This is a genomic window from Curtobacterium sp. MCJR17_055, from assembly GCF_003224335.1.
In the GTDB taxonomy this organism is placed as follows: Bacteria; Actinomycetota; Actinomycetes; order Actinomycetales; family Microbacteriaceae; genus Curtobacterium.
Genome location: NZ_QKLF01000001.1, coordinates 513,304 through 628,646, shown reverse-complemented (window position 1 = coordinate 628,646; position 115,343 = coordinate 513,304). Strand labels below are relative to the sequence as shown.

Annotated in this window: 97 protein-coding genes (2 of these 97 only partly in view); 50 read left to right on the top strand and 47 right to left on the bottom strand. The window is 71.3% G+C overall.

The window, feature by feature from the left end; genetic code table 11:
• The 5 genes from DEJ16_RS02905 to DEJ16_RS02885 form a co-directional block, all read left to right on the top strand.
• Positions 1-141, top strand: the 3' end of a protein-coding gene (locus DEJ16_RS02905; RefSeq protein WP_110823452.1) for an SRPBCC family protein. 348 nt of this gene lie to the left of the window's left edge; only the last 141 of its 489 coding nucleotides appear in the window; its start codon lies off the left edge, out of view; it ends in the stop codon at positions 139-141.
• 95 nt (positions 142-236) lie between these two features.
• A complete protein-coding gene (locus DEJ16_RS02900) occupies positions 237-1,211 on the top strand; it encodes a CPBP family intramembrane glutamic endopeptidase (RefSeq protein WP_110823453.1) in 975 nt (324 codons plus the stop codon).
• The gene (locus DEJ16_RS02895) at positions 1,198-2,580 is read left to right on the top strand and encodes a sensor histidine kinase (protein WP_110823454.1); all 1,383 of its coding nucleotides are present in this window, start codon (positions 1,198-1,200) and stop codon (positions 2,578-2,580) included. The genes DEJ16_RS02900 and DEJ16_RS02895 overlap by 14 nt, the downstream gene beginning before the upstream one ends.
• Positions 2,577-3,251, top strand: a complete 675-nt coding sequence (locus tag DEJ16_RS02890; protein ID WP_110823455.1) for a response regulator transcription factor — start codon at positions 2,577-2,579, stop codon at positions 3,249-3,251. Before DEJ16_RS02895 ends, DEJ16_RS02890 begins: the two co-directional genes overlap by 4 nt.
• Positions 3,252-3,358: 107 nt before the next feature.
• Positions 3,359-5,389: a potassium transporter Kup gene (locus DEJ16_RS02885; RefSeq protein ID WP_110823456.1), complete on the top strand. Its 2,031-nt coding sequence runs from the start codon at positions 3,359-3,361 to the stop codon at positions 5,387-5,389.
• Between the two features lie 18 nt (positions 5,390-5,407).
• Here DEJ16_RS02885 and DEJ16_RS02880 read toward each other — a convergent pair whose 3' ends face one another.
• Positions 5,408-5,839 carry a hypothetical protein gene (locus DEJ16_RS02880; protein WP_110823457.1) on the bottom strand — a complete coding sequence of 144 codons (432 nt, stop codon included), beginning with the start codon at positions 5,837-5,839 and terminating at the stop codon, positions 5,408-5,410.
• Positions 5,840-6,020: 181 nt separating this feature from the next.
• Here DEJ16_RS02880 and DEJ16_RS15655 point away from each other — a divergent pair, with 181 nt between their 5' ends.
• The gene (locus DEJ16_RS15655; protein ID WP_181419425.1) at positions 6,021-9,632 is read left to right on the top strand and encodes an SdrD B-like domain-containing protein; all 3,612 of its coding nucleotides are present in this window, start codon (positions 6,021-6,023) and stop codon (positions 9,630-9,632) included.
• Positions 9,633-9,775: 143 nt separating this feature from the next.
• On the opposite strand, the gene DEJ16_RS02860 is transcribed toward DEJ16_RS15655, so the two are convergent.
• Positions 9,776-10,135, bottom strand: coding sequence for a hypothetical protein (locus tag DEJ16_RS02860; RefSeq protein WP_110823458.1), 360 nt, complete (start codon positions 10,133-10,135; stop codon positions 9,776-9,778).
• Between the two features lie 175 nt (positions 10,136-10,310).
• On the opposite strand from DEJ16_RS02860, the gene DEJ16_RS02855 reads away from it, so the two are divergent.
• On the top strand, positions 10,311-11,669 hold the full coding sequence (locus DEJ16_RS02855; protein ID WP_110823459.1) for a sensor histidine kinase: 1,359 nt from the start codon (positions 10,311-10,313) through the stop codon (positions 11,667-11,669).
• Positions 11,670-11,674: 5 nt separating this feature from the next.
• Entirely contained in the window at positions 11,675-12,355 is a 681-nt protein-coding gene (locus tag DEJ16_RS02850) for a response regulator transcription factor (protein ID WP_258365779.1), read from the top strand.
• Between the two features lie 275 nt (positions 12,356-12,630).
• Here the strand turns inward: DEJ16_RS02850 and DEJ16_RS02845 are convergent, their stop codons facing one another.
• Together DEJ16_RS02845 and DEJ16_RS02840 are read right to left on the bottom strand one after the other, a co-directional pair.
• Positions 12,631-13,923: a PP2C family protein-serine/threonine phosphatase gene (locus tag DEJ16_RS02845; protein ID WP_110823461.1), complete on the bottom strand. Its 1,293-nt coding sequence runs from the start codon at positions 13,921-13,923 to the stop codon at positions 12,631-12,633.
• A 150-nt stretch (positions 13,924-14,073) separates the two neighbouring features.
• Entirely contained in the window at positions 14,074-17,961 is a 3,888-nt protein-coding gene (locus tag DEJ16_RS02840) for a TIM-barrel domain-containing protein (RefSeq protein ID WP_220032675.1), read from the bottom strand.
• Positions 17,962-18,278: 317 nt separating this feature from the next.
• Between DEJ16_RS02840 and DEJ16_RS02835 the strand changes: the two genes are divergently transcribed.
• Positions 18,279-19,301, top strand: coding sequence for a hypothetical protein (locus DEJ16_RS02835; RefSeq protein ID WP_110823462.1), 1,023 nt, complete (start codon positions 18,279-18,281; stop codon positions 19,299-19,301).
• Positions 19,302-19,404: 103 nt separating this feature from the next.
• Here the strand turns inward: DEJ16_RS02835 and DEJ16_RS02830 are convergent, their stop codons facing one another.
• Positions 19,405-20,127 carry a CPBP family intramembrane glutamic endopeptidase gene (locus DEJ16_RS02830; protein ID WP_110823463.1) on the bottom strand — a complete coding sequence of 241 codons (723 nt, stop codon included), beginning with the start codon at positions 20,125-20,127 and terminating at the stop codon, positions 19,405-19,407.
• 157 nt (positions 20,128-20,284) lie between these two features.
• On the opposite strand from DEJ16_RS02830, the gene DEJ16_RS02825 reads away from it, so the two are divergent.
• Genes DEJ16_RS02825 through DEJ16_RS02800 form a run of 6 tightly spaced genes read left to right on the top strand, consistent with a single transcriptional unit; the run spans position 20,285 to position 27,816 of the window.
• Positions 20,285-21,730, top strand: a complete 1,446-nt coding sequence (locus DEJ16_RS02825; RefSeq protein ID WP_110823464.1) for a polysaccharide biosynthesis tyrosine autokinase — start codon at positions 20,285-20,287, stop codon at positions 21,728-21,730.
• A gap of 16 nt (positions 21,731-21,746) precedes the next feature.
• On the top strand, positions 21,747-22,688 hold the full coding sequence (locus DEJ16_RS02820) for a hypothetical protein (RefSeq protein WP_110823465.1): 942 nt from the start codon (positions 21,747-21,749) through the stop codon (positions 22,686-22,688).
• A 4-nt stretch (positions 22,689-22,692) separates the two neighbouring features.
• Positions 22,693-24,168 (top strand): sugar transferase, encoded by a 1,476-nt coding sequence (locus tag DEJ16_RS02815; RefSeq protein ID WP_110823466.1) that lies wholly within the window; start codon positions 22,693-22,695, stop codon positions 24,166-24,168.
• A complete protein-coding gene (locus tag DEJ16_RS02810) occupies positions 24,168-25,691 on the top strand; it encodes a lipopolysaccharide biosynthesis protein (protein WP_146232790.1) in 1,524 nt (507 codons plus the stop codon). Before DEJ16_RS02815 ends, DEJ16_RS02810 begins: the two co-directional genes overlap by 1 nt.
• Positions 25,688-26,779 carry a polysaccharide pyruvyl transferase family protein gene (locus tag DEJ16_RS02805; RefSeq protein WP_181419424.1) on the top strand — a complete coding sequence of 364 codons (1,092 nt, stop codon included), beginning with the start codon at positions 25,688-25,690 and terminating at the stop codon, positions 26,777-26,779. The genes DEJ16_RS02810 and DEJ16_RS02805 overlap by 4 nt, the downstream gene beginning before the upstream one ends.
• Positions 26,776-27,816 carry a glycosyltransferase family 4 protein gene (locus tag DEJ16_RS02800; RefSeq protein ID WP_110823469.1) on the top strand — a complete coding sequence of 347 codons (1,041 nt, stop codon included), beginning with the start codon at positions 26,776-26,778 and terminating at the stop codon, positions 27,814-27,816. The genes DEJ16_RS02805 and DEJ16_RS02800 overlap by 4 nt, the downstream gene beginning before the upstream one ends.
• Positions 27,817-28,210: 394 nt before the next feature.
• Here the strand turns inward: DEJ16_RS02800 and DEJ16_RS02795 are convergent, their stop codons facing one another.
• The 5 genes from DEJ16_RS02795 to DEJ16_RS02775 form a co-directional block, all read right to left on the bottom strand.
• On the bottom strand, positions 28,211-29,392 hold the full coding sequence (locus DEJ16_RS02795; RefSeq protein WP_110823470.1) for an acyltransferase: 1,182 nt from the start codon (positions 29,390-29,392) through the stop codon (positions 28,211-28,213).
• Positions 29,352-30,848 carry an O-antigen ligase gene (locus tag DEJ16_RS02790; RefSeq protein ID WP_181419423.1) on the bottom strand — a complete coding sequence of 499 codons (1,497 nt, stop codon included), beginning with the start codon at positions 30,846-30,848 and terminating at the stop codon, positions 29,352-29,354. The genes DEJ16_RS02795 and DEJ16_RS02790 overlap by 41 nt, the downstream gene beginning before the upstream one ends.
• A 388-nt stretch (positions 30,849-31,236) precedes the next feature.
• Positions 31,237-32,205, bottom strand: coding sequence for a glycosyltransferase (locus DEJ16_RS15440; protein WP_146232788.1), 969 nt, complete (start codon positions 32,203-32,205; stop codon positions 31,237-31,239).
• Positions 32,206-32,213: 8 nt separating this feature from the next.
• On the bottom strand, positions 32,214-33,083 hold the full coding sequence (locus DEJ16_RS02780; RefSeq protein ID WP_110823473.1) for a glycosyltransferase: 870 nt from the start codon (positions 33,081-33,083) through the stop codon (positions 32,214-32,216).
• A gap of 100 nt (positions 33,084-33,183) precedes the next feature.
• Positions 33,184-34,278 (bottom strand): glycosyltransferase, encoded by a 1,095-nt coding sequence (locus tag DEJ16_RS02775; RefSeq protein ID WP_110823474.1) that lies wholly within the window; start codon positions 34,276-34,278, stop codon positions 33,184-33,186.
• 282 nt (positions 34,279-34,560) lie between these two features.
• Between DEJ16_RS02775 and DEJ16_RS02770 the strand changes: the two genes are divergently transcribed.
• Positions 34,561-36,381, top strand: a complete 1,821-nt coding sequence (locus DEJ16_RS02770; RefSeq protein ID WP_110823475.1) for a DUF4012 domain-containing protein — start codon at positions 34,561-34,563, stop codon at positions 36,379-36,381.
• Positions 36,382-36,832: 451 nt separating this feature from the next.
• Positions 36,833-37,405: a sortase gene (locus DEJ16_RS02765; protein WP_110823476.1), complete on the top strand. Its 573-nt coding sequence runs from the start codon at positions 36,833-36,835 to the stop codon at positions 37,403-37,405.
• A 269-nt stretch (positions 37,406-37,674) separates the two neighbouring features.
• Here DEJ16_RS02765 and DEJ16_RS02760 read toward each other — a convergent pair whose 3' ends face one another.
• The 3 genes from DEJ16_RS02760 to DEJ16_RS15650 form a co-directional block, all read right to left on the bottom strand.
• Entirely contained in the window at positions 37,675-38,028 is a 354-nt protein-coding gene (locus DEJ16_RS02760; RefSeq protein ID WP_110823477.1) for a hypothetical protein, read from the bottom strand.
• Positions 38,025-39,185 (bottom strand): ATP/GTP-binding protein, encoded by a 1,161-nt coding sequence (locus DEJ16_RS02755; protein ID WP_258365778.1) that lies wholly within the window; start codon positions 39,183-39,185, stop codon positions 38,025-38,027. The genes DEJ16_RS02760 and DEJ16_RS02755 overlap by 4 nt, the downstream gene beginning before the upstream one ends.
• Positions 39,186-39,256: 71 nt before the next feature.
• Positions 39,257-39,796 carry a VanZ family protein gene (locus tag DEJ16_RS15650; RefSeq protein ID WP_181419422.1) on the bottom strand — a complete coding sequence of 180 codons (540 nt, stop codon included), beginning with the start codon at positions 39,794-39,796 and terminating at the stop codon, positions 39,257-39,259.
• 286 nt (positions 39,797-40,082) lie between these two features.
• On the opposite strand from DEJ16_RS15650, the gene DEJ16_RS02745 reads away from it, so the two are divergent.
• The 3 genes from DEJ16_RS02745 (at position 40,083) to DEJ16_RS02735 (ending at position 47,992) form a co-directional block, all read left to right on the top strand.
• Positions 40,083-40,406 (top strand): hypothetical protein, encoded by a 324-nt coding sequence (locus tag DEJ16_RS02745; RefSeq protein ID WP_110823478.1) that lies wholly within the window; start codon positions 40,083-40,085, stop codon positions 40,404-40,406.
• 382 nt (positions 40,407-40,788) lie between these two features.
• Positions 40,789-47,565: an Ig-like domain-containing protein gene (locus DEJ16_RS02740; RefSeq protein ID WP_181419421.1), complete on the top strand. Its 6,777-nt coding sequence runs from the start codon at positions 40,789-40,791 to the stop codon at positions 47,563-47,565.
• A gap of 217 nt (positions 47,566-47,782) precedes the next feature.
• Positions 47,783-47,992 (top strand): hypothetical protein, encoded by a 210-nt coding sequence (locus tag DEJ16_RS02735; RefSeq protein WP_110823480.1) that lies wholly within the window; start codon positions 47,783-47,785, stop codon positions 47,990-47,992.
• On the opposite strand, the gene DEJ16_RS02730 is transcribed toward DEJ16_RS02735, so the two are convergent.
• Positions 47,973-48,704: an SOS response-associated peptidase gene (locus DEJ16_RS02730; RefSeq protein WP_110823481.1), complete on the bottom strand. Its 732-nt coding sequence runs from the start codon at positions 48,702-48,704 to the stop codon at positions 47,973-47,975. The two genes, DEJ16_RS02735 and DEJ16_RS02730, sit on opposite strands and share 20 nt — an antisense overlap.
• Positions 48,705-48,770: 66 nt before the next feature.
• Between DEJ16_RS02730 and DEJ16_RS02725 the strand changes: the two genes are divergently transcribed.
• Entirely contained in the window at positions 48,771-49,454 is a 684-nt protein-coding gene (locus tag DEJ16_RS02725; RefSeq protein ID WP_110823482.1) for an NAD(P)H-dependent oxidoreductase, read from the top strand.
• Here DEJ16_RS02725 and DEJ16_RS02720 read toward each other — a convergent pair.
• Genes DEJ16_RS02720 through DEJ16_RS02710 form a run of 3 tightly spaced genes read right to left on the bottom strand, consistent with a single transcriptional unit; the run spans position 49,439 to position 51,668 of the window.
• Entirely contained in the window at positions 49,439-50,116 is a 678-nt protein-coding gene (locus DEJ16_RS02720) for a maleylpyruvate isomerase N-terminal domain-containing protein (protein ID WP_110823483.1), read from the bottom strand. The genes DEJ16_RS02725 and DEJ16_RS02720 overlap by 16 nt on opposite strands.
• Positions 50,117-50,152: 36 nt before the next feature.
• Entirely contained in the window at positions 50,153-50,827 is a 675-nt protein-coding gene (locus tag DEJ16_RS02715; protein ID WP_110823484.1) for a hypothetical protein, read from the bottom strand.
• Positions 50,828-50,882: 55 nt separating this feature from the next.
• The gene (locus DEJ16_RS02710) at positions 50,883-51,668 is read right to left on the bottom strand and encodes an SDR family oxidoreductase (RefSeq protein ID WP_110823485.1); all 786 of its coding nucleotides are present in this window, start codon (positions 51,666-51,668) and stop codon (positions 50,883-50,885) included.
• 85 nt (positions 51,669-51,753) lie between these two features.
• On the opposite strand from DEJ16_RS02710, the gene DEJ16_RS02705 reads away from it, so the two are divergent.
• From DEJ16_RS02705 to DEJ16_RS02695, 3 genes are all read left to right on the top strand, one after another.
• Positions 51,754-52,338, top strand: a complete 585-nt coding sequence (locus tag DEJ16_RS02705; RefSeq protein WP_110823486.1) for a TetR/AcrR family transcriptional regulator — start codon at positions 51,754-51,756, stop codon at positions 52,336-52,338.
• Positions 52,339-52,467: 129 nt separating this feature from the next.
• Positions 52,468-52,893 (top strand): organic hydroperoxide resistance protein, encoded by a 426-nt coding sequence (locus DEJ16_RS02700; protein ID WP_110823487.1) that lies wholly within the window; start codon positions 52,468-52,470, stop codon positions 52,891-52,893.
• A 37-nt stretch (positions 52,894-52,930) separates the two neighbouring features.
• The gene (locus DEJ16_RS02695; protein ID WP_110823488.1) at positions 52,931-53,311 is read left to right on the top strand and encodes a YchJ family protein; all 381 of its coding nucleotides are present in this window, start codon (positions 52,931-52,933) and stop codon (positions 53,309-53,311) included.
• Between the two features lie 186 nt (positions 53,312-53,497).
• Here DEJ16_RS02695 and DEJ16_RS02690 read toward each other — a convergent pair whose 3' ends face one another.
• Complete coding sequence (locus DEJ16_RS02690; protein WP_110823489.1) at positions 53,498-54,367, bottom strand: shikimate dehydrogenase; 870 nt, start codon at positions 54,365-54,367, stop codon at positions 53,498-53,500.
• Positions 54,368-54,471: 104 nt separating this feature from the next.
• Between DEJ16_RS02690 and DEJ16_RS02685 the strand changes: the two genes are divergently transcribed.
• Positions 54,472-55,488 carry an iron-siderophore ABC transporter substrate-binding protein gene (locus tag DEJ16_RS02685; RefSeq protein WP_258365777.1) on the top strand — a complete coding sequence of 339 codons (1,017 nt, stop codon included), beginning with the start codon at positions 54,472-54,474 and terminating at the stop codon, positions 55,486-55,488.
• 485 nt (positions 55,489-55,973) lie between these two features.
• Here the strand turns inward: DEJ16_RS02685 and DEJ16_RS02680 are convergent, their stop codons facing one another.
• Positions 55,974-56,378, bottom strand: a complete 405-nt coding sequence (locus tag DEJ16_RS02680) for a DUF1304 domain-containing protein (RefSeq protein WP_181419420.1) — start codon at positions 56,376-56,378, stop codon at positions 55,974-55,976.
• Positions 56,379-56,456: 78 nt separating this feature from the next.
• Here DEJ16_RS02680 and DEJ16_RS02675 point away from each other — a divergent pair, with 78 nt between their 5' ends.
• Both DEJ16_RS02675 and DEJ16_RS02670 read left to right on the top strand, forming a co-directional pair.
• Complete coding sequence (locus DEJ16_RS02675) at positions 56,457-56,774, top strand: chorismate mutase (protein WP_110823490.1); 318 nt, start codon at positions 56,457-56,459, stop codon at positions 56,772-56,774.
• Positions 56,771-57,931 carry a beta-propeller fold lactonase family protein gene (locus tag DEJ16_RS02670; protein WP_110823491.1) on the top strand — a complete coding sequence of 387 codons (1,161 nt, stop codon included), beginning with the start codon at positions 56,771-56,773 and terminating at the stop codon, positions 57,929-57,931. Before DEJ16_RS02675 ends, DEJ16_RS02670 begins: the two co-directional genes overlap by 4 nt.
• Before the next feature lie 181 nt (positions 57,932-58,112).
• Here DEJ16_RS02670 and DEJ16_RS02665 read toward each other — a convergent pair whose 3' ends face one another.
• The 4 genes from DEJ16_RS02665 to purS are packed head-to-tail and all read right to left on the bottom strand — an operon-like array spanning position 58,113 to position 62,429.
• Positions 58,113-59,048, bottom strand: coding sequence for a 2-hydroxyacid dehydrogenase (locus tag DEJ16_RS02665; protein ID WP_258365776.1), 936 nt, complete (start codon positions 59,046-59,048; stop codon positions 58,113-58,115).
• Positions 59,049-59,053: 5 nt separating this feature from the next.
• Positions 59,054-61,435 (bottom strand): phosphoribosylformylglycinamidine synthase subunit PurL, encoded by a 2,382-nt coding sequence (gene purL, locus DEJ16_RS02660; RefSeq protein WP_258365775.1) that lies wholly within the window; start codon positions 61,433-61,435, stop codon positions 59,054-59,056.
• Between the two features lie 47 nt (positions 61,436-61,482).
• Positions 61,483-62,178, bottom strand: a complete 696-nt coding sequence (gene purQ / locus DEJ16_RS02655) for a phosphoribosylformylglycinamidine synthase subunit PurQ (protein ID WP_110823494.1) — start codon at positions 62,176-62,178, stop codon at positions 61,483-61,485.
• Between the two features lie 2 nt (positions 62,179-62,180).
• Positions 62,181-62,429, bottom strand: coding sequence for a phosphoribosylformylglycinamidine synthase subunit PurS (gene purS, locus DEJ16_RS02650; RefSeq protein WP_110823495.1), 249 nt, complete (start codon positions 62,427-62,429; stop codon positions 62,181-62,183).
• A 139-nt stretch (positions 62,430-62,568) separates the two neighbouring features.
• Here purS and DEJ16_RS02645 point away from each other — a divergent pair, with 139 nt between their 5' ends.
• Positions 62,569-63,177 (top strand): PadR family transcriptional regulator, encoded by a 609-nt coding sequence (locus tag DEJ16_RS02645; protein WP_258365774.1) that lies wholly within the window; start codon positions 62,569-62,571, stop codon positions 63,175-63,177.
• Positions 63,174-64,871 (top strand): DHA2 family efflux MFS transporter permease subunit, encoded by a 1,698-nt coding sequence (locus tag DEJ16_RS02640; RefSeq protein ID WP_375232103.1) that lies wholly within the window; start codon positions 63,174-63,176, stop codon positions 64,869-64,871. The genes DEJ16_RS02645 and DEJ16_RS02640 overlap by 4 nt, the downstream gene beginning before the upstream one ends.
• A gap of 242 nt (positions 64,872-65,113) precedes the next feature.
• On the opposite strand, the gene DEJ16_RS02635 is transcribed toward DEJ16_RS02640, so the two are convergent.
• Both DEJ16_RS02635 and DEJ16_RS02630 read right to left on the bottom strand, forming a co-directional pair.
• On the bottom strand, positions 65,114-65,932 hold the full coding sequence (locus DEJ16_RS02635; protein WP_110823496.1) for a cytochrome c oxidase assembly protein: 819 nt from the start codon (positions 65,930-65,932) through the stop codon (positions 65,114-65,116).
• A 138-nt stretch (positions 65,933-66,070) separates the two neighbouring features.
• The gene (locus DEJ16_RS02630; protein ID WP_110823497.1) at positions 66,071-67,411 is read right to left on the bottom strand and encodes an acyltransferase; all 1,341 of its coding nucleotides are present in this window, start codon (positions 67,409-67,411) and stop codon (positions 66,071-66,073) included.
• A 165-nt stretch (positions 67,412-67,576) separates the two neighbouring features.
• On the opposite strand from DEJ16_RS02630, the gene DEJ16_RS02625 reads away from it, so the two are divergent.
• Both DEJ16_RS02625 and DEJ16_RS02620 read left to right on the top strand, forming a co-directional pair.
• Complete coding sequence (locus DEJ16_RS02625) at positions 67,577-68,071, top strand: Fur family transcriptional regulator (RefSeq protein ID WP_110823498.1); 495 nt, start codon at positions 67,577-67,579, stop codon at positions 68,069-68,071.
• Positions 68,072-68,192: 121 nt separating this feature from the next.
• Positions 68,193-69,698: a catalase gene (locus DEJ16_RS02620; RefSeq protein WP_110823499.1), complete on the top strand. Its 1,506-nt coding sequence runs from the start codon at positions 68,193-68,195 to the stop codon at positions 69,696-69,698.
• A 148-nt stretch (positions 69,699-69,846) separates the two neighbouring features.
• On the opposite strand, the gene DEJ16_RS02615 is transcribed toward DEJ16_RS02620, so the two are convergent.
• From DEJ16_RS02615 to DEJ16_RS02605, 3 genes are all read right to left on the bottom strand, one after another.
• Positions 69,847-70,413, bottom strand: coding sequence for a GNAT family N-acetyltransferase (locus tag DEJ16_RS02615; protein WP_110823500.1), 567 nt, complete (start codon positions 70,411-70,413; stop codon positions 69,847-69,849).
• A 66-nt stretch (positions 70,414-70,479) separates the two neighbouring features.
• A complete protein-coding gene (locus tag DEJ16_RS02610; RefSeq protein WP_110823501.1) occupies positions 70,480-71,379 on the bottom strand; it encodes a VOC family protein in 900 nt (299 codons plus the stop codon).
• A 44-nt stretch (positions 71,380-71,423) separates the two neighbouring features.
• Positions 71,424-72,203 carry an SDR family oxidoreductase gene (locus tag DEJ16_RS02605; protein ID WP_110823960.1) on the bottom strand — a complete coding sequence of 260 codons (780 nt, stop codon included), beginning with the start codon at positions 72,201-72,203 and terminating at the stop codon, positions 71,424-71,426.
• Between the two features lie 106 nt (positions 72,204-72,309).
• Between DEJ16_RS02605 and DEJ16_RS02600 the strand changes: the two genes are divergently transcribed.
• The 3 genes from DEJ16_RS02600 to DEJ16_RS02590 all read left to right on the top strand — a co-directional run bounded on the left by DEJ16_RS02600 (position 72,310) and on the right by DEJ16_RS02590 (position 74,808).
• Positions 72,310-72,840, top strand: a complete 531-nt coding sequence (locus DEJ16_RS02600) for a hypothetical protein (RefSeq protein WP_110823502.1) — start codon at positions 72,310-72,312, stop codon at positions 72,838-72,840.
• Positions 72,837-73,469, top strand: coding sequence for a signal peptidase I (gene lepB, locus DEJ16_RS02595; RefSeq protein WP_110823503.1), 633 nt, complete (start codon positions 72,837-72,839; stop codon positions 73,467-73,469). Before DEJ16_RS02600 ends, lepB begins: the two co-directional genes overlap by 4 nt.
• A 136-nt stretch (positions 73,470-73,605) precedes the next feature.
• The gene (locus DEJ16_RS02590) at positions 73,606-74,808 is read left to right on the top strand and encodes a GAF domain-containing SpoIIE family protein phosphatase (protein WP_110823504.1); all 1,203 of its coding nucleotides are present in this window, start codon (positions 73,606-73,608) and stop codon (positions 74,806-74,808) included.
• Positions 74,809-74,924: 116 nt separating this feature from the next.
• Here the strand turns inward: DEJ16_RS02590 and DEJ16_RS02585 are convergent, their stop codons facing one another.
• Together DEJ16_RS02585 and purD are read right to left on the bottom strand one after the other, a co-directional pair.
• Positions 74,925-75,803, bottom strand: coding sequence for a phosphoribosylaminoimidazolesuccinocarboxamide synthase (locus DEJ16_RS02585; protein ID WP_110823505.1), 879 nt, complete (start codon positions 75,801-75,803; stop codon positions 74,925-74,927).
• Positions 75,800-77,068, bottom strand: a complete 1,269-nt coding sequence (gene purD / locus DEJ16_RS02580) for a phosphoribosylamine--glycine ligase (protein WP_110823506.1) — start codon at positions 77,066-77,068, stop codon at positions 75,800-75,802. Before purD ends, DEJ16_RS02585 begins: the two co-directional genes overlap by 4 nt.
• 57 nt (positions 77,069-77,125) lie before the next feature.
• On the opposite strand from purD, the gene DEJ16_RS02575 reads away from it, so the two are divergent.
• Positions 77,126-77,485: a sterol carrier family protein gene (locus tag DEJ16_RS02575; protein ID WP_110823507.1), complete on the top strand. Its 360-nt coding sequence runs from the start codon at positions 77,126-77,128 to the stop codon at positions 77,483-77,485.
• Positions 77,486-77,832: 347 nt separating this feature from the next.
• Here the strand turns inward: DEJ16_RS02575 and DEJ16_RS02570 are convergent, their stop codons facing one another.
• Positions 77,833-80,409: a LuxR C-terminal-related transcriptional regulator gene (locus DEJ16_RS02570; RefSeq protein ID WP_110823508.1), complete on the bottom strand. Its 2,577-nt coding sequence runs from the start codon at positions 80,407-80,409 to the stop codon at positions 77,833-77,835.
• 104 nt (positions 80,410-80,513) lie between these two features.
• On the opposite strand from DEJ16_RS02570, the gene DEJ16_RS02565 reads away from it, so the two are divergent.
• Entirely contained in the window at positions 80,514-80,975 is a 462-nt protein-coding gene (locus DEJ16_RS02565) for a hypothetical protein (RefSeq protein ID WP_110823509.1), read from the top strand.
• 95 nt (positions 80,976-81,070) lie between these two features.
• Here the strand turns inward: DEJ16_RS02565 and purF are convergent, their stop codons facing one another.
• Positions 81,071-82,528: an amidophosphoribosyltransferase gene (gene purF, locus DEJ16_RS02560; RefSeq protein WP_110823510.1), complete on the bottom strand. Its 1,458-nt coding sequence runs from the start codon at positions 82,526-82,528 to the stop codon at positions 81,071-81,073.
• A gap of 71 nt (positions 82,529-82,599) precedes the next feature.
• Between purF and purM the strand changes: the two genes are divergently transcribed.
• Complete coding sequence (gene purM, locus DEJ16_RS02555; RefSeq protein WP_110823511.1) at positions 82,600-83,694, top strand: phosphoribosylformylglycinamidine cyclo-ligase; 1,095 nt, start codon at positions 82,600-82,602, stop codon at positions 83,692-83,694.
• 484 nt (positions 83,695-84,178) lie between these two features.
• Here purM and DEJ16_RS02550 read toward each other — a convergent pair whose 3' ends face one another.
• Positions 84,179-84,385, bottom strand: a complete 207-nt coding sequence (locus DEJ16_RS02550; protein ID WP_110823512.1) for a DUF3073 domain-containing protein — start codon at positions 84,383-84,385, stop codon at positions 84,179-84,181.
• 162 nt (positions 84,386-84,547) lie between these two features.
• Between DEJ16_RS02550 and DEJ16_RS02545 the strand changes: the two genes are divergently transcribed.
• Complete coding sequence (locus DEJ16_RS02545; RefSeq protein ID WP_110823513.1) at positions 84,548-85,696, top strand: NAD(P)-binding domain-containing protein; 1,149 nt, start codon at positions 84,548-84,550, stop codon at positions 85,694-85,696.
• Between the two features lie 149 nt (positions 85,697-85,845).
• Here the strand turns inward: DEJ16_RS02545 and DEJ16_RS02540 are convergent, their stop codons facing one another.
• The 6 genes from DEJ16_RS02540 to DEJ16_RS02515 form a co-directional block, all read right to left on the bottom strand.
• On the bottom strand, positions 85,846-86,091 hold the full coding sequence (locus DEJ16_RS02540) for a DUF3072 domain-containing protein (protein WP_110823514.1): 246 nt from the start codon (positions 86,089-86,091) through the stop codon (positions 85,846-85,848).
• A 111-nt stretch (positions 86,092-86,202) separates the two neighbouring features.
• Positions 86,203-87,027 (bottom strand): hypothetical protein, encoded by an 825-nt coding sequence (locus DEJ16_RS02535; protein WP_110823515.1) that lies wholly within the window; start codon positions 87,025-87,027, stop codon positions 86,203-86,205.
• 59 nt (positions 87,028-87,086) lie between these two features.
• Positions 87,087-89,330, bottom strand: coding sequence for an APC family permease (locus DEJ16_RS02530; RefSeq protein WP_258365773.1), 2,244 nt, complete (start codon positions 89,328-89,330; stop codon positions 87,087-87,089).
• A gap of 238 nt (positions 89,331-89,568) precedes the next feature.
• Positions 89,569-90,162: a PadR family transcriptional regulator gene (locus DEJ16_RS02525; protein ID WP_110823516.1), complete on the bottom strand. Its 594-nt coding sequence runs from the start codon at positions 90,160-90,162 to the stop codon at positions 89,569-89,571.
• Positions 90,159-91,013, bottom strand: a complete 855-nt coding sequence (locus DEJ16_RS02520; protein WP_110823517.1) for a DUF4097 family beta strand repeat-containing protein — start codon at positions 91,011-91,013, stop codon at positions 90,159-90,161. The genes DEJ16_RS02525 and DEJ16_RS02520 overlap by 4 nt, the downstream gene beginning before the upstream one ends.
• 82 nt (positions 91,014-91,095) lie before the next feature.
• A complete protein-coding gene (locus tag DEJ16_RS02515; RefSeq protein ID WP_110823518.1) occupies positions 91,096-91,761 on the bottom strand; it encodes a YitT family protein in 666 nt (221 codons plus the stop codon).
• A gap of 61 nt (positions 91,762-91,822) precedes the next feature.
• On the opposite strand from DEJ16_RS02515, the gene DEJ16_RS02510 reads away from it, so the two are divergent.
• From DEJ16_RS02510 to DEJ16_RS02500, 3 genes are all read left to right on the top strand, one after another.
• On the top strand, positions 91,823-93,262 hold the full coding sequence (locus tag DEJ16_RS02510; protein WP_110823962.1) for a PLP-dependent aminotransferase family protein: 1,440 nt from the start codon (positions 91,823-91,825) through the stop codon (positions 93,260-93,262).
• 174 nt (positions 93,263-93,436) lie between these two features.
• Positions 93,437-94,135, top strand: coding sequence for a DUF6518 family protein (locus DEJ16_RS02505; RefSeq protein ID WP_110823519.1), 699 nt, complete (start codon positions 93,437-93,439; stop codon positions 94,133-94,135).
• Positions 94,136-94,232: 97 nt separating this feature from the next.
• Positions 94,233-97,613 (top strand): efflux RND transporter permease subunit, encoded by a 3,381-nt coding sequence (locus tag DEJ16_RS02500; protein WP_110823520.1) that lies wholly within the window; start codon positions 94,233-94,235, stop codon positions 97,611-97,613.
• 88 nt (positions 97,614-97,701) lie between these two features.
• Here DEJ16_RS02500 and DEJ16_RS02495 read toward each other — a convergent pair whose 3' ends face one another.
• Entirely contained in the window at positions 97,702-97,959 is a 258-nt protein-coding gene (locus tag DEJ16_RS02495; RefSeq protein WP_110823521.1) for a hypothetical protein, read from the bottom strand.
• Positions 97,960-98,101: 142 nt separating this feature from the next.
• Complete coding sequence (locus tag DEJ16_RS02490) at positions 98,102-99,115, bottom strand: alpha/beta hydrolase (protein ID WP_110823522.1); 1,014 nt, start codon at positions 99,113-99,115, stop codon at positions 98,102-98,104.
• Between the two features lie 64 nt (positions 99,116-99,179).
• Between DEJ16_RS02490 and DEJ16_RS02485 the strand changes: the two genes are divergently transcribed.
• Positions 99,180-100,034: a polyphosphate kinase 2 family protein gene (locus DEJ16_RS02485; RefSeq protein WP_258365770.1), complete on the top strand. Its 855-nt coding sequence runs from the start codon at positions 99,180-99,182 to the stop codon at positions 100,032-100,034.
• Positions 100,035-100,293: 259 nt separating this feature from the next.
• A complete protein-coding gene (locus DEJ16_RS02480; RefSeq protein ID WP_110823524.1) occupies positions 100,294-102,459 on the top strand; it encodes a DEAD/DEAH box helicase in 2,166 nt (721 codons plus the stop codon).
• A gap of 202 nt (positions 102,460-102,661) precedes the next feature.
• Here the strand turns inward: DEJ16_RS02480 and DEJ16_RS02475 are convergent, their stop codons facing one another.
• Positions 102,662-103,174, bottom strand: a complete 513-nt coding sequence (locus DEJ16_RS02475; RefSeq protein ID WP_110823963.1) for a DinB family protein — start codon at positions 103,172-103,174, stop codon at positions 102,662-102,664.
• Positions 103,175-103,284: 110 nt separating this feature from the next.
• On the opposite strand from DEJ16_RS02475, the gene DEJ16_RS02470 reads away from it, so the two are divergent.
• Positions 103,285-104,454, top strand: a complete 1,170-nt coding sequence (locus tag DEJ16_RS02470; RefSeq protein ID WP_110823525.1) for an exonuclease SbcCD subunit D — start codon at positions 103,285-103,287, stop codon at positions 104,452-104,454.
• Positions 104,454-107,507 (top strand): AAA family ATPase, encoded by a 3,054-nt coding sequence (locus DEJ16_RS02465; RefSeq protein WP_110823526.1) that lies wholly within the window; start codon positions 104,454-104,456, stop codon positions 107,505-107,507. Before DEJ16_RS02470 ends, DEJ16_RS02465 begins: the two co-directional genes overlap by 1 nt.
• A gap of 137 nt (positions 107,508-107,644) precedes the next feature.
• Here DEJ16_RS02465 and DEJ16_RS15645 read toward each other — a convergent pair whose 3' ends face one another.
• The gene (locus DEJ16_RS15645) at positions 107,645-107,821 is read right to left on the bottom strand and encodes a hypothetical protein (protein WP_181419450.1); all 177 of its coding nucleotides are present in this window, start codon (positions 107,819-107,821) and stop codon (positions 107,645-107,647) included.
• The gene (locus DEJ16_RS02460) at positions 107,818-108,624 is read right to left on the bottom strand and encodes a class E sortase (protein ID WP_258365768.1); all 807 of its coding nucleotides are present in this window, start codon (positions 108,622-108,624) and stop codon (positions 107,818-107,820) included. The genes DEJ16_RS15645 and DEJ16_RS02460 overlap by 4 nt, the downstream gene beginning before the upstream one ends.
• A gap of 103 nt (positions 108,625-108,727) precedes the next feature.
• On the opposite strand from DEJ16_RS02460, the gene DEJ16_RS02455 reads away from it, so the two are divergent.
• The gene (locus tag DEJ16_RS02455) at positions 108,728-109,219 is read left to right on the top strand and encodes a GNAT family acetyltransferase (protein WP_110823527.1); all 492 of its coding nucleotides are present in this window, start codon (positions 108,728-108,730) and stop codon (positions 109,217-109,219) included.
• Between the two features lie 18 nt (positions 109,220-109,237).
• On the opposite strand, the gene DEJ16_RS02450 is transcribed toward DEJ16_RS02455, so the two are convergent.
• Positions 109,238-110,158, bottom strand: a complete 921-nt coding sequence (locus DEJ16_RS02450; protein ID WP_110823528.1) for an EamA/RhaT family transporter — start codon at positions 110,156-110,158, stop codon at positions 109,238-109,240.
• Between the two features lie 36 nt (positions 110,159-110,194).
• Between DEJ16_RS02450 and DEJ16_RS02445 the strand changes: the two genes are divergently transcribed.
• The 4 genes from DEJ16_RS02445 to DEJ16_RS02430 all read left to right on the top strand — a co-directional run bounded on the left by DEJ16_RS02445 (position 110,195) and on the right by DEJ16_RS02430 (position 114,977).
• Entirely contained in the window at positions 110,195-111,421 is a 1,227-nt protein-coding gene (locus DEJ16_RS02445; RefSeq protein ID WP_146232787.1) for a CPBP family intramembrane glutamic endopeptidase, read from the top strand.
• Between the two features lie 9 nt (positions 111,422-111,430).
• Positions 111,431-113,278, top strand: coding sequence for a DNA helicase RecQ (gene recQ, locus DEJ16_RS02440; protein ID WP_110823530.1), 1,848 nt, complete (start codon positions 111,431-111,433; stop codon positions 113,276-113,278).
• Between the two features lie 292 nt (positions 113,279-113,570).
• The gene (locus DEJ16_RS02435; RefSeq protein ID WP_110823531.1) at positions 113,571-113,933 is read left to right on the top strand and encodes a hypothetical protein; all 363 of its coding nucleotides are present in this window, start codon (positions 113,571-113,573) and stop codon (positions 113,931-113,933) included.
• A gap of 162 nt (positions 113,934-114,095) precedes the next feature.
• The gene (locus DEJ16_RS02430) at positions 114,096-114,977 is read left to right on the top strand and encodes an NAD(P)-dependent oxidoreductase (RefSeq protein WP_284175850.1); all 882 of its coding nucleotides are present in this window, start codon (positions 114,096-114,098) and stop codon (positions 114,975-114,977) included.
• Positions 114,978-114,983: 6 nt separating this feature from the next.
• Here the strand turns inward: DEJ16_RS02430 and DEJ16_RS02425 are convergent, their stop codons facing one another.
• On the bottom strand, positions 114,984-115,172 hold the full coding sequence (locus DEJ16_RS02425) for a hypothetical protein (RefSeq protein ID WP_110899798.1): 189 nt from the start codon (positions 115,170-115,172) through the stop codon (positions 114,984-114,986).
• A 38-nt stretch (positions 115,173-115,210) separates the two neighbouring features.
• A protein-coding gene (locus DEJ16_RS02420; protein ID WP_110823533.1) for a MarR family winged helix-turn-helix transcriptional regulator crosses the window boundary here: on the bottom strand, positions 115,211-115,343 show its 3' end. The gene runs 377 nt beyond the window's last position; the window shows 133 of its 510 coding nt (coding positions 378-510); its start codon lies off the right edge, out of view — the gene reads right to left on this strand; its stop codon occupies positions 115,211-115,213.

Sequence of the window (115,343 nt, the reverse complement as noted above, 5' to 3'; positions counted from 1 at the left end):
CCGAAGTGGCTGGCCCCGCTCGCGGAGCGCATCGGCGTGCTCGTGCTGCAGCGGGACATCGACCGGCGGATCGCGGGCTTCGCGCGGGGCTGCGAGGACCCGGTGGTGCTGGCCGCCGCGGCTCCGGACCGGGGTCGCTGACGGGTGCAGCGGGGCTGCATCCTTTCGATGCAAGTCCCGCACGTGCCTCCCTCCGCCGGTCGTCCCGGCGCGGCGCAGTTCCTAGCGTCGATGTCATGACGAACACCATCGAAGCCCGGTCGCAGACCGGCACCGCTCCGCAGGACCGGCACGGGATCCGCGGCGTCATCGCGCGGCACCCGCTCGGGTCGTTCTTCACCCTCGCACTCGGGCTGAGCTGGCTCGCGTGGGTCCCTTACATCCTGTCGCCGCACGGCATGGGCGTCTGGGACATCCACTTCGCCGAGGTACTCGGCAGCGCGCAGTTCACCGGGGTGCTGCCCGGCGCACTGCTCGGCCCGCTCGGCGGCGCGTTCATCGTGACCGCGGTCGCCGACGGTCGCCCGGGCCTCCGCCGCTGGGTCGGGCGTCTTTTCCGCTGGCGGGTCGCCTGGTACTGGTACGCCCTGGCGCTCGTCGTCGTGCCGGCCCTGATCATCGTGTCGGCGCTGCCGTTCGCGGGCGGGGACGTGCACGCACCGACCGCCCTCGTGTTCGCCGCCGTCGTGCCGGGCCTCGTCATCCAGCTGTTCTCCACCGGTCTGAGCGAGGAGCCGGGCTGGCGCGACTTCGCCCTGCCCCGCCTGCAGCACCGCTTCGGTGGCCTGGGTGCCGCGGCGATCCTCGGCCCGGTGTGGGCGCTGTGGCACATGCCGCTGTACCTCAGCGACTGGGGCGGATGGCCGAACGCGCACTGGAGCGAGCCCGTCGTGTTCGCCCTGTTCACGATCACGTTCAACGTCCTGATGGTGCAGGTCTTCAACAAGACCGGCGAGAGCCTGCCGCTCGCACTGCTGCTGCACGTCGGCGTGAACAACACGATCTCGACGTTCTTCCCCACGATGTACCCGAGCATGACCGCCGGCACGCTGATGATCGGCCTGACGATCATGTCGACCATCACCGCCGTGGTGCTGCTCATCGCCACCCGCGGGCACCTCGGGTACGACCCGGCCCGTCGGGCGCTGCCGATCGACGCCCCGATCCCGGCGGCGGAGCCCCTCGTAGGATCGCAGCATGGCACCCGCTGAGCCGCTCGCGCAGCGCCCCCAGGCCGAGGCCGGGGGCGCTGCGCCCGCCCGGCGTCCCGCCACCGCCCGCGAGCGCCGCACCGACGTGCTCGTCGCGCTCGGCACCGCCGTGGTCGCCCTCGGTCTGCTGCTCGCCCTGCCGCCGCTCGACGCCGCCGACCCGGACACGATCGGCGAGACCGTCAGCTACCCGGCCGTCGGCAGTGCGCCGTGGACGGTCCTGACCCTCGGGCTCCTCGCCCAGGCGGCCGCCCTGCTCGCCGCCCGCCGGGCACCGCGAACCACGCTCGTCGTCGTGGCGGCGATCCCGGTGCTCGTCGCCGTCCTCGCCCCGCAGGCGTTCGAGCTCTTCGGGCTCACGCCGTTCGCCGTCGCGGTGGCCGTCGTCCTCGCCGCACTCCGCGTCCCGCTCGCACGGCTGTGGCCCGCACTCACCGCAGCGGCCGTGCTGGTCGTGATCGGGGGAGCGGTGCTGTGGGCCGTGACCTCGGGCGGGTTCCGGGCGAGCTTCGGTCAGGGCCTCACCGGCTCGATCGGCCAGGGCGTCCTGCAGGCGGTCGGCGCCGTCGGCCTGCCGCTGCTCGTCACCCTGGTCGTGCTGTCCCGCCGCGAGGTCCGCGTCGCCCGCACCGCCGAGGCCACCGCGGTCGACCGGGAGCAGGACGCCCTGATCGACGCCGCCGTCTCCCGCGAGCGTGCCGCCATGGCCCGGGAGCTCCACGACATCGCCGCCCACCACCTCTCCGGGATCGCCCTCATGTCCGCCGTCATCGACCGCCAGATCGACACCGACCCCGAGCGCGCCCACGAGGGCGTCCGCCAGGTCCGGGAGCAGAGCACCGCCGTCCTCGAGGACCTCCGCCGCCTGGTCGGCCTGCTCCGCGACGACAGCCCCGCCGAACGGGCCGTCGAGACCGTCGCCGGGGTCGTCGACCTGGTCGAACGGGCACGGTTCCGCAGCGACGTCCGGCTGGACGTCCTGGCCGTCGACCGCGCAGGAGGTGGCCGTCCGCTCGGCGACGGGGTCGGCCCGCTCGCGCAGCTCGCCGCGTACCGCACCGTCCAGGAGGCCCTCGCCAACGCCGCCCTGCACGCTCCGGGTGCGCCGTGCACCGTCACGATCGACGACCGCGCCGACGACCACCTCGTGGTGCGCGTCGAGAACGGGCCGGCCGCCGTGCCGGCGCAGGGCAGCACCCCCGCGGGTGGCAACGGACTCCGCGGCATGCGCGAGCGGGCGGAACTGGTGGGGGCGGGCCTCCAGGTCGGTCCGACGGACGACGGCGGGTGGCTGGTCGCACTGACGCTCGGCCGGGAGGCCCGGCCCGAGTCCGACACGACGGCCGCCGACCCGGAGGTGGCGCGGTGATCCGCGTGCTCGTCGCCGACGACCAGCCACTCGTCCGGGCCGGCGTCTCGGCGCTCCTCGACGCCGAGCCGGACATCGAGGTCGTCGGGGTCGCCGCCGACGGCGGCGAAGCACTCGCGCTCGCCCGCAGCACGCGGCCCGACGTCGCGGTCCTCGACATCCGGATGCCGGTCCGGAACGGCATCGAGGTCGCCCGCGAACTCTGCCGACCGGATGCCGACCCCGCGGTGCCCGTCCTCATGCTCACGACCTTCGACATGGACGACCTGGTGTTCGGTGCCCTCGAGGCCGGTGCGTCCGGGTTCCTGCTCAAGGACGCCGAACCGGACACGATCATCGGCGCCGTCCGTCAGGTGGCCGCGGGCAACGGCACCCTCGACCAGGCCCTGACCCGGCGAGTGCTCCGTGAGTTCACCTCGCGCCGGAGCCTGCAGCCGGTGACGGGCGACCGGGTCGACGGGGTGCTGACCGCCCGGGAGCGGGACGTGCTGCTGCTCCTGGCGCAGGGGATGTCGAACGAGGAGATCGCGGCGGAGCTCGTCGTCGAGGTCTCCACCGTCAAGTCCCACCTGGCGCGCATGCTGCCCAAGCTCGGGGTCCGGTCACGCCTGCAGGCCGTGGTCTGGGCGTACCAGAACCGCATCGTCACGGTGCCGGACCAGGACGCCTGAGCAGCCGTTCGACGCTGCGTCAGGTGCGCCTGGTGCTCTGCTGTCACTCCGCGGGTGCATGATGGGCGCGGCCGTCGCCCGCACGGCCGCGAACTGGAGCCCCCGCCGTGACCGAGACCCGCGCGTCGTCGCAGTCGTCCGACCAGCCGTCGGCTGCGCGTGACGCCCAGCCCGGAGACGCCGGTCCCGGCGACGACGCCACGCACCCCGCGACGGCCAGGCAGCAGCCCGCCGGCCGGGAGGCCCGTGGGCACCATGGCAAGGCAGCCCTGGCCCTCGCCGCGCTCGGTGTGGTCTTCGGGGACATCGGCACGAGCGTCCTCTACTCGATGCGCACGGTGTTCTCGGTCGACGGCGGGATCGTCCGGCCGGTCCCGGAGGACGTCTACGGCGTCATCTCGCTGCTCGTCTGGTCGATCACGATCGTCGTGTCGATCAAGTACGTACTCGTGCTCATGCGGGTCGACAACCACGGCGAGGGCGGGGTGATGGCGCTCGCCGCACTCGCCCGACGTCTGCACGCGCACCGCCCGCGCGGGACCACCGTGTTCCTGGTCATCGGGATCGTCGGGGTCGCCCTGTTCTACGGCGACTCCGTGATCACACCGGCCGTCTCCGTGCTGTCGGCAGTGGAGGGCCTGGGCACCGCGGCTCCGTCGGTCGAGCACCTCGTCGTGCCGATCGCGGCCGTCATCCTCGTCGGGCTGTTCGTCGTCCAGCGGTTCGGCACCGCCAAGGTCGGTGCCTCGTTCGGACCCGTGATGCTGCTCTGGTTCGTCGTCATCGCCGTCGCCGGCATCCCGCACATCGTCGAGCACCCCGGCGTCCTGCAGGGGCTGTCCCCGACCTGGGCGATCGCGTTCCTGTTCGCGCACCCGTTCATCACCTTCATCGCGATGGGCGCGGTCGTCCTCGCGATCACCGGGGCCGAGGCGCTGTACGCCGACATGGGCCACTTCGGACGCATGCCGATCCTCCGCGCCTGGTTCTTCGTGGTGTTCCCCGCGCTCGTCTGCAACTACCTCGGCCAGGCAGCGCTGGTGCTCGAGGACCCGACGGCCACGGAGGACCCGTTCTTCCTGCTGTTCCCGAGCTGGGCGCAGATCCCCGTCGTGATCCTCGCCACCGCGGCCACCGTCATCGCGAGCCAGGCAGTCATCTCCGGCGCGTTCTCGCTCACCCGGCAGGCCGTGCAGCTCGGGCTCCTCCCGCCGCTGACCATCCGCCAGACGTCCAAGCGCGAGGGCGGCCAGGTCTACCTGCCGGCCGTCAACCTGCTGCTCTTCATCGGCGTGATGGCGATCATGCTCGCCTTCCGGTCCTCGGCGGCGCTCGCCACCGCGTACGGGGTGTCCGTCACCGGGGCGCTCGTGGTCGACACACTCCTGCTGCTCGTCGTCGTGAAGCCGCTGTGGCGCTGGGCGACGTGGAAGCTCGTGCTCGTCGCCGTGGTGTTCGGCGGCCTCGAACTCACCTTCCTGGCCGGCAACCTGTCCAAGGTCGTGCACGGCGGGTGGGTGCCGCTGCTCATCGCGCTCGCCGTCGTCACCCTGATGACCACTTGGCACCGCGGGCGCCAGCTCGTGCAGCAGGAGCGGCGGAAGCGCGAGGGGTCCCTCTCGGAGTTCATCGAGACGGTCAACGCCGACCACATCCCGCGGGTCCCGGGCGTCGCCGTGTTCCCGCACCCGAACAAGGAGACGACGCCGCTCGCGCTCCGGGCGAACGTCGAGCACAACGGGGTCGTGCACCAGCGGGTCGTCATCGTGTCCGTGCTCACCGCGAACGTGCCGCACGTGGCGCTGTCCGATGCGTTCAGGCGCGACGAGCTCGGCCACGACGAGGACGGCATCGACCACATCACGATCACCTTCGGGTTCTCCGACGACCAGGACCTGCCCGCGGCGATGCGTGCCGCCTGTGCCGCCGGCGTGCTCGACCTGGCGCAGGAGGACATGTCGGCGGCGTCGTACTTCATCTCCCGCGGTGCGCTCCGGACCGGCTCGGGCAAGGGTGGGATGGTGTCGTGGCGGCGGAAGCTGTTCGTCGCGATGGCCCACAACGCCGCCGACCCGGCTGCACGGTTCGGGCTGCCGCTCCGGCGCACGGTGACGATGGGGAGCGACGTCGAGGTCTGACGCGCCTGCTCGCGCCGGTCAGTCGTCCAGACGCTGGGCGGCGCCGGGCACGACGAGTCGCCACGCGCCCCCGGCCTGCTCCTTCGTCAGGTACAGCCGGTAGGAACCCGGCTCGGCGAGCGGATCGCCGTCGAGGTACTCCACCGGCTCCCCGCTGCTCGTGCACTGGTCCGAGGTCGCGATGACGTCGATGCGGTCGCCGGGCGCGTGGCCCTTGCGGACGCTGGTGATGTCCGCCTCACGGACGCGGTAGCGCCCGAGCGCCTCGACAGTGCGGTCGGTCGGCCGCAGGTCGGCGTCCACGACGAGGCTCGCCTCCTGCTCCTGCTCGGCCGGGGAGAGCGGCGCCCACTCGACGCACTGCCCGACCGAGATCGCCGCGCAGCCACCCAGTCCACCGCCGAGCGCGAGCACGACCCCGATCGAGACCCCGGTCTTCCCCCGTGTCATGGCGTCAGTGTCGCCCCGGTCGGGCTCGTCGTCGCGGATCGTGACCGGATCGTGCCTGATCGTATGCGGGTGGAATACGGAATGTCGAGAAAGAGGCGCTGGGACGCCGCTCGTGTTTGATGTGTGACGTACGGATACCGCCCCAGGTACCTGACGGTGCCCGTCCTGAACTGGAGTCCCCTTGCGACCACGCATCCCCTTCCGCATCGCGGTCACGCTGGTGACCGCCGCGAGCCTCGTGCTGACCGTGGCGACACCGACCTGGGCGGTCGCGGGGCGACCGTCCGCGTCAGCGCCAGCCGCGTCCACCGCGCCGACCCCGTCCCCGACGACCGGGCCGTCTCCGGCCGCATCCACTGCGCCGTCCCCGGCCACGTCGACCGGTCCGGCCACGTCGACCGACGCCGAGGTCGGGCTCGCGATCGAGGTCGCGAAGGACGGCAACGGTCCGTTCACGCCCGATGACCAGCCGGGCGGCGACAGCGGCGCCGCGAACGGCATCGTCCGCACCCTCGACGCGATCACGTACCGCGTCACGATGAACTCCACCGGCGGGGCCAGTTCACACGAGCGCTTCACCCTCACCGCGCCGGCCGGTACCCGCTGGGCCGCCGTGCCCTCGCGGTGCACCGGGAGCGGGTCACGGATCGACGGCCAGGAGCTGGTCTGCGACCTCGACTCCGTCCCCGAAGGCCGAGCGGTTGCGGTACCGGCGGTGCTCGACGTCTCCGCGGAGCTCCGGCACGGTGACGCGATCACGGTCCGTGCGACCGGCACCGCGGACGACGCCGACAACGGGACCGTCACGGCGACCTCGCCCACCACGACCGTGTCCGCCGCAGCACGGTACAACCTGGCGAAGGACATCCAGGCGTCGTCGCTCCGGACGGACGTCACCGGTCCGGGCGGACAGCGGGGGATCCAGCTCGTGTACCCGATCGCGGTCGACTGGCAGCCGGTGGTCCCGGGTCAGGGGCTGCTCGGCTTCGAGGGGGCCGGCGGCCCGATGACCTTCACCGACGACGTCTCCCAGATCCTCGGCGACCTGCCGTCCGGCGCTCGGCTCTGGAACGGCGACGAGCCCACATGCGGCCCGAACTCGCGCGCGGCGTCCGGGTTCGGCGGACTCCCGGCCGGGAAGGGCGGTGGTGCCCGGGCCGTCGCGGACTCGGGCACGATCAGCTGCACGCAGAGCGGCCCGGGGGAGGACGTCGACGTCACGATCACGGGGACGGTGACCGACCCCACACGGATGCCGACGGAGAACCAGTACGGCGGCCCGATCGCCGGTGGCAAGGTCGGCCTCGTCGTCGCCGGGTACATCAGCTTCTGGTTGCCCGAGCCGACGGGCGGGACGAACGTGCTGTCCCGCAACACCTTCACCCCGCTGCAGACCACGTCGGCCAGCGGAGCCCCGAACTTCCCGGGCGGGACCGAGCCGACGGCGGACAACGTGTCCGAGCGCAACCTCGTGGAGTTCGACCCGGGCAGCGGCGGGAAGCGGCTGTACCGGGTGGTCGGCGACGCCCACGAGGTCCGCCCTGGGTCCGCGCGCCAGGGCGACCCCTGGGCGACCGCGGGGGTCCGGCTCCGGAGCGAGGTCACCATGAGCAACGGCGGGCTCTCGCCGTACCAGGACGCGGTCCTCTGCGACACGTTCGACCGTGCCACCCAACGCCTCACCCGGGTGGGGAGTCCGTCACGGGCCGCGGAGGCGACCGGGTTGTCGGACGCGCACGTGCAGTACGCCGCGTACGACATGACGTCGGCCGCAGAGGGGCAGCGACGCACGTGCGACGACGAGGACGGACCGTGGTACGACGCTCCGGAGGACGTGCCGGGCGGCATCGCCGCGGTCGGTGCCGTCCGCGCCGTCGGTGACCTGGCCGGTGGGCGCCACGCGGCGCTGTACTCGTGGGTCACCGTCCTCGACGCCCCGGACGGGACCCGAGCCCTCGACTTCGGGCACCTCTCCTCGGGCACGCAGCACCCCGGGTGGATCCACGACAGCGCCGATCCGTCGCTCGGCGTCGGCGGCCTGACGGACAGCGTCGTCATCACCGAGAACCTCGCCCGGATCGCGAAGAAGACCGTCGACCCCGGACACGACGCTGCCGACACCCCGGACCGGACCACCTCCGCCGTCGCCGGGGACACGCTCGAGTACGCCCTCTACCCGACGCTGACCAACGGGAACACGAAGGGGCGTCCGGCGACGGTCACCGTCCGCGACACCCTGCCGGTGGACACCACCTACGTCCCCGCCAGCGCGTCGACCACCCCGGCGGTCGACGCCGTGCAGGACGCGCAGGGGCGGCGGCACCAGCGGCTCACCTGGACGATGCACGACGTCCGACCGAACTCGTCCATCCCGCCGATCACCTACCGGGCCACGATCTCGACCGCGGCGCCCGCCGGTCCGATCGACAACGTGGCCGAGGTCGCGTCCCCCACCGATGCGTCGCCCGCCGAGTACCGCCGTGCGCAGCGCGCGGTGCAGGTCACCACCACGGGCGGGGTCGGCGTGGAGGAGCACGCCGTCGAACCGGTCGTGGTCGCCGGCGACCGGCTGGAGTGGGACCTCGTCTACACGAACACCGACCCGTTCCACGGCTCCGACCTCATCGACGTCCTGCCGGACCGGGCCGCTGGGCAGGACGGGTCCTTCCACGGCCGGACAGCGCTCGCCGAGCCCGTGGCGATCGACACCGGGGCCGGGGAGCAGGTGCGCTACACGGCGGCAGCACCCGGCGACGTCTCGCTCGTGGGCACGGACCCGTCGAACCAGCCCGGTGGCTCCACCACGTGGTGCTCGGAACAGGAGTTCGGCGCAGACGGGTGTCCCGCGTCACTCCGGGACGTGACGGCGATCCGGATCACCCGCACGGCCCAGGTCGCCGTCGGCGCCTCGGTCACGCACCGGTTGGCGCTCGCGACCGAGGGTGAGCAGGACGGCGACACGTACGCGAACCGGTTCGGCCTGAGCGTGGCGGGCATCCGCCTCCCCGTGCAGTCCAACCGCGCCACGATCCGGGTGGTCGCCGGCGCGATCGGCGACCGGGTCTGGTCCGACCGGGACGGTGACGGTCTCCAGGGCGCGGACGAGCCCGGCGTCGAGGCCGTCGACGTGCGACTCACAGGGACGGACGACTCCGGGGAGGCCGTGCAGCGGCGGACGACGAGTGACGGGGACGGCGGGTACCGGTTCGACGGCCTCAGACCCGGCGCCTACGTCGTCACCTTCGACGCCCCGGACGACCGCAGCTTCACGCGGCAGCACGTCGGCGACGACGATGCCGTCGACTCGGACGCAGGTGAGGACGGCTCCACCGAGACCATCACGCTCCGCCGGGTGACCACCCCGGAGGGTGCTCTCGACGGGGTGGACCGCACCACCTCCGTCGACGCGGGTGTGCTTCCGGCGGAAGACACGGGTGGCCCCGGCGACGGCGGGCCGGGCGACGGCGGCCCCGGTGACGGCGGGCCCGGTGACGGCGGGCCGGGCGACGGTGGCCCCGGTGACGGCGGGCCGGGCACACCGGGCGGCACCGGCACCGGCACCGGCACCGGCACCGGCACGCCGGGCAGCTCGGCTGGTGGGAGCGGCCGACCGGCGGAGCAATCGTCGGCATCGGTCCCGGACCGCGCACAGACCGCGGGCACTGCGCGTCGGGGCGACCTCGCCTTCACGGGTGTGGCGGGCCTCCCGATCGCACTCGGCGCCGCGCTGCTGCTGCTCGCCCTGGGCAGCGCGATCGTCCTCGGACGCCGGGGCCGCGCCCGCCGCCGGTGAGGGGACGGGAGGTGCGGGGCCGACCCGCTCCGCGCCTCCCGTCCGGCATCCGGTCACCGGCGTGCGCCGGGGCCGCGCCTGCCGCCGGTGCGGGGACGGGAGGTGCGGGGCCGACCCGCCCCGCGCCTCCCGTCCGGCTCCGGTCACCCGCGAGCGCGCTCGATCTCGGCGCGGTACCCGTCGAGCTGCGCGACCAGTCCCGCGCCGTCGTCCGTCCCGCGGAGGTCCCCGATGAGACGGTCCACGCGGGTGAACACGGCGCGCTGCTCGGCGTCGGAGAGCGCACGGAACCGGTCGGCGTCCGGCAGCTGCCCCTGCCACCCGTCGTCGTCGGTCGTGGGGGCCGCGGTCTGCACGACCGTCGAGATGCCGCCCGTCCTCGTGGTCCCGTCGGTCGCACCCGATGCCTCCGGTCCCGTGACGGTCGCGGCGGCAGCGCCGGTGGCTGCGATCGCGACGACGAGGGCCAGGGTCGTCAGTGTGGCTGCGGTCTTCTTCTGCATCACGTGCTCCCGTCCGGTGGGCCGCGGTGTGCGGCACGTCCAGCCTGGGACGAGGCGGGCGTCGGCCGCATCGGCGGACCGGCTGGGCCTCCCGTCCGTCCGACTGATCGTCGCGACCGGCGACTCCGACCTTCGGAGGAGGCGCGACGTCGACTCCGGCGGCTAGCCTCTCGCCATGCGTCCTCTGCCGATCCCGCCGTGGGTGCGGTCCGCGCTCGCGGGGGTGGTGTTCCTCGGAGCCGCCCTGATCGCGATGGAGGGGCTGCACCGAGCCGGGTGGTACCCGACCCGGCTCGACGACTACCGCCTGACCGCGTTGCTCGTCGCCGTGTGCTTCGTGGTGGGGCAGCGACTGCCGTACCCGCTGCTCGTGGTGGTCGGGGTCGTCGTCGCATGGCCCTCGTGGACCTTCGACGTCCTGCAGGTCCGGCTCATCCCGCTCGTCATCGCGGTCTACCTGGCCTGCGCTGCCGGCCGCCGGGTGCTCGCGGTGCTGTCCGTCGCAGCCGTCCCGACCGTGCTCGCGATGTTCCTGCCGCTCGTCTCCGTCCCCGTGCACGACTGGCTCACCGCGCTCCGCGGCTGGCAGGTCTGGTCGAGCAACGCCGACTGGTCGACGATCGTCTTGATGGGGATCCTGCTCGTCGCCTGCGCGTTCCTCGGCCGCGCGACCGCACGACGACGGCGCTCCGAACTCGTCCTGCAGCGCCGCAACGAGGAGCTCGTGCGCCTGCGGGAGGCCGACCAGGCCCGCATCGCCTCGGAGGAACGGACCGCCGTCGCCCGCGAGGTGCACGACGTCGTCGCGCACCACATGGCCGCCATCGTCGTCCGGTCCCAGGCCCTCGTGCGTGTCGGGGTCGCCGACCAGACCGAGTTCGCCGAGTACGCCTCGTGGGTCGCGGGCACCGGGCAGCAGGCGCTGTCCGAGATGCGGAAGGTGGTGCGGGTCCTCCGCGCCGGCGGGGACGGGGGCACGACCGACGCTCCGGTGTCGCTGCGGGCCGCGGTCGAGGACGCCGTCGCACGGGTCCGGGCGACCGGCGTCGAGGTCGAGGTCGACCTCCGCGTCGGGGCGCGGCTCGGCGTCATGCAGGACTTCGCCGTGCTCCGGGTCTGCCAGGAGGCACTGACGAACACGCTCGTGCACTCCGACGGCTCCTCCGTGCGGGTGACGCTCGCCGTCTCGGAGGACCGCATCCACCTCGAGGTCCTCGACGACGGCGGGACCGAGGGCGGCCCGCGGGTGCCGGCGCTCGCCGCTGGCGGGGCGGGGATCCGCGGCATGCGCGAACGCGCCGCGTCGATCGGCGGGGTGCTCGTCGCCGGTCCGGTCGACGGCGGCGGCTGGCGGGTCGTCCTGGAGGCCCCGCGCGAGGTCCCCGGATCGGCCGCAGCTCCGACCGGGGGCGCGCACACGACCGAGCCGTCGCAGGCACCGGCGCCGGTCCGGACGCAGGCAGCGACCGCCGGGGCCGGGGACGGGCCCCGGGCCGCTGCCGCTCCCGTCGACCGCCGGGTGGTGGCGCCGTGATCCGCGTGGTGATCGTCGACGACCAGGCGGTCGTGCGGACCGGACTCGGCATGATGGTCGACGCCGAGGCGGACCTGACCGTGGTCGGTCAGGCACCGAACGGCGCCGAGGCGGTCACCGTCTGCGCCGAGCTCCGCCCCGACGTCGTGCTCATGGACGTCCGGATGCCGGTGCTCGACGGCATCGCGGCCACCCGCACGATCGTGTCCGAGGGCACCGCAGGCGCGGTCGTCATCCTCACCACGTTCGACGACGAGGAGTACCTGCTCGACGCCGTCCGTGCCGGGGCGCTCGGGTTCCTGCTCAAGGACGCCGGCCCCGACCTCATCGCCGCCGGGGTCCGGGCCGCCCACACCGGGGACACCCTCATCGCACCCTCGATGACCCGCGCGCTGCTCGAGAACCGTCTGGTCGCCGCGCCCGTCGCAGGAGGCCCGGCAGCACCGACCCCGCCGGCCGAACACGCCTCGGCCCTCGCCGCGCTGAGCGCCCGGGAACGGGAGGTCCTCGGCGCCCTGGTCCGCGGTGCGAGCAACGCGCAGATCGCGAAGGACCTCTGGATCAGCGAGGCCACCGTGAAGACCCACATCAGCAGCGTCCTCGCCAAGGTCGGTGCGACGAGCCGCGTGCAGGCCGTCGTGTTCGCCTACGAGAGCGGCTTCGTCCGGCCCGACTGGTCCGCGTAGTCGCGCGCGCCGGGGCGCCCGTCCGGCACGGTCCGCCCGCCCGCCCGCTCCGGCACGGTTCGCGCTGGGCGACAGTGCTCGCGCTCGCGGCTACGAGCGGTGTCGCTGAGCGCGAGCGGTCGGCCGCCACAGTCGGGCGCGTGGCGGTCCGGCCGGGAGGCACGTGGCGGGGCCGCGCCGGCCCTCCCGTCCGGCACGGCTCGCGCTGGGCGACAGTGCTCGGGCCCACGACCGCGATCGGTGTCGCGCAGCGCGGAGCGAGCGCCCCGCCGCGGTCAGGCCGAGCGCGTCAGCGGCGCCGCCGCCACCTCGGTCGGCGAGGACACGACGGCCTCACGCCGGATCGCGATGACGGTCACGTCGTCGTCGTGCGGCACCAGGCCCGCGCGCTCGGTGAGGGCCGCGACGATCGCCGCCGGCTCCCGGTCCTTTCCGGCCAGCTCGGCGACCGAGTCGACGGCGTCGTCACGTCCGCCGAACAGGTCGAGGACGCCGTCGCTGAAGGAGATGAGCAGGTCGCCCGGCTCGAGGATGCCGGTGGTGGTCGCCCACTCGTCGCGGAGGCCCATCCCGAGCGGCAGGTCGACCGAGCGCAGGCGCTCCACGCCGCCGTCGACGCGGAGGATGAAGCTCAGGCCGTGTCCGGCGTCAGCCCACTGCAGGCTGCCGTCGTCGTCGATACGGGCGTGGAACAGCGTGGTGAAGGTGACGTCGGTGCCGGAACCCTCGGCGGCGAGGCCGTCGGAGGCGCGACGGAGTGCCTCGGAGGTGTCGTCGACCGTGCGGGCGCTGCGGATGGTGGCGCGGACGGCGGCGGCGATCAGGCCGGCCCCGACGCCCTTGCCCATGACGTCACCCAGGCTGACGGCGATGCCGTCCCGGGTGCGGTACCAGTCGTAGAAGTCGCCGCCGACGCTCTTCGCAGGTAGGCAGGCCCCGGCGACGGTGACCGCCTGGCCCATGTGGTCGCTCGAGGTCGGCAGGAGGGACCGCTGGACGGCGGCGGCGCGGCTGATCTCGGCGCGGACCCTGCCCTCGCGGGCCTGGGCGGTGAGGACGGACCGGCGGGCGCGGGAGGACAGCTCGTGCACGATGACGGCGACGGTGCCGAACACGATGACGGTGATCGCGAGCCGGACCAGTTCGCTGGGACGCGGCACGTCGCCGGGCAGGAGCACGAACGGGGCGAGGATGACGAACGTCACGCCCAGGACCGAGTACACGATGGTGCGCCGACCCTCGAGGGACGCCCACCACACCACGGGCAGGACCACGAGGGACGTGAAGACCGACGCCCCGGCACCCGTTCCGGTCCGGAACAGGGCGATGGACACGAAGTCGACGGCGAGCAGGATCGGGACGAGCGGCGCCACCTTCGGCAGGTACACGGCGACCGCGCCGAGCAGTGTCGCGATCGCGGTCGCGACCAGGCTCGCGAGGAAGAGCTCCACGTGGGTGACCGAGAGCGACGGCAGCGTCACGGTGCACAGCGCACCGAGGGCCAGCAGGCCGCTGATCGGGGCCTGCCGGACGAGGGGGTTGTCGATGACGCTGGTGGGGCGAGACATGCTCAGGGCAGGCTACTGGTTCGGGCTGGGCCGCGCCGGTGTGGCGTCCCGAAGAGGGGCCAGGACGACGACGACGGCGGGGCACCCGTTCCCGGGTACCCCGCCGTCGTCCGACCTCGGGCTCAGCGTCGCGCGCTCAGCCCGTCCGGCTCACTCCGCGCGGCGGCGTCGCATCCGCTGCGTGAGGAGCAGCCCGCCCGCGGCGAGGAGCACCACGGCGAGGATGCCGATCGGCACGACGTCCGCACCGGTCCAGGCGAGGGCACCGTCGCGGTCCGCACCGGAGCCTCCCGGCTGGTCGCCGACGGGCTGCGCACCGGAACCACCAGCACCGGAGCCGTCAGCACCGGAACCACCGGCACCAGGGCCACCGGCACCGGGGCCACCAGCACCGGGGCCACCGGTCCCCGGGCCGCCGGCACCAGGACCGTCACCCGGAGCGGGCGTCGGCGACGGGGACGCCGTCGGGGGAGCGGCCACCACGGTGAAGGCGGTCCGGGCGAGGACCACCCCGCCCACCGAGGCGGTCACCGTGACGCGGCCGGCCGCGGCCGTCGCCGGCACGGCCAGCTCGGCCGTGAAGGACCCGTCGGCGGTGGTGCGCACGGTGACGTCGTCGCCCAGCTCGGGCGTCGTCGCCAGCGTGACCGTCGCGTCCGCCGGGAACCCGGTGCCGGTGACGGTCTGCGTGTCACCGGCGGTGACGCGCTGGTCCTCGACCTGGAGGCTCGGCACCGCGGCCGCGAGCGTCGAGTACCGCACGACGGTCCGGTCCGTCACCGAGCGCTCGGCGACCGGCACCGTGAGGGTGCGGCTGTCGGCGTCGTACGTCCACTCGGACGCGGCGACGGGGGCTCCGTCGATCGTGACCGACTGCGGACGCTCGGCGTTCGTGAACGTCGCCGTCCAGGAGCGGTCCTGCACCTGACCGTCGAACGAGCCGTCGACGGGGGAGATGTCGAGCGTGCCGCCGGTCGCCTGCTGCGTGAACCGCATGGCGGTCGAAGCCGAGTTCCCGGCCGCACGGGCCGAGGTGTCGGCTGCGGCGGTGGGCTGGCCCTCGCCGGAGTCCTCGTGCAGGGCGAACGAGCCGTCCGCGCCGGTCGCGACCGTCACCGTGACCGCGTCGAGCGGTGCGGCGTCGTTCGCGACGTGGTGCGAGCGGGTGGGCACGATGCCGCCGCTGCGGACGAACACCGGCATGGTGGTCAGGTCCGTCGTGACGTCGGCGGTGGTGCCGCCCTCGTAGGTCTTGCCGGTGAACCAGTCGGTCCAGGTGTCGCCGGCCGGGAACCACACCGAGGTGGTCGCGGTCGAGCCACCCGAGGTGACGGGTGCGACGAGGACGTCCTTGCCGTACAGGTACTCCTTGCCGGCTTGCGCGTAGGACTCCTGCGCCTCCGGGTACTGCAGGTAGAGCGGCTGCAGCATCGGGGTGCCGGTGCGCGAGGCGTCGGCGGCGAGGGTGTACGTCAGGGGGAGCAGGTCCTCGCGGAGGTTGAGGAACTGCTTCGCCGACGCGTTCGCCTCGGCCGGGTACTGCCACGGCAGCCGGTCGCTGTGGTTGCTGTGCAGGCGGTCGATCGGCTGGAAGGCACCGAACTGCACCCAGCGGGCGTAGAGGTCCGGCGGGAGCTGCGTCGTGCCGGGCTCGGCGCCCTCGATGCCGTACTGGCCACCGTTGTGTCCGCCGATGTCGTGGCTGATCGCCGACAGGCCGGTCGCTGCCGACTCACCGGGCGTGTAGCCGACCTGCGCCGCGAGCTCCTGCCACGTGGACGTGGTGTCCCCGGTGAAGTGGAGCGTCGTGCGCTTGTCCGCCCACGGTCCGGTCGGGACGGCCTGCGGGTTGCCGTAGCCGCCCGCGGTCAGCGACCCGTACGCGCGGGAGAACGCGAGACCGCGGCCCTTGAGCTGCTCGTCGGTGTACTCCGCGTACTGCTGGTTGATGAACGCGTCCGGCGTGACGCCGTTCGCCGAGTACTTCGAGTTCTCGCTGCAGCACCAGTCGAGCCACCACATGTCGACGCCCTCGGGCTGCAGGGTGTCGTGGAGCTCGAAGTAGGCCTTGAGCTGGTCGGGGTCGGACCAGTCGAACAGGTAGCGGTCGCCGTCGCCCTTGGTGAGCTTGCCCTTCGCGGTGGCCTGCGCCTTCGCGAACTCCGGGTCGTTGCCCGAGATCGACGGGTGGATGTTGAGCGTGTTGTGGATGCCCTGCTCGTGCCAGTCGGCGAGCAGCGAGGTCATGTCCGGGATGCGGGCTGGGTCGACCGACCAGCCGTTCCACTTGCTGTCGCCCTGGTTCGTGGTGCTGCCCAGCTTGTAGTCCGTGTCGATCGCCATGACGTCGACGGGCACACCCTCGTCCTTGAAGCGCTTCGCGATGGCGAGGTAGTCCTCCTGCGAGCGGTCGTAGTACTCGGAGTACCAGACGCCGTAGGCCCAGCGCGGCAGGAGCTTCGACGGCCCGGTCAGGGTCGCGAGGTCCTTCAGCGCCGTCGTGTACTCGGTGCCGTACCCGAACACGTAGCCGTCCTGGTAGCCCTCGCCGCCGTGGTCACCGCGGGGCGTGGTCTGCTCGGTGGCGGTGTCGTACAGCGCCGAGGCGGTGTCGTCGAGGAGCGACCAGCCGTCCTGGTAGAGCAGGCCGGGGTTGGTCTTCACGGAGCCGTTCGCCGTGTCGAGGTCGCGTCGGTACCCGCCGAGCGGGGCGTGCGCGGCGAGCAGCGGCGAGGACTGGTCGACGACCGCGATGGTGTCGATGTTCACGTTGCAGTTGTTGTCCACGGTCGGGCAGCCGAGCGTGACGTCGTTCGCGCCCGCGGCCAGGTGCACCGGGATCGTGACGGTGTTCCAGTAGTCCCAACCGCTCGTGGGTGCGAGGGCACCGGTGGTGGCCTCCTGGCCGGCCGGGGCGACGGTGAGCTCCGGGGAGTTCGCCGTGCCGTTCGCGTACCGGACCTGCAGGGCGTAGTCGCCCGCCGTCGGGACACCCGTCACGTGCGTGGTCAGCGCCGAGTCCGCGCCGCCCCAGAGTCCGGACGCGAAGCCGTCGCCGGAGAACCCGTTGTGGTCGGCGGCGGTCTGTGCGTTGCCCGCCTTACCGGCGTCCTCGGCTTCACAGACCGCACCGAAGGCGCAGTCCTGACCGGCGGTGGCGGGGGTCGGCGTCGGGTAGGCCGCGCCGGAGGGCACGACCGCCAGGCTGTCGACGTTCACGCGGCCGGAGTCGGACGCGCTGCGCTCGATCCGGATGGTGTGCTTGCCGGCGGTCAGGTCGAGGGCCGCCGTGGTCTGCTTCCACTCGTCCCAGCTCTCGCCGGCCGGCAGGCGCAGCGTGACCGGCGTCCCACCGTCGACGACGATGCTCAGCGTGCGGGTCTCGAGCTGGCCGTCGCCACCGCGGTTGTTCGCGTAGCGCATGGCCAGGTCGTAGGAGCCGGCCTGCTGCACCGTCGTGGCGAACGTCATCGAGTTGCCGACGTTCTCGAACCCGGCGGCGAAGCCCGACCCGGTGTAGCCGGCGTGGTCCTTGGCGGAGGCCAGGCCCTGCAGCTGCAGTGCCTCGCCCTCGCAGAGCGTCCCGATCGTGCAGACCGGGGTCTCGGCGGTCACCCACGGCGAGCCGGTGACCGCCTGACCCGTGGACGTCGTCAGGTCGACCTGGAGGTTGTCCTGGGTGAAGTCCCCGGACCCCTCGCGGTACTTGACGGTCATCTTCCCGGTGCTCAGCGTCAGCCACCCGTCCGCACGCGTCTGCGTGAACGGCGTCGCCGCGAAGTCGTCGCGACCGATGACGTTGAAGGTGCCCTGGTCGATGAACTGCGCGTCACCGGCGTACTCGGTGCGGATCAGGGTGGGGGAGAGGACCTGGAAGCGGGCGTCTCCCGACACCACGGTGCGGGCGTCCGGCGCGGCGGCTGCCGGCAGGGCGGAGATGCCGAGTCCGCCGAGCGCGAGTGCGCCGACCAGGGCTCCGGCGAGGGACGACCCGAGGACGCGTCGGCGCCTCCGGGTCGAGGTGAGAGTGGGACGCAAAGGTGTGCTCCTCGTGGACGGCGTCGTCCGGTCGTTCGTCGGCGTGGCCGACAGCGATCTGCTGAGGTCGTCGCGCGAGCACCCCCGGTCGCCCGCGTTACAACGTGGGAAAGAGTAGGGCTCACAGGCGGTTCAGGGAAGTCCGACAGGAGATCGGAGGGTTCGCGGTCGCGCTCAGCGGACCGGACGGGAGGCCCGGGTCGCCGATCAGGACGCGGTCGCGCTGGCAGTCGCGACAGCCAGCGGGGGACCGGAACGACGCGACTCGGTTCGGGCCAGGATGGGCAGATTGGGCCGACGCGTTCGAAGGAGCACCATTGCGAGTCCTGATCTTCCTGCTGATGATCTTCGTCGCGACGGCGCTGTCCCTGGGCGCTGGGCTGCTCGTCGGCTTCCAGCTCCGGGACGCGTCCGACGGGCTCCTGATCGCGGCGGCCGCCACCTCGCCGTTCCTCGTCATGGGGCCGGTCGTCATCGGGGTGTTCGCCGGCTCCTGGGACCACCGGTCGTCGAGGGAGAGCCGTCGGTTCCTGGGCTGGTGGTTCTCGGCCGTGGTCGCGATCGACGTCGTCGCCGTGGTCATCGTGGTGCTCGCGGCGCTGTCGGCTCAGGCTCCGCTGTGGGTTCCGGTCGTCCTCGCGGTCGGCACGGCGGTGTTGCTCGCGAGCGCGCGGCCCCTCGGTGCACTGTTCCGACGGACGGAAGCCCCGATCCCCGAGACGCCGGGGACGTCGATCACGGACGCAGGGGTCGTCCGCCGCAAGGTCCGTCCGATCGCCGTCACGTTCGTCGTCGCGGCGCTGGTCACGTCGATCGGGGCTGCGCTGCTCATCGTGCTCGACGGCGACCACGGCTCGGGGGTCATGGAGACCGTGTTGCTCGCCGGACAGCTCACCTTCACGGCGACGGCGATGACGGCCGCCGTCGTGTCGCTCCCGTACAGCCGTGCGCTCCGGGACGCGGCTGGTCGTGACATCGGTCGGGTGCAGCGCTTCGGGAAGGTCGTCCTCGGGGGCAAGGCCCTCCCGCTCGACGATGCCGAGCAGCGCGGTGCTGTCGAGTACGCCCGCCTGGCTCCGATCGCCCTGCAGTTCCAGCTCGTCTTCCTCGGTCTCCTGTACGTCGGGATCGCGTTCCAGTTCGTGTCGTCAGCGATCCGCGGTGAGTTCGGTGTGCTCCCGGCCGTCACCCTCACCGCGATGGTCGTCGTCCTGCTCGTCACGGTGCCGCTGACGGTGCGCCGGATCCGTCGCGCCCGGACCTACGCCGACGAGCACCGCACCGACGCCGTTGCGCCGTCCGCGGTCGGGACCTCCACAGGGCCCACGTCGTCACGCTGAGCGAGCTGGCGCGCGCGTCGTCGCCAGGAGTCGGCGTCAGCGCCACGAGCGGGTGAGTCGCGCCGCCGCGGCCGGTCGACCAGCGCCGACGGCAGCGTGAGGGTCAGCGCGGCCAGGTCGCGACGACCGCCACCGCGTTGAAGAGGACGTGCGCCAGGACCGCGCCGCCGAGCCGGTTCGTCATCGCGACGAGCGTGCCGGTGAGGGACCCGAGCGCGAAGGTCGTCAGGAACACCCGGAAGCCGTCGAGCTGCGTCGTCCCGGCACCGAGCAGGACGTGCAGCACGGCGAACAGGAACGCGGTCAGCAGCACGGCCATGAAGCGCGTGCGCGGTGTGAGCTCCTCGGCCATCCGGCGCTGGAACAGTCCGCGGAAGAAGACCTCCTCGAGGAACGGGCTGACCAGCACGAGGCCGATCGCCGACACCACGAGCAGCGTGATGTCCGGCGTCCCGAGGGTGGGGACCGGTTCCAGGCCGGTCCTGCCGCCGAACGCGAGCCCGAGGAACGCGTCGAACACCCGGACCAGGATGACGATGCCGATCGCGAAGATCGCGTCGCCGATCTCGAGGCGCAGGATCCGGGCACGACCAGGGTTCGATGACCGTCGCAGCACCCAGACGATCCCCGCCACCAGGGGCAGCCAGACGGCGAGGTCGGCCGCGATCACCTGCAGGACCGGCGACGGGATGCTCCCGCTGCGGCTCACGCCACCGACGACGCGGGCCAGGATGACCGCCACCCCGAGGGCGACGAGCAGGATGACCAGGTCGCGCTGGCGGCTCGTGTCGGGCTCGGCGTGCTTGACGTCGGACTCGGTGCTCATGGGGTCACCGTAGAGGACGCTGCGACCGGATCGCCCGACACAGCCGAGCGTTGCTCGATCATGTGGCACTATTTGAATGCCGTAGGCCGGGACGTCCCCGGTGCGCCTGTGTCGGGACCACAGGAGCGCGGCAGGATCGTCGGGGAAGGCGGGCCGCGTGGAACTACGCGACTACATCACGGTGTTGCGCAAGGGATGGGTCCTCATCCTGGTGTTGGCACTGGTCGGAGTGGCCGCGGCAGCGGGCTTCTCGCTGTTGAAGAAGCCCGTGTACTCCGCCTCCGCGCAGGTGTTCGTGTCGACGGAGACGTCGGGCAGCGCGAGTGACCTGGCCCAGGGCAACACCTTCACGCAGCAGCGTGTCCTGACGTACTCGAACCTGGTGTCGACGCCGATCGTGCTCCTGCCGGTCATCTCGAAGCTCCAGCTCGACATGAACGCCGAGCAGCTCGCGACGATGGTGTCCGCGAGCGCGCCGACGAGCACGACGCTCATCTCCATCAGCGTCAACGACACTGACCCGGTCCGGGCCGCGGACATCGCGAACGCGACCTCGCAGAGCCTCACCAACGTCGTCGAGGACATCGAGGCCACCGACGCCGAGGGGACGAGCAGCGTCAAGCTCACCCGCGTCAAGCAGGCCGACGTGCCGAGCGCCCCGGTCAGCCCGAACGTCCCGGTCAACGTGGCCCTGGGCCTGCTGGTCGGACTCGCGCTCGGCGTCGGCATCGCCGTCTTGCGCGAGACGCTCGACAACCGCGTCCGCACGGAACAGGACGTCGAGAAGATCAGCGACAAGCCCGTCGTCGGCGGCATCGCCTTCGACAGCAAGGCGTCGGAGCGTCCGCTCATCGTGCAGGTCGACCCGCGCAGCCCCCGTGCCGAGTCCTTCCGCACGCTCCGCACGAACCTGCAGTTCCTGGACCTGGGCACCGGCTCGCGCACCTTCGTGATGACGTCCTCCGTGCAGTCCGAGGGCAAGAGCACCACGGTCGCGAACCTGGCGATCGCGCTCGACAGCGCCGGGTTCCGCGTCATCCTCATCGACGCCGACCTCCGTCGTCCCCGCGTCGCCGAGTACATGGACGTCGACACGAACGCCGGCCTCACCGACGTGCTCATCGGCCGCGCCGAGCTCGAGGACGTCGCGCAGCCCTGGGGCCGCGGCAAGCTCGTCGTCCTGCCGGCCGGTCAGATCCCGCCGAACCCGTCGGAGCTCCTCGGGTCCCGGGCCATGCAGGAACTCATCGAACGCCTAGAGAAGGAGTTCGACTACGTCCTGTTCGACGCCCCGCCGCTCCTGCCCGTCACGGACGCCGCGATCCTGTCGAAGAAGGCCTCCGGCGCGATCGTCGCCGTCGCCTCGGGCAAGACCCACAAGGGCCAGTTCGCCGCGGCCGTGTCGGCGCTGGAGAACGTCGGCGCACCGATCGCCGGGTTCGTCATCACGATGATGCCGGTCCGCGGTCCGGGCGCCTACGGCTACGGCCGGTACGGCTACGGGTACGGCTACGGCCTGGAAGCGGACGAGAACACACCGAAGGTCAAGCCGCCCAAGCGCGGCGGGAAGAAGCTCGGCGCACTGAGCCGCGCTGAGCGCTGAAACGGGGTCGGGGGACATGGACACTCGCCGGGGGACCCGAAACCTCGGTTCGACCACCACACGGACGACCCTGGTCTGGGTCGCCGTCGTGGTGGTCGTGCTGGTCGTCGTCGACATCGCACTCGTGACCCTCGCGCTCGGTCGCACCGCTCCGAACGCCGGTGACCCGGCAGGCCCGATCCCGACGTTCTCCAGTTCCCCGGACTCGAGCACCAGTCCGACCCCGTCCGCCTCTGCGGACGCCGCGGACGCCGCGGCCGTGACGCGTCGCTTCCTCACCGCGGTGGACGGCCAGGAGGCGTGGCGCGCCACCGGCACGACGTGTGGCGGACCCGCGCCCACCCTCGAGCACACCGTCGACGGCGGCGCGACGTGGGTGCCGGTCGCGCTCGGACCGGACGTGTCGACGCTCATGGCGATCCGGGCCTCCAGTACGGACCTGACGATCCTGGCCGGCGTCGGTGCGGACTGCGCCACCGTCGTCCGCACCAGTGCCGACGACGGCGTGACCTGGACGGCCGGCAGCCCCGGCGCAGCCGGTGCCGGCATCTCGACGGCCGGCATCGTCCTCGCCACCGGTGTCGTCGAGTCGCCCTGCGGCCGCCCGAAGAAGGCGTACCAGGGACAGCAGACCTCGGTCGTCATCTGTGAGGGGAAGGTCGAGTGGCGTTCGGGCACCGGCGCGTGGGTGGAAGTCCCGGTCGACGGGATCCGCGCGGTGGCGGACAACGACGACGAGTACCTGCTCGCCCGTGTCGGCGCCGAAGGGTGCGCGGGTGTCGAGATCGCCTCGCTGACCGCGATCGGCGTCTCGCCGGACACGGCGACCCCGGCCGTCGGCTGCGCCGCTGACGCCGCGACGATCGGCCCGATCGGCCTCGACCGTGCCGGGGACGACATCTGGCTCTGGGCCGGCGACGCCGTCTCCGTGTCTGCGGACGGCGGCGCGACATGGTGACCGGATGGCGACCATGACCGCGGGCGCGGTACGGGTCTCAGCATCGACGGGCTCCACCGAGGCGTGGAGTAGGTCCTACTCGCGCCGCGTCCTGGTCACGGACCTGTTGGCGCTCTTCTGGGTCGTCTTCGGCGTGCAGATCGCGTGGCTCGGGCTCGACTCGAACCTGGCGACGAACACCGCCGACCTGCGCCTCAGCTACACCGGGATCTCGATCGTCGTGATCGCCGTGTGGATGAGCGCCCTGGCGCTGTACGACACCCGGGGGCACCGCGTCATCGGCGTCGGTAGCACCGAGTACCGCCTGGTCGCCGACTCGAGCGTGCGCGTCTTCGGGGTCCTGGCGATCGCCGCGTACCTGCTGCACGTGGACCTGGCCCGCGGGTACATCCTGATCGCCTTCCCGGTCGGCATCCTCGTCCTGCTGCTGTCGCGGTGGATGTGGCGCCAGTGGCTCGTCGCCGAGCGGAAGCGGGGGAACTACTCCGCCAAGGTCCTGCTGGTCGGGTCGACCAGCAGCGTGCTGCACCTGGCCCGTGAGCTCGGCCGGTCGCCGGAGGCCGGCTACCGCGTCGTCGGTGCGGCTGTGTCAGCAGGGACCCGAGGCGTCCTGCCCGGCTCGACCGTGCAGAGCTTCGGCGGGTTCGACGACCTGACCGAGGCCCTGGCGGAAACCGGTGCCGACACCGTCGTAATCACCAGCGCCGACGACCTGCCGCCGGAACGCGTCCGTCAGCTCAGCTGGTCCCTCGAGCCCGGTCGCCAGCACCTGGTCGTCGCGCCGAGCCTGACGGACATCGGTGGCCCCCGCATCCACACCCGCCCGGTCCAGGGCCTGCCGCTCATCCACGTCGAGACGCCGACCTACTCCGGGCGGAAGCTCTACACGAAGCGGGCGTTCGACCTGGTCGGGTCGACGGCGCTCATCATCGTGCTGTCGCCGGTCCTGCTCGTCCTGGCCCTGCTGGTGAAGCTGACGTCGCCCGGCCCGGTGTTCTTCCGGCAGGAGCGCGTCGGCCTGAACGGCTCGACGTTCCGCATGATCAAGTTCCGGTCGATGGTCGTCGACGCCGAGGCCCGGCTGCAGGAGCTCAGCCAGCTCGACCGTGCCGAGGGCAACGACGTGCTGTTCAAGATGAAGAACGATCCGCGGGTGACCCGCGTCGGGGGCTTCATGCGGCGGTACAGCCTGGACGAAGTTCCACAGCTCTTCAACGTGCTCATCGGGAGCATGTCGCTTGTGGGCCCCCGCCCACCCCTAGCTAAAGAGGTGGCGTTGTACGACAAGCACGTGCATCGTCGCTTCCTGGTCAAACCAGGGATGACGGGACTTTGGCAGGTGAGCGGACGGTCGGATCTCTCGTGGGAGGACTCAGTTCGACTCGACCTTTTCTACGTCGAGAACTGGTCGACCATGGGTGACGTCGTCATCCTCTGGAAGACCTTCAGAGCAGTCGCAGCCAGCGACGGAGCCTACTGATGGCGGAGAAGGCAAACAGCCCTCGACGCAGTCGGGGTCTAGTGGGGGTCCTCAGCAGTGCAGGAGTCGGTGTCGCGGCGCTCGTCGCGGGCATCGTACTCATACCGATCATCATCCACTCGGTCTCCGCGGAGAGCTATGGCGTATGGCTTGTCATATCGGCGGTGGCACAATACCTCAATTACTCGGATCTCGGTGTTGGCACAGCCATCGTGCACTTCGGATCGAGGGCTCGAGCTGGCGGCGAAGAACGTAGTCTTGGCGACTTCCTGCAGGCAGGACTCATCTGGAACGCGATGGCTTCAGCGATCGTCCTTCCAGTGTTCCTCGTATTCGCCTGGCTGTACGTTTCGTCGACCGGAGCGCAGAATGCTTTGGAGAGCGGCGAGGCAGTGCCTCTGCTGATCATCGGCCTCGTGATGGTCCTCATGCTCCTGCTCAAGCCGTACGGGGCTGCATTGACCGGAGCTGGGTTACTGCCGCTTGAGCGCAGTAACCAGGGCATTGGCGTTGTCGCTCGAATAGTCATGACTCTCGTGGCTTGCTTCGTCTTTCAGAGCATAACGCTCGTGGCCGTCGCCGAGACTCTCGCGGTGGTAGTCCCTGCTGTTCTTTCCCTGGTGTCCGTTCGTCGTCGTAAAATTGCCGTCATGCATTGGTCGGGGTTCCCGAGCACCACCCTCAAGTACATGCTCGGGTACAGTGTTCGATCCTTTTCCGTCAACGCGGTCGGTGCTCTATTGCTCCAGTCCGGAACCATCGCTGCAGCTATCACGCTTCGTCCGCAAGACGTGACTTATTACAACGCCGCTTTTCGGATCTACAGCAGTGTTCGTCAGCTCATCGGGTGGGCCAATGATCCGTTCCGTCCTGCTCTCAGTAGGCTGAGCGTCGGTTCACCCGCCGCCGCGTCGAAAGCAATGCTGTCGCTTTCTTTCGTCACCCTCGCTCTTAGCGCCGTAGGCTGTGGAACTCTCATGATTGCGTCTACCGATATAGTCGAGTTGTGGCTCGGCACTCAAGTTCCGGTCGGTGCAATCGCAGCCGCACTGGTGATACTCCTCGCCGGTCTCACTTTCAATGCGGTACATCTGCCCTTGATTCCGGCCGCAGACGCCGCAGGGCGGCCCGGGGTATTCCTCATGCCTCAGGTCGTTTGGCTGATATTGACCGTGGTCGGCTCAGTGATCCTTGGGTTGATGGCAGGGCTGCCTGGGATTGCAGCCGGGTTCACCCTGCCACTGCTGTTCGTCGAGCCGTATTACCTACTAAAGGGAAGTCGCACTCTCGGGTTTCCCCTGCGCCGCTGGTTCACCGTAGTCGCACTTCCCGTGGCTGTCATCGTAGGCGGAGCGGCCATTGGAGCGGCTCTGGTTCTCGCAACGATGGCGATCCTGGGAAGCGCACCATCAGGAATTGGGGTAGCGGCGGGCTTCATGGTCAGCGCTTGCCTGACAATGCTGTTGACACGCAGATGGCTGCCGCTGAGCAGCTTCGTCGCCCTCGGAAGGCTGGAATTGTGAGTACGACAGGGGATGATCGCTGTCAGGATCGTGCGGGACTCGAACAAGTTCGAGCTGAAGCGCTGGAAGTGCTTGGACGCCTATTGAGAGGCCAACGGACGGTAGCGCTGCTCGACTTTCCGAATCATCAGAACGTCGGCGACTCCATGATCTGGCTCGGCGAGGAGCAGTACCTAAGCGACTTGAATATGAACATTGCATACATCGCCGATGCGCAGCGTTACTCGCCTGAACTTTTGAACAAGCGAGTTCCGACCGGGCCGATTTTGCTTCACGGGGGCGGGAATTTCGGTGATCTGTGGCCGGAATTCCAGGACTTCCGCGAGCGGGTGATCGAAGACTTCCCAGGGCGAGAGATCATTCAGCTACCGCAGTCTATTCAGTTCGGGGACGCGCGGGCCGCTGCTCGGGCAAACGCGGTGTTCGGCGGGCACGGCATGTTCAATCTTCTCGTGCGAGACCAGGAATCGTATGAGAGGGCGCAACGCCTGCTGCCCGACGTGGCGGTGCAGTTCTGCCACGATTCCGCGCTCGGCTGGCGGCCGCTGCCCGGTAAACCAATGAAGAACAAAACTCGGATGTTAGTTCTCGCACGGCAGGACCATGAGAAGGCGTTGGGAATCGCGGAGCTTGCGCACCCTTTTCTCCAAGCCGATGACGTGGTGGTCGACTGGGGCTTGTTCGGTTCTTCAGCGGTATCGTGGCGCGTGGCACGGATTCCACTGGGCCTCGCGCGGATCTTTCCGTCGCTCGGACGTTCCTCGCTGTACTACCCGGTCGTTCGATCTGCTTACAAGAAACTGGCTCGTCTGAACGGTCAGGCGGGCATCCGACTCTTTCGGGCAGCCAGTGGAGTGGCTACAGATAGATTGCACGCGCATGTTCTCGCAGTGCTATTGGGACTGCCTCACGTGATCGCCGATAATAGCTATGGGAAGATCGGCGGCGTGCTGCGAGCTACAACGAGCAAGATCGGAGACCACCGCCTCGTGAGTGATCAGGAAGAGGCAGAAGCGGCCTTCGCGTGGCTGCTGAAGCGAATCAGTACGGGGAGTGCTGAAACCGCTTCGACGGGAGGCAGTTCATGACCGAGGCGCGAGTGACGATCGTTTTCGCCAAAGGCGCCGATGTTGTTTCGTGGAAGCGTCGGCACGACGAGGGCGAGGTGCCGGACAGCTGGCCGTATGGCCTGGAGAAGCTGCGAGCGAGCTTCCCGTCCCTGTCCTCAGCCGAAGTTACAGATTTGCGCGTTGCGTCACTTGTCCGCGCCTTGCTCAGACGAAAGCCTGCGAGAGCCGACGATCGCGTCACCGTGAGCTGGGAAGAGGACGTCTCGCTGAGGATGCTCTATCAATACCCATCCAGTATCGCGTTGAGCGGAGTCATCTGGGCGACTGACCGCGCTGGGGCAGTAGGCATGTTCAAGCGTGCGCTCGCCAAGCGTGTTCTGCGAAGGATGGATGTTGTTTGGACCTTGAGCCGGCCGCAAGTTCAAGCCGTGAAGCGGTGGCTTGGGCCAGGTGCGCCACCAGTCCGTTACTTGCGCTTCGGAATCGACGAGAAGTTTTTCGAGCAGAGACCGTACCCCGAGCGTCCTATGATCCTCAGCGCGGGGGGAGATCGCGACCGCGATCCCGCGACACTTTTCGAAGCCTTGGCGATTGTGCTCGAGAGTCGTCCAGACGTGGAAGTGGTCGTTCAGACCTCGTCGCGACTGAGGCCCCCTCCGGGAGTGAAGACCGTCCCGCGGATGAGCCACCGGGCGCTCCGCGATTTGTATGGACGCGCTTCGATCGTCGCGGTCGCCACGAGGCAGAACCTTCACGCTTCTGGCATGACCGTGGCGTTGGAGGCTATGGCGGTCGGGCGCCCCGTCGTTGCGACGAACACACCCGGGATGAGTGACTACGTGCGGCACGGTGAAACGGGCCTGCTTGTACCTGCGCTTGACGCCGCCGAAGCGGCACAAGCCTTACTCGCTCTTCTTGCAGATCCGGCACGAGCACGGGTTATGGGGACAGCAGGGCGAAAGCTCGTCGAAGCGAACTTCACCTCCTCGCGCATGAACGCTGCGCTTGCTGGCTTTGTGACGAATGTGGTAGAGAACAAGGAAGCTGCGCCGTGAGGGGTGCCTCTTGAGGGTGAAGGTACTGTAGTTTTCGGTGGGCGACCGAGAATTCGGTATTTTATTCTGGTCGTTGCGCAGCAGTTGGCGCTGGTCGACCCTTGATGCTTCGCTCAAGCGGAGGCATATGAGCTATACGGCCCCATGCAATTGCGATACGCATGCCCTAATCGGTGGTTCAGTCATATGCAGACTCTCGGGCATATCAACGAAACCTTCTACTCCGTAACCGCTCGGTCCGCTCCAGCACCCGCCTGGGAGGAATCGATGCGTTGCGAACTCGATCCGAATCGCTGTGCGGTGAACGGCATGTGGGAACCGTAGATGCCAGCGCCGGGTCCGGATGAACGGCATTGGGTCGACGACGCCCTCCGTCAAATCGACGACCCGTCCGTCAAACGTGCCCAGCGGTACGAAGGCTCTGCTGGTGGCTGGTCATAAATCGTCTCTCAACCAGGCAATGGAATGCGTAGCTGGCGAGTCCGGCAATCGGGAGTGCAATACAAGCCAACAAAGCGAACCGGACGACGAGGGGCATATGAATCGGTAGCAGGATCATATTAGTGATCCCGATGATCGGACTGTGTATCAGGTACAGGCTGTAAGACCAGTTGCCAGCCTGAACCAGGGGGCGCCACTCGAGCATCCGGTGCACCCTTGTCTGCTCACCGTCAACGGTCCGCTGGGCCAGCCATGTCAAGAGGAGCGCAACCGCCGCGCCGACGGCCGTCTCACTGAGCCATGCGAACCGGTGCATGGCGCCAAAGGCTGCAGCAGCAGGCAAGAGCGTGACGAGCATTGCCGCTACGACGTATGAGCCACGCACCCGGACCGTGCCGCGGTACGCGTGCGAACCCGCCGCCATGCCCAGCGCAAACAGCCCGAGGAACCAGTAGTGCGCCGCGTCGACTTGGGGGAGGAGAAAGTGCACGGCCCAGCCGATGAGGATCGCAAGGACCACGGCGACGCGTCCACCGAAGTGGCGCCATACTGGGAGAAGAAGCAACGGCATCGCAAAGTAGATCTGCCATTCTGTCGCCACAGACCATGCGGGTCCGTCGATCTGGTACACCCAAGTGGGAGATAGATTGTGGAGCATCAGCGCATGGGAAATGATGCCATCGATGCTCACCGGGACCTTCGAATCCCAGGCGGTCCCAGTTTTCTCGTTCAGCCCCGGGATGATGAGGATCGCGATCAAAAAAGCCACTATGGCTGCGTAGTAGGGCGGTAGGATGCGTCGAGCGCGGCGCGTCAGGAACTGCCCGATGCCGCCTCGTACGGTGAATCTTGCCGTCCTCGCGACGGGCAGCATCAGTACAAAGCCGGAAAGTACAATGAAGACGGCGACGGCGAAGTCTCCGAGGTTCAGGATCTTGAAGAAGACGGGTAATTGCTGGTTCTGCTCGGAGAGTCCCGTGTACGTGTAGGTGTGGAATAGAGCGACACCAATTGCGGCGACCGCCCGAAGCCCATCGGCGAATTTGAACTGGGCTCGGTTACCTGTCAACACAATGGAGAAGTTAGCACGGCGGCTACAGGCCAGCACGGACTGACTGGAGTTGCGATGCTTCATCGCCTATCTCGATCGTTCGTACGCCCGCTTCCCGTCCGCGGACTACGCAGCCGTACACGGCACCGATTATCACACCTACTGCGAGACTGCCCCCGTTGTCGGGATCGTTGACGAAGGGGGCGAACGCCAGCGAGGCGAGAAGGCCGAGACCGGTTGAGGAGAGCATTATGCCAACCCGAGATCGTCCCTTCGCTACAGCCACGACGGGCACCAGAACCGCCAACAGGAATATCAGGAGCCCGACGGCGCCGGCCTTGACTAGTGTCCATAGGTAGAAGTTGTGAGCGTAGAACTGCCCCTTTGTGGCCGAGAAGGAGCCGACCGGTCCGTAGGGCGGGCGGTATGCAAATCCGAGGCCGTGCCCGAAGACAGGCGCGTTTTGGATCGCCTGGAGGGCGTAGCGGTTCTCGCTCTCCCGAGCGATGGCGGAGGAGTCGAGACTGATGGCCGTTGAGCCGAGCCCTTCGACCACGCGAGTAACGAAGCCCTGCACCTGCGTGACGATGTACGTCGTGCCCGGCAGCCCCGCAGCTGCACCGAGTGCAACCAGTCCGGATACCGCGGCGATTGCCAGCAACAGTTTCAGCACGGCTGCGAAGCTACGCTTGTTGCCAGCCAGCAGCAGAGCGAAGAGAGCGGCAGCCGCAATCGCAAGCACGCTGTTCCGGGAGAAACCCAAGCCAGTTATGAGAAGTGCTGGCACAAAGAATGGAAGCGCGAGACGGAAGCGGCCCATCATGAACAGCGCGACGCACGCGCAAACCACCAGCACCGCAACCTCCGACGCCGGGGTGAGAAGCCGGGTGGCGCTACTCGACGTGCTGACACCATTGATGAAGACCAGGCCTGCGTCCTCGCTGCGGCCGACCACTGAAAGCCCGGAGACGGATGACACCAGCGTCACCGCGGCAGAAATCCAAAGGCTAACGAGCAGAGCCCGGAGTACTGGCGTAATTAGTGAGCTTCCGAACACCACTGCCGCGACGACCGCACACAGCGCGACATTGATGAGCCCTCGTGCGTCGCCGATGACTTCGATTCCTGGGTATCGCTGTATAACGCCGGCGGCGCCCCAGGCGACAACGATGACTACGAGCAGGGACACCCGCAAGAGCACGCCGCTGGCTGGCTTGCGCCCGAGGAACGCCCAAGCAGCGGCGATGATGAGCGCTGGTTCGTACGAGAAGATCGTTGTCGGACCGATCTGAAACTGGTACGGGATGAACGCGGGGAAAGTCGTCAACCCAAGGAAGATCGTGGCGTAGATCGACCAGTGCGGACGAGCTGCGAGAACCAGCAAGACGACGACGACTGCCACAACGATCAGGGCGATCAGCGGACCTACCAGGACCGTGAGTGTTAAGACCGCGACAGCCGCGACGACTGCAGCAGTGTGGAAGCCCACCCTGTTCTTCAGTTCTTGTGCGATGCGAGCGGCGGTGGTTTGATCCCCCATGGTGCTCATCCTGGCACATCACTGGTCTCCCTTGCGCTCCGATCGGCGCCCCTCGTCCCGAGACTCGCTCGCGGACCAAAGCGAAGCCAACAGACGCCAGCGGAACTTCGCCCCGTGTTAGCCGCCGCCTAGAGCTGCAGTCGCGCCGGTTGGACGGCGGCGGGATGCGCTGCCCGTGTCCAGCGTCGTGCGATCGCGACGGGCGCACCCTGCGCTTCCGCGCTCCGCCAGGCCTCTACCCGTTGTGTTGCCTACTGCCCACACAATCCGTTGTTACTGATGGTATGGCGCGGGCCGTTCAATCATTCTCTCCGGGCCAGTTGTCCTCCGCTGGTCCTAATCGCTCGCCGAGGGTAATGCGAGTAATGCGACCCGAGGTGCCTGAGCATCAATCCCGCGCACTCATGTGTGCATTCCATTTAGCGACGGTCGTATTCCGTTCCGAAACCCCGAGTTCGAGGATGGCCTCCCGCGGCATGTCGAGACCGCTTTGCACTGCACGCACCCATTCCTCGTGTCGAGATCCCGCCAGGAGCGAAGGCGCGCTCCTGAGCAGCGCAGAAAGGGAACTGTCCGCCGGGCCCACAACGGGAGTGCCGAGTTCGAGACAGCGAACAGCTATACCGCTTTGATAGAACCTTCGGTACGGAATGAGTACCGTCCAGGCGGAGGAGATCAACTCTTCCATCTCGGCCTCGCTTACAAAGCGGCTATCGATCTGCCAGCCGGTCACTGGTGGCCAGCCGCGGCCCGTCACCGTAAAGTCGGCATCCGGGAAATCGCGAGCGATGGCGGTCATGAGGTCGGTATCGCGGTCGGCCTTGTACTGCCCAAGCACACGCACAGTCGGACGCGTGGCGCGGACACGCGGGCCCCGGGTCTGCGGAGGAAGGATCGGGTGCGGTAGGCGAACGACTCTAGCGCTCGGCGAGACCGCCTCAACCGCTTGAGCTGCTTGCTCGCTGTGCACGATGATGCGGGCGCGATTGCCAATGGATCGCAGTGCGAGTTGGCCTAATTTCCCGGACCCTACCGACTGAACCAGCGGAACCGGGTCGTGGATGACGATCCACGCCTTAGGGGCGATCAGGGCAGCCAACAATGTGTCCAAATAGCCAAGCGTAGGCCAGGTTATGATGCACTTTCGTTCCGTCTCCAGCTTGCGATCGTGGATTCGAGTTGACCACAGTGCCGCGAGATGGTGTTTCAGCCAGTCGAGGCGGGTGCCGCCTCCAGCGGAGGGTTCAGGGAATTCGACCAGATCGATTTCCGCACCGGAGGCATCGAGGACACTCACGAGTTCTGCTGTGTAATGCTTCAAGGCTGCGCCGAGTGGATTGATGATGAGGGTCTTCATCTTGATCCTTAGATACGAGCCCTGAGGCCATCGAGCGTACCGCTGAGCGCAGAGGCTATCGGCTGGAGTGATCTCTTCCGGACGACCTGAGCGAGTGTCGATCGACAGACTAGTGCGGGAACGAGGGCGATTCGCCAGCGGTGGCCAAGTAGTCGATGAAGGACGATCAAGTTGCGACTAAAGTAGTAGATGGGTGTTCCATTCGAGCTTTGTTCCACTCGTGCTTCGGGAACGACAACTACCCTTAAGCCGTCACGACGCAATCGTTCGTGTAACTCTACTTCCTCGATGTACATGAAGAATAGTTCGTTGATCCTGTGATGCACAAGCGGATCAGCGCGGTAGAGAACGAAAGCGCCATCCAACCAGCTGCGATCGAGGGTCGCAGGGAACGTCCGTCGGGCGAATTCGGCGTAGCTGGTCTTGTGGTCATGATGCTGTGGGATCCCGCTCACCGCTGCGAATCTTCCGCCGGAGGACCAAATCAGCGCTTTGCCGTCTGCTTCCACGGTTAGAACGGGACCAGCGGCCCCCACCGTTGGGTCGTTGTCGAGGGCGGAAGCGAGTTTGGCGACGGCGCCCTTCTCTATGACGACCTCGTGCGTCGCGACCAGAATGTAGTCAAAGCGGCGCGCCTCGGCCAGTGTCTGGACGCCCAGGTTGACCGCCGCTCCATAGCCTTTGTTCTCTACGGCAATGAGCGTTACACCAGCAACGAGCGACGCGCGGAGCGACTCCAACTGCTCTGGTTCCTCGCTGTTGTCGATGACGACCACATTGGCCGCAAGTATGCCTTCACCCAACAAACTCGAAACAACGGCTCCGACTGTGTCGTAGTGTTTGTGATGCACGACGACGGCACCGATGTTGTTCTTCATTGCCCCGCTCCTGATTCCGTCGCGCCAAGCTGATGTAGTCCGATTGAGAGAAGTGCGAACGGGGGGCGATCGGGGTGCTTGCGTGATGAGTCGAATCGCGTCACTTTCGCAGTAAGGCTGTCAGCGCCGCTTCGTATCGGGCGCACACAGATTCCCAGCTGTACGCCGCCCTCGCCCTTGCAACTGCTTTCAGTCCCAGTTGATCCTTGTCCTCGGAGGCCATCAGGTTGGATATAGCTTCTGCCATACGCCTCGAATCCAACTCTGTAAATTGGCCGGCGTCCCCGAGCACCTCACGGTTGTACACGGTGTTTCGTGCGACGACGGGAGCGCCGCTAGCCATCGCCTGAACGAGGGCGGGATTCGTTCCGCCTACGCTATGACCGTGAAAGTACACTCCGCTGTGCTGCCAAAGGGACTTAAGTCGGTCATCGCTGCTCACGTGCCCGAGCCAGTGGATGTTGGGTGAAGAAGACGCGAGTTCGGATGCGACCTGGTCGAGAGTCCCGTTGAAACCATCGCTTCCGACGATCACCACGGGCCAACGCTCCGCTATCGTTCGGGCCGCTGCAAAGAACTCGTTCACACTGTTCTCGGGTACGAACCGCGCCACGTAGAGGACGTATCCGCGGTGTTGTAATCCTGGTTGGAGCGGAAGCTCGTCGTGAGGGTCTCCACCGTAGGGGATGAACGTTCCACTGACGTCGAAGTCCACTTCCCAGCGACGGGCGATCTCTCGCGCATCGAACACGAGGTTGTCGGCCCAGCGAGCAGACATCCGTGCTCCGCCTCGGAAGACAGCCTTAGCTGCTCGATTCCACTTTGCTCTGTCCCACTCGATGCCGTCGACATTGAGCAGGGTAGGGATGCCGCGCGCTTTGAGCGCTGGCAAGAAGTATCCGTTCGCAACGTTCATGACGAGGGCGACGTCAGGCTTCTTGAGCAGCGTAGCCGCGGAAGCAGTCGCCCCGAACGAGAGCGTGCTCAAAGACTTCGAGTTCACGCCTCTTGTGTACCTGCTGATCACCCGACGGTCGCGGTCGGGGTCGCTCTCAGCGACCGCGCCCTTACGGCCGTAGGCCGTGACGGACCATCCTGCGTCGACCAAGTACGGTGCGATGCGTCGCACAGCCGTCTCGAACCCGCCGTAGTAGCTCGGGTAGCCGCGTGTGCCGATGATGGCGACTGAAGGCACGGCGCTCTCCGCTCTAGTGTCCCAATGAGTATCTACACCCTAGGGCCTGTTCGGAGGATCCCTCACTGCGCGCTTGTCAGTCGCCACGGCTGACCTGGGGGTGCCCTTGGCCTCGCGGACCTTCTCGCCGACAGCAGGTGTTCACCGTGTTAGCCGAAGTGTCGAAGGCCGACGACAGCCGTTCGGCCGAGGGCGCCTAACTCGACGTACCCGCGCCCTGATCCTGCGCGACTTTGTGGGCTCGAGGGTCAGTACCGGCTTCACCAACCCTAGGATTGCCACATGTCCGACCTGCCCGAGTCGCGACGCACTGCTGCACGACGTGGGTTCAGGGCCCGGATCGTGCTGTGGATCGTCCTTGCGCTCGTCTTGCTGCTGATCTTCGCTGTCGCCTGGGTAGGCGCAAGGGGACTGCTCGCAAAGCGCCACCTTGAGCAATCGGTCGCGCTCGTAAGCTCGCTCCGCTCTGAGATTGCTGAGGGGGATGATGCCGCCACGCGGCGAACAGCAGAGCAGTTGGTAGACCATGCGTCATCGGCGCGGAGATTGACTGCTGACCCGATTTGGAGTGCTGCGCAGCAAACTCCGTTCTTCGGCTCGAACCTCCGAGCGGTGCGCGAGATCGCGGCAGTCGTGGATGACGTGGCGACAGGGACAGTGCAGCCGGCCGTTGGGATTGTCGGAGATATCGGTGGAGACGCTTTCGCACCGAAGGACGGGCGGATTGACCTGCAGCGCCTCATCGATGTGCAGCCGTTGATCGGGGAGGTGACCAAGTCCCTGCAGGTGGCCTCTACGAGGGCGGACGCAATTGACACTGGTTCGACGCTCTCGCCTGTGACTTCTGCGGTCAACCGGTTGCGGAATGCTCTTGAGCCCGTCTCGCAGCAGGCTGCCACAGCTAACAAGGTCGTTCAGCTCGCGCCGGCCATGCTCGGACACGACGGCGACCGTGACTACGTCCTGCTCTTCCAGAACAACGCCGAACTGCGTGCCGGTGGGGGGATCCCGGGAGCCGTCGCCCTGCTGCAGGTGAAGGACGGGGCGATCAGCCTCGGCAACCAGGCTGCGGGTTCGTCCTTCGGGCCCTACGAAAAGCCGGTTCTGCCGCTGTCTCCAGAAACAACGAGCCTGTACGGCGACATCACCGGGCGGTACATGCAGGACGTCAACCTCACGCCGCGCTTCGACGTCACGGGTGCGCTCGCCCGGGAGATGTGGAAGCAGAAGTTCGGGCAGCAGGTGGATGGTGTCCTGGCGATCGACCCCGTCACGCTCGGCTACATCCTCCGGGCGACCGGTCCGGTGCAGCTGCCGACCGGGGACACGCTCACGTCGGACAACGCAGCGAAGCTCCTGCTCAGCGACGTCTACGCCAAGTACCCGGACCCGGCGGTGCAGGATGCCTTCTTCGCGTCGGCGGCGAGCGCGGTCTTCGAGAAGGTGTCGAGCGGTGGCTTCGACACCAAGGCGTTCATCGGCGCGTTGACCGACGGCACGAAGGACGGGCGACTCCGGCTCTGGAGCGCGGACGAAGCGGAGCAGAAGCAGATCGCTGGTACTGCGGTTGCCGGCACCCTGCCGACCGCGTCGGCGGAGACACGCGAGTTCGGCGTCTACCTCAACGACGGCACCGCCGCGAAGATGGACTACTACCTCGACAAGAAGGTTTCGGTCGGAAGCTCAGTTTGTCGGAAGGACGGCCGTCCGACTTCTGTCGTCGAGGTGACGCTGAAGAACACGGCACCCGCCGACGCTGCAACGAGCCTTCCGCGTTACGTCACCGGTGGCGGCGACTTCGGCACCGAACCCGGCAAGATCAAGACGCTCGTTGCGGTTTACGCTCCCAAGAACGGCATCTACCTCGGGGCTTCGCAGGACGGCAAGGGCGCGGCCCTGCAGACCGCGACGGACGGCGAGCATCCGGTGGCGCAGATCCAGACGCTGCTCGCGCCGGGCCAGAGCACGACCTTCCGCGTCGCGTTCCTCGGGGAGGCGAAGTTCGCGAAGGCCGGAGTGCAGGCGGAGTCGACGCCCGGCGTCCGTCAGACCAAGGTCGAGCCGCTGCAGTTCGACTGCGCCGAGCCGGTCCCGGTCGGCTGACGGCGGCAAGTGCGCGGACTGTAGGGCACTCGATGACCGCTCTCCTCGCATGGTGAGACGGCGTTTCGCCGAACTACGCGGGCGATCGTGCCCCCAATCCGGGGGTGCTGGTTGGCCTGAGCAAGCTCCTAGCGGATACAGCTGGTGCCGTGGTCTCCACAAGAGATGGGCGTCGTGAACGTCATGGCCCTCGTGACCTGGGGTTCTCCGTCTCGGGAATGAGGTGCGCGACGCACAGGCGTTCGCGAGCACCTGCTCGCTGGGAGATGACCCAGCCCCTGTTCACGAATTCGTTGCACGAAGGGTGGCAACACTCTGTGAACATCCGCTACATTGAGGGAACTTCGCCAATCGCACGTGCCATGTCTGTGGTCACGGGGGGATTGACATCTGCGGAGGCAGGGCTCTGGTATCAGGGTCTGTCGGATCAGATCACTAGGGGAACCACTTCATGAAGAAGCTCATCGCCGCGGTCGTGCTGGCTGGCGCCGCACTGCTCGCAACTCCGGCCGCTGCCAACGCAGCTGGCTACGCTCCCGACTCGGACGTCTCGATCTCTGGCAACTACGTCGCCGGTGGCATCGTCGTCATCAACTTCAGCGAAGGCGCCTTCCAGAACAACGAGACGGTCAACGTCCAGATCACCGGCGCCGGCGTCAACGACGCCACGCTCGGCGCCCTGCCCGTGACCACCGTCTCGAAGGCCTACACGGCCGGCGCCGACGGCTCGCTCCCCGTTCGCGTCACCCTCCCGGTGGGCGGCTCGGGCAGCTACAACCTGACCGCCACGGGCGCCACCTCCGGTGTCGTCGGCGTCGCGTCCTTCACCATCGCCCCGGCTGACGTTGCTGCTGGCGCTGGCAACGGCACGGGCACGGCTGCCAACGGCACCAACGGTTCCCTCGCCTTCACCGGTTCGACCGTCTCCACCCTGGCCCTCTGGGTCGCCGGTGGCGCCGTCGTCCTCGGTGGCGGCCTGCTCGTCGTGCGCGGCTCGGTCCGTCGCCAGCGCGAGACTGTCTGAGCTACAGCTCACTGAGCGAGACCCCCGGAGCCGTCAGGCTCCGGGGGTCTCGTCGTGTCCAGGGGGCTACGTCACGTCACGACGAGGAGGATGCCGACGACGCCGATGACGGCGAGCGGCGCGACCACCCAGAGCCACCAGGGGAAAGCGGAGGGACGACGGTACTGTCTGCGATTCGGGTTCACACGCCGACCGTAGGGCGGTGAGGTGTCCGGCGGACGGACACTGCGCCTCCTGGTAGGTGCACGCGGAGGATTCTCGGCTGGCCGTCACACGTCGGACACAGCGGCGGGCGCCTTCGGCAACTCCCACACCTCTGCGTACCGCTCCCGCACGAGCGGCCAGACCTGCGCGACCGCGTCATCGACGGACCGCACCGAGTCGCTGAGCGGCGGGGTCAGCACGAACTCGTGGGGGATGGGCCGCCCGGAGCGGTCCCGGCGCCCTTCAGGATCGGGGAAGCGCACGGCGAGCATCCCGGAACGACGGCGGACGACGGCGGGCACGTCACGCACCCCGTCGAACGCCTGCTCGTAGCGGGCAAGCGGGTCCTGCCCTGGCTGCTCGGTCGACAGGAACCGGAAGCCCCACGTGCGACCCCGGGTCGCCCAGATGAAGCTCACGACTCACCCCGGCGCAGCACGCGCTGCTCGACCCCGCGGTCCAGGTCCTCGGCGAAGCGTGCGAGCACGCGAGAGGTGAACTCCTGCTCGGCCACCGCCTCGTCCTTGATCTTCGCGACGCGCTTCGTGGCGAAGCTGACGGCCCGGGAACCGATGCCGCCACCGATCCAGCCCGCAGCCGCACCGACGAGCGGGGACTTGCCGTAGCGCGAGGTCGCCAGGAACCCGACGACGGGCCCGACGAACTTCAACAGCTGCTCCGCTACCTGCGCCCCGCGCTGCCGGGTCGTCGCCCACTTCGCGAAGCGCTCGAACGGCAGCATCGCGGTGATGGGCAGGAGCAGGTCCACGCCGGTGCGGGTCGTCACGTCGATGTTCCCCGGCTCGAACTTCGCCGACGACAGCAGCAGGAAGTCCTCACCGACGTCGAGTGCGTCCGGGTCCTGCACGAAGCTTTGCAGCACGTCGCGGAGTTCGTCGAGCTCCCCGCCGGCCTTGCCGATGACGAGCTCCCGGAACGCCTCGACGTCGATGTCGGGCAGCAGGTCCGCCTTGGAGAGCGCCAGGGTCCAGATCCGCGGGAAGCGGGTGAGCCGCTTGCCGTCCTCGAGCACGTCGTCACGAAGGGCGTAGAGCCCGGTGTGGAAGTCGGTGATCAGGGCCTTCAGGTAGCGCTCTTCCTCGCCGGTGTGCTCGGCGAGGAGCTGCCCGTCGACGAGCAGCACGGCGACGTCGGCGCTGAGGAGCGACCGGAAGGTCTCGACCCGGCGCGCGGCCTCGTCGGCGGAGCTCGGATCCTCCTCGAACCACTCGCCGGGGTAGTCGTGCCACACGATCCGCAGGGGCTTCATCGCCTTCTGCCTCGACCGGCCCTTCGGCAGGGAGTCCGCCGACGGCTCGATGACGAAGCGGTACGAGGTCGAGGCGAACCGGGTCGGGCTGGGCACGGTGTCGCCGTCGCGCATGCCCAGGTAGTTGCGGTGCAGCGTGCGGCCCTGTGCACGGTCCTCGGCGGTCACGGCGAACCGGTTCGATCGTCGGACGCTCGGCTCCTGGGCGGAGCCGTAGAACGACGAGAGCAGGACGGTCTTGCCGCTGCCACTCCCGCCGAAGACGGCGATGTGCTGCTCCACCATCGGGGTGCTGTTCGAGGCCATGCATCGACCGTAGGCGGGGGCACGTGCGGAGAGGCTGAGCCGCCCTCGAGTGGATGAGCCGCGAGCGGCCGTCAGCGCCGTCGCCGCGCGGCCACCCCGAGCAGCACGACTCCGAGCAGCGCCCCGACGACGGCGCCCATCGTGTTCGCCACCACGTCGTCGATCGTCGCGAACCGTGCCGGCAGGAACAGCGCCTGGCCGGTCTCGATGGCGGCGCCGACGAGCAGCCCCGCCGCCGCGCCGGCCCACCACCAGCGGGCCCCGGCGAGCAGCACGACGAGCAGTCCCAGCGGCACGAAGAACGCCACGTTGGCCAGGGACTCGAACAGCTCGTACCCGAACCAGCTCGGCGCTCCGCGTCGTTGTGCCGCGGCGACCACGCGGGCGAGCAGCGGTTGCACGCGTGCGTCGACCGGGGTGCCCCAGAACCCGATGAGGACCACCGCCACCCCGTAGCCCACGGCGAGCACCCCGGCGACGCTGCAGCTCCGCCCGGTCGCGTGCGCGCTCGTGCTGCCGTGGCGCCGCAGGGCGTTGCCGGACCCGGCCATGCGGCCGACGGGCGCCGACGGCACGTCGTGCACGCGGTCGTCCGGTCGATCAGGGGTCACGGGGAGTGACGCTACCGGGGCGGGCCTCCAGGCCGGGTCCGCCGGCCGGCGGATCTCCGCACGGGAGGCCCGGCCTACGTCCGCCGCGTTTCGTCCAGATCGCGAGTACCCCGCTTTGTCCCCTGTACCCCGGAAACGTGACGTGTTGTCCCGGTTTTCCGGGGCTCGATACCGACGCGGATCAGGAGAACCCGTGAATGCACGGGGCTGGCTGGTGGGGCGGGGACGTCCCCCGTACCGTTGATCCCGCAAGCAGATGTACCCCAGAACGTGAAGGAGCAGGGCCATGACGATCATCAGCCACGACGCGCACCAGGTCGAGGTGACCCTCGACACGGACACCGTCGACACGATCGCCGTGCTCGAGGCCCAGGTGGCCCACACTCCCTCCCGCGCCATGCTCACGTGGACCGAGGTCGAGACCGGCCTCTGGTCCGCCAACTACGGCGGCTACTTCGGTGGCACGGTCGACAAGCGGGACGGGCACTACTTCGTGTCCGACACGTTCGGCCAGTACGTCGGGGACTTCCGCTCGCTGGAGGACGCACAGTCGCGTCTCGCCGAGCGCCTGCACATCGTGCTCCCGTCCGTCATCCGACCGGTCGACTGACCGAACCCGACACGGAGCACGCAGAAGCGAAGCACCACCCGGAGGCCTGACCTCCGGAACAGCATGACCGAGGCCCCGCCGGAACACCGGCGGGGCTTCGACGTTGCCGGGGGAGGCGAGCCGGAGCGGGGACGAGGTGCAGGGCCAGAACCGGCCCGCGGGGGCCCGGTGTCCTGTCCCCAGTCCGGGGGCGTGTACCCCGTCGTCTGACACTGGTCCCCCCTACTGGGGACTCTGCTTGTCCCCATACGGCTTCAGCTTCCTGCCAGGATCGGGATCGGCGTCGGCTGCCGTTCCCCGAGTCCCTCGGGTCCTCGAACGCGCCAGGCGCGCTGTCTCGACCCGAAAGTGACCCATGCTGCCTGCTCCCCAGGGCTCCGCCGTGCCCCGCCGCACGTCCGGCCTCCGCCCCCTCGCCATGCTCGGCGCCGCACTGCTCGTCGGCGCAGGGCTCAGCACGGCGGCCACCGTCGCGACCACCGCTCCGGCCTCGGCCGCGGTGCAGGCGACGGACGGCGGACACTTCGTCTGCGACCAGAACACGCTGTACGCCTCGAACAGCGCAGGCAAGGTCGTCGCGATCGACAGCACGCAGGGCACGAGCAAGGGCTCGACCGTGGACGTCGCCGACCTCGGCACCGGGGCGAACAACGGCCTCGGCATCGCACGCGAGGGCACCGCGATGTACGCCGCGGGCAACAACACCACCGCCACGCTGCGGTCCTACGACCCGAAGACCGGGACGGCCTCGTCGCCGGTCGCCACCGACAAGGTCCGGACGATCATCCGCGGCGCGGTGAACCCGGTCACGGGCTACTACTACTACGGCGACAACGCCGGCGCGCTCCTGGCGTACGACCCCGTGACGAAGAAGGCCATCGGACAGGTCGGACAGATCACCGGCCTGAAGTCCGGCAACGGCGACTTCGCCTTCAGCTCGCAGGGGCTCTTCTTCGTCGTCGCGGCGGACAAGGTCTACCGGGTCAACACGGAGGCCGTCCCGACGGCCCCCGGCCAGACGGACCTGGGCACCACCGAGATCGCGACCCTGCCGTCGGGCACGAACAGCCCCGGCATCGCGTTCTCGTCGGACGGCTACCTCTACGTCTCGAACACGACCACCAGCGGCACCGGCACGAGCACCGTCTCGACGACCACCATCTACCAGCTCGACCCCACCTCGGGCACCCAGGTCCGGAGCTTCCCGGTCACCGGGAACTTCGGTGCGAGCGACCTCGCCAGCTGCAACTACGCCGACACGGTCACGGGTCGCACGAGTGTCGACCAGCGTTGGCACACGGGCGACCAGTTCGGCCTCGACATCACCGGCGACGGCATCACCGCGACGAGCAAGGGCACGTCCACCGTCACGACCGGCAGCGCCACCGGACTGCAGGACCAGAAGGCCGGCGCGATCCTCACGACGCCGGGCAAGAAGTACACGGTCACCCAGAAGGCCGCCGGGACCGCCGACCTGGCGGACTACGACACCACGTGGAAGGCCGTCGACGTCAACAGCGGCACCGTCGTGGCGTCCGGCACCGGCTCGACCGCCGCCTTCACCTTCCCGCAGGCCGTGGGCTCCGACGGCACCGACGTCGTCGTGACCTTCACGAACCGGATGCGGCTCGTCCGCGCCACCACCACGGCGGACACGTACTCGACCCCCGTCGGCACCGCGCTCACCATCCCGGCCGCAGGCGTCCTGCGGAACGACGCGGGCACCGGCCTCACGGTCACGAAGCACACCGACCCGGCCCACGGCACCCTGACGATGACCGCGGCGGACGGCAGCTTCGCGTACACCCCGGCCGCCGGGTTCTCCGGGACGGACCAGTTCGACTACACCGCGACCGACGGCGGCGGGCAGAGCTCGACGAGCACCGTCACCATCACGGTCACGCCGACCGCGGTGGACGACGCCTTCAGCGTGCACGCCGGGTCGACCGCCACGGCCGGCGCCGCCGACGGCGTCCTCGCGAACGACCGCGGCTCGCGCCTGACCGTCACCGGCAACAGCGCCCCCGCGCACGGCTCGCTGACGGTGGACGCCGACGGGTCGTACGTGTACACGCCGACCGCCCGGTTCTCCGGCGCGGACTCCTTCACCTACACCGCGGAGGACGGCGCCGGCGCGACCATCACCGGCAGCGTCAGCATCACCGTCCTGCCGACCGCGAAGGCCGACACCATCAGCGCGACCGCGGGCGAGACCACCACGGTCGCCGCTCCCGGACTGCTCGGCAACGACCTCGGCACCGACCTGACCGTCGCCGGGACCACCACGCCCGCACACGGCACCGTCGTGGTCGCCAAGGACGGCACCACCACCTACACGCCGGCCCCGGGCTACTCCGGCACCGACGGGTTCGACGTGACCGTCGTCGACGGCAACGGGAAGTCCGACACCGTCACCGTGACCGTCCGGGTCGCCCCGAAGGCCGTCGACGACACCGCCACGGTGGACGCCGGCAGCTCCGTCAGCACGACCACCCGCGCGACCGGGGTGCTCGGCAACGACGCCGGCGACGGCCTCCGCGTGGCGACCTCGAGCACCCCGGCACACGGCACGCTGGTGCTCGACGCCGCCGCAGGCACCTACACCTACACGCCCGCCGACGGGTTCTCCGGCACCGACCGCTTCGACTACACCGCCACGGACGCCACCGGTGCGACGACCTCGGCCACGGTGACGATCACCGTGCGACCGTCCGCCACCGCCGACGCCGCGACCACCCCCGCGAACCGGCCCGTGACCGTCGACGTGCAGGCGAACGACCACGGCACCGGACTCACCACCGCCGTCGTCAGCCAGCCGGCTCACGGCACGGTCGCGGTCGGGACCGACGGCACCGTGCAGTACTCGCCCGTCGCCGGCTCCTCCGGCACCGACTCCTTCACCTACACGGTGACCGACGCCGCCGGGCAGACCACCGGCCCCGTGGTCGTCACGATCACGGTCACCCCGGTCGCGACGGCCGACACCGCCGGCGGCAAGGCGGGCCAGACCGTCACGATCGCCGCGGCCACGCTCCTCGGGAACGACGCCGGCACCGGCCTCACGGTCACGAAGGTGACCGGTGCCGCGCACGGCACCGCCACGCTCGGAGCCGACGGCTCCGTCGTCTACACGCCGGCAGCCGGGTTCTCCGGGACCGAGACCCTCACGTACACGGTGACCGACGCCTCCCGGCAGACCACCACGGCGACGATCACCGTCCTCGTCGGACCGATGGCGATGCGCGACAGCGCCACCGTCACGGCCGGGTCGACGCTGACCGTGCCGAAGGCGACCGGTGTCCTGGCGAACGACCGCGGCTCCGACCTGACCGCGACCGTCGACCAGCGGCCCGCGCACGGCACCCTCGCGCTCGCGGCCGACGGCTCGTACACGTACACGCCCGCGGACGGCTTCTCCGGCAAGGACACGTTCACGTACACGGCGACGGACGGCTCCGGCACCCCGGCGACCGGCCTCGTCACCGTCACCGTGAAGCCGAGCACCGGTGACGACACGCTCACCACCGTCGCGGGGCAGTCGCTCGTCGTGACCTCGGGGGCCCTGACCGGCAACGACTCCGGCGTCGGCCTGACCGTCACCGCCGTCACGGACGGAGCGCACAGCACCGTCACCCTCGGCGCCGACGGCTCGATCACCGTCACCCCGGCGGACGGCTTCTCCGGCACGGACACCTTCGGCTACACGGTCACGGACGCGAACGGATCGACCGGCACCGGGACCGTGACCATGGTGGTCGCCCCCGTGGCGGCAGCCGACTCCGGCACGGTCCGGGCGGGGGAGACCCTGGCCCGCACCACCCGCGCGACCGGCGTGCTCGGCAACGACTCCGGCACCGGCCTGACCGTCGCGAGCCACACCGAGCCGACCTCCGGCGTCCTCGTCCTCGACGCGACCACCGGTGCGTTCCGGTACACGCCGGTCGACGGCTTCTCCGGCGACGACTCGTTCACGTACACGGCCACCGACACCGCCGGGACGCCCGTGACCGCCACGGTGCGGCTCGTCGTCACCCCGGTGGCGCAGGACGACACCGCGGCGACCTCGGCGAGCCGGCCGACGACGATCGACGTCCAGCGCAACGACGCCGGGTCCGGGCTCCGCACGGCCGTCGTCACGAAGCCGACCAACGGCACGGCCGTCGTCGAGCGCTCCGGCGCCGTCACGTACACGCCCGCCGCCGGCTTCTCCGGCACGGACTCCTTCACGTACGAGGTCACCGACGCCGCCGGGCGGACCACCGACCCGGTGACCGTGACCGTCACGGTGCGGCCCGTCGCGACGGCGGACACCGTCGGCACCGCCTCCGGCCGGCCGCTCACCGTCGCCGCGGCGACGCTGCTCGGGAACGACTCCGGCAGCGGCCTCACCGTCACGGGAGTGAGCGGTGCCGCACACGGAGCCGTCACCCTCGGTGCGGACGGCTCGGTCGTCTACACGCCGGAGCGCGGGTTCTCCGGGACCGAGACCCTGACGTACACGGTGACCGACGCCTCCGGGCAGTCCGCGACCGCGACGGTCCTGGTCGTCGTCGGGCCGATGGCGATGCGTGACAGCGCCACCGTCACCGCCGGCTCGACGCTGACCGTGCCGAAGGCGACCGGTGTCCTGGCGAACGACCGCGGCTCCGACCTGACCGCGACCGTCGACCAGCGGCCCGCACACGGCACCCTCGCGCTCGCGGCCGACGGCTCGTACACGTACACGCCCGCAGACGGCTTCTCCGGCAAGGACACCTTCACGTACACGGCGACCGACGGCTCGGGCAACGCGGCGACCGGCGTCGTCATGGTCCTCGTCACCCCGAGCGCCGGCGACGACACCCGCACGATCCCGGCCGGGCACCCGGTGACCGCCACCTCGGCCTCGCTCACCGCCGACGACTCCGGCACCGGGCTGGTCGTCACCGGCGTCACGAACGGCGCCTCCGGCACCGCCACGGTCGACGTGGACGGCTCCGTCACGTACGTGCCCGCCGCCGGCTGGTCGGGCATCGACCACGTCACCGTCACCGTGACCGACGCCTCCGGCAGCACCGCGACCAGCACCCTGACGATCACCGTCACGCCGGTCCTCGCCGCCTCCGACTCGAGCGCCACCGCGGACGGCGAGCTCGTCGTCCCCGCCGACCAGGGTGTGCTGCAGGGCTCGACCGGCACCGACCTGCAGGTCACCGACCACACCGCACCGGACCACGGCGCCGTCGAGGTCGACCGGGACGGCTCGTACACGTACACGCCGAAGCCGGGCTACTCCGGCCCGGACACGTTCGACGTGACCGTGACCGACGGCTCCGGCACCACCACGACCGGCACCGTGACGATCACCATCGTCCCGAAGGCCGTCGACGACACCGCCAGCACCACGGTGGGCACCCCGGTCGCGGTCGCCGTGGCCGGCAACGACTCGGGCACCACGCTCCGCGTCAGCGGCGTCGGCACCGCTGCCCAGGGCGCTCCGACGAACGGCACCGTGGGCGTCACCGGCGCGGGGACGGTGACGTACGTCCCCGCTGACGGGTTCTCCGGCACCGACCGGTTCCGCTACACCGTGGTCGACCCGACCGGCGGCACCGCCTCGGCGACCGTCACCGTCACCGTCACCCCGACGGCCGTCGACGACGTGCTGAAGACCCCCGCGGGTACGCCGCTCGCCATCGTCGGCACGACCCTCACCGGCAACGACTCCGGCACCGGCCTGACCGTCACCGGCCACGGCGACGCCCGCCGGGGCACCGTCACCACGGGCACCGACGGCGGACTCGTCTACACGCCGGCGGCCGGCACCTCCGGGACCGACCGCTTCCGGTACGAGGTGACCGACGCCTCCGGGCAGACCACCGCGGCCACCGTCGTCGTCCTGGTCGGTGCCGTCGCCGGCGACGACTGGAGCACCACGACGACGAACGGCGTCGTCCGGATGTCCGCGGCGAAGGGCGTCCTGTCCGACGACGCCGGCACCGGGCTCTGGGCGTCGCTCGACGTCGAGCCGCGGCACGGACGGATCGCGCTCGCGAAGGACGGGTCGTACGAATACACCCCGACCGCCGACTGGTCCGGCCGCGACTGGTTCACCTACACGGCGCACGACTCCGAGGAGAACACCGCCGTCGCCCTCGTCGCGATCGACGTCACCCCGACCGCGACCGACGACGCCACCCGCACGAGTGCCGGCAAGCCCGTCACCGTGCGCGGCCCCGGCGTCCTCGGCAACGACTCGGGCACCGACCTGACCGTCGTCGCCGTCGGCACGGCAGCGCACGGCACCGCCACACTCGCCGCGGACGGCACGTTCGTCTACACCCCGGCAAAGCGGTTCTCCGGCGTCGACACCGTGCCGTACACGGCGCAGGACGCCGCCGGCCAGCGCACCGACGCGACCGTCACCGTGACCGTCGGGGTCACCGCGGTCGACGACACCGGCAGCACCGTCGCCGGCACACCGCTCGCCGTCGACGCCCGGCACGGCCTGCTCCGCAACGACGACGGCACCGCGCTCACCACGGGCCTGCACCGGAAGGCCGAGCACGGCACGGTCCGCGTGCTCGCCGACGGGTCGTACGTCTACACGCCGGCCGCGGGCTTCACCGGGACGGACACGTTCGTGTACACGGTGACCGACGCCTCCGGGCAGACGACCACCGCGACCGCGACCATCCGGGTCGTCGCCGCAGCGGTCGCCCGCGACGACGAGCGCACCGGCCGGACGGGCGAACGCCTGACCGTCACACCGCTCGGGAACGACACCCCGACCGGCGGCAGCACGTTCGACACCGACACCCTGCACCTGCTCGACCCCGCCACCGGGCACATGACCGACCGCTTCACCGTGGACGGATCCGGCACCTGGAGCGTCGAGGACGGTGCGGTCACCTTCACCCCGGAGCGCGACCACCACGGCACGCTGACGGCCGACTACACGGTCCAGGACACCGCCGGACAGGTCGTCACCGCGACGATCACCGTCCGGTACCCGACCGGGCTCGCCGCCGTCGTGCACGTCGCGACGCTCGCCTTCACCGGCAGCACCGGGCTGCTCGGGCTCGGGCTCGGGGCGTTCGCCCTCGTGCTCGCCGGAGCCGCGCTGCTGCTCCGGCGGCGGATGGTCGCGCCGGTGAGCGGACCGCGTCGGCGCGGCTAGGCGCGCAGCACCGGACGGGAGGCCCGACCTCGGTGAGTCGACAGGCTCGCGGGGGTCGGGCCTCCCGTCCGTCGGCGGCGTCGCCGGGGCGGTGTCACCGGGTGGTCACGGTCTCGAGGAGGGCTTGTGGTGGTCTCGTCGGCAGCGGTAGAACGGACCGGCGTCCACGCAGTCGCGAGGGTGGCTGCGGCGCGAGGGGGAAGGTCGACCACACGCCATGTCCAGGACCGCCGCGACGGTGATCGCGCAGGAAGTACACAACCCCGTCATCCCCATCGGGTACGACATCGCCTGGAGCATCTGCCTGGTGCTCGTCCTCCTCGTGATCTCCGCCGCGATCTGGCTGCTCGTCCGGACGGCCACGCGGGCAACCCGCCGTGGGTCCACGCAGACCGGGGAACGGACGGTCAGGCGACCGGGTCGATGAGGTGCGGGCCGTCGTTCCGGACGCTGTTCACCGTGCGGGCGACCTCGTACTGCTGCAGGCCGGCAGCGACCTCGAGCGACTCCCGGTCGAGCAGGGCGAGCAGGTCGTCCGTGCCGGCACCCTCGCCGAGCCAGGCGTCGTAGCCGTCGGGGGTGAGGAACGCCGGCATGCGGTCGTGCACCTCGCCCGGGGCCACGTGGGCGTCCCGCGTGATGATCGCGAGCGACAGGCGCCACTTGTCCGGGTCGTCCTCGGGCTTGGTCGGGTCCGGCCAGGCGCTCACCACGCCCGCCATCGCCAGCGCGCCGCCGGGCTCGTGCACGAAGTGGGGTTCCTTGCCGTCCTCGCGCACGACCCACTCGTAGTAGCCCTGCGCGGGGACGATGCAGCGGTTCGTGGCGAAGGCCCGCTTGAACATGCCGCTCGTCGCCACGGTCTCGATGCGGGCGTTGATCGGCTTCGGGCGCTGCTTGGCGAAGTCCTTCGCCCAGCTCGGCACGAAACCCCAGCTGATCTGCGGGAGCTCGCGCTGCCCGTGCCGCTGCCGGACCGCGTACACGGGGTCGGTCGGCGCGACGTTCCAGCTCGGCGCGAGGCCGGTGCGCACCTCGCCGGTGTCCTCGTCGACGTGCTCGGTGCGCGCGGCGAGCTCACCGACGAGCTCGGGCAGGAGGTCAGCGGTGGTGTCGGAGACGACGAAGCGGCCACACATGCGACCAGTGTGCCCGGACCCGCCGACGTCGGTCCGGGCTCAGCCGGGTCCGCTTGACTGACGGCCGTGCAGACCCTCATCGTCACCGCCCACCCCGACCCGGACTCGCTCACGGCGGGCATCGCCCGACAGCTGCAAGCCGCCTTGCACCCCGGCGAGGTCGAGCTGGTCGACCTCGCCGCCGAGGGGTTCGACCCGCGCTTCGGCCCCGCTGACCGGGACGCCTACCGCGGCACCGGTGCGCTCCCCGACGACGTTGTCCGCGAGCAGCAGCGGCTCGACGCCACCGACCACCTCGTGCTGGTGTTCCCCGTCTACTGGTGGTCGATGCCGGCGCTCCTCAAGGGCTGGGTCGACCGCGTCTTCGTCAACGGCTGGGCGTTCGACGTCGACCCGGCCGGTGGGACGCGGCGGAACCTCGGCCGCCTCACCGTGCACCTGCTGACGGTCGCCGGTGACGCGGCCGGGACGTACGAGCGGCACGGCTACGAGCAGGCGATCCGGACGCAGATCGAGCACGGCATCGTCGACTACTGCGGAGCGGTCCGCGGGGCGACCGCCTTCGTGCACGAGTCCGAGCAGGACGACGACGCGGCACGCCGAGCCCTCGTCGACGGCGCCGTCCAGCGGATCGCGCGGGCCGTCAGCGGTGCGGTCGGCGTCGATGGTGCTGCCGGCGTCGGTGGTGCTGGTGCTGCCGGTGTCGGGGCTGCCGGTGTCGTCGGGGCTGACGGTCAGAGCACGGAGTAGCCCGCCGGCAGGGGACCCCTGCCGGTCAGGGCGGCGAGCAGCAGCGGGCCGTCGCCGCGGTGCGCCCCGACCTCGGCGAGCAGCACGGCGGCGCCGACCACCGCTGGCTGCGGCGGGGCGAACGGGACCGTGGTGCCCGCTGCGCCCGCGGCGCGCGTGATGTCGCTGCCGTGCACGACCAGTTCGACCATCCGGGTGCGCAGGTACTCCTCGACCGGCAGACGGAGGCCGCCGACCACCGAGATGCGGGCGCCCGACGGGACCGCCGCGAGAGCAGCCAGGCCGTCGTCGCGAGCGGCCGACACCGCGGCGGCCGGATCGGTGCCCAGCGAGCTGCCGGCCGAGACACCGCGCGCGGCGACCTCGTCCGGGTCGGTCGCCGTGCCGGTCGCGGTCCGGAGGTAGTCCACCGCGTCGGAGAGGTCGGTCACGGTCGTCGTGCTGCGTCGGGACTCCGGGGCGGTGTCGTCGTGGTGGAACGCCGTGGCGTACGTCGCCACCGTGACGAGCGCCCGGTTCGTGTGTCCGACGAGCGCGCGGAGGTCCCAGACGCCGAGCGCCGGCGCGGACCACAGCGCTGCGTCCTCGGCGGGGGAGGGCAGCGCGGCGACCAGGTCGACGAATGACTGCGCGGTCGCGGCGAACAGTGCGCGGGTGTCCATGGGCTCATCCTGCCGTGACGGTCACCGGTTGCGACCTCAGACGTCGGGCAGGCCGACCTTCGACCCGGACGGGAACCGGTTCCGGCCGGTCGGGGTGGTCGATCCCGGCCCGGTCGGCGGGAGAGCAGCGGCGGCACGGTGGGCGCGCTCCGCCCGGCCGAGCCGGAGGATGCGGTCGGGAACGAGTCCGAGGTAGCCGAAGACCGCGAGGAACCCGAGACCGTGGCGACCTCCGAGCAGGAGCGCCACGACACCGATGAGCGCGAACCCCAGGAGGCCAGGCGCCGCACGCATGACGTCGACCACGAGCGTCCGGCGTACCAGGGCAGTGTCGTTGAGGACGGCCGCCCGGTCGTCGGCCTCGATGTCGGGCATCCTGCGGCCGAGGTACCGCTGCACCGAGTGCCGAGCGATCCGCATCGTGTCCGGTCGGACCTGGTATCCGTTGATCGTCGCCGGCGGTTCGTCCCTGCGGCGCACCGGGAAGCGCGACACCGTGATGAGTCCGGCCGCCAGCGCCCCCAGGACGACGACGAGTGGGGAAAGCCCCGGACCGACGTCCATCCAGCCGGTCCCTGCGTCGGTCACTGCGAGCAGCACACCGATGCCGACCGCGACGACACCGCCGACCACCAGGGCACGTCGGAGCCGGTCGACGGACACGTCCTGCCGGAACTGCGTGCGGAACACCTGCCAGCCGAGTCGGTACACGTCCCCTGTCTACCGCTCATGCCTCCTCGGCGGCCGTCCTGGTGTAGGGACGAGGTCAGGCCGTCGTCCTCGGGGAGGAGTCGGCCAGGCGCAGGACCGTCCGCCGCGGGAGCAGCGGCGCGATGCGACTGGTCCGCGTGTTCGCACTGCCCGAGACGGCGCTGACCGGGGGCGTCGGCTTGTCGAGGGCCCGGAACGCGGCCGCCACGACCTGCTCGGGCGTCTCGAAGCGCACCCGACCCTCGTCCGTGCCGGAGTTCCGGTAGAACTCGGTCTTCGTCGGACCGGGCGAGAAGGCCATGACGGTGACCCCGGCGTCGCGCAACTCGTACGCCAACGCCTCGGTGAACCGCAGGACGAAGGCCTTCGAGGCTGCATAGACCGCCATCCCCGGCGTCGGCATGTACGCCGTGAGGCTCGCGACGTTGAGCAGCACGCCGCGGCCGGAGGACACGAGCCGGGGGAGGAACGCGTGGCACACGTCGACGACGGCGTCGATGTTGACGGCGAGCTGGTCCTCGAGTTCGGACGGCGTGCTGTCCACGAAGTCGCGGGTCAGACCGATGCCGGCGCAGTTCACCACCGTGTCCACGCGGACGCCCAGCCGGTCGAGTTCGGTGAGCAGGCGCGTGCCGCTCGCTGGCTGCGTGAGGTCGAGCGGCACGACGGTCACCACCCTTCCGTGCGCGGCCCGGAGTGACTGCGCCAGATCCTCGAGGACGTCGGCCCGGCGCGCGACCAGCACCAGGTCGGCTCCGCGCGCGGCCAGGGAACGGGCGAACTCGCGTCCGATGCCGGAACTCGCGCCGGTGACGAGCGCTGTGGTGTCGGTGTGGTCCATGGACTGCTCCTTCGAGGTTGACGGGTGTAAACCTACGTGCAGGGGTTAACGGGTGTCAACCTCTCGTGCGTGCAACAGTTGCTCCATGACGAACACGTCGCGTACCCGCACGGGCGACCAGCTACGGGACGACCTCCTCGCAGCCGCGACGGACCTGTTGTCGCAGCGCCTGGCCGTCACGCCGCCGTCCCTCAGGGAGACCGCGCGTGCCTGTGGCGTCTCGGCGACCGCCGTGTACCGGCACTTCCCGTCCCAGCAGGCGCTGCTCATCGCCGTGGCCAGCCAGAGCCTCACCGCGCTCACCACGGCGATCGGCGACGCAGGCGCGAGCGAGTCGACCGACGACCGCGCCACGGCGTTGCGGACCACGGCGAGCGCGTACGTCACCTGGGCGGTCGCGAACCCCGGCGCGTACCAGCTGCTGTTCGAGGGGCGGGACCTGCTGGAGGACCCGGCGACGGTCGAGTCCGGGATCGACCGACTGCAGAGCCGCCTCGACGCCCTCCTCGTCGGCCTGCCCGCGGGCGACCGGGACGAACGGTTGCAGGCGGACCTGCTCTGGATCGCCCTGCACGGTCTGGTCGTCACGCGCATCCGGAAGACCCGGCAGCAGTGGGAGCGGTCGGTCGTCGCGGACGCGACGGCGCTCGTCGACACCTTCATCAGCTGAACCGACCGGCGGACGCTCGCGTGCGCGGGAGTCCGGACACGCCCGACGCCGCTCGCCAGCCGGGCCGACGAGCAGCGCCGTCCCGCGCCTCCCCAGCGATCGTCCAGCCACGGTCGCTGACCTGGGGCCATGACTCTCGACATCGTCTACACCGCAGCCGCCCACGCCACCGGGGGCGGCCGCGACGGACACGTCCGCACCGAGGACGACCGCATCGACCTCGACACCCGCCCGCCGAAGGAGATGGGCGGCAGCGGCGAGGGCACCAACCCCGAGCAGCTCTTCGCCGCCGGGTACGCCGCGTGCTTCCTCGGCGCGCTGCACGTCGCGGGGAAGCAGCTCGAGCTCGACACCACCGGCGCCGAGGTCTCCGCCGAGGTCAGCATCGGCGGCAACGGCGCGGGTGGCTTCGGCCTCGCGGTGGAACTCGACGTCTACGCCCCCGCCGTCGAGGGCACCTCGCGGCAGCGTCTGGTCGAGCTCGCACACACCATCTGCCCGTACTCGAACGCCACGCGCGGCAACATCACGGTGACGCTCTCGCTCGTCGACTGATGCTCGTGCGGTGCTCGCCGCTCCCTAGGCTGGAGCGGTGAGCACCGAGCGCTGCCCCTGCCTGAGCGGGAACCCCTACGACGAGTGCTGCAGACCCCTGCACGCCGGCGCGCCCGCTCCGACCGCCGAGCGGCTCATGCGCTCACGGTTCTCCGCCTTCGCGCTCGGCCTGCCTCGGTACCTCCTGGACAGCTGGCACCCGAGCACGCGCCCGGCGACGCTCGACCTCGACCCGGCGCAGCGGTGGACGCGGCTCGACATCGTCGCGACCCGGTCGGGAGGCCCGTTCGACACCGCGGGCACGGTCACGTTCCGCGCGTGGTGGCGCGCCGACACCGAGCGCGGGACACTCGAGGAGACGAGCGAGTTCGTCCGCGAGGCCGGCCGCTGGTACTACGTCGACGGTGTCGTGGCCTGACCGCGCAGGCTCGGGCCAGTGCGCGCGAGACGGGGGTGTCTGCCCGAAGCGCCGCGAGGTGACCGAGACGCCGCGAGCTGGCCGAGACGCCGCCAGATTCAGCGGCGTCTCGGCCACTCGGCGGCGTCGAAGGTAGACGGGGGCGTCTCGCGGGCCCGGGCGCAGCGGTGCCTCGCGGCGAGAGAGTCAGCCGATCGTCGGCGGCAGGCCCACGGCAGCGCGCATCGCTCGACGGACCTCGGCCTCGGACGGCAGGAGTTCGTCCTCGTCCCCGGTCAGGAAGAAGCGGATCTGCCCGATCGCCTGCTCGCTGAGCATGTCGAGGCCGTTCAACACGCGACCGCCCGCTCCGGTCCACGCCGTGGAGGCCCGGGTCGGCCACGGCTCGTAGGCCACGTCGAACAGCACCGCGTCGGGTCCGGACGGCACGAGCGGCAGGTCGTCCGCTGCGCCTCCCGGCAGGGTCGACACCACGAAGCCCATCGGCCCGGCGGACGCGAGCTCGTCGAGGGGGTGCACCTCGAGCGTGACCCCGAGCCGGGCTGCGAGCATGACGAGGTCACCCGCCTTGCCGGTGTCGCGCAGGAACACCCGCACCAGTGAGGCTCCGAGCCGCAGGGACGCCGTGAGGGCGCTCGCCGCGGTCGCTCCACCACCCAGGATCACGGCCTCGCCGGGCACGTGACCGAGTGCGGCGACCGGGCGGACGATCCCCTCGACGTCCGTGTTCGCGCCGGCGAGGACGACCGAGGAGCCCTCGTGGCGGAACGCGACCGTGTTCGCGACCCCGAGCTCGTCGACGAGCGGGGTCGTCCGGTCGAGGAGCGGCACCACCTCGCGCTTGAGCGGCATGGTCAGGCTGAGCCCGCGCCACTCCGGACCCAGCCCCGCGACGAACGCGGCGAGCCCGCCGGACGCGACCTCGTGCCTCCCGTACGAGAACGGGAGGCCGAGCACGTCGTAGGCCGCCGCGTGCAGCGCGGGGGAGAGGGAATGGGCGATGGGGGAGCCGAGGACGGCGAGCTGCGTCCGGTCGGCGTCGGGGAAGGCTGCCACGTCGGCAGCCTAGCCGCGCGCGTCGGCCTGTCCGCGGGCGTTCGCCTGGGGGCGGGCGTCATGCGGAACCCCGGGGAAGCAGCGCTTAGGTTAGGCTACCCTTCGTGATCCGTACCTCCCTCCCCAAGCGCCGCCTCGGGCGCGTGCTCGCCGCGGCCGGTGCCGTCGTCGCCGTCTCCCTCGCACTCGTCGGCTGCTCCTCGTCGAGCCCGTCCTCGTCCGAGTCCTCCGGCGGAGGCTCGTCCGACGGGGCCTTCCCGGTGTCCATCACGACCGGCCTCGGCACCACGACGATCGACTCCGCCCCGAAGCGCGTCGTGGCCCTCGGCTGGGGTGACGCCGAGACGGCACTCGAACTCGGCGTGCAGCCCGTCGGCGCCAGCGACTGGCTCGCCTTCGGTGGCGAAGGCGTCGGTCCCTGGCTCAAGGGCGCCTACGACAAGGCGCCGGAGATCATCGACACGCTCGAGCCCAGCTACGAGGAGATCCTCAAGCTCAAGCCCGACGTGATCCTCGACGTGAAGAGCTCGGGCGACAAGGACCGCTACGACAAGCTGTCCGCCATCGCCCCGACCGTCGCGATCCCGAAGGGCGGCGAGAACTACCTCGCGTCCACCACGGAGCAGGTCGACATGATCTCGAAGGCGCTCGGCAAGGAGAGCGAGGGCAAGAAGCTCCTCAGCGACCTCGACGACTCCTACGCCGCCGCGCGCGAGGCGCACCCCGAGTTCGCGGGCAAGACCGCGGCGATCGGTGCGTACACGTCCGAGGGCTTCGGCGTGTACGCCTCCCGCGACAGCCGCGCCACGTTCATGCAGAACCTCGGGTTCGAGATCCCGAAGGCCATCGACGAGGCTGCGGGCAAGGAGTTCTCCGTGTCGCTGTCGAACGAGAACCTCGACCTGCTCGACGCGGACCTGACCGTCGTGCTGCCGATCTACGTCGAGGCGTCGAAGGCGTCCTCGGACCCGCTGTTCAAGAAGGTGCCGTCGGTCGAGGCCGGGCACGCCATCGTGATCGACGACTCGGACGTCTCGACGGCGTTCTCGCTCGGGACCACCGCGGCGATCGAGTGGGCGCTCGAGCGTCTGCCGGACGAGTTCGCGGCCAAGCTCGGCTGACGCCGGCCGGCGGCCGCCGGTCGAGGCCTGGTGGCGCCTGCGACGCCGGGCTGGACGGCCGGGAGGCGCGGGGCGGTACGGCGGACCGGCGGCGGCCCGTGTGTGGTGGGGCGGGCCTCCCGGCCGACGCCCGGCGCCAGGCGTCGACCGGCCTGGCACAACGAGAACCGGCTCGAACTGCGGGAGTCCGCGGTTCAAGCCGGTTCCTGTTGCGCGGGGCCCGGTGGCGCCGCTTGCAGGCGCCGGGGCGCTCGGCGGCGCGGCGGCGACGCCGGGCTGGACGGCCGGGAGGCGCGGGCCGGACCGGCGGACCGGCGGCGGCCCGAGCGTGGTGGGGCGGGCCTCCCGGCCGACGCCCCGGCGCCAGGCGTCGACCGGCCTGGCACAACGAGAACCGGCTCGAACCGCGGGAGTCCGCGGTTCGAGCCGGCTTCTGTTGCGCGGGGCCCGGTGGCGCCACTCGCAGCCGCCGCGGCCGTGCCGGCTCAGGCGCCGAACGTGGACGCGAGGAACGCGAAGAGCAGGGCGATGAGCGGGAACGATCCCTGCACGAACGCGGAGTTGAGGTACTTGCGGCCGGTTCCCGCGAGGACGACCGCGGCACCGAGCATGCTCGCGCACGAGAACACGACGAGCGTCCAGCCGGTCGCGCCGTTGTCCGCGAGCACGAGCACGACGCCGAGGACCGCGCCGATCGCGAGGAACAGGTTGTAGAAGCCCTGGTTGAACGCCATCGCGCGCGTGGCCTGCGCGTCGGCGTCGGACACGATGCCGAAGATGCGACGTACCCGGGGGCTCGTCCACGCGACGGACTCCAGGAAGAAGATGTACACGTGCACGAGGCCCGCCAGGACCGCGAAGACGCCGGAGATGGCGAGCAGAACCGTCATGAGGACATCATCTCAGCAGTCGATGGGTGCTCGGGTCCGCCCCTCGTCCCGGCCGCGCTCGGTCAGTAGGCTCGGGGCATGAACGAGGCCCCGAGCACGAACGACGAGGACGCCGTCGCCGAACTGCAGAGCATCCGGCAGAGCATCGACAACATCGACGCCGCCGTGATCCACATGCTCGCCGAGCGCTTCAAGTACACGCAGCGGGTCGGGTACCTCAAGGCCGCGGCGGGCATGCCGGCGGCGGACCCTTCGCGTGAGCAGATCCAGGTCGCACGGTTGCGGTCCCTCGCAGCCGAGTCGCACCTCGACCCCGCGTTCGCGGAGAAGTTCCTCAACTTCATCGTCGCCGAGGTCATCCACCACCACGAGCGTATCGCGGTCGGCGAGCTGTGACCCTGCCCGACCTGCACCTGCTCGTCGGGTCCTACACGGCGACCGGCGGGGGCAACGCGACGGGCATCTCGATCGTCGGTCCCGGGCAGTCCGCCGGCGAGGCCACCCTCGTCGCCTCGACCGTCGCGGTGCTGGACGACCCGTCCTTCCTCGCCGTGTCGGGGGACCGCGTGTACGCCGTGTCGGAGACGACCGACGGCGGGGTCCACGCGTTCCGCCGGTCCGGGTCCGCTCTCGAGCACCTGTGGGATGCGCCCGCCGGCGGGGACGCGCCGTGCCACGTCCGGGTCGACCCGTCCGGGGCACTCGTCGTCACGAACTACGTCTCGGGCACGGTCACCGCGGTGTCGCTCGAGGCAGCGGAGTCCTACGCGGCCTCCGTCTCCGCCAGTGACGGCATCGTCGGCGGCACCACGGCCACGGCTCCCGCTGCCGACGGCATGGCTTCGGGGCACGGGATCGCCGGCCGGGGGACCGGGGTGTCCGCGGCGCTGCCGGACGCAGCCGTCGCCACCGTGCTCCTGCCCGACGCGACCGGACCGGTCGAGGACCGCCAGGAGGGCCCGCACGCCCATCAGTCGATCGCCACGCCGGACGGGACCGTCCTGGTCGCCGACCTCGGAGGGGATGCCCTGCACGAGTTCCGTGTCGTGGCCGATACCGCCTCGGTGTCGATCGAGCCGCTGCGCGTCCACCACCGGAAGCCCGGATCCGGACCACGACACATGGCCTGGTTCGACGGGGACCTCGTCGTCGCCGGCGAGCTCGACGGTCGCGTGTACCGGATGCGGCGTGACGAGTCGGGCTCGCTCCGCGAGGTCTGCGCTGCCGCCGCCTTCGACGGGCCGGTCGACACCTCGCTGCTCAGTCACGTCGAGGTCGACGAGCACGGCATCGTCACGGTGGCCGTCCGGGGGCGCGACCAGATCGTCGTGTTCGACGCGTCCGACGGCGGGCTCCGGTTCGTCGGGTCAGCGTCGGCCGGTGGCGTGTGGCCGCGGCACTTCGCCCGTGTGCCCGGGTACCTGCTCGTCGCCAACCAGATGTCCGACGCCGTCGCGGTGCTGCCGGTCGGTGCAGACGGTGTGCCGGGCGACGCCGTCGGGCAGATCGCGGTCGGCAGCCCGACCTGCATCATCCCGCTCCAGGAGCGCTGAGGGCCGGGAGGCTCGGGGCGCGCCCGGGGACGTCGGCCGCATCCGTCGGCGCGCGAGTCGCGCCCATCGGGTGATCGGCCGCGTCCGCCGGGAGGCGGGGCTCGCGTCCGGGCCCGGCCGAGGCCGCCGGGAGCGGGTCGCGCCCGTCGGGAGGCCGGCGCGGCCGCGTCCGCCGGCAGACTCAGCCCTGGTGGACGGGGACCTCGATGAGGTTCTCGAACGGCCGGCCCTCGGCCAGCGCCGACACCTGCCGGCGCACCAGGTCGAGGGACCGCGGCACGCTGAGGTCCGTGTTGCCGCCGACGTGCGGCGTGAGCACGGTGTTCGGCGTCGTCCACAGCGGGTGGTCGGCGGGGAGCGGCTCCGGGTCGGTGACGTCGAGCGCCGCCGAGAGCCGACCGGACCGCAGCTCGGCGACGAGGGCGTCCGTGTCCACGACCTTGCCGCGCGCCACGTTCACCACGAGGGCGCCGTCGGGCAGCGCCGCGAGGAGTTCCGCGTCGACCAGTCCCTCGGTCTCGTCGGTGAGCGGCGCGATGAGCACGAGGACGTCCGTGGTGCGGGCGAGTTCCGGCAGGTCGCCGAAGGCGTGCACCTGACGACCGTCCTGCACGCGGGCCGTGCGCGCGACGACGGTGACCTCGGTGCGGAACGCCTCGAACCGGGTGGCTATGGCGGAACCGATCGCGCCGTAGCCGACGACGGTCACCCGACGGTCGGCGAGGGACCGGGTTTCCCGCGAGTCCCACCGCTGCTCGACCCGGTCGAACTGGAACACCGCGATCTCGCGGAGGGAGGTCAGCGCCAGGCCGACCGCGAGCTCCGCCGTCTCGTCGTCGTGGATGCCGCGGCCGTTCGCCAGGTGCGCGTGACCGGGCACGTGCGGGATCGCCCACTCGTACCCGGCACTCGGCAGCTGCAGCAGCTCGAGGTTCGGCAGGTCGTGCACGTACTGCCACCGGTGCCGTCCACCGAAGTAGAACGGCAGGAAGGCGATGGCGACCTGCTCGGCCCGGGGGTACGGCGCCTCGACGTCCCAGACGTCCAGCTCGATGCCGTCGGGCACCGGACCGAACCGGTCGACCAGCTCCTGGAAGGGCAGCGTGACGATCGGCACCGGGTTCAGGCGTCCGTGCGGGGCGAGAACGCGCCGTGCGAGTCGAGCGGGCCGCGGCCCACGTAGCCCTCGGTCACGTTCTCCTGGATGACGTCGCCGAAGTGCGACGGCAGCGTGGCGCGGTGTGCGTCGCGGAGCTCGTCGATCGTCGCCTCGAACGCACCCTGGACCTCGAGCGAGCCCGACGCGGCGTCGGTCACACCGATGCGCAGGACCGGGTAGCCCCGGCCGTTGCAGAGGCCCTGGAAGCGGACGTCGTCCTCGCGGCGCACGGTCACGATGACGCGGCCGGTGGACTCGGAGAAGAGTGCGGTCGCGGTGTCGACGCCGTCGCGGGACTCGAGCTCGTCGAGCACGACCCGGGCGCCGAGGCCGAAGCGCAGGACCGACTCGGCGAGGGTCTGGCCGAGGCCGCCGTCCGCCAGGTCGTGTGCGCTCGTGAGCAGCTGCTCGTCGGCCGCGGCGGCCAGGAGCTCCGCCAGCGCCTTCTCGCGCCCGAGGTCCACCGCCGGCGGGCGACCGCCGAGGTGCCCGTGCACGGTGCCGGCCCAGGCCGACCCGTCGAGCTCGAGGCTCGTCGTGCCGAGCAGGTAGATGTTGTGGCCGTCGTCCTGCCAGCCGGAGGGGATCCGCTTGGCGACGTCGTCGATCACGCCGAGCACGCCGACGACGGGCGTCGGGTGGATCGGGGTGTCACCGGTCTGGTTGTAGAACGACACGTTGCCGCCGGTCACCGGGATGCCGAGCTCCATGCAGCCGTCCGCGAGACCTTCGACGGCCTCGGAGAACTGCCACATCACCTCGGGGTTCTCCGGGGAGCCGAAGTTCAGGCAGTCGGTCACGGCAGCCGGGACGGCGCCGGTGACGGCAACGTTCCGGTACGCCTCGGCGAGGGCCAGACGAGCGCCCTGCTTCGGGTCGAGCTGGCAGTAGCGGCCGTTCGCGTCGGTGGCGATCGCGACGCCGAGCCCGGTCTCCTCGTCGACGCGGACCATGCCGCCGTCGTCGGGGAAGGACAGCGCCGTGTTGCCGAGCACGTAGGTGTCGTACTGGTTCGTGACCCAGTTCTTCGAGGACAGGTTCGGGGACCCGAGCAGCTGCAGGACCTGCGCCTTGAGGGCGGGGCCGGTCTCCGGGCGGTCGAGCGACTCGGCGCCGTCGGCCTGCAGTGCGTCGATCCAGGTCGGGTACGCGACCGGGCGGTCGTACACCGGACCGTCGACGGCGACCGTGCGCGGGTCGACGTTGACGATCTCCTGGCCCTGCCAGTCGATGACGAGGCGGCCGGTGCCGGTGACCTCGCCGAGGACGCTCGTCTCGACCTCCCACTTGCCGACGACCTGCAGGAAAGCGTCGAGCTTGTCGGGGCGGACGACCGCCATCATGCGCTCCTGGCTCTCCGACATGAGGATCTCCTCTGCCGTGAGCGAGGGGTCGCGCAGCAGGACGTCGTCGAGCGAGATGTGCATGCCGCCGTCGCCGTTGCTCGCGAGCTCGGAGGTCGCGCACGAGATGCCCGCGGCGCCGAGGTCCTGGATGCCCTCGACGAGCTCCTTCTGGAACAGCTCGAGGCAGCACTCGATGAGCACCTTCTCGGCGAACGGGTCGCCGACCTGGACGGCGGGACGCTTGGTCGGGCCGCCCTCGGTGAAGGTGTCGGACGCCAGGATCGACGCGCCACCGATGCCGTCGCCACCGGTGCGGGCACCGAAGAGCACGACCTTGTTGCCGGCGCCGGACGCGTTCGCCAGGTGCAGGTCCTCGTGACGGAGGACACCGACCGCGAGGGCGTTGACGAGCGGGTTGCCCTGGTACACCGGGTCGAAGTAGGTCTCGCCGCCGATGTTCGGCAGGCCGAGGCAGTTGCCGTAGAACGAGATGCCGCCGACGACACCGTGCACGACGCGGGCGGTGTCCTCGTGGTCGACCGCACCGAAGCGGAGCTGGTCCATGACCGCGACCGGACGTGCACCCATCGAGATGATGTCGCGGACGATCCCGCCGACACCGGTGGCAGCGCCCTGGTAGGGCTCCACGTAGGAGGGGTGGTTGTGCGACTCGACCTTGAAGGTCACCGCCCAGCCGTCACCCACGTCGACGACACCGGCGTTCTCGCCCATGCCGACCATCAGGTTCTTCTTCATCTCCGGCGTGACCTTCTGGCCGAACTGGCGGAGGTAGTTCTTGCTCGACTTGTACGAGCAGTGCTCGGACCACATCACCGAGTACATCGCCAGCTCGCCCGAGGTGGGGCGGCGGCCGAGGATCTCGCGGATCTTCGCGTACTCGTCGTCCTTGAGCCCGAGGGCCGCGTACGGCTGCTCCTTGTCGGGCGTCTCGGCGGCGTCCTGGACGGTGTCGGGCTTCGGGCGGACGGGCGTGGTCACGGTGTTGTCGTTCCCTGTCACTGGAGTCGCGGGCGCTGGAGTCGCGGTCACTTGACGAGCGCGCGCTCGATCACGGAGGTGAAGAAGGTCAGGCCGTCCGTGCCGGAGGCCATGGCAGCGCGGGTGTCCGGGCCGAAGCCGGGCTCCGTCGCGTGCTCGGGGTGCGGCATGAGACCGACGACGTTCCCGCGCTCGTTCGAGACGCCGGCGATGTCGTCGATCGACCCGTTCGGGTTCACGCCGACGTAGCGGAACACGACCTGGCCGTTGTCCTCGATGCGCTTGATCTCGTCGGCGTCGGCGACGAACCGGCCGTCGGCGTTCTTCAGCGGGATGGTGATCTCCTGCTGCGCGTCGAAGCCCGCGGTCCAGGCGGTGTCGGCGTTCTCGACGCGGAGCACCTGGTCGCGCCGGATGAACTGCTGGTGGGCGTTCCGGGTGTGGGCGCCGGGCACCAGGCGGGCCTCGGCGAGCATCTGGAAGCCGTTGCAGATGCCGAGCACGGGCATGCCCTTGCCGGCGACGTCGATGACCTCGGCCATGATCGGGGCCTTCGCGGCGATGGCGCCGGCACGGAGGTAGTCACCGTACGAGAAGCCGCCGGGCAGGACGATCGCGTCGACGCCCTGCAGGTCGTGGTCGCCGTGCCAGAGCGCGACGGGCTCGGCGCCGGCGAGGCGGACCGCGCGCTGGGCGTCGCGGTCGTCGAGCGAGCCGGGGAAGGTGATGACCCCGATGCGCATCGTCACTCGACCACGCTCACGGAGACGACGTCCTCGATGACGGCGTTCGAGAAGACGTCGACCGCGATCTCACGGACCTCGGCGAGCTTGGCGTCGTCGACGGGGCCGTCGACCGACACCTCGAATCGCTTGCCGATGCGGACATTGGTCAGGTCGTTCTTGCCGAGCCGGGCGAGGGCGTTGCCCACCGCCTTGCCCTGGGGGTCGAGGATCTCGGCCTTCGGCATGACCTCGACGACGATCGTTGGCACGTGTTCACTCCAGCACAGGGGTCGGGTGGGGACAGGAACAGTCTAGGTGCCGCCCACGACCCGCCAGAGCAGTTGTGGATGACTGTTCGAAGGCGTATGTTCGACTTCGAACAATCGGCATCGAACACCCGGAGGACCCGTGCCCGACCTGACGCCACTGGCGTTCGCGGCGCTCGGCCTGCTGGCCGAGGCGCCGATGCACCCCTACGAGATGTTCCAGACGATGCTGCAGCGTCGCGAGGACCGGAACGTCAAGGTCCGACCGGGCACGCTGTACCACCAGGTCGGCCGACTGGCGGACCTCGGGTACGCCGAGGTCGTCGGCACCGACCGCGCGGGCAACCGGCCCGAGCGGACCACCTACGCGATCACGGACGCCGGACGCACGGCGCTCGAGGCGGGCCTCCGCCGCATGGTCGCCGAGCCGGCGGACGAGTACCCGCAGTTCGGGCTCGCCGTGTCCCACGTGGACAACCTCCCCGTCGAGGACGTGGCCGCCGCGCTCCGGGCGCGCATCGCCGCACTGCGCACGCAGCGCGACGGGTACGACGACGCCGCCGCGGGCCTCCAGGCCAAGGGCCTCGCCGAGCGCTACTGGCTCGACGTGTCGTACGCGCGTGCCATGCTCACCGCGCAACTCGAGTGGCTCAGTGCCATCGCCGACCGCCTCGACAGCGGTCAGATCCCCTGGGAGGGCCCGGCCCTCCCCGACGAACACCTCCAGAACAGCAAGGACACCACTCGATGACATCCGCCTCCGCCGCCGCCGACCTGGAGCACGGCAAGAAGCCGTGGCCAGCGCTCTGGGCACTCGTCGTCGGCTTCTTCATGATCCTCGTCGACTCGACGATCGTCTCGGTCGCGACGCCGACCATCTCCCAGGCACTCGACGCCGACATCAACGCCGTCATCTGGGTGACGAGTGCGTACCTGCTCGCGTACGCCGTCCCGCTCCTCATCACCGGTCGCCTCGGTGACCGCTTCGGCCCCAAGGTGCTGTACCAGGTCGGCCTCGTCGTGTTCACGCTCGCCAGTCTCTGGTGCGGGCTCGCCGGCTCGATCGAGGTGCTCATCCTCGCCCGCGTCGTGCAGGGCCTCGGCGCCGCGATGATGACCCCGCAGACGATGGCCGTCATCACCCGCATCTTCCCGCCGCAGAACCGCGGTGCCGCCATGGGCCTGTGGGGCGCCGTCGCCGGTGTCGCCTCGCTCGTGGGCCCGATCCTCGGCGGCCTGCTCGTCGACGGCTTCGGCTGGGAGTGGATCTTCTTCTTGAACGTCCCCGTCGGCGTCGTCGCGTTCGTCCTCGCGCAGAAGTTCGTGCCGTCCTTCGCCACGAACCGTCACCGCTTCGACCTGCTCGGCGTCGTGCTGTCCGCGGTCGGGCTCTTCCTGCTGGTCTTCGGCATCCAGGAGGGCGAGACCTACGACTGGGGCACCATCACCGGTCCGATCTCCGTCTGGTCGCTCATCATCGCCGGCATCGTGGTGCTCGCCGCGTTCGTCGTCTGGCAGGGCGTGCAGAAGGGGGAGCCGCTCCTCCCGCTCGGCCTGTTCACGGACCGCAACTTCACCCTCGCGAACATCGCGATCACCGCGGTCGGTGTCGCCATCGCGTCCTTCGCGTTGCCGATCATGCTGTGGGCGCAGGACGTGCTCCGGTTCTCGCCGACGCAGGCCGCGCTCCTCCTGGTCCCGCAGGCCGTCCTCTCGGCCGCGCTCGCGCCCTACGTCGGCAAGCGGCTGAACATCTGGAGCCCGCGCTGGGTCGCCTCGTTCGGCCTCGCCTGCTTCTCCGGCGGGCTGTTCTGGTTCGGCGCCCTCATCGCCGCGAACGCCGACTGGGGCTGGGTGCTCCTGCCGAGCGCGCTCCTCGGGCTCGCGAACGCCTGCATGTGGGGACCGCTCTCCGTGTCCGCGACGCGCAACCTGCCGCCGCGGCTCGCCGGCGCCGGCTCGGGCGTCTACAACACCACCCGTCAGATCGGTGCGGTGCTCGGTTCCGCCGGCATCGCTGCCCTCATGGAGGCCCGCATCCGCGCGGAGTTCCCCAGCCGGTCCGGTGGGTCCGGCATCAGCGCCGAGCAGACGGGGTCCCTGCCGGGCTTCCTGCTCGACCCGTTCTCGCGGGCGATGGGCCAGTCGTTGGTCCTGCCGGCCGTCGTGCTCATCGCGGCGATCGTCGCGGCACTGTTCCTGACGAAGCCGAAGCAGACGGCCGCGTGGAAGCAGACCGGCGCGGTCGCCACGCAGCCCGACGGTGGACAGGTCGAGGCCGGACAGGCCGACAGCGGTCAGGTCGGCGGCGGCCAGGTCGCGGGCGGCCGTCCCACGACGGGGGAGCGGGACCACGTCGCCGCGCACGCCTCGTCGCCGGCACCCACCACCGCCGAGGAGGAGCTCGCCACCACCGAGCACCACGGCAAGCACGCGGGCGCCTAGCCGCACGACGCCCGCGCTCGTCGCGCCGCCGGAGCCCCGGTCCCTCGCACGAGGGGCCGGGGCTCCGTCGTGCCGGCGGCGCGGCCACGGCGCCGCGGGACCACGGCGGCGGGGAACAGCCGGACGCGCAGCGGCCGAGCCGAGGGGCGCGGCCCTGGAGCGCGCGGCCGTGGGTGCGCAGCCGCGGGAGCCGCGGGGCGTGGAGCCGCGGGAGCCCGGCAGCGCGGGACCCACTGCCCCCGTCAGGATCGACGCCGCAGGTGCTCCCGCGTCAGCGCCGCCATCTGCTCGTCCGTCAGGTCGTCCACGGCCCTGGCCTCGCGGCGGTCCGAGCGTTGCCACCGGACGAACAGGGCGATGAGCACGGGGACGTCCGCGACCTCGGCGATGAACCACAGCAGGTCGCCCGCCAGGTGCTGGTCCTGCAGGGGCGACGGTGCCCACGGCACGTGCAGGGCGGTCCGGCCGGCACCGTCCAGCACGTGGCTGCTCACCCGCATCACGACCGCGGGCACGGCATCGAGCACGAGCTCGACGAACGCGAGCAGGAACTCGGCGGTCGCGAAGGCGGAGGAGTGGAGCACCCCGACCTCGGACAGCGGTGCCAACAGGAGGAAGCCCAGCACCGGGACGAGGACGGTCACCGCTTCGGCGCTGAGGAACGACTGCCGCAGCACGCCCGCCAGCGGGGTGAGCAGGACGCCGAACACGGCCAGGGCCACCAGGGGCGCGACGATCGCGTTGCCGAGCAGCCGTGCCGGACGGGACCGCAGGACGGCGTCGGCGGCCCCGGACAGGCGGGTCGGGCCTCCCGTCCGGAGCAGCGTGAGCGGGCCGGCCGCCGCGGCGAACGCGGGCACCGCGAAGAACAGCGTCGCGAGCCGCAGGACGAACGCCCACCGGAGCTGGCGGTCGTCCTGTCCCACGATGCCGGACTGCAGCGTCGCGAACAGGCCGAGCGCGGCGACGAACGCCACGGTCCGCCACCACGGCCAGCGCGCGCCGCGGCGGCGGGCGGCGAGGACCCAGCGGCCGTAGACGGCTGCCGCGACGACGACCAGCGCCGTCGCCAGGGGGTCGACGTGCCAGGTGCTCCAGAACTCGGAGGGTGACGGCGTGGGGTGCCTCCCGGGGTCGCGCTGCGGGAGTCATCCTCCTCCGGCCGGGAGGCCCGACACGGCCCCGGCGTATGAGGATCCCTACATGCGTCCCGCGCTGGGCACCGGCGTCGCCGCCTCCTCCGCCGGCACCGTCCGTGCGAGGAGCCACACACCCAGCGGGATCGCGACGGCCCCGACGAGCGCCAGCGGGAAGGAGAGGTGGAGCTGCATGACCGCGAACGCGGGACCGATCGTGCACACGGCGCCGGCCGCCAACATGGACCACGCCGGGCGGTCCGACCCGGGCGTCAGGCGGGGGAGGGGCCGATCGGCGCGACGGACCAGGCGGGCGACACCGAGGGTGGCGGCGAGGAGCACGACGACCGCGACCGGGCGGGTGGCCCACCAGACGCCCGAACCCGGCGAGGGGAACGGCAGCCCCACGAGCAGGCCGACCCCGTTGAGCAGGATGAACAGCGGCAGGTGCCAGAGGTAGATCGTCATGCCGTCGCGGCCGAGCAGGAACACGACGGCCTGCGCGGGGCGGGTTGCCATCAGTCGCGTCAGGGGTGCGTGCACGAGCTGGACGAGGCACGCTTGCCCGACGGCGAGGAACGCCAGCGGGAGCATCGGCGGGTTGAGGTCCTGCAGCATGTCCGGTGCCCAGAGGCCGACGGACGTCAGGGGCACGAGCAGGGCGTACGCCAGGCCGGCGATGCCGAGCAGCAGGAGCCGGGACCGTCGGGCGAACCAGCCGTCGACCCACAGGAACCCGAGCTGCTGGGCGAAGAGCCACACCGGGCCGAGGTTGAGCAAGCCGACCTCGACGATGCCGGACGCCAGGCGGACCGAGTCGATCGCGGCCGCGAGCAGGAGCAGCGCGAGCAGGGTCCGCCACGGCGCACGCGCGTGCAGCCGGGCCATGACCGGGACGCAGCACTGTGTGATGCCGTACGCCGCCAGGAACCACAGCGGGGACCCGATGCCGAAGGCGAGCTCGCCGAGCAGGTCGGCGGGCGTCCCGACCGCGGTGGCGATGCCGAGGCCGACGGCGAGCACCACGAAGAGCGGGACCGCGGGGCGGAACAGCCGGACGAGCCGGGTCGCGATGAAGTCCCGGGCTGGGTCGCCGCCGTGACCGGCCCGGGCGACGGTGCTGCGCCATCCGACGGCGCTCGCGAACCCGCCGACCACGAAGAACAGCGGCATCACCTGGCCGACCCAGGTCGCCCCGACGTTCCAGGGCAGTTCCTGCAGTGGGCTCGTGACCCGGATGCCGGACGCGCCCGACCCGACCCCGACCATCGTCACGTGCACGACGACGACGAGGACGACGCAGGCCGTCCGGATGAGGTCGACGACCAGGTCCCGCTGCGCGATGGTCCCCCGGGCGTCCTGAGCGGTGTTCGCCGGCGTCGCGCCGGCCTGCTGCATGGACATGGCTGGACGCTACCGGCCGGACCACCCCCGTCGAGCGATGCTCAGCTGATCGCGACCCGATCGTGACACATCGTATTCCGCAACGCGCATGTGGTGTTGGCGTCGGAAGCGCGTCCGCCGTGTACTGTGAGCGTTGTCTTGAACGCTGCAAGAGAAAGGCTCCGCATGGTCGACGACACCGAACTCCTCCGCGGAGCCGGACTCCGGGTCACCGCTCCTCGGCTCGCGGCACTCCGGGCGATCGAGGCGTCCCCGCACACCACGGCGGACGACCTGGTCAGCGCGCTCGCCGCTGAACTGCCGACGACGAGCCACCAGGCGGTCTACGGCGTCCTCAACGCGCTGACCGGCGCCGGGCTCGTCCGTCGGATCGAGCCGGCCGGCAGCCCCGCCCGGTACGAGCGCCGGACCGGCGACAACCACCACCACATCGTCTGCACCATGTGCGGCGCGATCGGCGACGTCGACTGCGCCGTCGGTCACGCCCCGTGCTTGACCCCGTCGGAGACCCACGGCTTCGCGGTCACCACCGCCGAGGTCACCTACTGGGGCATCTGTGAGCAGTGCGCTGCGGCGGAGCAGGCGGACGAGGCCGATGAGCCGACGGGTGCCCTGGTCCCCGCGACCGCGCCTCCCGTCGCCGCACCCGGCGTGGGCTGACCGCCCACGTCGCACGGGCCTCCCGGCAGGCCCCCCTCAGGCGCGCCCGCTGTCCGGCGCCGCCCACCGAGACCAACCCGAGCCACCCCGACCGATCCAACCGTTCCACCTAGGAGGAACCGTGTCCGACCAGAACACGCCCACCACCACGACCAACAGCGGGGCCCCGGTCTCCAGCGACCAGCACTCGATGGGTGTCGGGGCCGACGGCCCTCTCGCCCTGCACGACCACTACCTGGTCGAGAAGCTCGCGCAGTTCAACCGCGAGCGCGTCCCGGAGCGCGTCGTCCACGCCAAGGGCGGCGGTGCGTTCGGTACCTTCACCGTCACGCAGGACGTGTCGCAGTACACCCGCGCCGCGTTCCTGCAGCCGGGGAAGACCACCGAGATGCTCGCCCGCTTCTCGAGCGTCGCCGGTGAGCAGGGCTCGCCCGACACCTGGCGCGACCCCCGCGGCTTCGCGCTGAAGTTCTACACCGAAGAGGGCAACTACGACCTCGTCGGCAACAACACCCCCGTCTTCTTCATCCGCGACGGCATCAAGTTCCCCGACTTCATCCGCTCGCAGAAGCGCCTGCCGGGCTCGCACCTGCGCAACCACGACATGCAGTGGGACTTCTGGACCCTGTCGCCCGAATCGGCGCACCAGGTCACGTGGCTCATGGGCGACCGCGGTCTGCCGTCGTCGTGGCGCCACATGGACGGCTTCGGGTCGCACACCTACCAGTGGATCAACGCCGCGGGCGAGCGCTTCTGGGTGAAGTACCACTTCCTCACCGAGCAGGGCCACGCGACCCTGACGCAGGAGGACGCCGACCGCATCGCCGGCGAGGACGCGGACTTCCACATCCGCGACCTGTACGAGGCCATCGAGCGTGGTGACACCCCGCGCTGGACCCTCAAGGTGCAGGTCATGCCGTACGAGGACGCCGCGAGCTACCGCTTCAACCCGTTCGACCTGACGAAGGTGTGGCCGCACGCCGACTACCCGCTCATCGAGGTCGGCACGATGGAGCTCAACCGCAACCCGGAGAACTACTTCGCGCAGATCGAGCAGGCGACCTTCGCCCCGTCGAACTTCGTGCCCGGCATCGCGGCGAGCCCGGACAAGATGCTCCTCGCACGCATCTTCAGCTACGCGGACGCCCACCGCTACCGCGTCGGCACGAACCACGCGCAGCTGCCGGTGAACGCCCCGAAGAACGAGGTGCACTCGTACTCCAAGGACGGCGCCATGCGCTTCGACTTCCAGAAGGCCGAGGTGCCGGTGTACGCCCCGAACACGCTCGGTGGGGCGCACGCCGACCCGAACGCGACGGACGACGTCCCCGGGTGGGAGTCCGACGGCGCCCTCCAGCGCTCCGCCGCGACGCTGCACCCCGAGGACGACGACTGGGGTCAGGCCGGCACGCTCTACCGCGAGGTGCTCGACGACGCCGCCCGCGAGCGTCTGGTCGGCAACATCGCCGGACACGTCTCCAAGGTGACGCGTGACGACCTGCGCGAGCGCGTCTTCGCCTACTGGACGAACGTCGACCCCGACCTCGGTGCCCGCGTGCGCGCCGCCGTCGTGCCGACCACCCCGGGCTCCAACGAGGACGCGGAGGCGGTCGCCGTCGAGGCGTAGTCGACGCGGGAACCGCCGGGAGGCTCCCCGCCGGTCACGGCCGGACCGCCGCTGGCGCGACGCTCCGGTACCGGCCGGCGGGGGCCCAGGTGCGGGTCCGACTCGCACCGCGCCTCCCGTGTGTCCGGCTGCGTCCGGTGCCCCGGCGTCAGACCTGCTGGCCGTTGAGGAGGATCGGTCCCTCCGGCCAGTCCTCGAGCCGGGCCGTGACCGGACGGACCATCCACCCGCCCTGCTCGGTCTCCGAGACGCCGGCGCCGTCCGCCGTGAATGCACTGAAGGTGCCGACCGCCTCGGGGAACTCGTGCCAGCCCATGTGTGCGTAGAACGGGATCCGGTCCTCACCCGCGCCGAGGAACCCGTACGGCACGCGGAGGCCGTCGAGGACGTCGTGCACGCGGTCCATCAGCTCGCGACCGACGCCCGTGCCCTGCAGCCGCGGTGCGACCCCGACCAGGCCGGTGTCGCCGACCAGGACGTCCTCACCGCCGACCGTGACGAACATCCGCCGGATGCCGACGTGTGCGAGGACGACGCGGTCCTCGGTGCGACCGACCACACGGCGCTCGGGCTGCATCCCCGCCCAGCTCCGGCCGCCGACGTACCAGTGCGACCAGCTCGGGAAGGCCTGCGCCAGCATCGCCGCGATCGCTTCGTGGTCGGTGAGCGTCAGCGCGCTCTCCTCGACCACCTCCCACCGGATGTCGTCAGTCATCGCACCATCCTGCCGGGTGCGCCTGGCCGCCAGCGCGGGTCGGGCTCGCCGCCGGTGGGTCGGGGCTCATCCGCGACCGGTGGTCGTCACCTCGATGCGGTTCGCCCAGGGGTCCTCGAACGCGACCGTCCGACCGTCGTCCGCGGTCTGCACGCCGGCGTCGCGCATCCGGGCGGTGAGCGCGCCGAGGTCGTCGTCGGCCGGCACCTCGATGCGCACGAGGCCCAGCCCGAGGGCGAGCTGTCGGCGTCCGGCCCCGCGCGAGTTCCACGTGTTCATCGCCATGTGGTGGTGGTACCCGCCGGCGCTGACGAACAGTGCCTGGCCGCCCACCGCCGCGGTGGTCTCGAAGCCGAGCGTGTCGACGTAGAACGTCTCCGCGGTGGCGACGTCCCCGACCGACAGGTGCACGTGGCCGACGCGGCCCGGTCGTGATCCGGCGTGCTCGAGCGCCTCGGCCGTCAGGTGCTCCTGCAGGAAGGCGTTCGGGTCGAGGTACACGGTGTCCATGTCGACCGAGCCGTGCGTCCACGACCACTGCGTCCGGTCGCGGTCCCAGTAGAGCTCGACGCCGTTGCCCTCGGGATCCGTGCAGTAGAAGGCGTTGCTGACGAGGTGGTCGGCGCTGCCGGTGAAGGACTGCGGGTAGCTGGTGGCGACGGAGTACAGGGCGGCGGCCAGGTCGGCCCGGGTGTCGAAGAGCACGGCGGTGTGGAACAGGCCGGCCTGCCCCGGGCCGGCGTTCCGGAGCGCCGGCTCGTGCTCGAGGACCAGGACCGGCACGGTGCGTCCGCCCGGTGCGCCCCCGGCAGCCGGACGGCCGAGCACCACGCGGCCGCCCTGCTGCGCGAGCACCGTCAGGCGGACACCGTCCCGGTAGTACGCCGTCATCGCGTCGAGGTCGGCGACCCGGAGCGTGACGGCGCCCATCCCGGTGTCCGCGGCGAGGAGGTCCTGCGAGTGCATGTCCTCAGTGTGCGCCGATATTGGTGACACGTCAACGAAACGCGTCACTTCGCGCTGAAGCCTCCGTCGGTCTTGAGCAGCTGCCCGTTCACCCACCCGCCGTCCGGCCCGCACAGGAAGCTGACGAGCGCGGCCGTGTCCCGAGGCGTCGACGCGCGTCCGAGCGGGGTCTGGTCCACGGCGGCCTGCCGGATCTCGTCGGTCATCCACCCGGTGTCGTTCGGCCCCGGGTTGATCGTGTTCGCGCTGACCCGAACGTCCCCGAGTTCGATCGCGGCACCGACGACGAGTCGGTCGAGCGCGCCCTTGCTCGTCCCGTACGGCAGGTTGAAGCCGACGTGGTCGCTCGTCAGGGCGATCACGCGCCGCTGGTCGAGGGGTGCGTCGGCCCCCTCGCGGAGCCGGCGCGCGTACGCCTGCACGATGAGGAACGGAGCCCGCACGTTCACGGCCAGGTGCTTGTCGAACGACTCGACAGTGGTCGTCGCGAAGTCCGAGTCGACCGATTCGCAGTGTGACATGACGACCGCGGTCACCGGAGCGCCCGCCTCCGCCTCGGCCCGGCCGACGAGCGCGGCCGCCTGCTCGGCGTCGGCCAGGTCGACCGGGAGGCGCATCACGGCAGCCCCCGCGGCCTCGCACTCCGACACGACCGCGTCCACCCCCTCCGGGTCCGCGGCTCCGTGCACCCGCTCGTCGTACGGACCCCACCAGCTCAGGGCGAGGTCCCAGCCGTCCGCCGCCAGACGGGTCGCGATGGCGGCACCGATGCCGGCGCGGCGGCCCACCCCGGTCACCAGGGCGAGTGGTCTGCGGTTCGTCATCCGGGCCTCCGTCCCGACCGTGCGTCGGTGCGCGGTCCGGTCCACCCTGGCATCGAACCCGGTCGCTCGTCGGTCCGACCCGACGGGGACGGGCCAAGATGGACCGATGCCCTCCGAACGCCGCGGTCGCCCACGCCCCCAGGACCTGCCGGTCGAGCACGTCCGCGACCGGATGTCGTCGTACATCTACGGCAACATCACCGTGCTCGCCGTCGCGATCGCGGTCTCGCCCGAGCAGATCCACCACGGAGCCGCCGTGCTCACCGTGCTCGCGACGGCGGTGCTGACGTACCTCGCGCACGTGCTCGCGCACCTCGTGGCACACGCGATCGGGGACACCGCCGACGACACGGCGCGGCGGGAGTCCGTCGCGGTGATCACCCGGAACGCCAACCCGATCGCGACCTCAGGACTCATCCCCGGCGTCCTCTATGCGGCCGCGTGGATCGGGTGGGTACCGGCCGAGTGGGCGCAGACCGCCGCGGTCGTCATCCTGGTCGTCCGCATCGGCCTGGTCGGGGTGTTCCTCCAGCGGTTCCGCGGCAAGCAGCCGTCGTTCCTCGGGCTCTGGGGCGGCCTCGTGCTCGCCGCCGTCGCGCTCGTCATCTCCGTCGTGAAGGTCGTGGTCACCCATTGAGCGAGACAGATCCGTCGGCCGCGACCGAGCAGACCCGTGGCCGGTCCACGGCCCGGTTCCTGCGCGACCTCGTGGTGATCGTGGTGGCGGCGCTGGTCGTGTCCTTCCTGGTGAAGGCGTTCCTGGTGCGGTCGTTCTACATCCCCTCGGAGTCGATGGAGGACACCCTGCTCGTCGGGGACCGGGTCCTCGTGAACGAGCTCGTGCCCGACGTCATGTCGCTCGAGCGCGGTGACGTCGTCGTGTTCCGCGACCCGAACGCGTGGCTCGCCCCGGGGCAGGGCGAGGACCTCATCAAGCGCGTGATCGGGCTGCCGGGCGACCGGGTCGAGTGCTGCGACGCCCAGGGCCGGCTGTCGGTCAACGGGCACGCGGTGGACGAGCCGTACGTGCGCCTGCCGGCGGACGTGAACCGGGTCTCCGGCGAGGACTTCTCGATCACGGTGCCGGACGGCCGTGTCTGGGTCATGGGTGACAACCGGTACAACTCCGCCGACTCGCGCGTGCACGGCAACGTGCCGGTCGAGGACATCGTCGGTCGGGCGTTCGTGATCACCTGGCCGGTCGACCGCTGGTCGGTGCTGTCGCGGTACGGCGACGAGTGGGACGCGGTCCCCGACGCCGACTGAGCGCGAGCGGTGCGCGAGCGGTGAGCGGTGCGCGGTGCGCGGTGCCGGGGGAGTCGTGCGCGTGGCCCGTCGACTGGGGTCATGCGTTCCGTGAACTCCGAGAGGGCTTGTCCGGTATCCGCGTTAGCGTGGTCGCATGAGCACCGAGCACGTCGAGCAGACGATCCCCGCTTCCGCTCCCGTCGCGGCTCGTCGTGCTGCGCTGCTCGCCGCACTCGACGTCGTGCAGGGCGGCCCGGAGGAACGGTTCGAGCGCATCACCCGGATCGCCCGAGAGGCGTTCGGCGTCTCCGGCTCCTTCCTCAACCTCGCCGGCGACGACGTGCTCTTCCACAAGTCGCAGCAGTCCGACCAGGTGTTCCCCGGGTCGACGCCCATCCTGGACACGTTCTGCGGCCGGACGCTCGACCAGGACGGCCCCGTCGTCGTGCCGGACGCGCGGGACGACCTGCGCTTCTCCGACCTGCCGATGGTGAACAACGACCCGAACGTCCGCTTCTACGCCGGGGTCCCGCTGCACGTCGGTGCCGACGCGACCAAGGTCGGGACGCTCTGCCTCATCGACCCGAGCCCGCGTGCCCTCGCCCCCGAGGACGTCGCCCTGCTCGAGGAACTCGGCGTCTGGGCGGAGCGCGAACTGGCCACCGGTCTCGACGACGACCGCCTCCGCACGGTGCTCTCCGGGCTGCAGCCGCACACCCTCGACCTGCCCGGCTGGACCATCGGCGGGACGTCGATCCCGCACGGCATCGTGTCGGGCGACTTCCACGACTGGCGCATCGACGACGGCACGGTGGACCTCACCATCGCGGACGTCATGGGGAAGGGCATGGCCGCCGGACTGCTCGCGGCCGGCATGCGCGGCGCCCTGCTCGCCCGCCGGCACGAGGACCCGTCCACCGCGGTCGCCGGGCTCGAGGAGCAGGTCGCCCCGGACCTCAGCGCCGCCGAGGCCTTCGCGACCCTGTTCCACGGGCGGCTCGACACGGCGACCGGTCGGCTGGCGTTCGTCGACGCCGGGCACGGACTCGTCCTGCACCTGCACGCCGACGGCACCGAGACCGTGCTGCGGTCGCTCGACCTGCCGGTCGGCCTGCACCCGATCGGGATGGACCGCGCGGCGGGGGAACTCGTCCTGGAACCGGGTGACACCCTGCTGCTCGTCAGCGACGGCGCCCTCGAGCTGTGGGACTCGACCCTGGCGTCGCTCTCCCGGCTCGGCGCGCTCCACCGGAAGTCGCCGGACCTGTCGACGTTCCTGGCCGGTGTCCGGGGCCGGGCGCTCGAACACGACCCGGGTGACGACCTGACCGTCGTGGTCGTGTCCCGCGACGCCTGACCCGGCCTGACCGGATGGCAGCGCGACCGGCTGCCTGCCCGACCGGCTGCCTGCCCGAACGGCTGCCTGCCCGATCGGCCGCCTGCCCGGTCGGTCTTCCGCCGGCCGGGACGCGGTCAGGCGCCGAGGCGCTCGATCAGCTCGCGGTAGCGCGCGGCCGTCCGCTCGACGACCTCGTCCGGCAGCACGGGCGGGGTCCCGGTGCGGTCCCAGTTCGCGCTGAGCCAGTCGCGGACGATCTGCTTGTCGAACGAGTCCGTCCGGTTGCCCGACTCGTACGCCGCTGCGTCCCAGTAGCGACTCGAGTCGCTCGTCAGGACCTCGTCCGCGATCCGGATCAGTCCGTCGGCGTCGCGGCCGAACTCGAACTTCGTGTCCGCGATGACCACACCGCGCTGCAGGGCGATCGCCGCCGCCTCGGAGTACACGGCGAGGGACAGGTCACGCAGCGCCGCGGCGTCCGCGGGGCCGACGAGTTCCTCGGTGCGCTCGAACGAGATGTTCTCGTCGTGCTCGCCCTGCGGGGCCTTGTACGCGGGCGTGTAGATGGGCTCCGGCAGGCGGTCACCGTTCGCCAGCCCGGCGGGCAGCTGTACACCGCAGACACTGCCGGTCTCCTGGTACTCGGCCCAGCCGCTGCCGACCAGGTACCCCCGCACGACGCACTCCACGGGGAACATCCGCAGCGGCATGACGTGCATGGAGCGTGCCTCGACGGATGCCGGGACGGGCGTCGTCGTCCCGCTCGGGGTGAGCAGGTGGTTCGGGACGTCACCCAGCTGGTCGAACCAGAAGCGGGACAGCCGGGTGAGGAGCTCGCCCTTGCCCGGGATCGGCGGCTCGAGCGCGAAGTCGTAGGCGCTCACCCGGTCGGACGCGACGAGGAGCAGTTCGGTGGCACCGGCGACGTCGGCCGTCGACGCGGGCACGTACAGTTCGCGGACCTTGCCGGAGGAGACGTGTCGCCAGCCCTGGACGTCCGGGGCGGCGCTCATCGGACGACCTTCGCGGCGATGTCGGTGCGGAACTGCGCGCCGGGGAGCGTGATGTCGTGCAGGCCGGCGTAGGCGCGGTCGCGCGCTTCGGCGAAGTCGGCCCCGGTGGCGACGACGCTGAGCACCCGGCCGCCGGTCGCGACGGAGTCGCCGTCGAGGGCGCCCGTCGCCGCGTGCAGCACGGCGACGCCGTCGCGGGCGTTCGCGGCGTCGACACCCGTGATCGTCCGGCCGGTGACCGGGCTCTCCGGGTAGCCCTCGCTGGCCAGGACGACCGTGACGGCCGCCTGGTCGCGGAACTCCGGCCGCGGCGTGGAGCCGAGCTGCCCCGACGCGGCGGCGAGCAGCAGGCCGCTCAGCGGGGTCGCGAGGCGGGGGAGCACCACCTGGGTCTCGGGGTCGCCGAAGCGGGCGTTGAACTCGATCACCCGCACGCCCTGCTCGGTGACGATCAGCCCGCAGTAGAGCAGTCCGACGAAGGGCGTGCCCTCGTGCTCGAGCTGGCGGACGGTGGGCAGCGCGACCAGGTCGGTGACCTCGTCCACGAAGGCCTGCTCGGACCCCCAGCGGTCGTCGAGCCACGGCAGCGGCGAGTACGCGCCCATGCCGCCGGTGTTCGGTCCGAGGTCACCGTCGGACAGTCGCTTGTAGTCCTGCGCGGGCGACAGCGGTCGGACGTCGTGCCCGTCGCTGAGGAAGAACAGCGAGACCTCTTCCCCGTCGAGGAACTCCTCGACCACGACGTGTCCGTGCTGCAGCCAGTAGGTCGCGTGGTCGATCGCCGCCTGGCGGTCCTCGGTCACCAGGACGCCCTTGCCCGCCGCGAGCCCGTCCGCCTTGACCACGTACGGAGCACCGAGCTCGTCGAGCGCCGCCACTGCCTCGTCCACCGTGCCGGCGGACACGGGACGTCCGGTCGGGACGCCGGCCTCGGCCATGACGCGCTTGGCGAAGGCCTTCGACCCCTCGAGCTGCGCGGCGGCCTTGCCGGGACCGAACACCGGGATGCCCCGGGTGCGGAGCGGGTCGGCGACGCCGGCGATGAGGGGCGCTTCCGGTCCGACGACGACGAGCTCGACGTCGTTCTCGAGCGCGTACTCCGCCACGAGTGGGCCGTTCGTGGGGTCGAGCGACACCGTCTCCACGTCGGCGGCGATGCCGGCGTTCCCCGGCGCTGCCGTGATGACGTGCCCGGCCTGTTCTGCCAGGAGGGCCGTGATGATCGCGTGCTCGCGGGCACCGGAACCGAGGACGAGGATTCGCACCCGATCACCCTACCGAGCCCGATGAGCCGCCCGTAGTGCACCGGCTAGCCTGTGGGGATGCCGCCGAAGACCATCGACGACGCCGTCGGCCGGGCCGCGCTCGACGCCGTCACCGCCGGCGCGACCGACCGCTCCTCGATCGCGACGGCCGTCCGCTGGACCCTGCAGCGCCTGGCCGAGGACGTGCCCGGCAACAGCGTCGAGGTGCGGGTCCCGCCGTTCGCCGCGGTGCAGGCCGTGCCCGGACCGCGGCACACGCGCGGCACGCCGCCGAACGTGGTCGAGACGGACGCGACGACGTGGCTCGCGCTCGCGACGGGTCGGCAGCACTGGGACGACCCGGAGACCACCCGCCGCGTCAGCGCGTCCGGTTCACGGGCCGACATCGCCGCGTTCCTGCCGGTCCGCCTGCCCTGACCCGGCGGCGTGGTGACACGCCCGTCGGTCTCGGTACCCGGGGGAATTAGGTAGGTCCTACCGATGTGGACCGTGCACCCGCTTCTCTAGCCTTGGTGAAGCCGCCGGGATTCGGACCCGACCCGAACGGGTCCGAACCCGGCGACGCATTCCACGCTACGCGAAACCGGGCGCGGTGTGTCAACGGCAGCGGCGAGTCGTGCTGCATCCCGCAACTTCTTCTGCGGTCTGCCCAGACCGTTCCGTCCTGCTCAGACCGTTCCGTGCGCCGGCCGTTCCCTGCGCGGGGCGTTCCGTGCGCGGGCCGTTCCGTGCCCGGCCCGGTCCATCCCCGGCTCGTTCTGTGTTCAGACGAGTTCGACGAGTTCCGACCGTGCGCGGATGTCCCACTTCGCGAACACGCGCGACATGTGTGCGTCCACCGTCCGGACCGACAACCCGAGTCGGTCCGCGATCCGCCGGTTCGAGTACCCCTGGGCGGCGAGCTCGGCCACCTCGTACTCGCGCTTCGTGAGCGGCTGCTTCGTCCGGCCCGCGGTGACGGCCATGCCGCACGCGGCCAGGTCGGCCTGGGCGCTGGCGATCCACGCGCGGTCACCCGACCGCAGGGCGTCGGCGTACCCGGTGATCGCCGCGGCCAGGGGCCCGTCGACGCGGGTGGCCGCGTCCTGCATCCGCGCGAGGGACGCGGCGGTGTCCCGACCGGCCATCGCGTCCATCGCGTAGTGCAGGGTCTGCGCGTAGAGCACGTGGGTCCACGCGCCCGCCGCCGTCCCGCGCGCGATGATCTCGTCGGCCCGCCGGAGCCCGGACGGGTTCCCGAGCAGCGCCTCGGTCCACGCGATCGTCGTCTCGATCTGGTCGCCGAGGATTCGCATGGCACGGAGCGGTGTGGTCCGCGCCCGCTCCACGGACTCGGCTGCTGCGTCCGGCATGTCGGCGTACGCCTGGGACATGGCCAGACGGGACCACGCGTAGGCCGAGAAGCCGCCGGGGTCGATGACCTCGTACCGCTCGCACGCGGCGGTGAAGGCCGTCACGGCGTCGGACCACCGTCGCTCCCCGAGTGCGCGGTTCCCGATGCCGAAGAGCTCGAGGGTGAAGTCGTACTTGAGGAACGGGTCGGCCCGGATGAGCGGGACCTGCGTCACCATCTCGGCGATGTCCCCGCGCCACACCTGGACCTGGTGCAGCACCGACACGACCTCCCCGACGGTCCACGGCGAGTCCTCGAGGTGGACCGTGGCGGTCGCCAGGCAGGCGTGGGCCAGTCGCATCGCGTCGTCCAGCCGCCCACCGGTGCCGAGGGCCATCACGGCGCACGCGGCGATGGGCAGGAAGGACCGCGGGATCGCCGGGGCGTGCAGGACCCCGGAGCGCTCGATCTCCTGTCGGATCTCGGCGAATTCGCCGCCCCACCCGAGGTGCGAGAGCCGCAGGACGCGTAGCTGCTCGCGCGCGGCCGGGCCGACGTGCGCGACGGCGATCTCGGTCAGCGTCACGGCGGACGCGGCGTCGTCGTCGTGGAACTGCCGGAGGTTGGCGAGTGTCTCGCACGCCTCGACGACCGCGACGTCGTCGACGTCGACGCCGGACGTGGCGAGGCCCCAGGCGGCTTCCGCGTCGACCCGGCCGGCCTCGCGTCCGCTGCTGTACCCGTGGGCGAGCGAGCGCAGGCAGTGGGTGCGGACCCGCTCCGTCGGCGTGAGGACCGCCCCGAGCATGGCGGACGTCAGGGCGATCGTGCTCTCGTGCTCCTGGAGGCCGTTCGCGATCCGCGCTGCGTCGAGCAACTGGTCGACGGGCGGCAGGACACCGCACTCGAGCGCCCACAGGATCGCGCGGAGACGTGCCGCCGGCGGTGCGCCCTCCTGCCGGTCGGTGCGGAAGGCGTTGGCCCGCGCGAACAGGGCGGTCCGTCGGGCGACGGGCACCAGGGCCCGGACGACGTCGCCGACGAGGGGGTGGGACGACCGTGCGACCGGGCTGCCGGTGCCCGTGGAGTCCATCCGCACGAACCCGAGGCCGACCGCCCGGTCCAGGTCGCTCCCGTCCACCAGGGCGAGCAGGCGGGACACCGGGATCGGCTCGGCGAGCGCGACGATCTCCACGACGTCGCGCAGGTCGCCGGGGAGCGCGGCGAGTTCGGTCCGGTACATGTCGGCCAGGCTGTGGGACGCGGTGACCCGCCCGCGCCAGTACCAGCTCAGCGCGGTGTGCTCGAGCGCGCCGGAGGCCAGGCCGGCACGCACCACCTCGCGCAGGTACAGGGGGTTGCCCTCGGTCGCCCGGTGCACCTGTTCCACCGAGGCGGGTTCCAGCGGGGCACCGAGCGCGCGTTCCAGGAGCGCGGACGTCTCGTCCACGTCGAGCGGCACGAGGTCGATCCGCTCGAGGAGGTCGTCCTGCCAGAGCGCCCGCAGCGGTTCGGCCAGCGCCGTGAAGTCGCGGCAGGTGAGGACGAGCCGCGCGCCGTGGTCGCGCACGAGCCACGCGACGTAGCGGGCGGACAGCGCGTCGAGCAGGTCCGCGTCGTCGACCCGCAGCACGAGCTCCCGACCCTCCGTCCGGGCCGCGCGGCGCAGGAGTTCCTCGGCCGGGACGGGTTCCGTCAGGTCGTCGCCGAGCACGTCGCCGAACCGGTCCGAGACCGCACCGAACGGCATCGAGGAACCGGCGGCGACCGCGGTGATCGGCACGACCAGGGGTGCCGGGTCCGGCGCTCGTCGGACCACGCGGTCGGTCACGCGGGCGGCGACGGTGGTCTTCCCGAGTCCGGGCGCACCGACGAGCGCGACGCTCCACCGGTGATCGGCGACGACCGCGACGGCCCGGTCTTCCTCTCGGCGGCGGAGCACCGGCCATGACAACCGGGCGGGAGCCCGCGTCGGACGGCGGTCACCCGGGTCGGCTTCGTCGACCATCGCGCACCTCCCGTCTCGAAACCCCGCGGTACCGGACCATCATCTCGCGTCCAGTGGATGAACTGCCGCGCGAGCCTCCTCCCAAGGTGGGGGACAATGGGACGGTGAGCGACACCGATCGACCCGACCAGCGTCCGGTCCCGGCACCCGACGTGGTGACCTCCCCGGACCAGGTCACCATCCGACGCGCGCCGCGCTTCAGCGTCTTCATCCTCGGCGGCGCCGTGCTCGGCTTCCTCGTGACGGTCGTCGTCGTCGCGCTCACCATGGGCCTCGACCGCGGCGACCAGCAGGAGACGACGGGCTTCGCCGGGCTCGTCGGGTACTTCGGCCTCTACGGCGTCTCGATCGGCATGCTCGTCGGTGCGCTCGTCGCGGTCGTCCTCGACCGGGTGTCGTCCCGTCGAGCGGCGAGCCTGACCGCCGAGCGGGTCACGGTCGACCCGGTTCCGGAGACGGTCGACGGCGAGCTCGAGGACCACGACGGCCCCGCCACCGGCCCGGCGTCCCCGACCGATGCGACGGCCGAGCCCACTGCAGACGACCAGGGGCAGCCCGAGCGCTGAGGCTGCGGTCGCGGACGCGACCACGAACGGACTGGAGGCCCGTCACCAGCTGGTGACGGGCCTCCAGTCCGTGGTCCCGACGCTCCGGACCGTCGTCAGCTGAGCTGGTTCGCCTCGACCCAGGCGAGGTACTCCGGCGACACCGTGCCGGTGACGTACTCGCCGGTGAAGCAGCTCATCTCGAGGTCCGGGACGTCGGACCCCTCGATGATCGCGTCGCGCATGTCGCCGATCTCCTGGTAGATCAGGTGGTCGCTGCCGAGCACCGTGTTGATCTCCGGGATCTTGCGGTCGTGCGCGATCAGTTCGGCACGGGTCGGCATGTTGATGCCGTAGACGTGCGGGTAGCGGACCGGCGGCGCGGCGCTGGTGAACGTGACCTCGTTCGCGCCGGCGGCACGGGCCATCTCGACGATCTCGCGGCTCGTCGTGCCGCGCACGATCGAGTCGTCGACGATGAGGATGTTCTTGCCCTTGAACTCGGACGACATCGCGTTGAGCTTCTGTCGGACGCTGCGCTTGCGCTCCGCCTGGCCCGGCATGATGAAGGTCCGGCCGACGTAGCGGTTCTTGTAGAAGCCCTCGCGGTACTCGATGCCGAGCTTCTGCGCGACCTGCATCGCTGCCGGTCGGGACGAGTCCGGGATCGGCATGACGACGTCGATGTCACCGGTCGGCGCGTACTGCTCGATGGTGTCGGCCAGGCGGTTGCCGAGACGGAGACGGGCGTCGTAGACCGAGATACCGTTCATCACGGAGTCCGGACGGGCCAGGTAGACGTACTCGAAGGCGCACGGGACGAGCCGCGGGTCCTTCGCGCACTGTCGGGCGTGCATCGTGCCGTCCATCTCGATGAAGACGGCCTCGCCGGGAGCGACGTCACGGACGATGTCGTAGCCGCCGGACTCGAGCACGAGGGACTCGCTCGCGACGACCCACTCGCTCTTCCCCGCGTCGTCGAACTTGTGCCCGAGGATGAGCGGACGGATGCCGAACGGGTCACGGAACGCGAGCAGGCCGTGCCCGGCGATCGTCGCGATCGTGGCGTACGAGCCCTCGACCCGCTCGTGCACGCGCTCGACGGCGTCGAACACCTGCCCCGGGTCCAGGTGCTTGCCGCGGACCTGGCCCTGCAGCTCGTGCGCGAGGACGTTCACGAGCAGCTCGGTGTCCGAGGTCGTGTTGAGGTGCCGGCGGTCGATGTCGAACAGCTCCCGCGTGAGTTCACGCGTGTTCGTCAGGTTGCCGTTGTGCACCAGGACGATGCCGTAGGGCGCGTTCACGTAGAACGGCTGGGCCTCTTCCTCGTTCGTCGCGGCGCCACGGGTGGCGTACCGGACGTGGCCGAGACCCATGGTCCCGAGGAGCGCCCGCATGTCACGGGTGCGGAAGGCCTCGCGCACGTGACCACGGGTCTTGTGCATGTGGTGCACGTGCCCGTCGACCGTGGCGATGCCCGTCGAGTCCTGTCCCCGGTGTTGCAGGAGGAGCAGTGCGTCGTAGATGGATTGGTTTGCAGGCCCCTGCGCAACGAGGCCGACGATGCCGCACATTCGCGGGGTGCTCCAGACCGTAGGATCGGGTGGTACCGAACAAGTCTGCCATGCCCAGCGGAGGACGACGTATGCCCAACCCCTACGCCGAGGCCGGTGTCGACACCGCCGCCGGTGACCTGGCCGTCGAGCTCATGAAGTCCGCCGTCTCGGCGACGCACAACGCGTCCGTCCTGGGCGGCGTCGGTGGCTTCGCCGGGCTCTACGACGTCTCGTTCCTCAAGGACTTCGAGCGCCCGTTGCTCGCGACCTCGACCGACGGCGTGGGGACGAAGGTCGCGATCGCGCAGGCCATCGACAAGCACGACACCATCGGGCAGGACCTGGTCGGCATGGTCGTCGACGACATCGTCGTGGTCGGCGCGAAGCCGCTCTTCATGACGGACTACATCGCCTGCGGCCGGGTCGTGCCGAACCGGATCGCCGACATCGTCGCCGGGATCGCCCGCGGCTGTGCGGCCACGGGCACCGCGCTCGTCGGTGGCGAGACCGCGGAACACCCCGGCCTGCTCGGTCCGGACGACTACGACGTCGCCGGTGCCGCGGTCGGCGCGGTCGAGGCCGGCTCGCAGCTCGGCGCGCACCTCGTGCAGGACGGCGACGCGGTCATCGCGATCGAGTCCTCCGGACTGCACTCGAACGGGTACTCGCTCGTCCGGCACGTCCTCGGCCAGCGCGGCATCGGCTACACGGACACGCTGCCGGAGCTCGGCGGCCTGGTGGGGGAGGCCCTGCTCGAGCCGACCCGCCTGTACACGTCCCCGCTGCTGGACCTGATCGAGCAGCACCCCGGTGCCGTGCACTCGCTCTCGCACGTGACGGGCGGTGGCATCGCGGCGAACCTGGCGCGCGTGCTGCCCGTCGGGTCCTGGGTCGAGGTCGAGCGGTCCACCTGGCAGCCGCTGCCGGTGTTCCGCGTGCTCGCCGACCTGGCCGGCACCCCGATCGAGGACACCGAGGGCACCTGGAACCTCGGCATCGGCATGTTCGCCGTCGTGTCCGGTGCCGCGGCGGACGAGGTCATCGCGACCCTCGGGGCAGCCGGACTGCCCGCGTGGACGGTCGGCTCGGTGTCGACCGGTGCGCGCGACCTGACCGGGTTCGAGCAGGGCGCCAAGGGCGTCGACGGCGGGGCCGTGCGCCTCGTGGGGTCCTACGCGGGCTGAGGCGCCCCGCCCGGTACCGCCCCTGGGCAGCCCGCTCCCCGAGGTTCCAGAATCACGGAACCTCGGCGCGCGAGATCCCGCGTTCGTGGCACCGGGACGTCCGACGCGCGGCGAGTTGCGGAACCTCCTCGGTGCCGCGCGTCGTCGCGTTCGCACGACTCACCGTGCCCGGCGTCGTCGAGGTCGCACGACCCGCCATGCGCGCTCCGTCGAGGTCGCAGAAGCGGCCGCCACCGGCGCGCGGAGGCGGCAGATCGCGCAACCTCGGCGGATGCCCGCGGCGGCAGATCGTGCAACCTCGGCGGATGCCCGGCGGCGGCAGACCGTGCAACCTCGGCGGATGCCCGCGCGGCGGCAGATCGTGCAACCCCGGCGGAGGCGAGGCCGGCACGGCGTGCCGCAGCGGAGGCGCGACGAGGCATCCGCCCGGGCACGACGAGACGCCGCGCTCCCCGGAGGAGCGCGGCGTCGTCAGACCGGGAGGTCAGGCGGACTTGTTCGTGTCCGTCTGGTTCTCCAGGTCACCATCGTCACCGAACTCGTCGGCCCAGCGGTCGACGTAGTCGGGCTCGTCCGACTGTTGTGCGACGGAGAGTTCGCGTTCGAGAGCACCGTAGTTCGTGTCCGGGCTGAAGTACTTCAGCTCCCGGGCGACCTTGGTGTGCTTCGCCTTCTGACGGCCGCGCCCCATGCGTGACCCCCTCTGTGTCGGCTCGTGTCCGGTCTCGGCGGGCGACGAGTGTGCACCCGGGAAGAACAGACGGTTCGTGGTTTGAAATCTGTCGGCCACTTTACCATGTACCCCGTTGCCGACTTCGCCCGGCGCGTCCCGAGCACAGCAGAATCGAGGGTGATGCGCACCGCCGACCAACACGCCCGTGTCGTCGTGATCGGCGCGGGCCAGGCAGGCCTCTCCGTCGCCTGGCACCTCCAGCGCGCCGGACTCACCGCCGGCCGCGACCTGGTCGTCCTCGACCGTGCTCCGGGAACGGGAGGCGCGTGGCAGTTCCGCTGGGAGGCCCTCCGGCTCGGCATCGCGCACCGGGTGCACGACCTGCCGGGCATGCACGAGATGGGGTTGCACTTCGACGACGCGGACCGCTCACGTCCGGCCCGTGACGTCGTCGCGGAGTACTACCGGCGGTTCGAGGAGCACCACGACCTCCGGGTGCGTCGCCCCGTCGCCGTCACGGCGGTCCGCCGCGAGGTCGGGTCCGGTCCCGCCGGGAGCACGCCCGCGCTCGTGGTCGAGACCCGCGACGACGACGGGACCACCGGGGTGATCCGCGCGGAGGTGGTCGTCAACGCCTCCGGTACGTGGGGCACACCGTTCGTGCCGTGGGTGCCGGGTCGCGACGTGTTCCGGGGCCGGCAGCTCGACACGACGGGCTACCGCGACGCGTCGGAGTTCGCGGGGCAGGACGTCGTGGTCGTCGGTGGCGGTACGAGCGCCATTGGCTTCCTGCTCGAGCTCGACGGCGTCGCCCGGACCACGCGGTGGTTCTCCCGTCGCCCGGTGGTCTGGTCCGACGACCCGGAACTCGCGCTCGGCGCCGCCGTGGCGGCCGTCGAGGACCAGGACCGGGCAGCGAAGGCGGGACGGACGCTGCCGAGCATCGTCAGCGGGACGGGCCTCCCGGTCTCCCCGCGGATCCGACGCGGCCTGGCGCGTGGGCTGTTGCAGCCCGAGCCGATGTTCGTCCGGCTCGACGCGGACGGCGTCGAGACCGCGACCGGTGAGCACGTCCACGCCGACGCCGTCATCTGGGCGACCGGGTTCCGCGCGGACCTCCGGCACCTCGCGCCGCTGCACCTGCGGACCGAGGCCGGTGGGGTCGTCGTGGAGGACGGGCGTGCCGGAGCCGAACCGCGCCTCTTCCTCGCCGGGTACGGCCCGCAGGCGTCGACCATCGGTGCGAACCGCGCCGGTCGTCGGATCGCCCGCCAGGTCCTGGCGGTGCTGGCCGCGGACGACGGGGAGCGGTCACCCGCTCGGGCGTGACCGACAGCGGTGGACCCCACCGCTGACATCGGGCGCCTCGCGGCTCCGTCTGGCAGTCCAGGTCGACCGTGACCGTGACGGCGATCGCGACGGAGATGCCGGACGGCGGCCCGCTGGGATGCGGACCGCCGTACAGCAACGCCTGCGGTTCAGTTGGTGCCGCGGCCGGTCTTCTGCTGCAGGCGGTCGATGTTCTCCGAGGCCTCGGCCTTGTTGAGGTCGGCGGGGAGCTCCTCGCCGGCTTCGCGCGCGAGGGTGTCGAGGTAGCTGCGCTGCGGGCCGGTCATCGGCTCGTCACCGGTCACCCACTGCTCGGGGTCCTTGCTCGCGGTGGTCGACGGGTCCGGGCGCTCGCCGCCGAGGGTCTCCGGCTGATTCTGGTCTGCATCACTCATGAGCGTGACCGTACGCCGCACCCCCGACGTCCCGCGCAGCACGGCGTCCCCCGACGACCGGCGAACGGACAGGCGACGCCGGACCGGCGCCAGTCCGGCGCCAGTCCCGCGTCAGACCGGCGTCGCCGTGTACCGCACCAGGTCCCCGCCGACGTCGCTCGCCGCGATCGGGACGACCCGGCCGCCCCGCTCGATCCAGAGCGTGTTCGCCTGTTCGTCGAGCCGGTCCACCGGGTGCAGGGCCCCGTCCAGCAGCACCGAGGCGCTCACGCGGACCCGTCCGGACGCGGGTCGCGGCGGCAGCCCCGGCACGTCGTCGGCGTACTCCGGGTACTCGCCGGGGGCCAGGAGCGGCGCCACGGGCGTCGTCACGACCTCCACGCCGGCAGCGCCGGTCGACGTGCGGTGCGCCGGTGCTGTCCCGCCCAGGTCGTCGCCGTCGCGCCCCGCGACGGTCACGACCACGAGCCGCACGGCCTGGTCCATCGGCAGCGGGACGTCGACCTTCGGGGCCTCCGCCGTCCCGGCCAGTGCGCGGAACGCGGGTCGCCCGTCGGGGCCGAGGTGGGCCTCCTGGCCGTCGATGCGGACCCGGCCGCGCCCTCGTGAGTCGGCGTAGACCCCGGGCTCCAGCCCGGAACGGCGGGCGTCCAGGAGGCTCACCACGACCCGGTCCGGCCGGTACCAGTCCCGGAGCGTGGCCGGGTCCACCCAGCCGATGCTCGCGACGCCGCGCGTCAGTTCGGCGGAGTCGTCGGCGGCGCGCTCGTCGAGCGCGCCGAGCGGGTGCTCGCCGCGCACCGCGACGAGCCCGTCGTAGCGGCCGTCCGGCGAGACCGGCGGGCGGTGGTCGAGCACCTCGACGCGCTTCGAGACCTTGCCGCCGTGTCCGTCGAAGGTCGCGAAGGTACGGAGGTCCTCGGGCACGGTGGTCATGGGGTCACATGGTACGACCGGACACCGTCACGCGGGGTCATCGCTCGACCGTGCTCGGCTCAGACGCGGTCGTCCGGCGCGTGCGGGACCGGCGGGGCGGTCGGGACGAGGGATCGTATCTCACCCGTGCAGGTCGCGGGGTCGACGCCCTCCGCGGGGCCGGCCGGTCGCGTCGCTCGGCGCGAGGGGGTGCCGGCGTGCGCGAGCTTCTGCGGTTCCAGGCTGTTGCGCTGGGCGGAGCGGATGAGGCGGTCCTCCTCGGCCTCCGAGCGGAAGACGCCGTGCGGCGACCGGCGGAGGGCGGGTCGGACGGGCTCGCCGCGGCGGTCCTGCCCGGGGAAGGGTCGGGAGCGCTTGCCGTAGAGCAGCTCCGACGAGTCGAGCAGCCACGGGACGAGCGCGACCGTGACGCCGTGCATGAGCAGCAGCTTCTTGCGGATGCGGCGGCCGCGGTGGTTGTGCAGCAGCCCCTCCCACCAGTGGCCGACGATGAACACCGGGGTGTAGACCGTGACGACCTCGGATCCGTGCTCGAGCCGGTGCGCCTTGATGTACTTGATGAGCGGCATCGAGATGTCGCGGTACGGGCTCGGCACCATCGTCAACGGGACCTCGATGCCGTGCTCGGCCCACTGCTCCCGGAGGCGCGCGGCCTCGGCGTCGTCGATGGCGACGTGCACCGCCTCGAGGTCGGCGTGCTTCGCGGCGATGGCGTAGTCGAGCGCCTTCAGCACGGGCTTCTGCAGCTTGTTCACGAGGACGATGGCGTGGTCGCCCGTGGCGCCGAACTCGGTCTCCGCGTCGGCCGCGATCTCGTGCGAGACGTCGCGGTAGTAGCGGTTCACGCCGAGCATGAGCACGAACAGCACCGGCATGATCACGAAGACGAGCCAGGCGCCGTGCGTGAACTTCGTGATGGTGACGATGACGAGCACCACGAACGTGAAGGTGGCGCCGATCGAGTTGATCGTGAGGCTGCGGATGACCTGCCCGCGGTGCACGGGCTCCCCGGCGGTGCCGGCACGGTCGGCGCGGAGCAGGCTCACCCAGTGCTTGACCATCCCGCTCTGCCCGAGCGTGAACGAGACGAACACGCCGATGATGTACAGCTGGATCAGGCTCGTGACGTTCGCCCGGTAGACGATGAGCAGTGCGGCCGCGACGAGCGCGAGCACGATGACGCCGTTCGAGTAGATGAGCCGGTCACCGCGGGTGGACAGCGCCTTCGGGGCGTAGGAGTCGCGCGCCAGGATCGAGCCGAGCAGCGGGAACCCGTTGAACGCCGTGTTCGCGGCGAGGAGCAGCACCGCCGCCGTGGTCGCCTGGATGACGAAGAACAGGACCGAGTTGTTGCCGAACGTGGCCGCGGCGATCTGGGCGATGAGGGAGCGCTGCGGTGTCGCCGCGCAGTCCGCGAAGCCCTGCAGGTCGCACGCGTTCTCGGCGTAGTGCACGCGGGAGACGAGGGCGAGCGTGATGAGGCCGACGAACAGCACGATCGCGATGCCGCCCATGAGCACGAGGGTCTGCTGCGCGTTCTTGATCTTCGGCCGGCGGAAGGCCGGGATGCCGTTCGCGATCGCCTCGACACCGGTGAGCGCCGAACAGCCGGACGCGAAGGCCCGGAGGAGCAGGAGGATGAAGGCCGCCTGCGTGGTGTGCTCGATGTTCTCGACGGTGTAGCCGGCGGACTCGGCCACGGGCGCGTCCCCGGCGACGATGCGGACGAGGCCGGTCACCACCATCAGGAAGACGCTCGCCACGAACAGGTAGGTCGGGACGGCGAAGGCCTTGCTCGACTCGCGGACGCCGCGGAGGTTCGCGGCCGCCAGCAGCACGACGAACAGGAGCGCCAGCTCCACGCGGAACGGGTTGAGCATCGGCAGCGCCGAGATGATGTTGTCGACGCCGGAGGCCACCGACACGGCGACCGTCATCACGTAGTCGACGAGGAGGGCGCTCGCGACGACGAGCCCGGCCTTCTCGCCGAGGTTCCGGTGGGCGACCTCGTAGTCGCCACCCCCGGACGGGTACGCCTTGATGAGCTGCCGGTAGGACGCGACGACGACCACGAGCAGCAGCACGACGAGCGCGGCCACCCAGGGGGCGAACGTCAGGAACGCCATCCCGCCGAGCAGCAGGATCATGAGCAGTTCCTGCGGTGCGTACGCCACGGAGGAGAGCGGGTCGCTGGCGAAGATGGGGAGCGCCAGGTGCTTCGGCAGGAGCTGCCCCTCGAGTTTCTCGGAGGGGAGCGGGTCGCCGATCAGTCGGGCTTTCAACGACCGGGTCTCGTTGGTCACGAGCGACGAACTTACTCGTTGGCGGGGCGAACGCAACACCGGAGGCCGGAACCGTATTCCCCCACGAGCGGACGGGACGCGGAGAACCCCTCCGATCCGCGGATCGTCGCGGATCGGAGGGGTTCTCCTGTCCTTCTCTGAAGGAACGGACAGGTTCGACGGTCGGTGCTCCGGTGACGGCCGGGAGGCCCGGACCGCGTCCGCCCCGCCGGACCGGTCGTCCTGGTGTCCGGTCGCTTCAGAACGACCCGCGCAGGGCCTCCAGGCCGTCACGGAGGCGCTGGACCGCAGCGTCGTCGAGCGTGCCGCGGGCTGCGCGGCGACGCAGGTCGGCACGGAGCTGCTGCCGGAACACGGCGACCGCCATCTCGGCGTCGCGGAGGGTCCGGCCGCCGGACCCCGCGACCGGTGCCGGCTCGGCGCCGGCGGCACCCGGGGCCCCCGTCGGGCCGCTGTGCTGCGCGGCGGCGAGGTCGGCGCGGAGCGACTCCATCGCGGCGCCGACCGACGCGCGGACGCCGTCGGCGAGCGACTTCACGCTGTCCGCGACACCGTTCTCGAGCTGGGCGACCTCGTCGGCTCGTGCGTCGAGCTCGGCGCGACCGGCCTCGGTGATCGCGTAGACGGTCTTCCGGCCGTCGGAGGTCTTCGTGACCAGGCCGTCCTCCTCGAGCTTGGCGAGCCGCGGGTACACGGTGCCGGCACTCGGGACGTAGGTGCCGCCGAAGCGGTCGCCGAGCGCGGTGATGACCTCGTAGCCGTGCATCGGGTGGTCGGCGAGCAGGACGAGCAGGTACAGGCGCAGGTGTCCGTGCGCGAAGACGGGGCTCATGCGACACCGCCCTGCTCGTCGGCGGTCGGGGTGGTGTCGGCGGCCGGGACTGGTGCCGGGCCGTGCACGATCGCGACGTCGCCGGAGACGGAGTTGACCCGGATGTCGACGTACGAGCCGGAGAGCTCCCCGTCGGTCCGGGTGTACGTGCCGCGGGTGCCGCGGAGCTCGGCGTCGTCGAACTGCAGGCGGCCGGTGGCGGTGGTGATGGTGCTCGTGTAGGCCGTGCCGTGCTCGAGTCGGACGTCGACCGGGCCGGAGACGGTGTTCACCTTCACGCTGTCCGGGGTGCCGTGCAGGTCGAGCACCACGGCGGACGAGACGGCGTCGGCCGAGAACCGACGGATCTCGCCGGTGGCGACGACGTCGCCCGAGACCGTCCGGAGCGTGACGGTGCCGACCTGGTCGCGGATCGTGGTCGTGCCGGAGACCGCGTGGACCTGGACGTCACCGATGACCGCGTCGACGACGACGTCCCCGGAGACGCTGTTGAGCACCGCGCCGCGCTCGGTGCCGGAGAGCAGGACGCCGGCGGAGACGACGCCGAGCGTGACCGTGACGTCCCGTGGCACGAGGATGCTGACGTCCGCGCGGGCGCCGCCGCCGCGGAAGGACTTGAGGAAGCCGAGGGGGTCGTCCCAGCGCATCTGGGGGTGGTCGACCGTCAGGGTGTCGCCCTCGATCTCCACCTTGATGGGCTTGCCGGAGACCTGGTGGATCTCCACGCGCGCGGTCGGCTCATCGTGCGTGACGACGTCCACCTGCCCGCCGACCAGGCCCACCCGCAGTGCGCGGACGATCCCGGTGTCGATGACCTTCGGCTCGTCGACGAGCCATTTCTCCTGTGCCATGACTGCTCCTCGGTGTCGGACGGAACGCGATGTATCGCGTCTTTCGCGACACGATACATCGCGTCCTGTGCGGACGCCAGGGTCAGATCGAGACGTCGGGCAGACGGTCAGCGACCAGCGGGGCGGGAGCGGGTCTGGCCTCCCGGCCGGGGCTCCACGGGAACCGGCGGAACAGCGGCATGAGCGGCTGGACCAGCGGACCGATCGCGAACGCGGCGACCACCGTGCCGACGCCGACGTCCCCGCCGAGCAGCCAGCCGACGACGACGACCGTGACCTCCACGACCGTGCGCGCCACCCACACCGGCCAGCCGAACCGTTCGTGCAGCCCGACCATCAGGCCGTCCCGTGCGCCGGTGCCGAAGCCCGCGCCGATGTAGCACGCCGTCGCGACCGCGAGCAGGGCGATGCTCCCGACGAACAGCAGGACGCGACCGACCAGGCCGGCCGGTTCGGGGACCAGCCAGAGGACCAGGTCGGCTGCCGGACCGATCGCGAGGGCGTTGAGCAGCGTGCCGATCCCAGGTCGTTGCCGGAGCGGGATCCAGAACAGCAGGATCACCAGGCTGGACACGACCGTGATGACGCCGAACGACCACGGCAGGACGTTCTCCAGGCCCTGCGTGAGGACGGTCCACGACGAGACGCCGACGACCGCGCGGACCTGCAGTGCGACCGAGGCGCCGTAGAGGAACAGGCCGACGAGGAGTTGGACGAAACGGAGGGACACGGTGGAGGAGCGGGACACGGTTCGAGCTTGGAACAGATTGGCCTGCTGGTCGAGAGCCAATCGTCCTACTGTGGACCCCGTGACCCCCGTCCTCCTCAGTGCCCGCTCCGCCGCCGTACTCCTGACGCACTGGCGTGCCGGCTCCGACGCCCCGGCGTACGAGGCGCTCGCCGACGCCGTGCGGGTCCTCGTCATCGACGGGCGCATCCCGCACGGCGCTCGCCTGCCCGCCGAACGCGGGCTCGCGGCCGCACTCGGCGTCTCCCGCACCACCGTCGCGAACGCGTACGCACGACTCCGCGTCGACGGCTTCCTGACGTCCCTCCGCGGGTCGGGCAGCGTCGTCCGCCTGCCGCTCGAGGGGCGCCCGGACCCCGAGGAGCTCGGCGGCGTCGTACCCGCGGACGTGCTCGACCTGCGGAAGGCCGCCCTGCGGAGCGCCCCGGTCGTGGCCGAGGCCGTCGAACGCGCGATGCGGCACCTGCCGGCGGCGCTCGCCGGGATCGGGTTCGACACCGTCGGGGACCCGGGCCTCCGCGCGGCGATCGCGGAGCGGTACACGGCCCGGGGGCTGCCGACCTCGCCCTCCGAGGTGATCGTCACCGTCGGCGCCCAACACGCGATCGCGCTGCTGGCACGGGTGCTCGTCGGGCGCGGTGACCCGGTGCTCGTCGAGTCGCCGACCTACCCGCACGCGCACGAGGCCCTCCGCGCTGCCGGTGGTCGGCTGGTGTCGGTCCCCGTCGACCCCCGCGGTGGGTGGGACGAAGGCGTGCTCGACGCGACCCTGCGCCGCTCGGCGCCGACGATGGCCTACGTCATGCCCGAGCTGCACAACCCGACGGGCGCGACCATGCCGACGTCCACGCGGAGCGTCCTGCTCGAGGCCGCCGCGGCCGTCGGCACGGTCGTCGTGGCCGACGAGACGATGGGGGAGCTCCGCATCGACGGCCCATCCGCGCCCCCGCTGGCCGCCGGGGCGCCGGGCGAGGTCGTGATGGTCGGTTCGGCGGACAAGGTGTTCTGGGGCGGGCTGCGGATCGGCTGGATCCGGGCTGCTCCGGAGCTCCTGCACCGCCTGCTCCTCGCGCGGCCGACGGGCGACCTCGGGACGCCGACGCTGGACCAACTCGTCGCGCGTGAACTGGTCCCGCAGACGGCGGCCGTCCTGGAGGCCCGGCGTCCGGCCCTGCGCGCGGGTCGCGACGGCCTCGTCGCCGCGTTGCGGGAACGGCTGCCGGAGTGGGACGTCCCGTCGCCGGCCGGCGGGTTGACCACGTGGGTGGGGCTCGGGCGTCCGGTGTCGACCGCGCTGGTCCTCGCGGCGCGGTCCGAGGGGGTCGTGCTCGCGTCCGGGGGCGTGTTCGGGCCGGACGGCGGGTTCGAGCGGTCGCTCCGCGTGCCGTTCACCCTGACCGCGGAGGAACGGGAGCGCGTGGTCGACGCCCTCGCGCGGTCCTGGGCACGGGTGGGCGGGGCGACCGTGGGCGCGCGGGGGTCGTCGGCGGCGGTGGTCTGAGGACGCACGCGTCTGTGGTCTGTGGTCTGTGGTCTGCGGTGCGCGGTCGGCCGCGTCCGTGGTGCGCGGACGTCCGCGTCCGTGGTCCGCGGTCGGCCGCGTCACTCCTGCGGAGGATGCCCATGCCCCTCCCGGGTGATGTGACGAGCGGACGGGCACGCCAGCATCGAGACCATGAACAGCACCCTGTCCTCTCCCGGTGTCGCCCGGGCCGCGTCGCCGACCGCTCCCGGGCACCCGAGCGGCAGTGCCGTGCCGCCGGTCGCCCGACTCACCATGGCGGTGACCGGGGCCGTGCTCGCCGGCGTCGCGACGAGCTTCGGGCAGGCGGTGCCCGGGCTGGCGTCCATCTCCAACGCGGCCGGGCCGTGGTTCGTCGTCGCCGTGCTGCTCGTGCTCGCCGCCGGGGTCGCTCGGGGGAGTGTCCGACCGCGGCTGCGGACCGCGCTCGCGATGGCGCTCGGCGTCGTGCTGCTCGAGCTCATGCACATCGGCTACTGGGCGACGACGAACCTCCGCGGCTACCCGGACTCGCTGTCGATCACCAACTTCTGGGTCGTGATGGCACTGCCCGCCGGGCTGCTCGCCGGTGCCGTCGCCGTCGCGCTCCGGTCTCCGGACGGCCGCTGGCGGGGTGCCGCCGCCGGTGTGACCGCTGCGGTCCTCATCGGCGAGGGCGCCCGCGCCCTGCTGCAGGTCGCCGCGACCACGGGGACCGCCACGTGGGTCGTCCAGATCGTGGTCGGGGTCGGCGTCCTCGTCGCCGGCATCGCGTTGGCCCGGTCGCCGATCGGCCGTGCGGTCGCGCTCGGGGTCGGCGTCGTCGGCTCGGTCGGCGTGCTCGCCGTGTACTCCCTGCTCGGCGCCGCCTGACCGGGAGGTCCCCGCCACACGTCCGGGTACCTGCACGTTCATCCCCAGGATGCACTTCGGCTGGGTGGATGCAGGACCGGGCTGCGAGGATCAGGGCGTGCACCTCCTCTCCGTCTTCAGTCTCCGGAACCGGGCCCTCATCGCCCTCGTGACGATCGTGGTGGCCGTCTTCGGTGGCGTCGCCCTGTCGAGCCTCAAGCAGGAACTCATCCCGAGCGTCGAGTTCCCGCAGGTCGCCATCGTCAGCGCCTACCCGGGGGCCACGCCGGAGGTCGTGTCGAACGACGTCTCGACGAAGATCGAGCAGGCGATCCAGGTCGTGCCCGACCTCGAGTCGACGAGTGCGACGTCGTCCACCGGGCAGAGCGTCGTCTCCGCCTCGTTCGACTACGGCTCGAACCTGGCCAGCGCCGAGGACAAGATCCAGACCGCGGTCAACGCCCTCTCGCTCCCCGACTCCGTACAGACGCAGATCGTCACCGGGTCCTTCGACGACCTGCCGGTGCTGCAGGTCGCGGTCTCGTCGTCCGGCAACCAGGAGGAGCTGGTCGACCGGCTGCAGGCGACCGCGATCCCCGACCTCGAGAAGCTCGACGGGGTCCGGCAGGCCGACGTGTTCGGCAACCCCGGGCGTCGCGTCGTCATCACACCGGACGAGGACGAGCTCGCGGCCCGGGGGCTCAGTCAGACGGCGATCTCGGACGCCCTCGACGACAACGGCACGCTGATCCCGGGTGGCACGATCACGGAGGACGGGTCGACCCTCTCGGTGCAGACCGGTGAGCGGATCGCGTCGCTCGAGGACATCCGCGCGTTGCCCCTCACCAACTCGTCCGGCTCGGGCGGATCGGACGCGGCGGACACCACGTCGACCGACACGACCGGCGCACCCGGCGCCGGTGCACCCGCCGCCGGTGGGCCCGCTGCCGGTGCGACGACCCCGGGCGGGACGACGACCGGTGGCGCGACCGACGCCGCACCCACCGACGCGGCCGCGACCCCTGCCGTGACCCCGACCGACACCACCCTCGGCGACGTCGCCGAGGTCGCGATCAAGGAGTCGCCGCGGACGTCGATCAGCCGCGTCGACGGCGAGCAGGCCCTGACGATCTCGATCACGAAGACGCAGGAGGCCAACACCGTCGACGTGTCGACCGTCGTCGGCGACGCGCTGCCCGGCATCGAGGCCAAGATCGAGGGCGACCCGCGCTTCACCGTCGTCTTCGACCAGGCGCCCTACATCCAGCAGTCGATCGACTCCCTGGCCGAGGAGGGACTGCTCGGCCTGGCCTTCGCGGTCGTCGTCATCCTGGTGTTCCTGCTCTCGGTGCGGTCCACCCTCGTGACGGCGGTCTCGATCCCGACGTCGGTGCTCCTCGCGGCGATCGGCATGCAGGCGGCGGGCTACTCGCTCAACATCATCACGCTGGCCGCGCTCACCATCGCGATCGGCCGTGTGGTGGACGACTCCATCGTCGTCATCGAGAACATCAAGCGGCACATGCGCCCCGGCGTCGACCGAGCGCAGGCCGTGCTCGACGCCGTCCGCGAGGTCGCCGGCGCCGTCACCGCGTCGACGCTCACGACCGTCGCGGTGTTCCTCCCCGTGGCCTTCGTCGCGGAACTCGTCGGGGAGCTCTTCCGGCCGTTCGCGGTGACCGTCACCCTGGCGCTCGTGGCCTCGCTGCTCGTGTCGCTCACGATCGTCCCGGTGCTCGCCTACTGGTGGCTGCGCCCGAAGAAGGCGAAGCAGGCCACGGGGGAGCAGGCCACAGTGGAGCAGGCCACAGCGGAGCGGGCCACAGCTGAGCGGGACGAGCAGACCGCGCACGCCGTGGGGCGCGCGGACGAGCCCGCCGTCCGTCCGACGTCCGAGGCCGCGCTCGCGTCCGCCGCGGACCTGCACGACGCCGGCACCTCGGACCGTCTCCGTCGCGTGTACCTCCCGGTGCTCCGCTGGGCCGTCCGGGCGCCGGTCGTCGTGGTCCTGCTCGCCGTCGTGGTCCTGGGTGGCACGGCCGCCGCGCTGCCGTTGGTCACCACGAACTACCTCGGGGACTCCGGGCAGAACACCTTCACCGTGACCCAGGACCTGAAGGCCGGTTCGAGCCTCGACGTCCAGTCCGACTCCGCACGACAGGTGGAGCGGGAACTGCAGGACGTCCCCGGCGTCGAGACCGTCCAGACCACCATCGGCACGAGCGGGCAGTCCATCCAGGCCGCGTTCGGCGGCGGCGGATCGGCTTCCGTGCAGTACGCGGTCACCACCGATGCGGAAGCCGACCAGCCGACGATCCAGGCCGACGCCCGGAAGCGGCTCGACGCCATCGACGGCGTGGGCGAGATCACCATCGCCTCGTCCGGTGGTGGGTTCGGCGGCAGCAGCGACATCGAGGTGGACGTCACCGCCCCGACGCAGGCGCAGCTCGAGACCGCCTCACGCAAGGTCCTCGCGACCATGCGTTCGGTCGAGGGCACCACCGGCGCGACGAGCAACCTGTCCGCGGCGGAGCCCTTCCTCGCCGTCCGAGTGGACCGGGCGAAGGCCGCCGACCTCGGACTCACCGAGACCCAGGTCGGTGGACTCGTGGCCGCCGCGGTGTCGCCGCGTGACACCGGCAGCATCGAGATCGACGACGCCACGCTCGACGTGTACATCGCGAACCCGGACCCGCCGACGACCGTCGAGGCACTGCGCTCACTCGACGTGCCGACGAGCACCGGCACCGTGCCGCTGACGGACGTCGCGTCGGTCGAGCAGTCCGAGGGGCCCACGACGGTCACGACGACGAACGCCGCCCGGACCGCCACGATCACCGTCACACCGGACGCGACGAACCTCGGGGCCGCCGTGCAGTCCGTCACGAAGGCGGTCGACGAACTCGACCTGCCGCGCGGGGCGAGCGCCTCCATCGGCGGTGTCGCCGCGAGCCAGTCGTCGGCGTTCTCGCAGCTCGGCCTCGCCGTCGTGGTCGCCGTGCTGATCGTCTACGTGATCATGGTCGCCACGTTCCGGAGCCTGCTCCAGCCGCTCATGCTCCTGGTCTCGGTGCCGTTCGCCGCGACCGGTGCGATCCTGCTGCAGGTCATCTCGGGCGTCCCGATCGGTGTCGCGTCGCTCATCGGGCTGCTCATGCTCGTCGGCATCGTCGTGACGAACGCGATCGTCCTCATCGACCTGGTGAACCAGTACCGGCGACGAGGACTGCCAGTCCGGGAGGCGTTGCTCGAGGGCGCGACCCGACGCCTCCGCCCGATCCTGATGACCGCGCTGGCGACGATCTTCGCGCTGCTGCCGATGGCGATCGGGCTCACCGGCAAGTCGGGGTTCATCTCCCAGCCGCTGGCCCTCGTCGTGATCGGTGGTCTGGTGTCGTCGACGCTGCTGACGCTCGTCGTGCTGCCGGCGTTGTACGCCCTGGTCGAGGGTGCTCGTGAGCGTCGGGCGCAGCGGAAGGCGGCTCGCGCCGAGGCGTGATCAGCGGGGCGCGTCGCCGCTCATGCGGCGGCGTGCCCCTGCATGCATCGGGTCGTGCGACCGTGCGGCCGACGGCACGCAGACGGTGTCAGCGGCCGTCGGAGTCCTGGTCGAGCTCGCGGAACCAGGACACCAGCACGCACGTCACGGTGACGAGGAACACGACCGCCGCGACCGGTGTGACCACGGTTGCCTGCCCGACGGCAGCGCCGTACCAACCGGACGCCACCGTGACGAAGAAGGAGAGCCCCAGCAGGAGTTCCGCGGCGGTGCGGACCGACGTCCAGCTGCCGGTGCGGGCACGCACGGCGGAGGTGGCCGGGGCGGAGATCGAGGGGTGCGTCACCCGCCAAGCCTGACGATCCGTCGACATCATCGACAGTCCCGCTCCGGGTGCCACCCGTGCGGGGCACGTCACCCCGGAGCACGTCACCCCGGGGAACGGTCAGCCGGGCCGGACGGCGCCGGCGTCAGCGTCAGCGTCAGCGTCAGCCCAGGTTGTCGCGCAGGAACGCCGTGACCCGCCGGCTCATCGCCCGGTCGAGCTGCGCGATCGAGTGCGCCGACCCCTGCACAGCGACGAACGTCACCGGGACGCCGTGGTCGCGCAGGGTCGTCGCGAAGCGCTGCGACTCCCACAGCGGGATGAACTCGTCGGTGGAGTGCCCGATGAAGAACGGCGCGGTCTCCTGCGTCACCTGGTACATCGGCGACGCTCGTCCGGCCGCCGGGCACGACCGGTACGACTCGCACCCGAGGTACAGCAACTGCTTCCGCTGGAACGAGGCAGCGACCCCCTCAGCACCGGTGGACCGGACCGTGAGGTCGGTCGGCCCGCTCAGGTCGACGACCGCCCGGATGCGGGAGCCGTCGGCGTAGGCGCTCGACTCGTGGTCCTCGACGGCCAGGAGCGCGGCCAGGTTGCCGCCGGCGCTGCCACCGAACACCCCGACCCGGTCCGGGTCGACGTCGTACGTCTGCATGGTGGTCGGCCGGAAGACGAAGTCGAGCGCGCGACGGACGTCGTCGAGACCGGCCGGGAACGGGTCGGTCGGTGCGAGGCGGTAGTCGACGTTGAACGTCACGAACCCCTCGGACGCCAGGAACTGACAGACCGACCGGTACGCCGCCGTGGCCTTGTCGCCGTGGGACCAGCTGCCGCCGTGGATCATCATCACGGCAGGGCGCGAACCGACCTCGACGCGGTCCGGCTCCTCGGATGCCGGCGCGGTCGGCGTCGGCATCGGGGTGGGCGTGGACGTGCTCTCGGGCGGACTGTCGGCCGGCAGGCACACGTCGAGCTGCTGCAGGGGGTCCTGCCCGTACGGCACGTCCGGCACGACGTCGATGCCGTGGTACTCCAACGACAGCGGGTAGATGACGGGGTCGGCGGTGACGGTGCTGTTCCCGTCCCCGGTCCCGTCGACGGTGCACGACGCCGCTGCGCCGACGACCGCGGCCGCGGCGACGAGCGCGAGCAGGGTACGGCGGCCGGACTTCATCGCCAGCCACGGTACATGGGCAGGTGGGGGTGCCAGGATGGACGCGAGATCCGCAGGAGGACCCGTGAGCCGTCAGAAGTCCTGGAACGCCGACCCCGAGCCGCTCCTGCGCGTCGGCTCGGGGTTCCGGCTCGACACGGTCGACCCCGACGCCACCCCGGGGTTCCCGGGCCGCAGAATCGACGGGCTGGAAGCGCTCGCCGCGGGCGCCTCCCGCCTGGCGGCCCTGCAGGAACGGCTCTGGGCAGCGGCGACGGCGGGGGACCAGCGCCGTGTGCTGCTCGTCCTGCAGGCGATGGACACCGCGGGCAAGGGCGGCATCGTGTCCCACGTGGTCGGCGCGGTCGACCCCAACGGCGTGCGCTACGCGGGTTTCAAGGCCCCCACCGCTGAGGAGCGCGAGCACGACTTCCTCTGGCGCGTCGAACGGCAGTTGCCGGACGCGGGACAGCTCGGCGTCTTCGACCGCTCCCACTACGAGGACGTGCTGGTCCAGCGTGTCCGGCAGTTCGCCGGACCGGACGAGATCGAACGGCGCTACGGCGCGATCGTCGACTTCGAGCGCCGGCTCACCGAGCAGGGCACGACGATCATCAAGGTGATGCTGCACATCTCGAAGGACGAGCAGCGCGAACGACTCGGCGACCGCCTCGACCGGCCGGACAAGCACTGGAAGTTCAACCCGGGCGACATCGACGACCGCCTGCTCTGGGACGACTACCAGGACGCGTACCAGGTGGTCTTCGACCGCACCGCGACACCGGAGGCCCCGTGGTACGTCGTGCCGGCGAACCGCAAGTGGTACGCCCGTCTCGCCATCCAGCAGCTCCTGCTGCGCGCCCTCGAGGACATGCACCTCTCGTGGCCCGCGGCGGACTTCGACGTGGCCGAGCAGCGCCAGCGGCTCGCCGAGTCCTGACCCGACCGCCGGGAGGCCCGTCCCACTTCCGCCTCCGATCCCACCGGTCGACGGGGCTGGTCTGACGGGGCCGGGTCGCGTATGCTTGATCGGTCGGCCTTCGACACCGCGGCCGCGAGCCGCGGACGTGTTTGGGTGTTGTGTAGTTCGAGGGCTGGAATCGCGTCGATCGACGTTGCGATGAACCCCCTTTCCACGAGCCGCCCCCGCCGATGTCGCTGCCGGGCTGCGTGGTACGTCTGCACCCCGGAAAGAACACATGGCCCCGTACGACAAGGGCGCGAACTCCCGCGCCGACCGCACCGACCGCACGCGCCACCCGAACGGCACCCCTGCCGCTCGCAGCGCCAAGCACCGCGGCTTCCGCGCTGCCGAGCCGACGGCTCCCCGCCAGAAGCAGCGCTGGGACGCCGACGAGCGTCGTTCCCGTCCGTCCTCGGGCGAGCGCCCGAACTGGGAGCCGCGCGACAGCCGCGGCAGCCGCCCTGCGTGGGAGCCGCGCGGTGCGGGCCGCCCCGCGCGCGGTTCGGACCGCGACGAGCGTGCGCCGCGCTCGTTCGACCGCAACGCTCCCTACTCGCACGGCCGTCCCGACGCTCCGCAGGCTCCGCGTCGCGCCGGAACCGGCTCGCAGGGGCCCAGTGCTCCGCGCCGTGACAGCGACGACCGTGCTCCTCGTCGGTTCGACCGCGACGAGCGTGCGCCGCGTTCGTTCGACCGTAACGACCGTGCTCCGCGCCGTGACAGCGACGAGCGTGCGCCGCGTCGCTTCGACCGTGACGACCGCGCCCCGCGCAGCTCCAACCGTGATGACCGTGCGCCGCGTCGTGACAGCGAAGAGCGTGCGCCGCGTCGCTTCGACCGTGACGACCGCGCGCCGCGTCGTGACGCCGATGACCGCGGCCCCCGTCGCTTCGATCGCGATGACCGCGCGCCGCGCAGCTTCAACCGTGATGACCGTGCGCCGCGTCGTGACAGCGACGAGCGTGCGCCGCGTCGTTTCGACCGTGACGACCGTGCGCCGCGTCGCTTCGACCGTGACGACCGCGCGCCGCGATCGTTCGACCGCAGCGATCGCGCCCCGCGTCGTGACAGCGATGAGCGTGCGCCCCGTCGCTTCGACCGTGACGACCGCGACCGCGCCCCGCGTCGTGACGACGCTCCTCGCGGCCACTTCGTCCCGGCCGACGACGTCAAGCTCGAGAAGCTCCAGGCCGAGTCGATCGTGGCCGCGGACGTCGAGGGCGTGACCTTCGGCGACCTCGGCATCGGCGGCAACATCTCCCGCGCGCTGGCCGAACTCGGTGCGAGCAGCCCGTTCCCGATCCAGGCGGCGACGATCCCCGACGTCCTGGCCGGCAAGGACGTCCTCGGCCGAGGCCGCACCGGGTCGGGCAAGACGATCGCGTTCGGTGCGCCGCTGGTCGAGAAGCTCATGGAGCACGGCGGCGGCACGAAGCGCAAGATGGGCCGCGCCCCCCGTGCGCTCATCCTCGCCCCGACGCGCGAGCTCGCCCTGCAGATCGACCGCACGGTGCAGCCGATCGCCCGGTCGGTCGGCCTGTTCACGACGCAGATCTACGGCGGTGTGCCCTACGGCCGCCAGGAGGGTGCCCTCCAGCGTGGCGTCGACATCATCGTCGGCACCCCGGGCCGTGTCCAGGACCTCATGAAGAAGGGGACGCTCGACCTCAGCGAGGTCATCATCTCCGTCCTCGACGAGGCCGACCACATGTGCGACCTCGGGTTCCTCGAGCCCGTCCAGGAGATCCTCTCCGCGACGGCCGAGGTCACCCCGCAGGGCAACCGCGCGCAGAAGCTCCTGTTCAGCGCGACGCTCGACACCCAGGTGGCAGCGCTCGTCGAGGAGTTCCTGCACGAGCCGAGCGTGCACGAGGTCGCGGGTGAGGACCAGGCGTCCTCGACCATCGACCACCGCGTGCTCGTGGTCGAGCAGCGCGACAAGGACCGCGTCCTCGAGGAGCTCGTCGCCGGTGAGGGCAAGACCATCGTCTTCGCCCGGACCCGCGCCTACGCCGAGCGTCTCGCCGACCAGTTCGAGGACGCCGGCATCCGCGCGACGTCGCTGCACGGCGACCTCAACCAATCGCGACGCACGCGCAACCTGCAGCTGCTCACCAGTGGCCGCGTGAACGTGCTCGTCGCCACCGACGTGGCGGCCCGCGGCATCCACGTCGACGACGTCTCGCTCGTCGTGCAGGCCGACGCCCCGGACGACTACAAGGCGTACATGCACCGGTCCGGCCGTACGGGCCGTGCCGGCAAGGAGGGCACCGTCGTCACGATCGTCCCGCGCGGCCGTCGCCGCAAGATCGAGGGCATCCTCGAGCACGCGGAGATCGAGGCGGACCTCGTCGAGAGCGGCCCCGGCGACCGCATCATCGCGGAGCTCGCCGCGCGCTGACCCGACCACGCGCGCACAGGAGGCCCGGTACCAGCTGGTACCGTCCCTCCAGGCACGGCCGCCACGCCGCTGGCGCGTCGTGTCGGAACCTGCTGGTGGGGCCCACCTCCTGTCCGTCGTCCCCGCGGAACGCAACGAGGGCGACGACGCGCAACGCGACGGCGTTGCGTCAGGTCGCCGGGGTTGCGTGTCGCGGGGATCGTCAGCGGTTGAAGAAGAGCACGCCCCGGGCGTAGCCGGCCTGGCCGGCGTGCTGGATGCAGTCGTCGAGGATGCTCACGAGCCGCACACCGACGGTCACGGGCGGGTCGTACGAGTCGTCGACGACGGTCTCGAGGTCCTCCGGCGAGAGCGTCTGCAGGTACGCGACCGTGCGCGCGTGCACCGCGTCGAGGTACCCGGTGAGGAGTGCCGCCGACGCGCGGACGCGACCGACGTCGTCGCGGGACATGCCGTACCCGAGCGCCTCGGCGGGGAAGGGCAGACCGAAGCGTTCGACCCAGCCGTCCGCCGTCCACACCTGTTCGGTACCGGCGAGGGCGGCGACCTGGGCGTCCTGACCGCGGGCGATGTGCCAGGCGAGCCAGGCGAGCGTGTTCGCCCCGGCGGCCGGTCGGGACGCGAGCTGGTCCTCCGACAGGCCGTCGACGGCGCGTCCGACGGTCTCGGGCACGCGGGAGAACGCTTCGACGAGGAGTTCGGCGGGAGTGGTCATGTGTCCGACCGTACGCCGCCGGTCGTCCACCGGTGCCCGCGGTCGTCCGGTCCTCCACAGGGTCAGCGTGGGCGTCCGGGATGTCCCCGGCGGCCGTTACCGTGGCTCACATGCGGATCCTGCACACCGGCGACTGGCACCTCGGGCGCACCCTCCTCGGTGCGGACCTGCTGGAGCACCAGGCGGCGTTCCTCGACCACCTCGTGCAGGTCGTCCGCGAGCGGTCGGTCGACCTCGTGGTGGTCGCGGGGGACGTTTACGACCGGGCGATCCCGCCGGTCGAGGCAGTCCGCATGCTGTCCCACGTCCTCGAACACCTCGCGGAGACGGCGACCGTCGTCGTGACCCCGGGCAACCACGACTCCGCGGTCCGACTCGGATTCGGTGCGGGCGTCATGAGCGACCGGGTCCGGATCCTCGCCGAGCCGTCCCGGCTCGCGGAGCCGGTGCTGGTCGACACCGACGACGGCGGCGGTCCGGTCGCGGTGTACGGCATCCCCTACCTCCAGCCCGACATGGTGCGGTACGCGCTCGCGCCCGTGCCCGACGAGCCGCTCGCCCGCTCGCACCAGGCCGTCGTCGGCGCGGCGATGGACCGCGTGCGGCGCGACCTCGCGGAACGCCCCGGCACCCGGTCGGTGGTCGTCGCGCACGCCTTCGTCGGCGGCGCGCTGCCGAGCGACAGCGAGCAGGACATCCGCGTCGGGGGCGTCGACCGGGTCGCCGAGTCCACCTTCGACGGCGTGGACTACGTCGCCCTCGGACACCTGCACGGGCCGCAGCGCGTCGGTGCAGGCGACCGTATCCGGTACGCCGGATCCCCCCTGGCCTTCTCGTTCGGCGAGCGGAACCACACCAAGTCCGTGACGCTCGTCGAGCTCGCGGCCGACGGGGCCGTGACGGTCGACCTCCTCCCGACGCCCGTACCGCGCCGGCTCGTCGACGTGCGCGGCAGCATCGCCCAGATCGAGTCCGGGGTGTTCGCGGAGCACGCCGACGCATGGGTGCGGGTCGCCGTGACGGACACCGTGCACCCGGAGCGTCTCTACGCCCGGGTGAAGGACCGCTTCCCGCACGCCCTCGCCATCACGCACGAGCCCGCAGACGTCCCCGACCGGACACCGGCGCGAGCCGTCAGCGCGACGTCCGACCCGGTCGAGGTCGCCGCGGACTTCGTGACCTACGCCACCGGCGGCCGTCCGGACGACGTGGAACTCGGGATCCTGCGCGACGCCTACGAATCGGCAGCGGCCGCCCTGGCCGAGCAGGGAGCACGCTGATGTACCTGCACCGCCTCGACCTCCGCGCCGTCGGCCCGTACCCGGACCTCGTCTCGATCGACTTCGCCTCGCTCGCCGCGTCCGGGGTGTTCCTGCTCGAGGGTCCCACCGGATCCGGGAAGTCCACGATCATCGACGCGGTCGTGTACGCGCTCTTCGGCGGCCTCGCCGGCAGTGACGCCAGTGCCGATCGACTGCACAGCCAGCACGCCGACCCCGCCGTCGAGCCCTTCGTGGACCTGGTGTTCGAGACGGGTGCGGGCGTGTACCGCGTCCGTCGCACGCCGCCCTACGACCGTCCGAAGCAACGGGGGAGCGGCACGATCCGGCAGCAGGCGTCCGCGCAGCTCTGGCGACTCGCCGACCCGTCGGACCTGGTCGGCGAACCGCTGTCCCACCGGGCGCCGGAGATCGGCGCCGAGGTCGCCCGCGTCGTCGGCCTGAACCGCGACCAGTTCCTGCAGACCGTCGTGCTGCCCCAGGGGGAGTTCGCGAAGTTCCTCCGCGCTCCCGGTGAGGACCGTCGGAAGCTCCTGCAGTCGCTCTTCGGGACCGCGGTCTACGACCGGACCGCCGACGAACTCGCGGCGCGGCGACGGGCTGCGGTCGCCGAGGTCGAGGCGGCGGACGCCCGGGTGCGCGACGCGCTCGGCCGGTTCAGCCAGGCCTCCGGGGACGACGACGCCGACGAGTCGACCGCCGGCGACGTCGTGGCCGTGCTGCACCGGACCGCGGCCGCGCACGAGGACGCACGCGCCCGCGCCGCGGCCACCGCACAGCACACCGTCGCCCACCTGCAGGACCTGACCGCGCGCCAGGCGGCCGTCGACCGGCGCCGTGACCTGCTCGCCCGCCAGGACGCCATCGCCGCCGGAGTGCAGGCCGTCGCCGAGCACCGGACCGCCCTCGTCCTCGCGGACCACGCCGCCGTGGTCGTGGCGGTCGCGGACGGCGCCGCCTCGGCGGAGGACCGCCTCACCGCGCTGGTGGGCGAGCGCTCGACGGTCCGCGACCGGCACGAGGTCACCGATCCGGCACCCCGGGCGACCCACGACCGGCTCGCGGCGGTCCTCGCCGACGTCCGGCACCTCGTCGAGCTCGAGCGGACCCTCGCCGACCGGACGGTCGCGGTCGGGACCGCGGTCGAGGAGCTCGAACGGACGCGCACCCGGATCGGTACCGCCGCCGAGGCACTCGCTGCCCGGCCGGACGAGCGTGCCGCGATCGTCCTCGCGGCGAGCCAGGCAGCCGACACCGCGGCCGATGCCGATGCTGCTGCACGCGCGGTCGAGACCGCACGGGAACTCGCGCGTCTGCTCGCCGCACGGGCCGCCGCTGCCGACACCGCAGCGCACACCGCAGCCGCCGTCAGCGAGGCGGCCGCCACCGCGTCCGGCGCACTCTCGGTCGAGAACGACCTCCGGGCTCGCCGCATCGCCGGCCTGGCCGGTGAACTCGGCGCGGCGCTGACCCCGGGCGACGTCTGCCCCGTCTGCGGTGCGGTCGAGCACCCGGCCGTGGCGCAGCCGCAGGAGGACCACCCGAGCGCCGACCAGATCGACCGCGCCGCTGCGTCCCGCGCTGACGCCGAGCGCGCCCTCGCCGCCGCGACGGCCGAGCACGCCGTCTCCAGTGCCGAGCTCGTCCGCCTCACCGAGGCCGTCGGTGACCACGACGACGCGTCCGTGGCTCGGCAGCGCAGCGAGGCGGAGGCCCGCCTTGACGCAGCCCGTGCCGCGGCCGACGCCGTCGAGGAGCACGAGCATCGGTTGCAGGCGCACGACCGGGTGACCCGGTCGCTCGAGGAGGACCACCACGACCTCGTCACGCGCAGTCGGATCCTCGCCGACCGCGTCGACGGAGACCGCGCTCGCATCGCCGACGACGAGCAGCGCGTTCAGGCGGCGAGACAGGCCGTGCTCGCGGTCGCCATCGAGGCCGAGTCAGCAGGTGCCGGGTCGGAAGCGAGGACCGCCATCGACCCCGGCGTCGACGAGACCCTGGCCGGCCTGGTCGGACGGGTCGAGGCCGTGGCCGCCGTGCTCCGTACCGTGGCGGACCTGGACGACCGCGTGACCGCCGCCGAGCGGGACGTCGCCGACCGCAAGGCCGAGGTCGACGCCGCCGTCCAGGCGCAGGGCTTCACCGACGTCGGCTCCGCACGGGCCGCCGCCCTCGACCGCACCGAGGCGGATCGACTCCGCGGGCTCGTGGCCGCCGCGGACCGGGAGCTGGCCGTGGTCGAGGCCGGACTCGCGGAGCCGGCGGTGGTCGCGGCAGCGGAGGACCTGGCGGCCACGACGGCGCGCGAGGACGGCGAGGGCAGCGTCGTGCTCGACCTCGACGCCGCCCGGAGCGCCCGGGATGCCGCTGCCGCCGCCCTCGACGACGCCACCCGAGCCGCAGCAGCCGCGGCCGAGCGTGCCGCCGCTGCGGAGCGGTGCGCCGCCGACCTCGCACGGGCGGTCCGATCACGGGACACCACGAGCGCCGAGAGCCGCGCGGTGGTCCGTCTCGCCGACATCGCCACCGCGGCACCGACCGCGAACCCGACCGGCATCACGCTCGGGACCTACGTGCTCATGCGGCGGTTCGAGGACGTCGTCGCAGCAGCCAACGACCGGCTGCGGGCGATGCTCGCCGGACGGTTCGCACTCGAGACGTCGGACGAACGGGAGACCGGAACCCGAGCCCGGCGGACCGGCCTGGCACTGGCGGTCCGCGACCACCTGACGGACAGCACCCGGGACCCGAGGAGCCTGTCCGGTGGTGAGACCTTCACGTTCTCGCTGTGCCTGGCGCTCGGGCTCGCCGACGTCGTGCAGGCGGAGGCGGGCGGGGTGTCGCTCGGCACGCTGTTCGTCGACGAGGGGTTCGGCACCCTCGACCCGGAGACCCTGGACGACGTCATCGGACAGCTGTCACGGCTGACCGCGGGCGGACGGCAGGTCGGCATCGTGAGCCACGTCGAGGAGCTCAAGCAGCGGATCCCCGAGCGGATCGCCGTCCGACGCACGCCCGAAGGCGGCTCCCGCGTCACCACCACCGTCTGACCTGCCGGACCCCTGTCGGGCAACCCGGTCGGCGCCAGCCGCTCAGCGCCAGCCGCTCAGCGCCAGCCGGTCAGCGCCGACCAGTCAGCGCCGGCCGGTCAGCGCTCTCCAGTCAGCGCCCGGTGATCGTCCGCCGGTCAGGGGGAGTGGGGTGCGTCCACGGTGCCGTCGGGCGGCGGCAGGATGTCGGCGGCGATCCACGGGAACACCCACGTGAAGAGGACGAACACGATCGCGACCAGGAGCACGAGCAGCTCGAGCACCTTGAGCGCAGTGGGGCCGGGCAGGAGGCGCCACACGAGGGGGAAGATCACTTGGCCGTCTCCGAGAGTTCCTTCGGCGTGCCGTCCGACGCCTGCATCCAGTAGTCCATCTTCGCGTGCACGATGTACCGCTCGGCAGCGGACCACATCGGGTGGCAGGCCGTCAGGGTGAGCCAGCGGTCCTCGGCGCCCGGCTCGACCCCGGGCTTGTTCGGCACCGGAGCGATGGTCTCGATCTTGTCCGGCGTGACGATCTGGCTGTCGGTCACCTTGTAGACGTACCAGACGTCGAACTCCTTCTCCGCGTCCGTGACACGGACGACGATCGAGTCACCGTCCTGCATCTCGGCGATCTGGTTGAGCGGCTTGCCGTAGGTGACACGGTGACCGGCGACGGCGAAGTTGCCCTCGGCCCCGGGCATCGCGGTGTCCTGGTAGTGCCCGAGCCCGATCGTGTTGAGGACCTGCTCGCGGTCCGTGCCCTCCCCGATCGGACGCGTGTAGTCCGCGCCGAAGCGGGGGATCTGCATGGTGCCGAACACGGTCGACAGCCCCGGCGGCTCCGACAGCACGGGTGCCTCGTCCCGGTGCTCCGGACCGACGGCCTTCTTGGTCTCCGGCTGCCCGAGCGTCTCCACGAGGGCGCTCTGCTCGTTCACGGCGACGACGTCCGTCCACCAGGCGGTCCACACCACGTAGAGCCCGGTGCCCGCTCCCGCGATGATGAGGAGCTCCGCGAGCAGTGCGACGAGCGCGCCGAAGACGGTCTGGCGGGGGCGTCGTCGCCGGGGCCGCTCGGCATCGGCCGCGTCGCGGGCGTCGCGTCGCGTCGGCAGCGTGTCGTGAGAGGTCACTGGGGCTCCGGTTCGTGTGGACGGCGCAGTAGGTCTATCAGACCACGGCGACGGCTCGCTGCGGGGATCATCCACAGGGCGGTCCACCGCTACCGTGGTGGAGATGGAGCACCTCATCCGCCCGTTCCGTCCCGAGGACACCGACGCCGTCGTCGCGCTGTGGGAGTCCTGCGGGCTCGTCCGACCCTGGAACGACCCCCGTCGGGACATCGCACGCAAGCTCACCGTGCAGCCCGAGCTGTTCCTGGTCGCGGAGGGCGCTGCCGGGGGTGCCCCGGAGGTCGTCGCCGCGGGCATGGCCGGTTTCGACGGGCACCGGGGCTGGGTGAACTACCTCGCGGTGCGCCCGGACCTGCAGGGCGGCGGGCTCGGACGGGCGATGATGGCCGAGTTCGAGCGGCTGCTCACGGACATGGGGTGCCCGAAGCTGAACCTGCAGGTCCGCGCCGGGAACGAGCAGGTGATCGCCTTCTACGAGACCCTCGGGTACGCGCCGGACCAGGCGGTCTCGCTGGGCAAGCGGCTCGTCGTCGACGATGCGGGTCCGGGGCCGGATGCGGCCGGAGTCGAGCGAGCGGACGCGGCCGGAGTCTGACGATTCCTCGCAGTCTTCTCAGGACAGGGCGAGCCCGACGGATGCGGCGAACGCCAGCACGATGCCCGTCGCCTGCACCGCGGTGAGCCGTTCACGGAGCACGAGCCCGGCGAGGAGGACCGTCCCGATCGGGTAGAGCGCGTTGAGCACGCTCATCACCGGCAGGGTCGACGGGTCGTCACTCGAGTGCAGGCCCGCCTGGATGAACAGGTTGGCGACGGCGTCGAGGACCCCGCACCCGACCACCACGAGCACGAGCGCCCGGCCCGGTCCGGACCGCACGGCACCGGACCCGGCGCCGGCAGGGCCGCCGGCCGACCCTGCGTCGTGTGGCGGGCCTCCCGGCCGGAGCCGCACGACCACGAGCGCCGCCGCACCGAGCAGGACCGCCTGCACGACCCGCGCCACCACGAGCGTCGCGACGCCCGCGTCCGTCGGTGATGCGTCGTACGCCAGGACGATCCCGCCGAGCCCGCACCCCGCCGCTGCTGCCGTGACGACCCCGCGGGCGGTCAGGCGGGCACCACCGCTGTCCGGCACCGCCGCCACGAGGACGACGGCGACGCCCGCCACGACGAGCGCGACCACCCCGAGCGGGGAGAGCACCGTGCCGCGGAGGAGGGCGACCGCGACCGGCACGACCGCGGTGAAGACCGCCGTCAGCGGCGACAGGACACTCATCGGTCCGGTCGCGAGCGCCGCGTACAGGAGGAGCACGCCGACGCCGCCGGAGACCCCCGCCACCACGCCCCATCGGACGGCCTCGCCGCCGAAGCGACCGCCGAGCAGGGCGAGTCCGACCAGGAGCGGCGCGAGACCGACGGCGGCGGCGACCGCCGTCACGGACACCGCCCGTGCCCGGCGGGACGCGAGGCCGCCGAGGAAGTCCGCGGCGCCGTAGACGACGGCGCCGGCGAGGCCGAGCAGCACGGTGATCACGGGTCCCATCCTGCCCGGACCGGTACCCTGCTCGGCGTGAGCGTTCCCTACCACCGGTTGCCCCGTGTCGATGCGGCTTGGCGGTGGTGGCGTCCGCTCGTGGCCCTGGCGGTCTTCCTCGGCTTCTACGTGCTGTCGCAGATCGTCATCGCGATCGCCTACCTCGTGCCGATCGGGGTGCAGCGCGGCCCGGAGGGGCTGAACGACCTGCTGGCGAAGCTGTCCGAGGGGGCGCTCGACCCGACGGACCCGCTCGTGTTGTCGATGTCGCTCGTGTCCCTCGTGGTGCTCCTGCCGGCGATCATGCTGTCGATGAGGATCGCGCGGCTCGGTCCGTACGGGCTGCTGTCCTCGATCCGGCTACGGATCCGGTGGGGCTGGCTCGGGTGGTGCCTGCTGCCGCTGCTGGTGCTGGGGATCATCATGTTCCTGCTCCAGTCGTGGGGCATGTTCGCGTTCGACGGCGGGCTGCACTGGAACACCGCCGCGATCGGTCAGTCCACCGTGTCGGTCAAGACGCTGACCGTGACGATCCTCCTGGTCGTCCTGCTCGTGCCGTTCCAGGCGGCGGCCGAGGAGTACGTCTTCCGCGGGTTCCTCATGCAGACCATCGGCTCGTGGATCCCGGTGCGGGTCGTCAGCACCGTGGTCGCCGTCGGGGTCTCGACGCTGCTGTTCGCCGTCCTGCACGTCCCGAACGGGTACAACATCTGGGGCATCCTCGACGTCGGCTCGTTCGGGCTCGTCGCGGCGGTCATCGTGCTCCGGACCGGCGGGCTCGAGGCGACGGTCCTCCAGCACGCGCTGAACAACATCATGATCTTCGTGCTGCAGGCGCCGGGCTGGTCCGAGATCGACCTGACCGGCGAAGGCTCGCAGGGCTCGTGGCAGGGCTTCGTCGTCACGCTGGCGTCGTCCCTCGGGTACTGGGGACTCGTCGAGCTCGTGGCCCACTGGCGGAAGCTGGACCGTCGGTTCCCCGGACAGGAGGCCCCGCGGTTCCGTGGACCGGTGCCGCCCTGGGCGGGCGGTCGGCAGTGGCTCCGGCCGGGAGGCCCGGGCTGGTCCGGTGCGCCGGCGCTCGGTGACGGGTCGGTCACCCCCGGCGACTCGGTGCGGGAGCCGGTGCGGGTCGGCGCCGGTGCCGACCCGGACGAGGGTGTCGGTGCGTCCGCCGATGCCGATGCCGATGCCGATGCCGGTCACGCCACGTCCGCAGCGGTGACTGTGGAGAAGTCCGGTGGTGTCGGCCCCCGGCCGTAGGCTCGTCGCATGAGTCCCACCGCGCCCGCGCCCGAGTCGGCGGGCACCCGCTCCGCTGCCCTCGACGTGCTGCACCGGGTCTGGGGGTACGACGCCTTCCGCGGGGAGCAGGCCGCGATCATCGACCGTGTCGTCGCCGGCGGGGACGCCCTCGTCCTCATGCCCACCGGCGGCGGCAAGTCGCTGTGCTACCAGGTGCCCTCGCTCGTGCGCGACGGCGTCGGCGTCGTCGTCTCGCCGCTCATCGCCCTCATGCAGGACCAGGTCGACGCCCTCGCCGCGAACGGCGTCCGGGCCGCGTTCCTCAACTCCACGCAGGCGCCGGACGAACGTGCTCGGGTCGAGCGCGCGATCGTCGCCGGCGAGGTCGACATGCTCTACCTCGCTCCGGAGCGCCTGAGGATCGAGTCGACGCGCGCGCTCCTGGACCGGGCCCGCATCGCGCTCTTCGCCATCGACGAAGCACACTGTGTCGCCCAGTGGGGGCACGACTTCCGGCCGGACTACCTCGAGCTGAGCATCCTGCACGAGCGCTGGCCGACCGTGCCGCGCATCGCCCTGACCGCCACCGCGACGCCGCAGACCCACCGCGAGATCTCCGCCCGGCTCGGACTCGACGACGCCGCCCACTTCGTCGCCGACTTCGACCGGCCGAACATCCAGTACCGCATCGAGCCGAAGACCGGCGCCCTGCAGCAGCTCCTGACGTTCATCCGCACCGAGCACAGCGGGGACGCCGGCATCGTCTACTGCCTCTCCCGCAACTCGGTCGAGCGGACCGCTGCCGCCCTGGTCGACCAGGGGATCGCCGCGTTGCCGTACCACGCCGGCCTCGACGCCCGGGTGCGTGAGCGCAACCAGTCCCGGTTCCTGCGCGAGGACGGCATCGTCATGGTCGCCACGATCGCGTTCGGCATGGGCATCGACAAGCCCGACGTCCGTTTCGTCGCGCACCTCGACCTGCCGAAGTCGGTCGAGGGCTACTACCAGGAGACCGGTCGTGCCGGCCGCGACGGACTGCCCTCGACGGCGTGGTTGGCGTACGGCCTGAACGACGTCGTGCAGCAGCGCCGGATGATCGACCAGTCCGAGGGCGACGCCGCACACCGCCGGCAGCTCAGCGCGCACCTGGACGCCATGCTCGCCCTGTGCGAGACGGTCGAGTGCCGACGGGTGCGACTGCTCGCCTACTTCGGGCAGGAGTCCACGCCGTGCGGCAACTGCGACACGTGCCTCGCGCCGCCGGAGTCCTGGGACGGCACGGTGCCCGCACAGAAGCTGCTGTCGACGATCGTGCGGCTCGACCGTGAGCGCGGGCAGCGGTACGGGGTGGCGCACCTCGTGGACATCCTCACCGGCAAGCAATCGCCGCGCGTGCAGGAACTCCGGCACGACACCCTCGCGACGTTCGGCATCGGCCAGGACCTGTCCGACGCCGACTGGAAGGCCGTCGCGCGCCAGCTCCTGGCACAGGGGTACGTGGCGGTCTCCGGCGACGGGTACGGCACGCTCGTCCTCAGCCCGACCAGCGCCGACGTCCTGGCCGGACGGGTCGAGGTCCGGATGCGTCGCGACCCGGTCAAGGCGCCGCGTGTCGGTCGCTCCCGCCGAGCCGTCGTGTCGGACATGCCGCAGGAGGCCATGCCGCTGTTCGAGTCGTTGCGACAGTGGCGAGCCGGACAGGCACGCGAGCAGGGGGTCCCGGCGTACGTCGTGTTCAACGACGCCACCCTGCGCGGGATCGCCGCGGTACGACCGTCCGACCTCGACGAGTTGTCCGAGATCTCCGGAGTCGGTGCGGCCAAGCTCGAGTCCTACGGGCGTGCGGTCCTGGACGTGGTCGCCGCCGCCGGGTGAGTTGCGGGCGCCGGGTATTGCAGATGTGAAATACGCGCACTATGCTCGGTCCCACTCGCCGGCACCGACATCGGCGGGACATCCGACTCCTCCTCGGGAAAGGTCCGCTGTGTCCTCCACGCCGCTCTTCGACGCGATCGCCCGGCGAACGGCCGCGGCCGGCGTCACTCCCGCTGCCGGTCGTCCGTCAGGCGGTGCAGTGTCCGCACCGGGCGTACCTGGTGCACCGGCCGCTCCGGTCCGACTCGATGCCCCCGCTGGACTGGCCGGTCCGAGCACGTCGGACCCCGCAGTGTTCACGAACCGCGCAGTGCTCACGGACCGCGCAGTGCTCACGGACCGCGCAGTGCTCACGGACCCTGCAGTGCTCACCGCGCCCGCCGAGCCCACCGCGCCCGCCGAGCCCACCGCGCCCGCCCAGGCGACCCCTCCTGTCGCGCCGGTTCCTCCCGCCTCACCCGTCCCCACGGACCTCATCGCCGTGATCGACGGGATCCCCGCCCGCCTCCGCGCGTCTCTGGCGCGCGAGTACCCCGTCAGCCGTGAGCAGCTGCCCCTGGTCGAGGCGGTCGTCGACGCCGTCACCAAGGCGGTCGTCGACGCGATCGCCGTCGAGCTCGACCGGATCACCACGAGCGGCGTCATCCGGTCCTGACCCGCGGCGCGCACCCGGCGGCGCGCACCCGGCGGCGCGCATCCGGCGGTGCGCACCCTGCGGTGCGCGGGGCCCGACCCCGCCGCTCTGCCTCGACCCCACCGTCCTGGCTCGAGCCGACCGGGACGCCGCCCCGCGGAGCGGCGTACCGTCGACCTGGTCGTGGCGCTCGGGCCACGCGGTGAGGAGACCACGGTGCGCGTGTCGGTGTTGGGAACCGGAGCGATGGGAGCGGGTGTCGCGCAGTCGTTGCTCCGCGCAGGGCACGACGTCACGGTGTGGAACCGCACGACGGAGCGCGCGCGACCCCTCGCCGACCTCGGCGCGACCGTCGTGGCAGAGGTCACGGACGCGGTCGCCGATGCCCAGGTCGTGCTGCTGACCCTGTTCGACACCGACGCAGTGGTCGACGTCCTCGAGCAGGCCGCCGGTGATGCGCCGCAAGATGCCGTGTGGGTGCAGGCGTCGACGATCGGCGTGCCGGGCACGGAGACCGTCGTGCAGCTCGCCGCGAAGTACGGCATCACCCTCGTCGAGGCCATGATGCTCGGCACGAAGGCGCCGGCCGAGCAGGGCAAGCTGACCATGCTCGTCGCGGGCGATCCCGACGCGGTGTCCGTCGTCGAGCCCGTGCTCGATGCCGTCAGCGCCAAGGTCGTCCACGCGGGCGACCGGGTCGGCCAGGGGACTGCCCTGAAGCTGGCTGCCAACGCCTGGATCGCGTCGATCACCGCGGCCACCGGGCAGTCGTTGGCGATCGCCTCGGCACTCGGCCTCGACCCGCAGCTGTTCCTCCAGGCGATCGAGGGGTCGGCGAGCGACTCCGCCTACGCCCACACGAAGGGCGCGGCGATGATCGCGCAGGAGTTCCCGGCGCAGTTCGCCCTCGACGGTCTGCGGAAGGACATCGCTCTCATCACCGAGGCAGCTCGGGATGCCGGCGTCGACACCACCCTGCTCGACGCACTCGGCCGGGTCTACGCCGAGGCCAGCGCTGCCGGGCACGGCGGGGACGACATCGCGGCGGTCGGCACCGCGTTCTGACGACCGTCAGGACCGGCGGAACACCTGCCGGAGTCGTCGGGCGACCCGGCCCACGGACTCGTCGTTCAGGGTGTTCGCGAGCGTGAAGGCCTCCTGCGCGGGATCCGCGCCGTCCCGGATGCGTCGCAGTGCGGCATCTGCCCGGGCACGCGCGTCGAGTTCGGCCGCGGGCATGTCGTCCTCGGGCTCGCGCATGCCCTCAGCGTACGGCGGGACGTGTCGCGACACGGACGTCAGTGCTCGTCGTGGTCCGCGGACTCGTCGACGGCGCCCGCCATCTCGCGCAGGAAGGCCACGACCACGGCCATGTCCTCCGGGGGCAGGTGCTGCGCGACCTCGACGGCACGGGAGTCCAGGTCCCCGATG

Excerpts from the sequence above, each read along its gene's own strand:
- DEJ16_RS02900 (WP_110823453.1), top strand. The coding sequence starts at position 237 with ATGACGAACACCATCGAAGCCCGGTCGCAGACCGGCACCGCTCCGCAG.
- DEJ16_RS02895 (WP_110823454.1), top strand. The coding sequence starts at position 1,198 with ATGGCACCCGCTGAGCCGCTCGCGCAGCGCCCCCAGGCCGAGGCCGGG.
- DEJ16_RS02880 (WP_110823457.1), bottom strand. The coding sequence starts at position 5,839 with ATGACACGGGGGAAGACCGGGGTCTCGATCGGGGTCGTGCTCGCGCTC.
- DEJ16_RS02860 (WP_110823458.1), bottom strand. The coding sequence starts at position 10,135 with ATGCAGAAGAAGACCGCAGCCACACTGACGACCCTGGCCCTCGTCGTC.
- DEJ16_RS02855 (WP_110823459.1), top strand. The coding sequence starts at position 10,311 with ATGCGTCCTCTGCCGATCCCGCCGTGGGTGCGGTCCGCGCTCGCGGGG.
- DEJ16_RS02845 (WP_110823461.1), bottom strand. The coding sequence starts at position 13,923 with ATGTCTCGCCCCACCAGCGTCATCGACAACCCCCTCGTCCGGCAGGCC.
- DEJ16_RS02830 (WP_110823463.1), bottom strand. The coding sequence starts at position 20,127 with ATGAGCACCGAGTCCGACGTCAAGCACGCCGAGCCCGACACGAGCCGC.
- DEJ16_RS02820 (WP_110823465.1), top strand. The coding sequence starts at position 21,747 with ATGGACACTCGCCGGGGGACCCGAAACCTCGGTTCGACCACCACACGG.
- DEJ16_RS02815 (WP_110823466.1), top strand. The coding sequence starts at position 22,693 with ATGGCGACCATGACCGCGGGCGCGGTACGGGTCTCAGCATCGACGGGC.
- DEJ16_RS02810 (WP_146232790.1), top strand. The coding sequence starts at position 24,168 with ATGGCGGAGAAGGCAAACAGCCCTCGACGCAGTCGGGGTCTAGTGGGG.
- DEJ16_RS02800 (WP_110823469.1), top strand. The coding sequence starts at position 26,776 with ATGACCGAGGCGCGAGTGACGATCGTTTTCGCCAAAGGCGCCGATGTT.
- DEJ16_RS02795 (WP_110823470.1), bottom strand. The coding sequence starts at position 29,392 with ATGAAGCATCGCAACTCCAGTCAGTCCGTGCTGGCCTGTAGCCGCCGT.
- DEJ16_RS02790 (WP_181419423.1), bottom strand. The coding sequence starts at position 30,848 with ATGGGGGATCAAACCACCGCCGCTCGCATCGCACAAGAACTGAAGAAC.
- DEJ16_RS15440 (WP_146232788.1), bottom strand. The coding sequence starts at position 32,205 with ATGAAGACCCTCATCATCAATCCACTCGGCGCAGCCTTGAAGCATTAC.
- DEJ16_RS02780 (WP_110823473.1), bottom strand. The coding sequence starts at position 33,083 with ATGAAGAACAACATCGGTGCCGTCGTCGTGCATCACAAACACTACGAC.
- DEJ16_RS02770 (WP_110823475.1), top strand. The coding sequence starts at position 34,561 with ATGTCCGACCTGCCCGAGTCGCGACGCACTGCTGCACGACGTGGGTTC.
- DEJ16_RS02765 (WP_110823476.1), top strand. The coding sequence starts at position 36,833 with ATGAAGAAGCTCATCGCCGCGGTCGTGCTGGCTGGCGCCGCACTGCTC.
- DEJ16_RS02755 (WP_258365778.1), bottom strand. The coding sequence starts at position 39,185 with ATGGCCTCGAACAGCACCCCGATGGTGGAGCAGCACATCGCCGTCTTC.
- DEJ16_RS02745 (WP_110823478.1), top strand. The coding sequence starts at position 40,083 with ATGACGATCATCAGCCACGACGCGCACCAGGTCGAGGTGACCCTCGAC.
- DEJ16_RS02735 (WP_110823480.1), top strand. The coding sequence starts at position 47,783 with ATGTCCAGGACCGCCGCGACGGTGATCGCGCAGGAAGTACACAACCCC.
- DEJ16_RS02730 (WP_110823481.1), bottom strand. The coding sequence starts at position 48,704 with ATGTGTGGCCGCTTCGTCGTCTCCGACACCACCGCTGACCTCCTGCCC.
- DEJ16_RS02720 (WP_110823483.1), bottom strand. The coding sequence starts at position 50,116 with ATGGACACCCGCGCACTGTTCGCCGCGACCGCGCAGTCATTCGTCGAC.
- DEJ16_RS02710 (WP_110823485.1), bottom strand. The coding sequence starts at position 51,668 with ATGGACCACACCGACACCACAGCGCTCGTCACCGGCGCGAGTTCCGGC.
- DEJ16_RS02705 (WP_110823486.1), top strand. The coding sequence starts at position 51,754 with ATGACGAACACGTCGCGTACCCGCACGGGCGACCAGCTACGGGACGAC.
- DEJ16_RS02700 (WP_110823487.1), top strand. The coding sequence starts at position 52,468 with ATGACTCTCGACATCGTCTACACCGCAGCCGCCCACGCCACCGGGGGC.
- DEJ16_RS02680 (WP_181419420.1), bottom strand. The coding sequence starts at position 56,378 with ATGACGGTTCTGCTCGCCATCTCCGGCGTCTTCGCGGTCCTGGCGGGC.
- DEJ16_RS02675 (WP_110823490.1), top strand. The coding sequence starts at position 56,457 with ATGAACGAGGCCCCGAGCACGAACGACGAGGACGCCGTCGCCGAACTG.
- purQ (WP_110823494.1), bottom strand. The coding sequence starts at position 62,178 with ATGCGCATCGGGGTCATCACCTTCCCCGGCTCGCTCGACGACCGCGAC.
- DEJ16_RS02640 (WP_375232103.1), top strand. The coding sequence starts at position 63,174 with ATGACATCCGCCTCCGCCGCCGCCGACCTGGAGCACGGCAAGAAGCCG.
- DEJ16_RS02630 (WP_110823497.1), bottom strand. The coding sequence starts at position 67,411 with ATGTCCATGCAGCAGGCCGGCGCGACGCCGGCGAACACCGCTCAGGAC.
- DEJ16_RS02625 (WP_110823498.1), top strand. The coding sequence starts at position 67,577 with ATGGTCGACGACACCGAACTCCTCCGCGGAGCCGGACTCCGGGTCACC.
- DEJ16_RS02615 (WP_110823500.1), bottom strand. The coding sequence starts at position 70,413 with ATGACTGACGACATCCGGTGGGAGGTGGTCGAGGAGAGCGCGCTGACG.
- DEJ16_RS02610 (WP_110823501.1), bottom strand. The coding sequence starts at position 71,379 with ATGCACTCGCAGGACCTCCTCGCCGCGGACACCGGGATGGGCGCCGTC.
- DEJ16_RS02605 (WP_110823960.1), bottom strand. The coding sequence starts at position 72,203 with ATGACGAACCGCAGACCACTCGCCCTGGTGACCGGGGTGGGCCGCCGC.
- DEJ16_RS02600 (WP_110823502.1), top strand. The coding sequence starts at position 72,310 with ATGCCCTCCGAACGCCGCGGTCGCCCACGCCCCCAGGACCTGCCGGTC.
- DEJ16_RS02590 (WP_110823504.1), top strand. The coding sequence starts at position 73,606 with ATGAGCACCGAGCACGTCGAGCAGACGATCCCCGCTTCCGCTCCCGTC.
- DEJ16_RS02585 (WP_110823505.1), bottom strand. The coding sequence starts at position 75,803 with ATGAGCGCCGCCCCGGACGTCCAGGGCTGGCGACACGTCTCCTCCGGC.
- DEJ16_RS02575 (WP_110823507.1), top strand. The coding sequence starts at position 77,126 with ATGCCGCCGAAGACCATCGACGACGCCGTCGGCCGGGCCGCGCTCGAC.
- DEJ16_RS02570 (WP_110823508.1), bottom strand. The coding sequence starts at position 80,409 with ATGGTCGACGAAGCCGACCCGGGTGACCGCCGTCCGACGCGGGCTCCC.
- purF (WP_110823510.1), bottom strand. The coding sequence starts at position 82,528 with ATGTGCGGCATCGTCGGCCTCGTTGCGCAGGGGCCTGCAAACCAATCC.
- purM (WP_110823511.1), top strand. The coding sequence starts at position 82,600 with ATGCCCAACCCCTACGCCGAGGCCGGTGTCGACACCGCCGCCGGTGAC.
- DEJ16_RS02550 (WP_110823512.1), bottom strand. The coding sequence starts at position 84,385 with ATGGGGCGCGGCCGTCAGAAGGCGAAGCACACCAAGGTCGCCCGGGAG.
- DEJ16_RS02545 (WP_110823513.1), top strand. The coding sequence starts at position 84,548 with ATGCGCACCGCCGACCAACACGCCCGTGTCGTCGTGATCGGCGCGGGC.
- DEJ16_RS02540 (WP_110823514.1), bottom strand. The coding sequence starts at position 86,091 with ATGAGTGATGCAGACCAGAATCAGCCGGAGACCCTCGGCGGCGAGCGC.
- DEJ16_RS02535 (WP_110823515.1), bottom strand. The coding sequence starts at position 87,027 with ATGACCACCGTGCCCGAGGACCTCCGTACCTTCGCGACCTTCGACGGA.
- DEJ16_RS02525 (WP_110823516.1), bottom strand. The coding sequence starts at position 90,162 with ATGAGCCCCGTCTTCGCGCACGGACACCTGCGCCTGTACCTGCTCGTC.
- DEJ16_RS02520 (WP_110823517.1), bottom strand. The coding sequence starts at position 91,013 with ATGGCACAGGAGAAATGGCTCGTCGACGAGCCGAAGGTCATCGACACC.
- DEJ16_RS02505 (WP_110823519.1), top strand. The coding sequence starts at position 93,437 with ATGAACAGCACCCTGTCCTCTCCCGGTGTCGCCCGGGCCGCGTCGCCG.
- DEJ16_RS02490 (WP_110823522.1), bottom strand. The coding sequence starts at position 99,115 with ATGAAGTCCGGCCGCCGTACCCTGCTCGCGCTCGTCGCCGCGGCCGCG.
- DEJ16_RS02480 (WP_110823524.1), top strand. The coding sequence starts at position 100,294 with ATGGCCCCGTACGACAAGGGCGCGAACTCCCGCGCCGACCGCACCGAC.
- DEJ16_RS02475 (WP_110823963.1), bottom strand. The coding sequence starts at position 103,174 with ATGACCACTCCCGCCGAACTCCTCGTCGAAGCGTTCTCCCGCGTGCCC.
- DEJ16_RS02470 (WP_110823525.1), top strand. The coding sequence starts at position 103,285 with ATGCGGATCCTGCACACCGGCGACTGGCACCTCGGGCGCACCCTCCTC.
- DEJ16_RS02465 (WP_110823526.1), top strand. The coding sequence starts at position 104,454 with ATGTACCTGCACCGCCTCGACCTCCGCGCCGTCGGCCCGTACCCGGAC.
- DEJ16_RS02455 (WP_110823527.1), top strand. The coding sequence starts at position 108,728 with ATGGAGCACCTCATCCGCCCGTTCCGTCCCGAGGACACCGACGCCGTC.
- recQ (WP_110823530.1), top strand. The coding sequence starts at position 111,431 with ATGAGTCCCACCGCGCCCGCGCCCGAGTCGGCGGGCACCCGCTCCGCT.
- DEJ16_RS02425 (WP_110899798.1), bottom strand. The coding sequence starts at position 115,172 with ATGCGCGAGCCCGAGGACGACATGCCCGCGGCCGAACTCGACGCGCGT.